The following is a 115,343-nucleotide window of genomic DNA, read 5'->3' on the forward strand; positions in this document are numbered from 1 at the left end:
CTTTTGAAGCTTAACGTTTATCAGAGTTGATTGGAGCGAAGGGTGGCGACTCCTGCGGGAACGCACAAAACGTAAGACGCAACAATCCGCGCGTAGCGAGGGGTGCGGCTTACGGTGTGCCCACGGAAAGCGTCCACCTGTAGCGGAAATCAACGGCAGTATTTATTTCTATAAAAGACATCGTGAAGTAACTCGATGCCTTCTATTTTTGTATTCTTTTGAAGCTTAACGTTTATCAGAGTTGATTGGAGCGAAGGGTGGCGACTCCTGCGGGAACGCACAAAACGTAAGACGCAACAATCCGCGCGTAGCGGGGGTGCGGCTTACGGTGTGCCCGCGGAAAGCGTCCACCTGTAGCGGAAATCAACGCCAGTATTGATATCCATAAGAAAAGCCATCTCAAATGAGACAGCTTCTAAATTATTTTAAATTCCTTTGTAAAAATGCTTTCGTCCGTTCATGCTGTGGATTAGTAAAGAATTCTTCTGGATGATTTGCTTCGATAATGTCGCCACCATCCATAAAGACAACTTTGTTTGCGACTTCACGTGCAAAGCCCATTTCGTGCGTCACAACAATCATTGTCATATGTTCTTCTGCTAAATCCTTCATTACTTTTAATACTTCTCCTGTCAGTTCTGGATCAAGTGCAGAAGTCGGCTCATCAAATAATAAAATTTGTGGATTCATCATAAGCGCTCGCGCAATGGCAACACGTTGCTTTTGCCCACCAGATAAATTCGCTGGGTACGCATTCGCTTTGTCAGCAAGCCCGATTTTTTGCAGTAAATCTTGGCAGCGACGTGCAATGGCATCTGATGACTCCGTTTTTAGTAAGCCTGGTGCTATTTCAAGGTTTTGCTGTACTGTTAAATGTGGGAATAGGTTAAAATGCTGAAATACCATGCCCATTTTCGCTGTCATTTTTTTAATATCTTGTTGCTTGGCATATACACCGTCTTGTACTAAGTAGTCACCATCAACACAAATGCTTCCCCCATTAATTTCTTCTAAATGAATTAAACTTCGTAGCATTGTGCTTTTACCAGATCCAGAAGGACCAATAACAGCCACAACATCGTTCTTTTCTATATTAAAGGTGATCGTCTTTAACACCTCTAACTCGCCAAAGGATTTCTTCAAATTCGATACTTCAAGCAGTGCCATCTGTGTCACCTCTATTCAAATTTAAAACGTTTTTCTAGCCACTTAAAGAATACCGTTAAGACAAGCGTCATCACTAAATAAATCGCGCCAGCAATAAAGAATGGCACAATCGTAAAGTCACGGTTTACAGCTGTTTGTGCAAAATGCAGCAATTCTGGTACAGCTACAGCGTAAAGAAGTGCCGTATCTTTAATTAATGTGACCGATTCATTCGATAAAGCAGGTAATGCTACACGAAACATTTGTGGCAAAATAATGCGTGTCGTTGTTTGCCATTTTGACAAGCCTAATACTTGTGCCGCTTCGTATTGGCCTTTATCTATTGCTAATAAGCCACCTCGGAATATTTCTGCAAAGTACGCAGCGTAATTTAAAATAAAGCCAAGACAGGCAGCAACAAAGCGATCAAGTACCATATATTCACCAATCACTGGCACCATCGGTAAACCGAAGCAAATTAATAATAACTGTAGTAACAGCGGTGTACCGCGCATGACATAAATATACGTATGAGCAAACCAAGACAATGGTTTAATACGACTTTTCACAGCTAATGTAAGCAAGAACCCAAATGGAATCGATACAAGAATGGCTATAATGAACAGCAGCACCGTCATTTTTGCGCCATCAAGCATCGGCAAAATCATTGTTTGCCAGTAATCCGCCATAACTATTTTCCCTCCAAAAAGATAAGAGTTTCACGAGGAAACTCTTGCCGACTGATAACATTCAATTATCTATTACGAATAGCTGGATTACGACCAGTAAGCACAGGTGGCAATCCAGCTCGTCAGTACATGAGACATTTACTCTATTTCAATACCTTATCTTCACCAAACCACTTTGTAGAAATTTCTGCAGCTGTGCCATCTTCATTCATTTTATCTAAAGCGGCTTGTAGCTTTTCTAATAATGCTTCGTTTCCTGGTTTGACACCAATTCCATATTGCTCAGGTGCTAATGATTCATCTAATAGTTTGAATGTTTCAGGCTCTTGCGTCATGTAGTATTCCGCTACAACTGCATCAATAATGACAGCATCTAAACGGCCTGTTTTTAAATCTGTTAAAGCTAACACATTATCTGCAAACTCTGTGACGTTTTTCACTTCTTTGTGAATTGGGTTTGCATTTAATGCCTCTGCAGCCGAAGATTGCGCTTGAAGACCGACTTCTTTTCCTGCTAAATCGCTTAGTGCTTTAATAGAAGATTTTTTTAATGTCATTACTGCTTGCGCATTTTCTAAATAAGGCTTTGTAAATAACACCTTTTCTTTACGCTCGTCAGTAATTGTATAACCATTCCATATTAAATCGATGCGACCACTAATTAACTCAGCCTCTTTCGTTTTCCAATCGATTGGTTGGAATTCAGCTTCCACTCCCATATGTTCAGCAGCAGCACGTGCTAAGTCAATATCAAAGCCAACGATTTCGTTTTTATCATCACGGAATCCTAATGGTGCAAACTTATCATCAATTCCGATTATAACTTTTTCTGTTGATTTATCTGAATCCTTCGAGCCATCAGCTGAACTCGATTTTTCACCAGAAGTACCACAAGCTGCTAAAGCTAGTACCGCTGTAAGCATGCAAAGTATTGTGAAAATGCGCTTCATTATTTAATATCCCCTAACATTTTATATTAATTAATAGAAATAATAGTTTCGCTTTCTCTTGCTAAACTACTAACGTGTTAAAGAATATCAAAATGGCGCATTGTTGTCAATATCTTAATTGAATTATTAGAATACTTTACTAGAATTATTCAAGCCCTATATGAGCGTTAACGGCAAGCGCTCATTAAAAACAGCCCAACCAGAAAGCTCCGGCTGAACTGTATTCAAAGTAGATTCTTATTTATGCTGTTGTTTTAACCATTCAATTGCCACATTTGCATGTAAGGCAGCACCATATTTAAAAATGTCCTCATTTTGACGCATACGAGGGTTGTGCACAGGTGCCTCGCCTTCTTTTCCTGTTCCTAGCACCACAAATGCAGAAGGTACTTCTTGCGAGATGTAAGAAAAGTCTTCTGAACCACCGAGATATCCGTTATCCACCACATTTTCGGCTCCTACTACATTTTCTAAAAATGGCGTAATAGCTTCAATAAATTCTGGATTGTTATATGTTGTTGGCGTATGGAATTCGATTGTATGATATTCTCCACGCCATGCTTTTACAGTATGGTCTATCATCTCTGGGATGCGTTTACATAAATGGTCTCGTGTTTGTTGATCATAGCTTCTCATATTTCCTTGTAAAACAGCTTTGTCTGGAATAATATTTGTCGCCGTACCACCAGCCATAGCACCTACTGAAAATGTAACACTATGATTTGGATCAGCTTCACGTGTCATTAATAGGTTTAAACTTGTATACAGTTGATTCATAATCATATTCGAATCAATTGTTTTATGGGGCTGTGAGCTATGTCCACCATTTCCTTGAATATTGACGATATACGTATCCATTGCTTGTGTTAACGTGCCTTTATGGACAGATAATGTGCCTGCTTGTTGATCTGGCATAATGTGAATACCAAATGCGGCATCTACTTTTGGATTTTGCAGCAAACCATCATCAATCATTAGTTTTGAGCCATACCCCCACTCTTCCCCAGGTTGGAACAATAATTTAACCGTCCCCTGTAACTCCGCTTCATAGTCCTTCAAAATTTGTGCTGCGCCTAAAAGCATTGCAACATGTGAGTCATGACCACAAGCATGCATTACACCTGGATTTTTGGATGTAAATTCACATTCAACTTCTTCTTGAATTGGTAATGCATCCATATCTGCGCGAAGAAGAATACATGGAGCCCCCTGTCCAATTGTCGCAACTACACCCGTACATTGATCTTGTGAACCAAATCCTGCTATTGCATATTTTTCTTTAATTTCAGGTGGTACTACCCCACATTGCTTATGGGCTATACCCATTTCGTCTAAGCGTTGTTGGATATACTTTTGTGTGTTCGGTAGTTCAAATCCGATTTCTGGATACTGATGCAAATAGCGACGATCTTTTATAATTTGTTCTTCATATTTCTTAGAATGTTCTAAAATATTCATCATGTAGAAATCCCCTTTATCGTTTAATCGTTGTGTAGAACTTCAAAGTTTTGAATGAACTAATCTATTAGAATGGACCTAACCCCATGTAATGCGCGATTAATATTAAGACAAATGCCGCAAAATGTAGTATAATGAATAGTTTCATTGAGAATTTAACCCAGGCAGAATAGCTAACATTCGACATGCCAAGCGCTGCCATTAGCCCACCAGAAGTCGGCCATAAATAATTCGTAAAGCCATCACCGAATTGATACACTACAACCATTACTTGTTGATTAATCCCTAATATTTTCCCTAAAGGTCCCATAATGGGCATTAAAATAATTGCCTTACCGCTTCCCGAAACAACGAAGAAGTTAAAGAAAATAACAACGATAAATAGTACTAATAAAGTAATAATCGTTCCCGTATTGTTTAATATATTCGATAATGAATGTACCGCTGTATCAATTATTTGTGCTTGCGTCATTAAAATCATGACCGAACGAGCAAACCCGATTGCAAGCCCTGTAGGTAAAAGTCTAGCTGCGCCAACACCAAACGTTTCAGCGGCCTCACTAGGCTTAAGTTTTAAAATGATTACTAATAAGACAGCGTAAATAGCATAAACAGCAGAAAGTTCAGGCATCCCCCATCCTAGTTTAATAGCACCGAATGCACTACCAACTAAAACGACAACTAAACCTAATAATGCCAACTTTCTTGACAATGTAAATTCTTCTTCTTCGTACTCAGCTGTTTTTGTATGCTCAATTTCTTCTAAATATTCAGCAGCAACAATACTTTTACTTGGATCTGCTTTTGTTTTATTCGCATAACGCACAATGTAAATCATCGAAATAATAATAAAGACGATTAAAGCAACGATACGGAATACTAGTCCAGAATAGATAGGTAAGCCAACAATCGTTTGACTTACACCTGTCGTATAGAAATTTACAACTCCAGCTGTAAAACCAATAGCTAAACCAACTGTCGGGATAGCGAAAGCTGTGATGCGGTCATATCCCAATCCCATTACGACTGCCATCGCAAGCGGAATGAATGGAATACCCCCTTCCCCGAATCCAATTGTTCCTAATACGGAGAACAGTACGAGCAATGAGATGATAATTAGTTTTTCTTTTCCTGCTGCGACGCTTAATAATTTATGGATACCTGCTGCAATCGCACCAGACTTTTCAAGAATAAATAGCGCTCCACTTGCAAATAGCAACATCACAATGATATCTGCTGATTGCACAACCCCGTTATGTAAAGCTGTGAAAAAATCCATGAATCCTATCGGCTTTGCTTGCTCCACATATGAAAAATTGTCAGTGTTTAGTTCGGTAATACCCGTATCTGGATTTACTATCCGTTCATACTCCCCACTCGGAACAATCCACGATAGTAACACAACTAGTAGCATTACTAGCATAAACATTATGTAAACATGTGGAAAATTAATGCCTTTTTGTTTTTCCTTTGCTGACATAAAAAATCCTCCAAATCTCTCTTACTCGTTTATTTAATTAATGCTTTAAATAGATTCACACCTGATTCAATCAATTCGTCACGGAAATCATACTCATGTGTATGAACATGCGGGTAATCTTCTCCATTACCAATGAAGCAGTAAGCTCCCTTTGTTAGCTTTGTAAAATGGCCAAAATCTTCGGATCCACGAAAAGCTTCATCTAGTTCAAGTAATGTCATTCCTTCAGATTTCGCAACGGCACGTATTTTGTCTGCACTTTCTTTATGATTGAACGTTTCAGGGAATTCATCATTATAATCAAAACTTACTTGCAAACCGTATTGTTGTGCTTGATCTTTTGCAAAATTTTCAAGATTTTCTTGTAGTCTATTCAGCTCATCTTCATAAAGGGCACGTATTGTTAAACGAAGATCACCTGTCGATGCAGCAATTCCAAAAGCGTGTTCACCTACATCGATTTGTACAACTGTACAAAGAACAAGTCCATTATTTAATTTAGGGGAAATAAATTTAGGAATTGCATTCACAATATTTGCAATGGCAAACGCTGGATTGATGCCCTTTTCTGGCTGACTAGCATGTGTAGGTGAACCTTTCATATGAATGGTCATTCCTTTTGATGCACATAAAGCTGTACCATCAATAATTCCTACAGTTTTGTAAGGAAGACCACTCATATTATGGTAGGCGAAAATTTCATCGATATTGTGTTCCTTAATGAAATCAACACATTGAATGGCCCCATCCCCTGTTTCTTCCGCTGGTTGGAAGAGGAAATAGATATTTTTGTCTGCACCTAGTTGATCGACTTCAAGTGCAAATGCCGCTAATGTCGCTGCATGTCCATCATGACCGCATTTATGTGCTTTTCCTGGGAATTGAGAAGCCCATGGAAGATCAATCACTTCATCCATTGGCAATGCATCATAATCAGCACGAAAAGCAATATTTTGCTTAGCTGATTCTGCATGATAAATGGCATAAAACCAATTTCCTTTATCAACAATCACTAACTTTGTATACGTTTTCAAAAACTCAATTAAGTGCTGTTTTGTCCATACTTCTTCATTAGAAAGTTCGGGATGTTGATGTAATTCGTGACGCAATTGTTTAGCTAAATCAAAATTTTTACTGTTCACTGTTTATATCCTCCTAAAAAGCTGATTTTTTTAATTTTCACCCTAATCTCTTGTTCTAAAATTTCAAGGGTAAACTGAATCATTCATTTCTGTATATTGTATATTGTATATTATATTTAAATTTTTTCAACAAAAAAATAATTCTGTTTATTTAAAAACAGAATTACTTTTCGTGTTTAAGCGAGCAAAATAGCACCTAAAGTGGTATAAGCTCTGCTTTATCAATATTCCAATGTACTTCTTTCATGTATCTCTCTAATTCAACTATCTCGCCTTTTTTAAATAGTTCCACCATTTTTCGATGTTCATTGTTTGTTTGAGACAGTCGTTTTTTTGTAATTTCTGGCTCATCAGCATGATGAAAGTTTTTCAAAAACTTCTTTTCTAATTGTAATAGCAGGTTTACAAGACTTTTGTTTGGGCAAACCGATAAATACACGCCATGAAAAGCTTCCTGCATTTTATGATACATAGAGAAATTGCCAGTATTAATGGCCAAATCAATACTTTGAATATAAAATTCCATTTCATTCATATGTTTCTCAGTTAAAAAAGGTGCCGCTAAAGCAGCAGCCAAGCCATCCAATGCCCCAATAATAAAATATGTTTCTTTGGCTTCTTCCGTCGTAAGGTTTTTAATTACAAATCCTTTTCTTGGCACATTTTCTAATAGCCCTTCGGAAGAAAGTTGTATTAACGCCTCTCTAACCGGTGTCCTACTGACATTTAGGCTTTCGCTAATAGCACTTTCATTTACCTTTTTTCCAGCAATCAGATTTCCATTATTAATTTGATCTACGATATAATTATAAACATGGTCTTTTAGCGATAAATAATTATTCATAAAGTAACCTCAATTTTAAATTTTTTAACAATCCTTTTTATCTACTATACACTTTTTTCTAGTATCTTAGCCAGAGCCATTGCCAAATTACAATTCATTAGAAGTAATAATATAAAACATTAATCTAACATCTCTGACAGTTAAGTTCATTGTACATACTAACCTAAATAAAAAAGCGTTTATCCCTCTTTGGAATAACGCCCTAAGTAAGTTTAACTATGGTTTATATGGTTTGAACTCAATGGATTCTGCTTGGTTCATTTTATCCTTGAATATATAGGTGATATGATTTATGCCCCCCGATATCTCCCTAACATAATTTCATCATAATATTTATCTAATTGCGGTAAACCCAACTCTTCAGCAACCTTAAGCTCAGCTTCTCTATCATAATCTACTCTAATAAATTGAATGGCATTATTTGATTGTGTTCCATCTAGAATTGCATATGACGCTGAAGTTAAGTCAAGTGAATTTCCGACGCTCCCAACGTTACACAAAATACCATTTGTATATGTATGTAAAAAAGTTGTATGAATATCGCCGTAGAATACTATATCAGGAAGTTTATTGAAATGGATTGAATTTGTTATTTCATTATTCTCAAACATCGATAAACGTTTTTCAATTGGATGACTATCCAAAATACGTTCAAATTCACTTCTTGGAGAGGCATGGAAAAACCTTATTAGTTGTCCGTTTAATTCCAAATCGATATGAAATGGTAACGAATTTAAATACTCAAAATCTTTTTCTGTTAATCGATCTTTGTACCACTGGATAAACTCATTATCCGTAGGTGATTGAATAAAGACATCCCAATTGCCTCGAACTACTCGCTCGCAATTTTTTTGGATGAGTTCTATACATTCAGATCCTTGAGGTCCTTTACCGATTATATCTCCTAAACAAAAAATTCTTTCAATCTTTCTTAATCGAATATCTTTTAAAACAGCTTCCAAAGCCGTTTTATTCCCATGGATACCTGAAATGATTGCAATCTTAGTCACAAAGGCTCCTCCTCACAAATCCCATATATTCTCTATTGATTATTCGACAAAATCACTTTTTATTCCTTTAATAGCTAAATGCAAAAAAGACGTACATTATTCTGATGCGCTTGTTAATCGCTCCCTTTTTGTACGTCCATCAACCCTATTATAAAATCATATAAAAAGTGCAATAATGCAAATACTCATCAATCGTTTTTAACACAAACTAAAGCGTCCCCTTAAATTTCTCTGGTTTTTTTACATAGCTTTCAATGATATACCCACAATCAGTACAAAGAATATATTCAACCTCTGAGCCAAAACTCATCTTATTCGTTGGGTGCATCACGGCATATCCATGATGTTTGCCCTTCCCTAATTCTGCTCCACCGCATTTCGGGCATTCCGTTATTGCATTAGATTGATTCATTGGAAACCTCCTCATTAGATATATGTATGTATCACTTTCAAAGGATTGCATAATATATTTACGGCCGAGCAGGCATTTGGTTTCATGTTCGACTTAATAGACTTCAACCTGTTTATCAAAAATTGTGTCTTAAAATGAAACCCTTCTATCCTATGGTTTTCCGATTACCGGAAATAAAGCTAATATATCTTCAAACTCTTAAACACTGTGATTAGAACAAGTTTTGGTTTACTTAAAGCGTTATACAAAAAACACTACTTTTAAATTTTATTAAAATTCAAGAACAAATTGTTAATTGTACTATTAGCTAGTCTAATAAAATGATGCACATTATATTAGATATGATAGACAGAATCGCTAATTCATGTTGGTTCTGTTTTCTTTTTTTGTATGTAAAAAAGAGATATTAAAATATTAAAACCTTCTTAAAGTTGTTTTTTCCCATTCTTATGAGTGTATACATGATAGTTGATATTCAGTTTACATTTCATATGTATAGTTTAATATGTAATACTAACTGTATGGAGGCATTTTATATGTTTAAAATATTGATTGTTGAAGATGATACAAATACTCGAAAGCTAATGTGCGCAGTATTAAAGCAGAATGGTTTTGAAGCATACGGTGCAGAAGACGCTTTCGTAGCTCTTAAATTAATGGATAAGCAACACGTTGATTTAGTAGTAGTTGATTTAATGATGCCAAATATGGACGGTTATGAACTAACACGTCTACTCAGACTTTCATGGGAACATTTACCTATATTAATGGTTACAGCTAAGCAGGAGCCAGAAGATAAAAGAAAAGGGTTCCTTGTAGGAACAGATGATTATATGACAAAGCCAATAGACGAACAGGAAATGATACTTCGTATCAAGGCACTTCTCCGCAGATCAAAGATTGCTAGTGAACATCGACTATCAGTCGGACAAGTCGTTCTCGATTATGATGCCCTTACCGTCTCCCGTGAAGATATGACTATAACCCTGCCACAAAAAGAGTTTAACCTTTTATTTAAGTTACTTTCATATCCAAACATGATTTTTACACGTTTACAGCTCATGGATGAGATATGGGGGGTAGAATCTCAAACCGATGACAGAACACTCAATGTTCATGTTAATCGCTTACGAGACAAATTTCGTGAATGGCCAGAGATTGAAATTCTTACTGTACGTGGCCTTGGTTATAAGGCTGTGAAAAAAGCATGAAAGAATTTGTGAAAAAGCGTCTGAGCCTTACTATTACTTTGGTACTCTTTGTGTTCGGAGTTTTGATGACAACATTTCTGGTGGCCGGTGGGATTACCATACTACTACAGTACATGGACATTATATCTTCTTCTAGCCAAACTGCTCAAAATAAAAGGCAAAACCCCGAATTTCACGTACTTCCGCTAATTTACTTTTTGGGTTTTTGCATTTTACTCGGAACAGCATTTACTGCATTTCTTAGTAAAAAAGCGCTAAACCCGATCCGTAAAGTAATAGATGCCATTCATAAAGTGGCCAGTGGTGACTTTAATGTTAAGGTAGATATAAAGGGCATTGGGGAATTGGAAGAACTGTCTCAGAGCTTTAATAAAATGACTCAAGAGCTTTCAAGTATTGAAACTTTGAGAAGTGATTTTGTTAACAATTTTTCTCATGAATTTAAAACACCTATTGTATCTCTGCGCGGGTTTGCAAAGCTTCTCAAGGAAAATAATCTTAGTGAGGAAGATAGACAGGAGTATCTTGATATAATCATTAAGGAATCAGAACGTTTAGCTGATCTTTCCACCAGTATTCTCACTCTCTCCAAGTATGAAAATCTTGGAATTATTACTGATAAAGCCACATTCAGGATGGATGAACAGATAAGAAGGACAATCGTTTTAATGGAACCTAAATGGTCTGCTAAAGAGCTTACAGTAAATGTAGAGTTAGATCATGTAATTTATATTGGAAATGAAGACTTGACACAGCAAATTTGGTATAACCTCTTAGAAAACGCTATTAAATTTTCTGAACGGGGTGGACTAATAAATATTAGTCTTACAAAAATAAATAGCAGTATTCTATTTGTAATTCAAGATAACGGCCCTGGCATGGATAAGCTGACAAAAGCTCATATTTTTGATAAATTTTATCAAGGTGATACATCTCATTCCAAAGCTGGTAGTGGCTTAGGTCTTTCGATTGTAAAACGTATAGTGGAACTATGCGATGGGGATGTTCATGTTCAAAGTGAAATAGAAAATGGCAGTACATTTTTCGTTACCTTAAAATAACGTAAAGCCCAAATTCTCATTTATAAAGAATTTGGGCTTTTAACGTATTATTCACTTCTTAAAGCTGTCACTGGGTCTTTTTTGGCTGCCATTTTAGAAGGTAAAAGTCCACCAACCAGTGTCAAAACAATACTTAATGCAATGAGAGTAACAGCATGTAACGGATTTAAATGTGCTACTTTATCAAAATCAGTTAGATGATAAATAATCTTATTTATCGGGATTGTCAATAAATAAGTAATTCCTACACCAATGATGCCAGAAGCAGCACCAATAATAAATGTTTCGGCATTAAATAATCTGGTGATATCTTTTGTTCTTGCCCCAAGCGCACGCAAAATACCTATTTCCTTTGTTCTTTCTAGAACTGAAACATAGACAATAATTCCGATCATAATCATCGAAACAACTAGCGAAATAGAAGCAAATGCGATCAATACGTAACTAATCATATTCACGATTGAACCGAGCATACTTGTCATCATGCTAGCCATATCAGTGTATTCTATTTTCTTATCCTCATTGACTTTGTCATTCCATTTATCCAAATAAGACTTTATTGAATCTTTCGCATCCAAATTCATAGGATAAATGGAAATAGATGTAGGAATAGAGGATGCGCCAAGCATACTTAACATATTATCTTTAGTTATTTGATTTGGTCCTGTTTCTTCACTTAACAATTCACCCGTTAAGACATTATAATCGACTGATTCCTGTACTTTAACGATTTCAGAAGCTTGGGCATTCGCAATAAAGTCTTGTGCTAATTGATCTGAATAGGCAATACCACTAGGTAATTTAGAAACAGTTGCATCCTCTTTTAATCGAATAACACCAGAAATTTTCAAGGTTTTTCCTTTTTCGTTATTATAAATATTTGACAAGTCTGATGGGTTTCCATTTACTACAAAGGTATCTCCTGATTTTATATAATACAGGTCGTTGGGAAGTAACTTATATTCAGTACCAATCACGTCTTTTAGTGCTATTTCTTTTCTATTGAACCCTAGTTCTTTTAAGGCCGTTTCTTCTATACGGTTATATTCATCTACTACTAATAATAAGTCTGTTTCCTTTGAAGGGAACGAACCTTCTAACAAATCAAAATTCTTTTCTAGATAGGCAGTTGAATCAGAATTATGATCTGACACTGGATATGTTGTAAACATTAAATTATTCATATTTAACTTCGTTGCTACATTATCTTGTTTTTTTAGAATAGGTAATGAAACAGATCTTGTTGTGGAGATTCCATTTATATATTTCTCATCAATTTTATTCACATAATTAATATATTCAGAAGATAGTATATTCTCATGTCTTTTTTGCTCTACAGTTACTTCCTTTGAATTATATGCCATTATTGATTCATTGTTTGAATATGCTTTGATTTCCTCACTGTCTACTACAACTGGCTGTGTTGGAATTGTGTTCACCACACCATTACTTACTGTAATTGGAAAACCCGACAACATTTCAGATTCATATTCTGAAATTTTTTCACTGAAACCATTGGAAAGTGCAAGTACTAGGGCCACTCCTATAATTCCCACACTAGAAGCAAATGCAGTTAACCCTGTACGCCATTTCTTTGTAATCACATTTCTACCGGAGCTTTTTAAAGCAGTCAAAAAACTCATGCTTGTCTTTTTTAATTGGTAATCACTCGAACCTTCTACCTCTCGATAAGGATGCGAGTCATTCTTTATTTGACCATCTGAGAATTGAATAATACGATTGGAATACTCTTCAGCTAATTCAGGATTATGCGTAACCATAATAACCAATTTTTCTTTTGCTATTTCCTTAATCAATTCCATAATTTGAACACTAGTTTCAGTATCCAATGCTCCTGTTGGTTCATCAGCTAAGATTATTTCGGGATTATTCACGAGAGCTCTTGCAATTGCAACACGTTGCATTTGACCACCAGATAATTGATTGGGCTTTTTGTAAAGATGATTTTCCAGCCCCACCTTAATTAATACCTCTTTAGCTCTATTGCGTCGCTCTGCGGAGTTAACACCGCTTAAAGTCATCCCCATTTCAACATTATCCATGACTGATAAATGAGAAATAAGATTATAGTTTTGAAAAATAAAACCAACAGTATTATTTCGATAAGCATCCCAATCTTCTGCTTTAAAAGAAGTACTTGAACGGCCATTTATTTTCAAGTCACCAGAAGTGTATCGGTCTAAACCTCCAATTATATTTAAACAAGTTGTTTTTCCCGATCCGCTAGGACCTAAAATAGAAACAAATTCACTTTTGCGAAATGCAATATTTACTTCTTCTAAAGAAACTTGTTCAAAGCTTTCTGTTTTATAAACTTTTCGTATATTCACTAACTCTAACAAATTTCATTCCTCCTTCTTCTCTTACTGTAAAGGAGAAATATAAACTGAAAATAAACTATTATAATTAAAAACTATCCCTATTAAAGAAACCTTGCTCATACTATATGCGCTACTGCGTTTTACTTACTTCGCCATATTTATAACTGCGTTAGCTTCTCTATCTAATATTATTATTTTAAAATATAAAAACAGTAGACAAGCGCTACAATCATTACGGTTTAAATTATGTATACAATATTAACTTCGCACTAAAATTACATAAAAAATTCAATAAACTCCAATATTCTATCGCTCATTTTATTTATATCAAAAAAATATAACAATAGCTTCTCACGAATTTCAATTAAAAGAAGTATTATAGATACATGTTTGTGTCCATTTTGTTAAAGATGTATTTTATATATTGCTTTAAAGATACTTTAGGAATATAGTAAATCACGAAAGGACGTGTTCAGCATGTTAGATCAACACACAATTAACGTTATTAAATCAACAGTACCAGTATTAGAGGTGCACGGCATAGCCATTACAAAAACATTCTATAGCAACTTATTTAAGGATAATCCATCATTATTAAATATTTTTAATCACACAAACCAAACTCAAGGTCGCCAACAAGGCGCTTTAGCAAATACAGTTTATGCAGCGGCTCAGCATATCGATAACTTAGAACCAATCGTTCCTGTAGTCGTACAAATTGCACATAAACACGTTAGTCTTGGGGTTTTACCTGAGCATTATCCGATTGTAGGTCAATACCTGCTTGCAGCAATTAAAGAAGTGTTAGGTGATGCGGCGACTGACGAAATCATCGAAGCATGGAGTAAAGCTTATGGTGTAATTGCAGATATTTTTATTTCAGTAGAAGAAGATTTATATAAAGCTGCTGAGCAAAATAATGGGTGGCGTGCATTTAAACAGTTCAAAATTGCTCGCACTGTAAAAGAAAGCGATGATGTTACATCATTCTACTTACAGCCAACAGACGGCTCAAAAGTACCAGCTTATAAACCAGGACAATATGTTTCTATTCGAGTAACTGCTTCAGGAGAAGAATATTTATTAAATCGTCAATATACTTTATCTCAACCAAGTAATGAACAAGAATTCCGTATTTCTGTGAAACGTGAAAGTCAGCACAATCCTAAAGGAAAAGTATCAAACTTTTTACACGATGCTACACTGGGCACAACAATTGACGTTAGTGCGCCAGCAGGTGTCTTCACATATGAACCAACAAATGCACCAGTACTATTCATTAGTGGTGGGATTGGCGTAACACCTTTAAATGCGATGTTACAAACAATTCAAAATAAAGAAAACGTTACATTCATTCAATGTGCACGTAATGAAAATGTTCTTGCTTTCCATGAAGACATTCAAAATAAAATGAACGCATTAAACGGCCCAACTGGTTTAAGCAAGCTGTTCAGTGTATTCAAAAAAGACAGTAATGCACATCATAAAGTGTTATACTCTGAAAAAAATGAGTACATTAACGCTAACGTATTACGCCCTCTTTTAACAAAAGATACACAAGTGTATATTTGCGGACCAACTCCATTTATGGAAGCTGCTATTAATGCTTTACATGAATGCAATATCGTTGACGGTCAAATTCATTACGAATTCTTCGGTCCTGCGCTCCAATTAAATACAAAATAAAAAAAAGAACTAGCTTTGCGATGCGCATGGCTAGTTTTTTGATGCTTAAGTCTTACTCTCATTGAAAATCACTTCAATATTATATTAAATGTATCCTTAATGTTATTTTGTTGACATAGAACTGTAATATAAGCGTGTTAATATCATTATTGTACCAAGTAATACGTTTTAATGTTTTTAGGAGGATACATATTATGAAAAAGAATAAACGAAATAAGTGGGGGATGAAATTAGCAGTATTAGCGTTAGGCTCTTCTGTACTTTTTTCAACAATTGACACAGCATCAGCTGCAACATATACAGTTAAATCTGGGGATTCTCTTTGGAAGATTGCCACTCAAAACGGCATTTCTTATCAAACTTTGATGAGTTGGAATAACCTAACTTCATCAAATATTCGAGTTGGACAAACATTAACTCTAAATAGCACAGCTAATAAGGCTCCTAGCACCCCTGCTAAAACACCGGCAAACCTTATCCAAATTGCGAAACAGCAATTAGGTGTAAAATATACATTTGGAGGTAGTAAACCGAGCACAGGTTTTGATTGCTCAGGCTATATCACTTATGTATATAATAATGCCGGTATTTCAACGAGCCGTAAATCAGCAGCAGGCTTTTATTATGCAGCAAAAAAGGTAAGTTCGCCACAAGTAGGTGATTTAGTATTTTTCGCTAATACTTATAAAGCAGGTATTTCTCACGCAGGTATTTATATCGGAAATAACCAAATGATTAATGCAAGTGACGGCGGCGTTAGCATCGCTAACATTAACAGCACCTACTGGAAGAAATACTTTGTAGGTTATGGTCGTTTATAATTTATATGAAAACAGTTAGGCATGTCCTAACTGTTTTTCTTATAAACTCAACGGTAAAGCCAAAATAAAATCGCCCTTTACAATAGTAATGGGCGATTTTTATTTTTTACCGGCAATTTTCAGCGGTTATTGCTATTGAATATGTGCCACCTTTTTTGATTTTAACTTTGCTAAACGCAGTAAATAAATCATAAAGACAACGCCGAGTACACCTGCACCTGTTAAATAGACGGATGCATACCCTACTTGCACTGCGACCATCCCTAAAATATATGATCCAAGGGCAATACCAAGGTCAAACATTGTAAAGTATGTTGCTGTTGCGTAGCCACTACGAGTATGGGCTGTTGATTGGACAGCTAGTGCTTGTAAGCTTGTTGTTACCGCTCCGTAGCCAAATCCAACAAAAACTGCCGAAAATAAGAATAACGCTGGTCCTGAAACATTCGCAAGGAGGATTAATCCAATTGCAAATGAAATAATACCAGGGATAATTACAAATTGCGGCCCTTTCGTATCATAAAGCTTCCCAGTATAAGGTCGTGTAATTAGCATGGCCGCTGCAAACACTGCATAAAAGAAACTTGCCACAGACATTAGATCCTTTTGCTGTGCGTACACTGACAAAAATGATAATACACTAGCATAGGCAAACGCAACCAAGCTGGCAATAGCCGCTACTGGTAACGCTTTTCGTTCAAATAAATCATTGAATTTAAAAGTTAGTTTCCCTTGATGATCGGGTTTCGGTAAATCATCTGTATTAATCGTTACAGCTAGTATACCACCCGCTAAAACACAAATACTCATGACAATAAATAATACATTAAAACTGCTATATTGAATAAGAAGTAAACCGATAAATGGACCAATAACAACTGCTAAATTCGTGGACATTGTAAAATAACCTAACCCTGTGCCTTTGCGACTGTTTGGTACAATATCTGCTGCTAAAGAACCTGCTGCTGTCGTAATAATACTAAAGAAAATCCCTTGCACAAAACGTAATGCTAATAAAAGACCAAATGGATGAATAAATAAATATAATATCGTACATAAGAAATAACCTACAATCGCAATGACTAAAAGCTTTTTCTTGCCGAACACATCCAATAATTTACCTGAAAACGGACGTACAATGATAGCTGATAATAAGAAACCTGATAATAGTAATCCCGCATCCTTATCTGTTTGGTGTAGCTCGCCGATCGCATACAGTGGCAAAGTCGTTACCAAACCATAAAAAACAAAAAATACCGATATATTTGTTATAAATAAACTAATGAACCGCTTCGTCCATATTTGTGTGTTGCCCTCTTGCTGCACATCAATCAACCTTTCATTTTTTGCAATAGATTTATAAATTGTGACTGCTCTTCAACAGTAAGTGAACCTACCATTTCCTCCTCAAACGCTAAGATCGTTTCAGTAATCTTCGGTAGTTGTTCCTCCGCCATCGCTGATAATGTCACAATTTTTTCGCGCTTATCCTCTCCATCAATTCGTTCCACCCAGCCTAAAGTTTCTAGCCTGGAAATAGCTCTCGTTATACTTGGCGCTTCGACATTCAAATATTTCCAAATTTGTGTCAATGTCATTGGACCATGTGTATGTAAGCAATATAAAATTGTCCATTGCGAGCTATACAGCTGGTGCTGTTTCAATACTTCATTCAAGCAATTTGTTAAATAGCGACTTTTTTGAAATAAAGCATGGAAAACGGGATTCATATTATCACTCTCCTTAATTATTTACCTAGCTAAATAAATACTATACGCCTCATTTTTTAGGTTGTAAAGTATGTTGTTTTTGCTGCAATCTGCGATTTATTGGATTTTATCAGCATTTCTTTCGGGTTTTGTGGCGTTTTTCATGCATTTCTTGGCGATTCCGAGAAGTTTATTGGCGATTCAATGCTTTTATCCGTGTTAGCAGGGAATTTACAATAAATGTCGAATACAGCTACTAGACTTATAAAAAGGGAGATGGGAACATGGGGAAAAACATACTAATCATCGCAGGCGATGCTGTAGAGGCATTGGAGATTTATTATCCATATTACCGTTGTTTAGAAGCTGGCTACGAAGTGTCCATTGCTGCACCGTCAGTAAAAAAACTACAAACCGTTTGTCATGATTTTGTTGAGGGTGTGGACACTTATATAGAGCGTCCAGCTTATGGCTTAGAAGCAACGGCAGCCTTTGCGGATATCGACCCAACACAATTTGATGGCTTAATCATCCCTGGTGGTCGCGCGCCTGAATACATTCGATTAAATGAGCATGTCCCAGCGATTGTGAGCCATTTCTTTGAGGCGAATAAACCTATTGCTGCGGTATGCCACGCGGCACAAATTTTTGCAACAATTCCAGATGTACTTAAAGGACGTGAACTTACTGCCTATATTGCCTGCAAACCAGAAGTCCAAGTAGCGGGTGGTACGTATATCGAAGCAAATTTACACACAGATGGCAACCTTGTTAGTGGTCACGCTTGGCCTGATTTACCTGGATTAATGCGTGAATTTATTCAAAAAGTAGAAGGATAAAGATGAAGAGGATGCCGAATCGGGCATCCTCTATTTAGCTGTTTCCTGAAGCTCAACATCCAACACTTTTTGTGTTTCAGTCGTATACTTAATTCTTACATAAACACCGAATTCTTTGTCTCCCTCTTTTAACCAAAGCTTAAATTTTTCTATGGTTGCCTCTTCATTCACTTCACTACCCTCATGTAAGTAGTCGATAATTTTTGAATTGGGGTATGATGATTGTGTCTTTTCAATAGCGAGTTTCCCCCATTTAGCATAGGCAGGCGTTACCTCGGCATGTGCATCCAGCATCGGTAGTGGCACGGCTTGAGGTATCATAAAAAATCCAAGTGCTACAAGTAATTTGCGCATGTTTTGAGCTCCTTTCTTTTTATAGAATGTGCAACAAATAAAAAATCATTATGTTTCTCAGCTTTATTGAAGAAAATGGCACTGTTCTTATTATGTAATCTCGGTATAGCTTTGCTTTAACTACAAAAAATAAATGCTCCAGATGTTATCTTTGGAGCATCCAATATTTTAGGGTCTTTTTGTACTTGGTTGTTGAGGGTTATTATGAATTACTTTATTAAATTCTGCTGAATATTCTTCCCGATCATTTCTTTTATGTGTATCTTCCTTCTTTTTCTTTTTAAAGCTTGTTTTACTTTTCTTTGCCATTGCTAACTCCCTCCAATTTAGCTCTTTTTATTAGATTGTTGATTTTTATCATGATTGGTTTTATTGTTTTTATTTTTCGCTTTGGCATCAAATTCCGCACTGAATTCTTCATTTAGATTATCGTTTGGGTTATTGTTATTACTATTACTGTCATCAAGGTCTTTACTTTTGTAAGTTCCAAAAGGATTGTGTGTCCTTGCATTCATTGTTTTTTTGCTGTTTTTGTTATTTCTATTGCCCATAACTATTCACCTCCTACTTGTAATTTGCTCAGGAGTGAAGGAATTATGCTTTGGGGAAAACTTCAATGGGAGAAGATACAATGGCAAGATTTGCATTCAAAAACACGGGGGATTTTAAACAAATAAGCTTCTCCATTCCGTTTAAAATAGAAAAAATGTACATCACCAATAATCATTAGTAATGTACATTTTTATTTGTCATTTAGACAATTGTATATTCAGTTATATTAAGTAAAGCACCGACTGCACCTGAAAAACCGTGGTCATTGATAAATATAGGTGTATGTTTTTTCGTCCGTGTATAATTGGCAATAACATGTGTAAGGTGGTCATTATGACTAAGAGTTGAGCCAATATAAACGATATGCTGCGCATTTTTTTCCTCGGCATATTGAATACTTAGTGTCGTAATAACCTCACCAACAAGTCCTTGCACAGTCGCAATAATATCCTCTGGAGGATGTTTCACTTCCTCCGTAATACCGACTTTACCAAAATTACTTGCAGTCAAATGCCCGTCAATTGGCGTATCCATTCCTTGATAAATATCTTTTACAAGTAAATCGACACCTTCACGATTACCTCTTGTAGCCAGCTCACGGATTTCATTGTAATCTGTAATTCCTGTTGTAAGCGCTGACAATCCAATTAATGTGCCGCCGCCTACGCCTGTACCACCAACGCGAATATGTGTATTATCTTCCATATAATGAATGGAAGTTCCCGTTCCAATATTGGTAATCATACTACGCTCAAAGTAATATCCTTCTTTATTTAGTAAAAAACGAACACCCTTCAATGTAGCTTCAAATTCTACTATATAATGAATCGATTTCATTGTTTTTATGACATCAAGTAATTGTTCTGTACGTCCCCCCGTAACACCAATATCCTCAATATCTGGATTATTTTTAATCCACTCCATTACAGTCTGCAAATCATTTGACGGAAAAGTTGTTAAAATAAGTTCGTTTTGCTCGTCTAAGTAGGCAACCTTCGTCAATGTGCCGCCTGCATCAATACCTATAGCCTTTGGCATACCATTCTCCTTTAACTTTATTCAGCAGAAAAATTTTTCCTACCTAAATAGATGGTTAGATGAATACTAGTTTACTCTTTTATTCAGTGAGTGTCTAAACGCTAACTGATTAAAGTTCATGCCTCCGGCGATTGTCAACGATTTCGAAAGGAGTTTATTGTGTATGCACAATTCAAAATCCTGACACACTGGTTCTGCGCGAAAGCGAAACGTCAGCGATAATTAAGCCGAGGCGCAAGTGAATATTCGCCCTCCCTAAACTTTACCGCTGTTGAAATGATTGTGCAATAACTTGGCAAACTTTCATGAAAAAAAACATGAAAAATAGCAAAATTAATAGATAAATGCAATAAATATTTACATTTTATGCAAAAAAAAGAGCCGCTGTTAAAACAGTCGACTCTTTTTATTATAACATTCTAAAAAAGCTAATTATTGTGCAGAGTATCCGCCATCAATTACAAGCTCGCCACCTGTGATGTAAGAAGCTTCATCAGATGCTAAGAATAAAATAGCGTTTGCAACTTCTTCTGGTTGTCCAAGACGACCCATTGGAGTAGCACGAACTAACATGTCCATTGCTTCTTTGAATTGACCGATGTTAGCAGTCATTGGTGTTTCAATTACACCAGGGAATACTGTGTTTACACGAATGTTAGATCTACCTAATTCAGCAGCTGCTGCACGTGCGATTGCGCGTAAAGAACCTTTTGAAGCTGTATAAGAGTTTAAGCCAGAACCGATAATAGCAGTGTATGATGATGTATTAACGATTGAGCCTTTTCCAGCTTCTTTCATGTATTTAGAAACATGTTTAATTCCTAAGAAAGGACCGAATGAGTTAATTTTGTGCATGATAGCCCAATCTTGGTCTGTAATATCTTGTGGAGATTTTTGTGAAGAAATACCAGCATTGTTGATTAAAATATCGATACGACCATATTTTTCAACAACCGCTTTTGTAAATTCAGCCCAGTTTTCATCAGAAGAAACGTCTAATTTCATGCCTTCTACGTTTTCTAATTCAGAAATTTTTGCTAAATTTTCTTCGTTAATATCAGCAGCAATTACGATTGCGCCCTCTTTAGTGAATAGCTCTGCCATTGAAGCGCCCATTCCTGATGCGCCACCTGTAATAATTGCGATTTTGTTGTCTAAACGTCCCATTAAAAAAAACTTCCTCTCTCTTCTATTTCGCCTAAGCGTATTTAGCGTTGTTATGTAACTTTAATTACAAACAGTCGCCTAGCACTTTAAAACTAATGCAGTTTTCTGTCAAACTGTATATGTTTAAATAGTTTACTATTAAACTTTATCATAATTTTGAAGCGTTTTCAAAGAATATGACCGATATTTGAACAATCTGTTTTCACTTTCCTCAATTTTGCGATACGATATACATTGAGGCTTGACTATTTGAACGGAGGAAAAACACGTGAAAGATAAAAAAACACTTTATAAAGAAGCGATGCAAGTTTTAAAAGAAACGAGTCGCACATTTTATATACCTATTACTTTTTTAAAAAATGATTTAAAAATGTCAGTTGCTGCTGCATATTTAGCGATGCGTGCCATTGACGAAATCGAAGACCATGAAGAACTTTCGAATGATGTGAAATTCGATTTACTTTCCGCAACAAGTGAATTATTAAAAGAAGAGTTCGATGAAGTAGCCTATAATACTTTACTAGCTCCATACGCTGAACAATTACCCGAAGTTTCCCTTCGTTTAGCGGATTGGCTAACATTTTGCCCAGACGGCTCTCGAGAAATTGTCCAAGCATCTACAAGTGAAATGGCATATGGCATGGCAAAATGGGCAAAAGCAAATTGGCAAGTGCATACACGTGAAGATTTGGATGACTATACATACTATGTTGCAGGACTCGTTGGGACAATGCTGTCAGAGTTATGGGCATGGGGTGCAGACGTTCAAACAGATCGCGAATTAGCAATTGGCTACGGTCGAGGACTACAAGCAGTCAATATTTTACGTAATCAGCATGAGGATTTAGACGAGCGTGGTGTAAGCTTTGTGCCGGACGGTTGGACACGAGAAGATTTGTTTGCCTATGCCGAGGAAAACCTAGCGAAAGCAGATCTTTATATGAAGGCAATCAATAAGCGTACGATTTTATTGTTCTGTCGTCTTCCACTTGCTTTAGCCCATAAAACATTAAAAGCAATGCAAGAAGGTCGTGAAAAAATGACGCGCGCTGAAGTAGAGCAAACTGTAGAAGAGATTCAAAAATAGGTGCCTGGCACCCACACAATTCACTACAATTCATAAAAATTCAAAAGCCCTTGTGTTGAGATTGGTCTCACACAAGGGCTTTATTGTTCATATGACGCTGACGAATCGACTAATTAGCTCATAGCCGAAATATAGAGAAAGTACCGATAATAATGTAAAGACAACTTTTTCTACTTTTCCGCCAGTTTTCGTTGTTAAAGGAAAGCGCACTGACATGTTTATCGGGAAAAATAGCTTCACCCCTTGTTTCGTCCCCATATCGAGGACAATATGACTCACCATGCCTACTAAAAGTCCCGCAATAATCGATTCATATGGGATTATTGCGTGTAACAGTGTCGCTACAAGAAACAAAAACAGTAAACTATGTGTAAAGGAACGATGTCCAAATAGCTTGTTAACAATTTTTGAAATGATGGGAAATGTCCGCCCAATTTTGCTTCCGCCATGGCAAATATCCGGAATTAATGCTCCGATAATACCAGCTCCAACTAATACGAATGGATTATCATTTGAAATTTGAGCAAAGGCAAGGCTAGCTGTGATGCCTCCAATGATGTGTGTATTCCCTTGCATAATTACTCCCTCTCTATGTACTGTAATTTTACTTTCCTAATGTAACATATTCTCCTCCAAAAGAGAACATACATTCCAAACATACGTTTTATTTTTTTACTTTACGTTGACTACTTTCGAAATTCTCCAAAGCGAGCCTAAAATTTTTGTAATGAAATTGTATATCTAGTAGGTCTAACGTGAAAAATGACTACGGGAGGTAGCTATGAAAACGTATAAAGGAATGCTATTTATTTTCATCACGATGCTTGGGAGTGCGTTACTATGGTATTGTGCGACGCCGATTGAAACTTTACATGAGTTAAATAGGCTCAGCCATATTATTGGGGGCATGGCAATTACAGGATTCTTTCTTGTTTTTTTACTTGCCACAAGAAATAAAATTCTCGAACGGTGGTTTCATGGCTTAGAACATGTCTATAAATATCATAAGTATTTGGCGATTCTATCATTAGGGCTAGTGATTTTACACAGTCAATTGCAAGATTTAGTGCCACATGGGGATAAAGGGATAGAAACTCCGCTCAATGAATTAGCAAAGAAATTTGGTGAGCTTGCGCAATATGGCTTTATCGGGCTAATCGCCATTGCACTATTAGCAAAATTTCTGAAATATGAGCATTGGCGCTATATTCACCGTTTATTGCTTTTACCGTATGCGATTGGCCTTTACCATGTCTACTTTTCAAGCAAGTATGATTTATTTCAAGTGACACCCCTCGGTATTTTTACTGCAATAACTGCCATTATAGGGACAATGTCCGCTTTATATATGCTTACAATGTATCAAGATATGCGATTTAAACATACAGGTAACGTTACAGGCATCCGAAAGATGGGTGCTAGCGCAGTTGAATTAGAATTAACATTAGATCGAAAATTCCCCTATCGTCATGGTCAGTATATCTTTTTAAAAATATTCCAAGATGGTTTAGAAAAAGCACCACACCCCTTCTCCATTTCAGGCGGAGATGGTCATAAAATTTTTGTATCGATTAAGGCACTTGGCGATTTTACTAAAAAGGTAAATACACAAATACAATTGCAAACACAAGTATCCATTGAAGGCCCCTACGGTCATCTAAACTTTGACAAAGGTTATCAACAACAAATTTGGATAGCTGGTGGTGTAGGTATTACGCCTTTTATATCGTATTTACAATCGCAACCTACTGATCGCGAAATTGAATTATTTTACACGTTCCGTGGAGAAAACGATGCTATCTATAAAATTTTTTTACAAAAATACGCAGAAAACAATAAGCATTTTAAAGTGAATTTTATCGATACGACCACCATGGACAGACTTACTTTCGATCATTATTCAGTGCCAGTGCATACGAGCATCTTTTTGTGTGGCCCTGAGAAAATGGTGAAGTACTTTATTAAGCATTTCAAATCCAACAGTAGCGATATCGACATCAACTATGAAACCTTTAAATTTAAATAACGTATCCAAAAAAAGAGGCTACATCCAATAGTAGGAATGTGAGCCTCTTTCGCTTATTATCATTTAATAATTTTACGACTAAACAAATGCCTATTTTTCACTATAATGACACTTACGACTGCAAGTAATAGCCCCGAAATCAAAAAGACTAGTCTTACGCCTATAACATCTGCAATTATTCCCATCATAAGAGAGGAAATGCCAAATGCCCCCGTAGAAATCGCACTTAAAGAAGTATATACAGAGGACAGTTCTCCTTTTGGGACACTCGTTTGAATAACCGTATGTTGTGGGATGCTCTTTATTTGGCCAAAAAACCCAACGCAAAAAGTTAATAATAATGCGATAATTGGAATACTATTAACACTAAAAAAAATGGTTGCTATAAACATAAACAAAGAACCAATAAACATCACTTTCGCTAATTGCCGCTCAATAAAAGATGTATATTTAACACAATAAACGCTTCCTGCTATTAAACCTACAAAAAATGTGCCATTCAAAAAGCCCCACCATTGCTCGTCAACTAGTAAAGCATCCGTGACAAATACCAATATAATTGCAGCAATCCAAACCGTACCTGCAATCGATTCGAGAAAATCTATCCAAACAATCCTTCTTAACAGTGGCGTATGCCAAAGTAATTTCCAGCCTTTGATAACTTGTTCTATTTTCCCTTGTTGTGCAAGTGATTGATGGTCAACATTTTCTAACAAGCATAAGACAATACTGGCCACTGTAAACAAACAGCCCACTACCCAAACTACTTGCTGGGAACTTAGAAAAAGTAAAAATAGGCTACCTACGAACCACATAACGGTTTGAATAAATTGAGTGACTGCTTCGTCAATGCCATTTGCCTTCAATAATTGTTCGTCTTTCACATAATGTGGAACCAATGTCTGTCTTATTGGATTCGCGCAACCATCAAGAAATGCAACCATACTTATAACAATAAACAACAAGTAAAAGTTAGTCGCTGTTGTTACATATAACAGTAGCCCTAATAAAAATAATAAACAGGTCTTTCCTATTTGCGAACCTGCCATTAACCATTTTAAATTCACTTTTCCAAACAAAAGCGGAGTCAATATGCTTGATACAAACATTGATGAAGCAATTGTAAATGGCACAAATGATGCTGCAATAGCCGATTCCGTTACAACGTAAATTAAATGAATAATGCTCACTATATATAAAACATCACCTATATTTGCCAGTGACTGACCGATCAGTAATAATGAAAAATTTCTACCCAATTTCATAATAAACCCCCATTTTCAAGAAATTAAATTTATCGAAATGGGTGATTTTTAAATTGGACTGTTCATGTAAACTTTCCTCCCCCATTTTTCACGAAATGAAATTCATTCAAATGGGTGATTTTTAAATTGGACTACACATGCAAACTGCCCTCCTTTTGTCTAGTAGATAAATCTTGGGGGAACTAGATTTATCAAAATTTTTAACAATAATCCGATAGATGCATTTTTTATAGTAAAAAATAACTCCATTTTGAATAGTAGTCGAGCAAAATGGAGTTTCTCTGTATTTCATAATAAAATTGCTATTTTTACATTTTTCGTACAGGAACTTGGATTTCAAAGGTAATCTCATTTGGTTTATCCGAAATTGTAATATCTATATGCATTATTTGCAATGCATCACCGATAATTTGATAACCATTTATTTTAAGTTGTTGAAGCATCTTTCTTAAACTCTCACTACGACTTGTCAATAATTCTCCATTGTATCTGATACAGGCAAATAATCCTCCTGGAACAGTCAGCTCATATGTATTCGGAATAACTTCCTTGTTTTTCGCTACAATAAAAATAGTAGAAGGCTCTTCAAAACGCTCCGTTTTAAGATTCGTTTCTTCTATAATAATGCCTAGTCTGTTGGTAGCAAGAATAGGCGTCTTTTCTGTTAGCATATTTTCTAAATTCAGGACACCATAACAAAGCTCAAAGTTATCATTAATTTTTTCATGCAATGTAAGTAATCGTCTACTCTTCATTTCACGGAATATGACTTTCTGTAGCTCACTTTCTTTTTCTACCTGTTCCAAATAGGCAATTTTTTCTCTTATATTTTCTTCCATTTCATTTAATTCTTTAAGATTGGAAACAAGTTCTTCATGTTTTGCTTTCATTATTTCCAATGATTTACTGAAATTGCGTTCATTAAGATATTCCTTTATTTCATCCGTAGTCATTCTAAGTTGCCTTAATTCTTTAATCGTCCCTAGAATCTCATATTGGAAAATAGAGTAGTAACGATAGCCTGAAAGAGGATCGACGAATTGCGGCTTGAACAAGTCGATCCTGTCATAGTGACGTAATGTCTCCGAAGTCACACCACGCAACTTTGCCATTTCGCCGATGGTCAGTTTTTCTTTCAATTAGCTTACCTCCTAATATAGTAGGTTTCTAAAAAACTGACCAAATTGAAATCATTCAGGTTTGATTAGTTTACATTTAACAAACTTTATCGAGGAAGTGATAAAGATTATGCTCAATTTTTTCCTACCTACTTGAATTTATTCCAAAATCAATTTGTACTCCTTTATAGGACGATTGAAATACGAGCTTCTTATTCAAACTATGCATTTTTTTCTGATTATTTGTCAAGGTTTTATTTCAATCCCATTTTCAGTGAATATATGCCCAAGTTTTTCAAGAATTACTTACTAGTTACAAGAAAAATTAATTTCAGTTTAACAGTCCTTCTTTTTGGCGTACTTTTTCCATTTCCGCTTCCCTTTCAATCTCCTTCTCTTTCAAAACATAACTAAGTAAATCAAGCATTAGTCGAGCAGCTACTTGCCCCGTTATACCAGTCGGATCATAAGGTGGTGCTACTTCTACTAAATCGAACCCAATCACTTCTCCCCTTTGTGCAATCCCTTGCAGTAATTCATTTACTTCATCGTAAAGTAATCCACCTGGGGAGGGTGTACCCGTCCCCGGAGCGATAGATGGATCCAAGCCATCAATATCAATCGTTACATAATATTTTTCTCCTGCTGGTATTTGTTTCAGCACTTCTTCAAGCCCCATTTTTCTCATTTGTCGGGGAGATAATATCACGCTACCATACGCTCTTGCAGCATCAACATCTTCTTTTTTACTACTACTTATACCACGAATCCCTAATTGGAATATTTTTTGTACGTAATCTAGCTCAGATAAACGACGGATACAGTTCCCATGACCATAACGCATTCCAGAGCGGTGATCCGCCCAATCTAGATGAGCATCAATTTGTATAACATGAAATGGACCTAATTCTTCCAATCCTTTTCCTACTGCAGCAGTAATAGAATGATCTCCTCCAAGTACTACTGGCATCGCGCCCTTTGAAACAATTTTGCGAATCGCCGCTTCTGTATTTTCGTGACATTGCATAAGGTCGCCATGTACCATATCCACATCGCCACAATCTACTACTTTCCAATTGGGTCCGAGATATGTGATATCATTTTCGATGTCATAAGCTCCATCTAATCCAAAACTGTAAAGCGTTGATCCTTCCCTGATTCCTCGTGGTCCCATTCTGGCACCCGATTTCCATTGCGTACCCATGTCATTCGGCACTCCGATAACCGCTACATCGGCACTTAGCTGCTCTAAATCATCGCAGATTGGATATTTTCCAAACGTGCATATTCCTGTAAATGGCAAATTTAAAATCTGTTTCTCATTGTGTTTAACCATTATTATTCCCCTTCCATACTACTATTACATTCCTAACACAGAATCCCCCGTGTGTACTGTGATGTTATTTAGATACATGTTGCTCTTTCATACCATAAGTCATTTGAAACAATTTCAAGTAATCATCCTTCGATAACTTACGTGAATTGGTCATTGTACATAAATGATTGAATGCACCTTCAGCAAGAAACTCGAAATCATCAGGATGAACATTATCTAAATCACTAAATTTTGGTATACCGATTTTGTTTGATAGTTCGTGTAGCAAAACAACACCTTCTTGAGCAATTTCCTCGATGGTCTTTCCTTCCGTTCTCGCACCAAGTTTCACAGCTACCGTCGCATGCTTTTCCACATTGGAAGGGATATTATATTCAAACACATATGGAAGGAAGATAGAATTTGCCACCCCATGTGGTGTATCATATAGTCCTCCAAGCGGTTCAGCCATTGCGTGTACCGCACCTAAGTCTGCGTGAGTAAATGCCATTCCTGCAATCAAACTTCCACCAAGCATATTTTGCCTAGCTTCTACATCGTTCCCGTTTTCAACAGCGAGTGGAAGATACTTAGCAATTATTTCGATAGCATAAAGACTGAGTGCATCTGAAATCGGTTCAGCAATATTGCTCGTATAGGCTTCGATTGCATGTGTCAATGCATCCATACCAGTAGCAGCAGTTATTGATTTAGGTAGAGACAGTGTCAATTCAGGGTCTACTATCGCTAGTTTTGGTGCTAATTTTATATCAAGGATAGCCTCTTTCTGTTTAGTGATTGTATCTGTAATGACAGAACCTGTCGTCACCTCACTACCTGTACCCGATGTGGTAGGGATACAGATAAGGGGTGTAATGTCGTGATCCAACAAATTGAAACCATAGCGATCTTTTAACTCCCCTTCATGCGTGAAAAGTACCCCAATTGCTTTGGCAGTATCCATTGAACTACCACCACCGAGACCAACCAACAAATCAATATTTTCATTTTTAAATTGTTCATAGGCTTTTACGCAATCTACGTCTTTCGGATTCGGCATAATGTCATCATATACAAGGAATGGAATCCCTTCCTGTTCCAACGAGTCAGTTACCTTTTTTAAAATCCCTGTTTGTGCAAGTCCTTTATCTGTAATAATGAGCGCTTTTTTACTACCTAATTCTTTGGCTCTTTTCCCTACATTTTTCACTGTCCCATTACCAAACTCAATTGAAGTAGGTAAATTGAAATTAAAATTCCATACCATTAATTATTTCCCCTTTCCATTTTCAAAACTTTACGTCAACAAACAACTTTCATGAATTTCTCTTTATCTCACTCTTTAACTCTCAAACCAATTTGTCGGACTAACTTCTAAATTTATATTTATTTGCTTCACTTCTGAAAATTCATCTAAACCAAAAGTACCTAAACCTCGGCCAAGTCCACTCTGCTTATATCCACCCCATGGAGCTTCGTTGTAAGCAAGATTGTATGCATTAATCGATGTAATACCTGCTCTAATTTTTTTAATCACTCGTAATGCTTTTGCGCCATCTTGAGAGAATACCCCAGCTGCAAGTCCGTAAGGCGTATCATTTGCGAGTTTAATAGCTTCCGCTTCATCTTTGAACTTTTGCACAACTAGAACAGGACCGAATATTTCTTCTTGGACAATTTTCATGTCTGGCGTTGTTTCTATAAATATTGTTGGCTCAATAAAACAACCGTGTTCAAGCCCTTTACTTGTAATCCGTTTACCGCCACAAACTAATTTTGCGCCTTCATCAATACCGATTTGAATATAATTTAGCACCGAGTTCATATGATCTTCTCCTACAAGAGCGCCCATTTGAGTATGTGGATCATCGCCTCGTCCGACACGAATATTGTTCGCTTTACTAATTAGGCTTTCAACGAACTTGTCATGAATGCTTTCTTCGAGAAGCAATCTTGAACCTGAATTGCACACTTGACCCGCATTTACAAATATTCCATATAACGCATAATCAACTGCTGTTTCAAAATCTGCGTCAGCAAAGACGATATTAGGCGATTTACCACCTAATTCAAGTGCCACCTTCTTAATATTTCCTGATGCTGCCTTCATGATGGATCTGCCCACTGATGTACTGCCAGTAAAGGAAACCATATCGACTTTATCGCTCTCTGCCAATTCATTTCCGACAGTAGAACCTCCTCCAGTAACCAAATTCGCAACACCTTTCGGAATCCCGACTTCTTCAATAATTTCAAAAAGTTTCATAGTAGTGATCGGCGTTAACTCTGATGGCTTAAAGATAATCGTATTTCCAGCTGCTAGCGCAGGCGCAATTTTCCATGCGCCAGTTAATAACGGGAAATTCCAAGGGGCAATCAGACCACATACACCTACAGGTTCCCTCACAACAAGCGCTTGTACCGGGTCGGCAACTGAATATGTTTGACCATTTGGTTTTGTGACTAGACCGCCATAATATCGGAAACAATTCACTGCATCTCCTACATCGAACTCTGCTTCTCTAAGGGGCTTGCCTGTATTTAACATTTCAAGTTCACTTAGCTCTGATGCATTCTCCTCAAGTTTATCCGCAATTTTAAATAAATAAGATGCTCTTTCAGAAACAGGCAAGTTTGACCAAATACCAGAATCAAAAGCAATTCGTGCTGCATTAATAGCATTTTGTGTTTCATCTATATTTGCTCTAGGAGCCTCTGCAATTACTTCGCTATTTGCCGGATTGATAATATTACGTTTCTCTTTATTCACTGAATCCAACCATTCTCCATTAATAAACATCTTTAAATTTAGCATTTTAATACCTCCCTAAATTAATATTTTCCATATTTACACAAACGCATATTTATCCTCTCATACAATATAAGAGATTAATCAATTCGTAGAGTTATATAACCCCTTCTGATAGCACTATTTTTGATTAACTAGCAATCGCTGAAAATCGCTAATTATAATCGCCTCACCCCTTTCACTTGAATTCCTACTTATATAAATGACAAGTAAATCATTTATTCATTACAAATCTTCTATAAGTACATTTTCAGGAATTACATCCTTATCAAAACTGAATTCTGGTAATTCCTGTCTGAAAAATTTGGTCATATACATCAGATATCCAAAGCCAATCGCCATCCAGATACTTCCTAAAATTAATGCATCTAATTCTAAGTGAGACCAAAGCCATAACGTAAATCCTGCTCCAAGCAAAGGCATTAGCAGATATCGAATGTATTCGGTTAAAGTATTGCGTTTACCATTGCGAATAAAATAATGCACTATAACGGATAAATTAACTGAAGCGAACGCAATCAGTGCCCCAAAATTAATAAACTTAATGACTTGGTCGAGTGTCATAACAATTCCAAGCAATGAAATGAGACCGATTACAATTATTCCTGTTGAAGGTGTTTTAAATCGTGAGTGAATATGACCAAATACTTTTTTAGGCAGTACAGAATCTCGCCCCATAGCATACAGGACACGCGATGCACTTGTAGTAGAAGCTACACCAGAAGAGAAATTCCCCAAAATAACCGCGGTTACAAATATAGATTTAAACAAATTCCCTCCGACTAAATAGACAACTTCCATCGCTGCAGAATCAGTGCTTTCAAATGTAAAGCCTGGGTGAACCAATTGTGCTAAATAAGCCGACCCAATATAAAGAACACCAATAGTCACCAACATGATAATGATTGCTCTAGGAATTGTCTTTTCAGGATTAATTGTTTCTTCAGACAATGTAGTCAGTGAGTCAAAGCCAAGAAAACTGAAACACAGAATTGAAGCACCTGCCAATATTACAGGCAGTTCAATTTCTGTATTGAATAAAGGCTGAATGGAAAATAGCGTCCCTGCACCTATACCAGCCATTAAACTTTTAATAGTCAAAATCCAAAAGATACAAACAAAAATGACTTGAGCCAGAACAAAAATCTTACCCGTGGAAGCAGTAAACTTAACCCCTAAGATGCTTGGTATTACAATAGTTGCAGTTAATAGGATAATCCACAGCGCGTGAGGGACCTCAGGAAATACCGCATGTAAAAAAACAGTAGACATTAAACAAGTGACCATTGGAGTCAACATATAATCCAACATGATTGTCCAACCAATTAAAAAGCCAAGTTGTGGATTAATTGATTTTTGTGTGAATGTATAAGCAGAACCTGCAATGGGAAATGCTTTTGCCATCTTTCCATAACTGAATGCGGTGAATAGGATTGCAACAAAGGCGATGATATAAGCCCCCATGATGACACCTTGGGAAGTGACAGTAGCGATTCCATAAGTATTGAAGAACACCATCGGATTATTCCAGGCAATACCTAAAAATACAACTTGTGATAAAGTAAGTGTTCGCATTAATGTTTGTCGTTTCAAAATAACTCCCCCATCCACTTTTAAATTCCAAATCTTCGGAATATTTATTATTTTGTTAATAATGAATATAAAGGTTTGTGTTACACAAAGGTCAACAACTTGATTTAGTTTTTAGTAAAAAAAAATCGGAAGTTGAATTTGAATGAGGAGAAATTTCACACCAAAGCACTCTCAACTTTTTGTATGTTTATTTACTTAAAAGTTAAAATAGGAAAAGCAATCCAAGAGTCATATATCCCGACTTGTGGATTGCTTTTTTACAAATGAGAGGATTGTGAACATCCTTTACTTAATTTCACTGTGACTAACTAATCATAAAAGTAGCACTTACATACCTATATATTTACTTAAATAATTGCATTTTTTATTTACATAGCATGAAAAACGGGATGAATTCATAAAGTGATTTAATGTTCTCTGAAATATTTAGTCTATATATCTCGGAATATTGCTAAAAATTTCTTGGGAATTGTTATGGATTTAAATCTTAAGTTAATTATTAAATTTGTTGAAAGGGAGGTTTTTTGATGAGTTATTATGATCCGTATTATAGTGATTATGATGCAGTCTTCGGTGGCTTTATGGTTGTGTTTCTTTTAATATTTTTCGCAATGTTAATTATTGGGTATATTGTTAATGCACTAATTTATTTTATGACATCTAAAACAAATGGCTTTAGCGATATAGCTTATATTGCTTGGATTCCTATTATAAACATTTACAGCCTTTTCCTACTAACGGCTAACGGTGATGATGATGTGACAATTCGTGCTGCAGCGAAAAAAACGACCTTAATTTATGCAGGATTGTTTATCGTTTCGTTTATTCCTGCTGTTGGTGTAATCGCGTCACTCGTTATGTTTTGCTATTGGATTTATTACTCCTATCGTCTCTTATATCGTTGGACTGGAGATACCGGCAAAGCTGTTCTCTATATGATCTTATCCATTATTACTGGCGGCCTATTCTTTGCCATTTACGGCTTAATGCGAATGAAACGCCCATTCATAGTATAAATTTCAGCGTTTATAGTCCTCTTTCGTTCAAAAGAATGAAAGAGGATTTTTTTTTGCTTAAGTAAGTTTTTCTATTCCTATTTTATACAATTTATTTTAGCAAACACTTCTTCCTCATATTTCCAATATTTTTTTAAAAAAGAAGTCAGAAATTACGTTGGATATGCTATATTATAGTTAGAAAATTTAGACTTTCTAACTTTTAAAGCAAAGGGGATTTTTAATTATGTATGAAAATATTTTAAGACATCCAGGGCCGACACCTATTCCAAAAAAGGTTCAGCTTGCGATGAACCGAGATATCTTCAGCCATCGAAGCAATGAATTTGTGGAGCTATATCGTGAAACAACTGAGCTCATTAAACCTATTTTCGGCACTAAACAGGACATTTTATTGCTTCCATCTGGTGGTACAGCAGCATTAGAAGCAGCAGCTGTCAATACAGTTTGTGCAGGTGAAGACGTTGTCGTCATTACGGTAGGCGCTTTTGGGGATTACTTCGTTTCGATTTGTGAAAAATATGGCTTTAACGTACATAAGCTTGCGAAACAATGGGGACAAGCATGCACAGCTGAAGAGTTACGTACCTTTTTACAACCTTTGCAAAATATTAAAGCCGTTTTTGTTACGTATAATGAAACTTCAACAGGTATTTTAAATCCAATTGCAGAATTAGCACAGGTTGTTCGTGAAGAAAGTGATGCTTTAGTAATTGTTGATGGCGTAAGCTGTATTGGTGGTGCTCCTGCTGAAATGGATGCATGGGGCATTGATATTCTCGTAACAGGCTCACAAAAAGCGATGATGCTTCCACCTGGCCTTTCTCTCGTTAGTGTAAGCGACAGGGCATGGAAGGTCATTGAAGAAAATAAAGCACCATCTTATTACTTGAATTTATTAAGCTATCGCGATTGGGCAGAGAAAGGTATGACACCGAATACCCCTGCCATTACACTAATTTATGGTCTACACGAAGTGTGTAAACTTATTGAACAAGAAGGTGGATTTTCTCAAACTGTTGCCCGTCATGAACTGATGAAAAACATGGTACGCAGTGCGATGAAAGCACTTAATATTGAGCTTTTGACAGCCGATGAATACGCTTCGCCTACTATTACAGCAATAATGGCTCCTAAAGGGATTGCATTAGGTGAATTTTTGACACATCTTAAACAAAGATACCATCTAGATTTTGCGGGTGGATTAGGTCATTTACAAGGAGAAATTTTCAGATTTGGCCATATGGGGTACTGCTTCCCTAGTGATGTTTTACAAGCGGTTTCTTTAATGGAGGCGGCACTGCAAGACTTTTCTTACGACTTTGAGCCAGGTGCAGGTGTTAACGCAGCGCATAAAGTATTTTTAGCGGCCCAACAAAAATAACACATACTTTACCAAAAATAGACTGCCTGACGATAAAATCGATCAGCAGTCTATTTTTACTGTATGAAACTATCTAACGAGTTTTTTAAAATATTCCTCGCGCATCTCCTGTGGCACCATACTGCCCCCTGTTGCCCAGACAAGATGTGTAGCTTGCTCCATTTTATCTAATAAATGATGCTTCTCTAAATAATCTCGCCCATTAGTCATCAACTGCATTGGTCCGAACATCCCCGCATGTGCAGATGGTTCTAAAAATAGATCTTCTGATTCCATGGCTAAACCGAGTGAAGTAAACAATTCTTCATCTTTCACTGTAAAACAGCCACTTATATATGTTTCCATCACTTTCCCAACGAATTTTGAAGCACGTCCGACAGCTAGACCATCCGCTTCTGTTTTATTATCCAAGCCGATATCTTCTACACTGATTTCATCATGTAAGCCAGTCATGAGCCCAATGGTCATACAAGGTGAAGCGGTTGGTTCAGCAAAGAAAATATGAACATGTTCCCCAAACAATTCTCGTAAACCATATGCAACCCCACCAGGTCCACCACCAACACCACATGGTAAATAAACGAACAATGGATGTGCATCATCCACTTGAATATTTGCCTCTTGTAATTGGACTTTTAAGCGCTTCGCTGCCACTGCATAACCCGCAAATAAATCTTTTGAATTCTCATCATCAATAAAATGGCACATTGGATTTTGCGAAGCTTCCTGTCTTCCCTGTTCTACAGCTACACTATAATCTGCCTTATATTCAATGACCGTTGCCCCTTTTGCTCTTAATAATGCCTTCTTCCATTCCTTTGCGTCACTCGACATATGTACAACGACATTGAACCCTAGTTTTTTGCCCATTATGCCGATACTAAGACCTAGATTTCCTGTTGAGCCTACCGCAATCGTGTATTGCTGGAAGAACGTTCGTAGTTCTTCTGTGGCAAACACTGCATAATCATCGTCTACTTTCAACTTACCATTCGCAATTGCCAATAGCTCGGCATGCTTTAAAACTTCATATATACCACCTCGTGCCTTGATTGAACCCGAAATAGGTAGCGCATGATCACATTTCAAAAATATTTGACCGGGAACTGATATTCGGAACTCTTTTTCAAGTGCTAGCTTCATTTCATCAATCTGTTGAATAGAAGACTCAATCAGTCCTTTGCTTTCTACTAGCTCAGGAAATGCGATAATTAAATAGGAAGAAAAGCGTTTTAGCGTTTCTTCCGCATCGTCAACCTCTTCTATTGAAAAGAGAGTTGTACTCGCTTTTTTCATCCTTTTTGTGTTTTCCCAAAAAACAGTATCCCTATTTTTAATCTTTTCTAGTTTCGGATATAGGTGAAATAATTCGTTTTTTAGTTTATTTTCCATCTGCAGACCCCTCCATTTTTTGCGCTAAAATTGCTCGTTCACAAATTTGTCGAAATTTCATTTCAAACAACATATTGTTTTCTTTCGTTCTTTTTTTAGGTCCCTTGGTTCGTCCGCCTGCACGTCTAATCTTCTGACCAACATGGCGCATATCGAGCAAACGTTCGATATTTTCACTAGACATTTCCCTACCATTTTGATCGATTGGATAGCCTCCTCTTGCCAAAACCATGGCTGCTAAACCGTAATCCTGCGTAATCACAATATCATGTTTTGAAAGCGCATTCACTAGCGTGAAATCAACCGAATCTGGCCCCTTCGGCACAATAATTGTTATTACATTATCACGTTCGATACGGTGTGATGTATCGCAAAACAAGATAGTTTCAATCTCAAACTCAGATGATATAGATAGCGCTAAATCCACGACTGGACAGGCATCAGCGTCAATTAATACCTTCACAATAAAGCATCATTCCTTTCTCATAATTAGATGAATCAAGCACCTCTATATTATTTTGATATAACAATTTCAAGACCCCGATTGCTCATTTTTTCACAAACTTATTCGACTTGGAAAAAGTATTTTATTGAATAGTGTGAAAAATAGATATACGATACACCTATCAATTAAATTGGAGGTTTTCAATATGACAACAACAACTGTAAGCAACGATCAATTAGCAAAAGAATACGTTGACGGCGTGTTCGAGCAACTGAAAAACCAAAACAGTCATCAAGCGGAGTTTTTACAAGCAGCTGAAGAAATTTTCATTTCATTAGTGCCTGTATTTGCACAACATCCAGAATATATTAAGGCAAATATTCTTTCTCGTATCGTTGAGCCAGATCGCATCATTTCATTCCGTGTAGCATGGCAAGATGATAACAACCAAGTACAAGTAAACCGTGGTTATCGTGTACAGTACAGCAACGTCATGGGACCTTATAAAGGCGGGCTTCGCTTCCACCCTTCAGTAAACGAATCTATTATTAAGTTTTTAGGCTTTGAGCAGATCTTTAAAAACGCATTAACTGGTCAACCAATCGGTGGTGGTAAAGGTGGATCTAACTTTAATCCAAAAGGCAAATCCGATTCAGAAATCATGCGTTTCTGCCAAGCATTCATGACTGAATTATACCGTCATATTGGTCCAGATGTCGATGTTCCTGCTGGTGATATCGGTGTAGGTGCTCGTGAAGTAGGTTATTTATGGGGGCAATACAAGCGCCTTACAAAAGCAAACGAATCTGGAGTATTAACAGGTAAAACGCCTGGTTACGGTGGTTCATTAGCTCGTAAAGAAGCAACTGGTTACGGTACAGTATACTTTGTTGAAGAAATGTTAAAAGACGTAAATGATTCATTTGACGGTAAAACTGTTGTTATTTCTGGTTCTGGGAATGTATCAACTTATGCAATTGAAAAAGCTCAGGCATACGGTGCAAAAGTTGTTGCTTGCTCTGATTCTTCAGGCTATATCTATGATGCAGATGGATTAGATCTTGATGTCATTAAAGAAATTAAAGAAGTAAAAAGTGACCGTATATCAACTTACGTCGACTACCGTCCAAATGCTACATTTACAGAAGGTTGTACAGGAATTTGGTCTATTCCATGTGATATTGCGCTACCATGTGCAACACAAAACGAAATTAACGGCGACGCTGCTCGTACATTAATTTCAAATGGTGTAAAAGCAATCGGTGAAGGTGCCAATATGCCATCTGATCTTGAAGCAATTAACGAATTTTTAAACGCTGGTGTATTATTTGGGCCTGCTAAAGCAGCTAATGCTGGTGGCGTGGCGGTATCAGCACTAGAAATGGCACAAGATTCTAGCCGTATATTCTGGTCATTTGAAGAAGTAGATGCGAAGTTACACCAAATTATGAAAAATATTTATGCAGATAGTAAAGCTGCTGCTGATAAATATGGCTATCCAGGAAACCTAGTAGTTGGGGCTAACATCGCCGGCTTTGTAAAAGTTGCTGATGGAATGCTTTCTGAAGGTATCTATTAAATAACCTTTGATACAATTTATTCGGTTATTCTACCATCTAGTAACTAGAATCCTTTATTAAAATTTTAAATTTTCTTAATTTCACTTAAGATGATAACGAATATTCGTTATCATCTTATTTTTTTGTATAAAACATGTAAAAAAATAAGCATAAATAAGATTATAACGAACGTTTTTTATATTAAACATTCTAAACATTCGTGTTATAATTATAAGGTACTATGAAATATTGGAGGGTTTTAAGTGGAATTATTGTATACAGGTAAAACGAAAAATGTGTTCAAGTTAGAAGATGGTCATTACTTATTAAAATTTAAAGATGATGTAACTGGAGAAAACGGCGTATTTGACCCTGGTGCAAATACTGTAGGTTTAACAATTGATGGTGCTGGCCTAGCTGGTCTTCGCTTAACTTCTTATTTCTACTCAAAACTAAATGAACAAGGTGTCCCTACTCACTACGTAGATGCAAACTTCGACGATGCTACAATGACTGTAAAGCCCGCAACAGTTTTCGGCAAAGGATTAGAAGTCATTTGTCGCTTCAAAGCTGTTGGCTCTTTCCTACGACGCTATGGCGCTTATGTACAAGAAGGACAACCTTTGGATTCTTTCGTTGAGGTAACAATCAAAGATGACGATCGTCTAGATCCTCCAATTTCTGAAGATGCTTTAGCAATGTTAAACCTGTTATCACATGAAGAATATGCAATTTTAAAACAACGCACAATTGAAATTTCTAAATTCGTCGGTGCAGAGCTAGCAAAAAAAGGCTTAACGCTTTACGATATTAAATTAGAATTCGGCCGTGATGCACAAACAAATGAAATATTATTAATTGATGAAATTTCTGGCGGTAATATGCGTGCATACAAAGGCGAACAATACATCGAGCCATTAGAACTTGAAAAAATTATGTTAGCAGACTAATAACTAATCCCCTTCTAAGTAATCCATTTACTTAGAAGGTTTTTTCTTCTTTTGCAAAACACCTCACTGTTATAAATTACCGATAATTCCCTGTAGCTATAAGTATGTCTTTCATTTATGCTCAAATACGTTGGGCAAAAAAATTTAGTCCCATTTAAGACAATTTTTGAAACCTTTCACCACTTCACTCGTATATTGAGTAGAAGCAATATTATCATCACAGGAGGTAGTTTAATGGAAAACTATAATGAAACAACGCAACAAGAAAGGCCAAAAGTTAATCCGTTTCTGTCTACTTGGATGCATCCAAAGCAAGCAGCACGCTACATGATTGATGCTAAAACGATTGGTTATGCAATTCTTGTCATGTCCATCGGTTATATCGGTTCTTTGCTTTCTGGCCTTATAGATAGTAATTTCTTGCTTGACGTATCCCCTTGGATTATCGTGCTATTTTGTGTAATTTTAGCGCCAATCGCGGCTATTATCGGCACAGCCTTTTCTACCCTTATTTTCTGGTTGTTTGGTAAATTATTCAAAGGTACTGCAACGTATTCAGACTTATTTAAAGCACTAAGCTTAACTGCTGTACCATTTATTTTAGCCATTCCTTTCTATTTAATTTGGCTAATTACATCTCCTGAATCGTTAATGGATACTAACTTATTAGGGTCTGTTCCTTGGATTTTTTGGATAACGATGTTAGTGACAGCTGTTGTTAGCATTTGGTCCTTCGTCACGACAGTGGCTGTTGTAGCGGAAGCACATCAAATCTCGAATTGGAAAGCATTTTTTACAATAGTTATTCCTTCTATCATCGGAGGAGTCATTGTCTTTGTATTGGTTGCTGTTCTCTTTATTGGCCTTATCGGTATTAGCATGATGTAATAAAAATCTCCCACTCTCAAATGAGAGGGGAGATTTTTTAGTTTAAAACCGACTTTCTACAGATTAAACGGAAAGTACCGTCTGTTGCTGGAATAACTCAGATACACCAGATGCAACAGCTGCCCCACTGACAGCACGTGAAACAATTTCAACAACACGCACATCTAAAGATTTAGGCACAATATATTCTTCTGTTAATTCTTCATCGCTAACAAGAGAAGCAATAGCTTCAACTGCCGCTAATTTCATATCCTCATTAATATCTGTAGCACGTACATCTAATGCTCCGCGGAAAATTCCCGGGAAAGCTAAAACATTATTAATTTGATTTGGGTAATCTGATCGCCCAGTACCCATAATACGAACGCCCCAAGCTTTAGCATTTTCATACGTAATTTCTGGATTCGGGTTTGCTAATGCAAAGACAACCGGATTTTCATTCATAGATGTAATATGTGCTTCTGTTAATAAATTCGCAACAGACACGCCGATAAAGACATCTGCACCTACAAGTGCGTCTTCCAACGTACCATGAATTTTTTCTGGATTAGTTAAATGTGCAACTGCCTCTTTAATCGGGTTCATACCTTCCGCGCGACCTTCATAAATAATCCCTTTTGTATCGCACATATAAATATTTTTATACCCCATTTGCACAAGAATACGTAAAATGGCGATGCCTGCTGCACCCGCACCATTAATGACTACTTTCATCGTCGCAACATCTTTTTTAACGATTCGATTCGCATTAATCATGCCCGCTCCTACAACTATTGCTGTGCCATGTTGATCATCATGAAATACTGGAATATCGCATTCTTGACGTAGACGATCTTCAATTTCAAAGCAACGCGGTGCCGAAATATCTTCTAGATTAACAGCACCAAATGTTGGCGCAAGCGCCTTCACAATGCTGACGATTTCATCTGTGCTTTTTGTATCTAAACAAATTGGGAAAGCATCAACATTGGCAAAACGCTTTAATAAGATTGCCTTTCCTTCCATAACAGGTAGTGCTGCCTTCGGTCCAATATCCCCTAAACCTAACACTGCAGTACCATCCGAAACAATCGCAACCATATTCCCCTTCATTGTATAGTCATAGACAAGAGATGGGTTTTTTTCAATTTCGATACATGGTGCCGCTACACCTGGTGAATATGCAAGACTAAGGTCATAAGAGTCTTGTACAGGAACCTTTGAAATCACCTCTAATTTTCCACTATAATGTGCATGCATATCTAACGCTTTTTTCATAATATCCATTCTATCCGCCCCTTTTTATGTTTTTATTGTATGTCAGAATCATAATACTTTGTGAAATAACAGTCAACGAAAATAACTCTAAAAGCAAAATTTTCTTTGATAAATCAGCATTATTCGTCGATAAATACATTTTTTTGTTTTGTTATCAATTTCACAATCAATTATATCGAAATAATAAACAACCTGTTTCGCCATTACCAAAATGCACTTATATCGGCGCTAAGCCTGTTCAACTTTTCACATAGTATTTTTCTACAGTAAATGAGAAGAATTTCACAAACTTATGTAAGCGTATCCATTGTTACAACTATCTTTGCCACATTTTCTTCACATTTTTTCACAAACATTTTTATTATTAAATCGAAAATTTCTTACATGCTATCATTTTTTTACAGAGGAATGTAGAACTTTACCTACCTCACCCTAAAATTCATAAAAAAAGAGTCCTTAGTATAAGGACTCTCAGCGTGTCGAAAAAAAGTATCAAGTATTACAACTTGATGCCTTATATTCAGTTGATTGGAGCGGAGGACGGCACAAAATGTAATACGCAGCAGACATACGTTAGCGAAGGTTGTGGCTTACAGTGTGCCGGCGGAAAGCGTATCATCACAGCGGAAATCAACGGCATTTAAACGAAAAAAGATTGAAGTGCCCTTAACGTAAGGACTCTTGCATAAATTGATTCGTAAAAGCCGTAATAATATGTTTGGACGACCATTGTTCTCCCGATACTTTTGTAATCGGGTAATCTCTACGAAAGATTGCTTTCGTTATATCATCTACAGAGAAGCCACGTTCATAGAGCTTCCGAACTTCTCCCTCCAGTTCTTCTAAATAGGCAATTTTTTCGATAATTTTTGCCCGACCATCTGCGAGATAACCTGCATGGCAGCAATATACCTTTTCAAAATCATAGTGTAGTAGTTTTTTTAACGATGCCAAAGTATGTACAACGTTTTCCTCATCAAGTACAACTTTTGTTTTCGTTTGAATATATAAATCACCTGTAAACATGGCACCTGTTGCACGATTATAAAAAGACAAATGATCTGTTGTATGTCCTGGTGTAGCAATAATATCCCATGTAGCCGTTTTTGTTTCAAGCGTGTCACGAAACGGCTGTGCAATAAACGCTGGTCGCTGTCCCCATAGCGCTTGACGATACAACTGATAGTTTCCATCTTGTGCACAATCCGCAACCGACTCATGATGAACATAAATAGGGACACCCATATGTTGCTGTATCCATGCAGCATTACCTGAATGATCCTCATGCGAATGAGTCAAGGCAACTTGTTCAATCGGTAGCTCTCGAAAAAAAGATTGAAATTCCTCTGTAAGTGAGTTCGAACCTGTATCAATTAGTAAGCCATCCACATAAAAGCTATATACACTCATGCCAATACCTTGAACAGCTACCTTACCATGTGCACAGTGCACGTCATCATTTTGTTCAATAGCAATGCTTTTCTCTAGTTTAAACATATTTTCTCCCCCTTCCCCTTTGTAAAAAAAATTGTAGCACAAAATGAATGGCGAGTCATTTTTTGGCGCATGTTACCATTTATTAAACGGACTAGCAATTCTATTTTGAAGAAAGAAAAAACGCCCACTTTATGTGAGCGTTTTATTACAATAAATTATTCATTTGTTCCTGTTTCTACATCATATTCAGTAATCCAGTCACTAAAGCTACCTGTATAGAGCTGAATATTTTCGTAGCCTTCATCGGCAAGTACTGCATAGAGTGGTGATGCTGTGACACCACTACCACAATACACAACAATATGTTCATCTTGTGCAACTTTTGCACGCAGCGCATCATTGGCTTGCAGTGTATTTTCTACCTTTAATTGCTCCCAATCAAAGTTTTTAGCAGTTGGAATATGGCCAGCTACTTTATCAAGTGGTTCAACCTCACCACGGTAGCGAGCAGCGGCACGTGCATCTAATAGCGTTGCTGTCTGCTCTCCATCCACAATGGCTTTCACTGCTTCACGCGGTGCATAAAGATAATCTTGCCAATTAAAGTCGATTGTCGTTGGGGCATATTTGACAATATCCTTTGTGAAAGTCACTTTGTTTTCAAGCGCTGCCACTCCCCCGTTGACAATAACGACATTCGGGAAGCCTGCATACGTTAGCATCCACCAAGCGCGCGGTGCAAACGGTGATGCCCCCTGATCATAAACGACGATTTGATCTTCATAGCGGAGGCCTAATTCTTGAAATACAGACGTTAGCTTTTCCTTACTCGGCATCGGATGACGGCCATTTTCACTTGTCATATCCGATAAATCCTGCTCTAAATCTAAATACACAGCACCAGGTGCATGACCTGCTTCAAATGCTTGTTTTCCTGATTCTTTGTTCTGTAAATCATAGCGAGCATCCACAAAACGGACATTATCAACTTGAATTTCCTCAACTGTTTTGAATACTTTTCCCACGTGAATCACCTCATGCGTATTGTAGTTGTGCGTAAATTGATTTCCACGATGCTAGTCGACTCTCTTCTTGTAATGCAAGTCGTTCAGTAGCAATTTGCTCTAATGCCTGATGGTATATATGCAGACGTAATCTCTCTGCTTCCTCAAGGATAAAGGTAATTGCCCAAGTCATTAGAGATACTTTTTGTCCATCTAAATAGTTTTGTGCATCTGGTTTTGTTAATGCTTCTAACGCTTCACTTAACTTCATTTTTTCATTTTTCTCAAAGAATGCCTTTTGATTGCGGAAATGCGATTTCACACTTACATATTTTGAAATATCGGCAAATGGACCTTCAAATGCTAATAAATCTGGCTCTGATGATTCAAATGCTAAAAATGAGAAACTACGGTTCATTTCTTTTAACTCACGTACTTCATCTTTAAAGCGCAGTTGCATTTTCTTACTAATAAATTGTGATAAGCGGAAGTTTGTAACGCGCATTTCCTGCGTAAAGTCAAAACGTAAACTTTGTAACACTTCTTTCAACGCATGCTCTAATGCTTGCTGTGCAGGCATAGCGGCAAAAGTTGACGGGTTATAGCCTTCCTTAAAGAATTCAGGGTAGCGATAATAAACACGCTGCAAGACGTAATACAGTAACTCATCTAATTCCTGCTTTGTCTCACTTTCCATCATGCTAGTATTTAACGCATTAAACTTAGATTTAACGTGCTGTTCAAGCGTTGTTAGCTCCGCCAAACGTTCATCTTTACGTTTTAAGTTTTCCTCTGTTTGAGCAATTAAATCCCCTAAACGTTGCTCTGTTTTATCAACTTCTTCTGCAAGTGCTTGCACCGCTAATGCACTTAGTTCGTCATTTAAGAATGTATGGAAAGCATCCTCAAACGGAGGCATACCGGATGCAAATGACCCGCCCTCTACTTTTTCTTTTAAAGCCATTAAGCTTGATACCCCGTATAGTCGAGGGAAGCGAATGCCAAATCGTTGTAATTCCGAACGAACATAGCCTTTGACATCTTCTTGCTCTTCTTCTGTCGTCGCCAAATCAATTGCATTGACGATAAAGAACATTTTATCAAGTTCAAACGCATCTTTGACACGTCCTAATTGGATTAAGAACTCACGGTCAGCTTTCGCAAATGCATGATTATAGTACGTAATAAATAAAATGGCATCTGCATTACGAATATATTCAAAAGCAACCCCAGTGTGACGTGCGTTGATTGAATCTGCTCCTGGCGTATCAACAAGTGTTACACCCATACGCGTTATCGGACTATCATAGTAGAAGTCAATATTATCTACGAAGCATGATTTATTTTCTTGTGCGACAAATTTTTCAAATTCTTCTCGCTCTACACGTAAAACTTGACCTAGTTCTGATTTAAATGTTGGGTAGCCTTCTTTGTATGCACGGATAAACGATTTATGCACATTTAATCGCTCATCTGTAAGCTGTACCGCAAGTCCCTCATCTGCGCGGTTAAACGCTTCTTCTAACGATGTAACGGTTAAACCAATTGCCTCATATGAACCTTGGATATCCTCAAGCATTTGTGCAGTAGTTTTTAGCTGGACATCTGCTGTTTCATGAGGATGCTCTGGTGTCACTGGTCGAATTTTATTAATAGCCGCCGTTGTTGGGTTAGGTGATACAGGTAAAACATTTGCACCCATTAGTGCATTAGAGAATGAAGATTTCCCAGCACTAAACGCACCGAATAATGCAATCGTAAAATCTTTTTTCTGTAATCGCTCTACTTTGTTTTCTAAATAACTTGCTACTTCAGCAAAACCTTGTACTTCTTTTACTGCATTTGCTGTATGCAATGCACGCTTAATAACACCATCAATTGGCAAGCTCGCAGCACTTACCGCCTGCTGTGCTTCCTCTTGCTGCAAAACCTCTTCCTTTGGCTTTAACATGGATTCGTCAAATATTCGAATATCAGCTAAGTCCTGCTCAAACGCTTTATCCCAAACTTCGAGCTGATAATTCGCTTCTTTTCGAATTTCATTGCTTGCTTGATGCATTACTCCTGCACTATATTGCTGATAGCCTTCGATTTCTAGCACTGCTTGAATAGCATCTACTTTCGCTTGCATCCCAGCCATTTTCAACTTAGATGGAGCAGCGGTTTCAGTTGCAACAGCTTGTAACGTTGTTGCTTGTGCATCTTTCCACACATCTGTTTCTTGAATAAAATAACGCTTTGTTGCCTCGGCAACACGGTTGGCAAAATTGAGAACTGCATCTCCAGTTAATATTGCCCCGACTTGCACTTGTTGTTCAATCAATGAAAATGGTAAATCAAACACATAGGCATCCACTGCTTGTGCGCGCTCTTCACTTAAAGCACCGACATCTTTTAATGCTTTTTTCATTAGTGCTTTTAAGTGACCCGTAATTTGTGCATGGACAACTGTTTGATACGCACTATACGCATCATCTTTACGACGATTGCGTTCCTCCTCGGTTTTTTTCTTTGCTGAAAATAAACCGCCTACTTTAAACCCTTCCTGCTTACTTTCTAAGTAAAGACGTAATTTATCGCGTACATCTGCTGGCATTATTGCCGCATTTGCAAGTAATTCTTTACGTTCTTCTTCGAAAGTTTCATTCCACGCTTCCACAGAGAATAATTCTACTTGACGACTTAATTTATTATATTGCTCTAAAATATCTTGATGGTGTGCCCAATCATCAGCACTCAATATGTCCTCATCGATAACTAAACGATCTTGCTTTTCTTCCATTAAATAATTGTCATGCTCGCTTTGCAATAAACGCAGCGTATTTGTCGCTGTATGAACAAGCTGATCTTGCCAATCGTTCATGCTATCCATAACAATCTTTTTAACAGCTTCAAAATCATTATTTGGATGCTCTGGCTCTCTTAAAGAAGTGAAAAATACACCCTTTGGCACTACGCCCCATGCAGAGAACGAATTGTGGACAGTTGCTTTAAATTCTTCGAAGCTTAATTCATTTTCCTTATGTTTATCAATCATATTAACGATTAAATAGACATTTGGATTGTATTTCATTAGTTGTTTAGTAAATTGAAAGTTCAACTCAGATTGAACATGATTATAGTCCATTGTATAGAATACAATATCTGCAATATGGAGTGCTGATTCTGTAGACATGCGATGTGCATCATCTGTTGAATCTACACCAGGTGTATCCATCACCGTTACGCCCATTGGTAATGTAGACGCACTATGACCAATTTCAATTTGCGATACAAGATCCCCATTTTTACTAAGTTCTTTTACGGTTTTAAAATCATACCCTGCTTCAAACTTAACTGGCTTTTCATTGTGCATATAGACAATGGCAAAATCCTCTTCGGATTTATGGACTTTTACGATATTCGCACTCGTCGGAATCGGACTGGAAGCAAGTAAATTCTCACCAGATAAAGCGTTAATCATACTTGATTTACCAGCAGAGAAATGGCCAGCAAAGCCAATGACATACTCTTTTTGTTGTAATTTACGTGCAAATAGGGATGTCTTATCCATACGCTCTGTATCACCGTTATGCTGATATATTATGTATTGTAACGAAGCTTGCTTTAAAAGCCCTTCCAGTTGTTGTTCAAATTCTTTCATAAAACGTAAACCCCTTTACCCTTTTAATTATTCACAATTAGTATTCTACCTTATTAGATATGCAAAGTATAACACTAATTTACTTTGAAAAGCATATATATCAAGGTTTCAGACGTAATATTCGTCAACAAAGTCATGTTTATCCAAAATGACATTGCAAGATTCTTCTAAAAAAATCTACTACATTTACCCTCACAATGGATGCATAACTAAGTTTCTTGTGATTTTTTTCATATTTTAGAAGGATAGCGAACTATGAAAAGGTGAATAACAATACCAACTTAATTATTAACTCCCTTTAATATTTAAATAAGAAAAGTTTTCAAGAAGATAGGAGCAAGGGGCACAAATAAATTAAAGGAGTGATTATATATATGGTAAAGGAAAAAGATTGTCGTCAGATTATTCATTTATGTGACTGTGAAGATAGATTTATATGGCCACGTATAACAGCTCTTAATGTCCCTGTTATTGCACCTCCTCCCATCATCGTTTCCGATGAAAGAATTATACCTAAAGTGAATAGATATTTTTATATAGCGACAGCAGATATTCATTTGACGAACGGGGTCACACTTGCCGCTAATCTATTTTCAGATGATAACGGAGCAACAGTAACAGAATTTTCCATAGAACATCCAAATGGCTATGTAAATCTCTTTATTAATGCCGTCATGCAAGAAGGTGGGATTTATTCCGTAACTTCGACTTCCCTAAGCTTAAATGCTGATAACGCAACGATTTATAGAGGGACGCCAATTATTATCGAATCTATTGGTTTTTTCACTGAAGTGAACTAAAACTTTTGAAAGGAGGTGAACACATGGCGCTTTCCATTATTAATATCAATGTCAATGTTTCTAGCACATCCACAAGGTTTTTCAATATTTTAGCTACCCCGCTTGCAATTACAGATGGCACAACGCTTGCTGCAACAACTTTTTTAACTGACAGCGGTACTGCAGCAACTGCTTTCCCAGTCATAATTAATGGGTACTATAATTTATATATCAATGGTGTGCTACAGGAAGGTGATGCCTATTCAGTTTCCTCAACTGAACTAACTTTTAACATAGTTACAGCTTCTATCGCCGCTGGAACTCCAATAATTATTGAAGCTGTTGAATTATCAACTATTATTTAATCAATCGTAAAATTTCAGTCTGCTTATTTTGCTATTAAATACAGCAATTAAGTATGCGATATAACTATTAGCTATGTTATCTGTATGGATGCTCTAAATTAATTTAATGCCTATTTTAGAGCATCCATACTACCTATTCACTTAACCGAATTGTTTTCTTAATTCATAAATTTTTTTTGCATAGGCTAATGCATGTGGGCCATCTCCATGTATACATAATGTTTGCGCAGAAATCTTGATTTTCTTTTGTTGCACCGACATTACTTCATTCGAAGTCAAAATACTTTTGACATGAACGAACATTTCTTCCTCAGATTGAATTAACGCATTTGCGTCTTCTCGACTTACTAACGTACCGTCTTCATTGTAATTACGATCTGAAAAAACTTCCTCGTATACTGGTAAACCCTTCTTCTTTGCAATTTTCACCATTTCACTACCAGCCAAACAATATAAAACATAAGTTGGATTTAGATCATATACTGCATTGACAATAGCTGTTGCTTTTTCTATATTATTAGCACTTTGATTATAGAGCGCTCCATGTGGCTTCACATGATGAAGTGTTCCTTTTTCCACTGAAACAAATGCTTGCAAAGCTCCTACTTGATAAATGATCATATTATATATTTCATCTGCACTAAAATCCATATTTCGACGGCCAAATCCTTGAAGATCAGGATATCCCGGATGAGCTCCAATAAGAACGTTTTTACGGATGGCATTTCGTACAGTTTTATGCATCATTGTATGATTCCCTGCATGATAGCCACAGGCAATATTGATTGATGTCACATAGTCTAAAATTTCTTCATCTTTGTCTTGTGTAAAAGCATCCACACTTTCACCCATATCGCAATTAATATCAATTGGCATATCTATTCCTCCATTAATGCAAATCTTATTGTGTTAAACATGCGCATTTGAGCAACTTTATGTAAATCATCTTCGTGTATTGTTGCAATGATTGGATAGCCGCCAACCGTTTGGGCATCTGCCATTAAAACAATAGGCTCACCACTTTGTGGAACTTGAATTGTCCCATATTGAGTTGCTTCTGAAAGAATGTCTTTTATGTCTTTTAAAAGTAAGACGTTACCTTTGAAATAATAGCCCATACGATTTCCACCAGCAAACTGATATGAGTTATTCAAAAATTGTTGTTTACTCTCTTCTGTAAATAAATCAAAATGAGGACCTTTAAAAATTCTTACTGTAATAGCTGTATTAACTATAGGACGAAAAGGTGCATATAACCCTCTTGTAAATCGTAACGTCTCTCCGTTCTGTCCATATAAGATACTTCCTACATTAATCGCATTACCGACGATGGGTAAGCATGACTTACTACCAAGTATTGGATCTGTTCGAAATCCACCTTTAGGCGTTAGATATACAATAGAGCCATGGGTAACGCTTTTTATGGATAAAATATCTCCCTTTACTAATTGAAAGGTTTTCCACATTTCGATGGGGCTACCATTTACTAAACAATCACAAGTTGCGCCAGTCAATACATACGTTCCCTCATTTAAAGCTTGAAATTCAAAACCACCTATAAACATCTCAAATGATGTTTGATACTTCCCATTGTTTAAAATAGAATGGGCAACTCGAAATGATATTTTGTCCATAGGCCCAGATAAAGGAATACCATACGCACGGTAGCCGTATCTCCCTTGATCTTGCAGACTCCCATAAACACCTTGTTTTTTAACCATAAGAAGTGGCTTCAATTGCTACACTCCTTTACTTTTTATTTCTAAAAACTCAGGTTTGGTAATTTCATAAAATTGTACTTGATCCCCAAGAGAAAAGATAAAAATGTCTTTCCCATTAATATCAAATAAATTGAACGGCGTCTTACCAATAATATTCCACCCACCTGGTGAATCGAGAGGATAAATCCCTGTTTGTAACCCTCCAATTCCTACAGAACTTGCAGACACGAAATTCCGTGGCTTTTTTAATCGAGGTACAAATAATTTGCTATCTAACTCACCTAAGTATGGAAACCCAGGTAAAAAGCCAATTAAATATACACTATATGTTTTAGACATGTGCATTTTTTTTATGTCCTCAAATGATAAGCCTGTATAATCCATCACACGGTGCATATCCAAAGCAAATTCCTCATCATAACAAACTGGAATTTGTAGCTGACGATTTGTTCCTTCATCGACTTGAGAGGTAATTTGCATGAAAAGCCATTGTTCTTGTAAAAAAACTAAATCAATTTTGTCTTTAACATATGCTGTAACAGTATGATAGCTAGCTACACTTTCAATGAGATTTGAATGTAGTACTTTTTTAAGAAAGCTATTAAACTTTTGCACAATAAGAAAATTTTCTTGTGATATTACTTCATTAAAGGCAAAACGGATCGTGTGTCGACTAATCCACATTGTATGAGGAAACTCAATTATTTGTTGTTGCATGAATTGTTTCCTCGATACAAAGCTTAATGCAAGTTATTAAATCTTGAATGTTCCAACCTGGTATTTTCCCATGCTGTATAGCTAATTCGAAAGATGCAGGAATATGAATAAATCCAGCACGAATTCCTTCATGTTGCGTTGCATAAACTAGCCCTTCATACATAATGTTATTGCATAAATAGGTCCCCGCGGTATTTGAAATTTCTGCAGGATATCCTTCTTTACATAATCGATCAACCATACTTCGAATAGGTAAATTTGTAATATAGGCATCCTCACCACCATCATATATGCTTTCATCTACAGGTGTATAGCCATTGTTATCTGGCTCTCCATCTTTAACGTTAATCGCAATTCGCTCTGGTGTTATTTTGAAACGACCTCCAGCTAATCCTAATGAAATAATAATTTCAGGCTTTATTTCCGCAATATATTGTTTCAACTGCTGTGCGGATTGCTGAAAATCTACGGATAGTGTACGTCCCACAATTTCATAGCCGTCCATCAAATTTCCGTTTAAATATTCAACAATTTGCATAGTGGGATTAATTTTATAATCTAAAAATGGTACAAATCCAGTTAATAATATTTTTGTCATTTTCATCACCTAAATTTCTATTGGACGTAGCTTTAGTGCCCATCCATTTTTATTTTGTTTTTTTACTTTAGTAGATACTACTGATTGCATGGCTTCTTGTTGTAGAGAAATTTTCTTTTTAATTCTAACAAACAACGGCAACAAATACTCTCCATGCTATGAAATAATTTTATTTTTCTAAATTTTCTTCTTATCTATTAAACTATCGATTGCTCATTTTATTCATATCTAAATTGAAGCCGCAAATTGTAAAATTCCATAAAAAAAGAGTATGACATAAGTCATACTCTCAGATTTTAGACAAAAGAATTCTATAGATTAAAGTAAGTAATTCTTTACTTTTTAATTACTATCCAAATACATAGTAGAAGGTTGAAATACAATATTAATATTTTTCAACTCATTTTTCACTTTTTCTGTTAATTTAAGCCCTACTTCATTATGTTGTTTTTCTAAATTTTCACCTCCAACAATTAAGCTATCAGAATCACATTTTACCCAAACACCATAATCATTTATCCATGATCTTAGCTGTATCTTTAAAGAAGGAGAAATTTCCATTTTATCCATATCCAAGTTAAAGCCACAAACCTTACACCATAACGGATCAGAACCAAAATCTGCTTCCACTTTTATTTGCACAAGTTCTTTACAATTACATAATGAATCCATAAATAACTCCACTCCTGAAATTTTTACGTTAATTAAAGAGTATGACGCAGGTCATACTCTTTAGGTATATATTCATTTATAGTAAAAAATGTTGAAAACAAAAGCACTAACGAAAGCGCTTTTATTTTAAATGGGCAGTCGCCTGTTTCATGACGTATTTCCCCACTCCAATATAAATAGCAACTGTTGCTCCGATAAATACGAATGTCATTGCTAACCGCTCCTTTTCTTATAAATAGTATGCTAAAGCAACGAATGCCGTAGCGTGAATTAACTGATTTTGAAAATCATTCTCATTAATATAATATAAATTTCGCCCTATTTCGTCAAGACATACTTTCATCTTACCCTTTTAACATGGTAAGATGTAGAAAAGTCGGAAAAAGGATGCGGTAATGATGAGTAATTCGAAGTACTTTCAAACTATTTTAAACGGGACAATCCATGCATTAAAAACGATTCTCCCTATGGATATTCAAGTGAAATCACCAAGTATTATTTCGGAGCCCTTTCAACAACAGCAAATGGGTGTACTAATAGGCCTTATTGGAGATGTAAAGGGACGTGTAATCATAGATTCCTCCCCTGACATATTTAGTGGTATCGGCAGCTCTATGTTCGGCATGCCACTTGAAGGCGAAATGCTAGAGTCTTTTACAGGCGAATTCGGAAACATGATTGCAGGTAATCTATGTACAGCAGTAGGACAAGAAAGCCTAGATATAGATATTACACCGCCAACAGTAATGGTAGGAAACACAAAATTATACGGTTTTGAAAAAGCATTTGTACTACCCGTTACTATTCCAGACGTTGGTGCATTAACAGTATTACTAACGATTGAGGAAGAAGTAATAAGAGCATAATCTGGATTCTTTCAAACTATACATTCTATGCAATTATAGCTAGTATTTATGAATACGAAATCGTTATCTGCATAAAAAGGAGTTGGCTCATATTTGAGTCAGCTCCTTTCGTATTTCAACTATATTTCACATTTCTTTCACACAATCCACTCTGTTGTGTGATTTTTTTCACATCAAAAAGATTTGATTTACCATATCATGACTTTAAGAAAGCCACTATGAAAGCGTAGGAGGGAGTAAAAAATGGCCAACAAAAAAAAGTCAGAAGATAATCTAAAAGGCTCACTTTATGGAGTGTTTGGAATCGGCATTATCATTATTTTAATTTGGATTTACTGCTTCAATTTATTCATTGAGCGCTTTTAATTTTATTAGCAAAAAGGACTATTTCGTCAACAAGATGTAAGTAATACGACAGAGGAAGGACGACAGAGATATGCATATACATAAATACGAGAAGTACTGGCTTGTATTTGGAGTAGCTACTTTAGTTGCATTTCTTATTATTCTTGGTATTGGTGCGTTTCACCAAGGCTCTCATCCAAACAGTAATAAGAAAACCATCGATTATGAAAAAGTGAAAGAAATTGCACCGTTTACGAATCCAGGTGTACACAAAGTAGAAGGTAAGGATTGGGATTACGAAGTTGTCATTTTGGCATCTGCTTTCTTTTACAATCCACCCGAAATTGAAGTACCACTTGGTTCAAAGGTAAAATTTATCGCGACAAGTGAAGACGTTATACATGGATTTGAAATCGCAGGTACAAATATTAACATGATGCTTGAACCTGGTTATATATCTGAATATGTAGCTGAAATCAATCAAGCTGGGGAATTTTTAATAGTATGTAATGAATACTGCGGTACAGGACATACGCTTATGCATTCTATGCTAAAGGTGGTGGATCCAAATGAGTCTAAATAATAATTTGACAAAGGTGGATCGTCGTGATGCGAAACTAGCACTTGCCCATATTTATGTGGCATTTATCGCATTATTATTAGGTGGTCTAGCTGGTTTATTACAAGTTTTTGTACGTTCAGGACAATTCACATTACCAGCAGGTATTGGTTATTATCAAGTATTAACTGTTCACGGCGTATTACTCGGTCTTATTTTAACAACGTTCTTTATATTCGGTTTCCAAATTGCTGGGGTTAGCCGAACATCTGGTACACTTTCAGATAAACAACGATTACTCGGTTGGATCGGTTTTTGGTTAATGACTATCGGTACAGCAGCAGCAGCAGTCATGGTGCTATTAAATAAAGCAACTGTTCTCTATACTTTTTATGCACCACTGCAAGCACATTGGATTTTCTATCTCGGCTTAACGCTCGTAGTAGTCGGCTCTTGGATTGGTGCAGCCGGACAAATATTACGTTACGTTCAGTGGCGAAAAGAACATAAAGGCCAAACTTCACCACTATTATCTTTTATGGTAGTAGTCAATAATTTACTGTGGTTCGTGGCCTCTTTAGGTGTAGCAGTTTCTGTTTTATTCCAACTGTTACCTTGGTCTCTTGGTCTCATTGAACGTGTTGATGTGTTACTTTCTCGAACATTATTCTGGTATTTCGGTCACGCACTCGTTTATTTCTGGTTATTGCCTGCCTATATGGTATGGTATGTTGTTATTCCAAAAGTCATTGGCGGGAAAGTTTTCTCTGACTCATTAGCTCGCTTATCATTTATGCTGTTTTTAATCTTCTCTGTACCCGTTGGTTTACATCACCAATTAACAGAGCCAGGTATTGATACAACATGGAAATTCATTCAAGTTGTTTTAACAATGGCAGTTGTTGTCCCTTCCTTAATGACAGCATTCTCCCTATTCGCAACATTTGAATTACGTGGTCGCGAACTTGGTGGTAAAGGTATTTTTGGTTGGTTTAAAAAATTACCGTGGAAAGATGCACGCTTCGTAGTTCCGTTCATCGGTATGCTATCATTCATCCCTGGTGGTGCAGGCGGTATTGTTAATGCATCTTATCAAATGAACCAACTCATCCATAATACAATTTGGGTTACTGGACACTTCCATTTGACATTTGCTAGTGCAGTAGTGTTAACATACTTCGGTGCAGCGTTCTGGTTAATACCTCATTTAACTGGTCGTACACTAACGAAGTCGTTAAATTCACTTGGTATTGTTTCGGGTGTTTTATGGGGCGTCGGCATGACCATTATGTCCGGTGCAATGCATATTGCAGGTTTAATCGGTGCTCCTCGTCGCTCTGACTACTCAGAGTATGGCGGTGCTCAACAAGCATATGATTGGATTCCATATCAAATTGCTCAAGCTGTTGGCGGTACTATTTTATTCATTGCGATTTTAGTCATTACGTACATCGTAATAAAACTAGTTTGGTTTGCGCCAAAAGGTGAAGAGGAATTCCCTATTGGTCCAATCCATGAAAGCAGTGGTCCAACACCACCAATCCTTGAAAACTTTAAAGTATGGCTTGTAATTTTAGTAGCATTAATCATTTTTGCTTATACAATTCCAATCTTTGATATTATCTCTAACTCACCAGCTGGCTCAAAAGGCTTTAAGCTTTGGTAAAGCGACAAGCGATTTCTCATTGAAGAGAAATCGCTTGTTTTTTGGAACGTTTCTTTAGATTTTTTTTGTCTACTTTATAAATATTTGTTTCACTAAAGCCACGTTAGTTGAATAAGAAGTTTCGTTTCTAAATAAATCGATATTTACGTGAAAATTGAGTAATCACCAAAATACTCGTTAAACCAACAATGAAATACCATATTGTATAAAAAGGAACTATATACATTAATAAACCAAATAAAATAGCTGTTAAAAAGCTAACTGTAATAGATTGTACATTCGTAATTTTATCTTGAATTAAATAATATAAAGTGAATGGTAGTGCTAAAGTAAATAACGGAATATAAATTGTTACAATAGATGTTTCAATGAGGGATATTGAAAGCACAGCTATTATGAAGCCTATTGACGTAGTAAGCATTCTCCCCACAAATACTTTACCTGTAAAATAGCCGTATAGCAGAATAAACATAAGCGTTAAACTGGAACAAATCCCCGTTATTAAAACAAATGGATGACCTATGAAGAAAGCTGCTATTGAGAGAAAAACTAAAGAAACGAATGGCAACAGCAATATTGAAGGCTTTTGCACTTTTTCTATATTCATTACATTTGTAAAACCTACAAGAAGTAATAAAGTAAATGGAACCGCCAAATATCCTAATTCAAAGTGTTTACCTAGACTAATATGACTAACCTCGAGGTTTCCGACCATTATGATTACAAGTGATGCACTGATTTGACCAAGCAACCCCAACGTGCTTGATAATTTAAAAGCATGTGTAAGCTTATTCATAATTACAATTAAAACAACACCAATAAATAAAGCGAAATATAACAAATTTCCCCCTCCTACAATATTTTTTTCAGATTTAAATCCCCTAATTCCAAATTATACATTATTTTCAAAAAATAGAGCTAATACTAAGGTGATTTGAATTTCATTAAAAATATCAAAAGTATCTATCCACCTTCATATATAAAAGAATTCTACCATTACTAAAATTGGAAAAAAGCTCTTATTTAAATTAAGAACGAATTTTATGGGATAAAGTTACATATTAAAGTCCACAAACCGTCTTTTGGTAACATACCTTAAAAAATGTTATGCAATAAAATGGCCTGATTGAGGAATAAGAATGAAACAAATGTGTACGGCTTTGGTATAAATAGTAAAACAGAAAATAACCATTTTAGTACATTTATTTCGTGAATATGCCCATTAGCGTTGTAAGCAGGTTTGTTACACAAAGGTGGTATCAATTTTACAATGTTAAGTAAAAAGGTGTTACCAAACGACGAGTTGGGAATGTTATACTTAATTAAAAAGTAAATTAATGTTATAAAATATAAAGTTTTGGAGGTATTTAAATGAGCTCTTGTTCATTTATAGCAACAAATTTTGAAATGCCTGAAATAGAATCCAAAGCAAAGTATATTACGGTCAAAGAAGCTATTGAATTAGAAATAAAACCGCATGAATTGGTACCTTGGGAGAAGATGGATCCGAATACCCAAGTATTATTTGTTGAAAATAAAGAGGATTTAAATGAGTTAGTCATTAATAAAGACTGTTACTATAATGTAAGTGAATATACTGGATATCCATTTATATATGAAGTAAATTTTAGCTATTCAGAATTAAGAGTAAAGCAATTATTGGATTACTTAAAAGACAATATTAGAGAAGGACAGATAATAGAACTATGGCGAGTATGGATCGGTCATGATGATAATGAACTAAATACACCGTATAGTAGATTTAATCATAACGAATTATCTCTCAATCATCTGTTACAAATGTACAATTGGAACAATGAAAACTATAAAAAACAATATTGTATAGTATTAGAAAAATAAAATTGTTGTTGTGGAAGCAACGTTTCCCGATTGTAGCTTTTCTACTTGTTGGGCATGTTCTTTAAATTGCATAAAATCTTAGAAAGAGCTACGCAATCCTTTATTTTAAGGGCAAGCAAAGCTCTTTTAAAATTTCTTAATACTTTAATTTGCCTTTTAAGCAGGTTAACAGGTCAAGCATCTAAGCGTCATTTGCTTTGCCAGTTTCCTTAAAGAGTGTTATTTCTTAGAAATCAAATGACTTCACGCCGCGCTTTCAAAAAACAAAAGTATATAATAAACTGCTCATTGACACTTGGCTACATGACATTATGCTCACCCTCTTGAACTCATCCTCCACAATCTGGTCCTTTAATAAAAATGAGCACTGATTCTTTTCACAACGCCCAATGGTTGAAAATCAGATTAACTTGTATTTAGGAAGTTATTAAGTTTATTTATGTATTCGTTATAAATCCTTGCTGCACTAATATGACGTGTTACTGTCTCTTTTCAACAAATAACAAAATTAGTGTTGCCAATGGACCTAATACAAGTGAAAGTAAGAACCAATTTAACCCCGTTCTATTTTTCCCTTGTGCAAGTGCAGCATTTATCAATGCCAATGTACCCCAACCTACGAAATATTGGTTATCCATCCTCTGTCCCCCCTTTTACATTTAACTATACTACAATGTTAGATGAAAAAAGCACCCAAAGAATCGTCTAGTTACATTTACAAAAGCATGTTATTCAATAATCTAACCCTCTAATGAAAACGAGCGCTGATCCATATTATAGAATCGCGCCGATTGTTGAAAAATCCTGTTATTATGATTTTTGTTACAGTTCATAAACAAAGGGAAATTTGCCATCTACAAATTATTTCTTTTCATTTTCCCTTCCACTTTACTTTGGTTTTCAGCAACCCTAAATTTTACTATTTGACTAATTAATCCATAAGGGATGGGTTTTTCAATTGGGAATTGAACTGCACCTTTAGAGGTTTTATATCCCGATAATTCATCCTGAAAATTATTAATCCCGCTTGAAGTTGGGTAGAAGCCTATATGATTTTTGTATGCAGCAAAATGTACCAGATTTCCGTTTAATACAAAAGTAGGCATTCGGTAACTTATTTTTTCCTCGGCATTTGGTGCTGATTCCTTTATAACCTTTCTTATTGTTTTTAATATTTCTTGAATCTCTTGAGGATATTGTAAAATATATTCATCAATTGATTCAGGAATGTTTTGTTCCATAATATGCCTCCTTGTAAATTTAAGTATTTAAAGAATTTTAAAACACTTTTATATTAAAGTAAATATTCTTTATCTATTTCTCACTCTCCCCAATTTTTTCAAAGTTATTATTGATGAATTGATTTAAATATGTTTGGTCCATTTTGTTTAAATGAAAATCCTCACATTTTCTTTTGCCCTTAACAATATTCTTTAAAATATGTTTCTCAATTTAATGGCCCTTTATTGAAAACTTTAAATTCCATTTTCCCCTCAATCGTGTCCTTCTTCCAACAAAATTTCTATCCTAAAAATACAATTTCACCATTTTCTTTTTTGCTCGAATTGTAATTTTACCAACGCATTGTATTGGATTTTTATAGCCCTTTTCACCATCGTGAAATAGCGTAGAGAATAGATTTTCTATTTCAGCTAATGTTGTATCTTTAGAAAGTTTATGGAAACGTATTAATTATACCTTTATAAGCATCAACTGTTCCATGAACTTCAACTTCTCCAATGCAGTTTATTTTAAGTACAAACATCCACAATCTTTAAGATGTTATCATGCAATATTGACTAATAGATACCAATACTATTTTCACTATTAAAAATCTGATATTTTAGATAAAAACACGTCTATTGTAACTGTTAATCAAAATTCAGAATTGTTAGAATATTAGTAATTACCAATAATACACTTAAAACCTAATTTCTTTCAGGAGGGATACAAATGAAGCAAAAGTTACATTTAATTCCGTTTCAAGTGAATGAAGTGGTCGAAGTGGTCGAAGTGGTGCCAGAAGGTATTGAACTTATTGCAGCACCAAAAGTTTGGGAAAATTCTAAAGGGAAGGGGATTACTGTTGCAATATTGGACACAGGCTGCGACGTCACCCATCCTGATTTGAGTGGCCGTATTATCGGTGGGTGGAATTTCACTCATGATGATGATGGACAACCTGATCGATACATCGATTATAATGGCCATGGAACCCATGTAGCTGGCACAATTGCTGCAATCAATAACTACACAGGAGTAGTTGGTGTTGCACCTGAGGCAAGTTTATTGATTTTAAAAGTGCTTGATAAAAATGGATCAGGGCAATACGACTGGATCATAAATGGTATTAACTATGCAGTTGAACAAAGGGTGGATATCATCTCCATGAGCCTCGGAGGATCTGTCGATGTACCTGAGTTACACCAAGCTATTCAAAACGCAATCACTAATCAAATACTAGTCGTTTGTGCTGCTGGTAATGAGGGAGATGGACAGAGTTCTTCAAATGAATTGGCCTATCCTGCCTGCTACAATGAAGTCATCAGCGTCGGTTCCATTAACCTGCAACGCAGATCTTCTTATTTTTCAAATTCGAATAATGAAGTCGACTTAGTAGCCCCAGGTGAAGAAATCCTTTCAACGTATTTAAACGGAACTTATGCAAAACTAAGCGGAACTTCGATGGCAACACCGCATATATCTGGTGCACTTGCACTCATAAAAGAGAATGCCAACAGAAACTTTGAGCGAAATCTGACAGAGGCTGAGCTGTATGCACAATTAATAAAAAGAACGATTCCTTTAGGAAACTCGCCAAAACTCGAAGGCAACGGAATGCTGTACTTAACAACAGAGGAATACTTATCGGATGTATTCAACCAAAAATTATCTGGACAGGCGTTGAAAATATAATGGAAAAACTAGATTTGCTATACTGTGAATGGGAAACGGCCAAGTCAGACTTTTTAAACTATCAGGAAAATCGACCCTATTATGATGAAAAGAAAGATAAGGAAGTCAGAAATCAATACTATCATAGCATTTCATTCACGAATACTACTCTTTTAGACAGCCTTCACACATTGCTCAAAAAAACACATACAAATCAGTTAAACTACAGCCCGCACCGTTATGTGTACCCATGGGTTGATTTACAGGAAAACGGTTCATTAAAAAGTCTTTATTCTGGACAAAGGATGGATCCCCTTTCTGTCATAGAGGAGGACGTTCGGCTCCACGAAATGCAGGCAAAAGGGTTAATAAGCATCTTATCGGATAATCTATTTAACTGTGAACATGTAGTGCCTCAATCATGGTTCGATAAAAAAGAACCAATGAGAGGAGACTTGCATCATTTATTCGCCTGCAATCCTACTTGCAATAGTAGTCGCAGCAACTACCCTTATTATGATTTCCATGATTATGTCCCTGAAGGATTAATTTTAGGAATCAAAGATGGCTGCGGCAAAGCTGAAGAAAGTAAATTCGAACCAGAATACGGCAAAGGAATCGTTGCTAGAGCAACACTCTATTTCCTAATTCGCTATCCAAACATAATAAAAAAAGAACTAGAGAATATCTTCTTATTGTTAAAATGGCATCAATCTTTTCCAGTATCTATCTATGAAAAGCATCGCAACCTAGCTATCCATGAACTTCAAGGCAATCGGAATCCATTTATTGATTTTCCAGGGATTGCAGAATGTATCGTAACAAATAAAAAAACACTAATTCCCTTATAATCGTACAAAAGAATTAGTGTTCGCTTTTTTAATATTAAACGCCAATAAAGGTATGATTTCTACATGTAGTAGATCGAGATATTAAGGGTGATTGGTCATCTTTTATTCCAAAAATTCGTTTCAAACGAAAATAAAGGAGATGGTTCCAATGACAGTTTATGAGTCTATAACGCTCATGTTTAGTTTCGCTACACTTATTGTAACGATTCTTGCGTTGTCATTTACTTTTTCAAAAAAAAAGTAAATCACCCTCTATATCTTACAGGATAGGGTGAATTACTAGCATGCCAATCGCCTTTAATGTAATCATCCAAATCCGAACAATGTCATTACCTTTAATCGAAACTATCGCTGGTCTATATTGGTATTTTTACATATTTTTGAATCTCCAAGGATAATACTTTAAATCTTGACTTGTAATTAATAGCGTTAATTATATTCGCTTAAATAATTCCATTTTTTTTATTATCTCTAACTCACCAGCAGTCTCAAAAAATGCTATAAGCTTTGGTAAAGCAACAAGCGATTTCTCATTGTAGAGAAATCGCTTGTTTTTTATAGCTGATAGAGCTTTGTATATTTTTCTTGTAAGTAGTTTGCAAGATACTTGGCATTTAAGCCTTCACCTGTCGCCTCTTGTAATAGCTCGAACGGCTTTTTCAGCGCACCGTATTGATGTACTTTCTCCGTTAACCACTCACGTATTGGCAGGAGCTCGCCATTTGCAAGTAAGTCATCGAAGTTTGGAATATCTTTATCCATCGCATGCTTCCATTGCGCTGCATATATCATCCCTAGTGCGTAGGATGGGAAGTAACCAAACATCCCCCCTGCCCAGTGCACGTCTTGTAAAACGCCCTTCGCATCGTTGTCAGGTCGGATGCCTAAGTATTCTTCATACTTTGCATTCCACACTTCTGGAAGATCTTTGGCTTGCAAGTCTCCATTGAACAAATCACGTTCAATTTCGTAACGAATCATAATATGCAGTGGATACGTTAGCTCATCCGCTTCAATGCGAATTAGCGATGGTTCTACCATATTAATGGCACGAAGGAAATCACTTAAAGGGATATCTCCAAACTGTTCTGGCGAATGCTTTTGCAAGCGTTCATAGTTATGCTCCCAAAACTTTTCATTTCGTCCGACAAGATTTTCATAGAATAGTGATTGCGATTCATGGATGCCCGTCGATGTTCCCATTGCTAACGGTGTACCAGCAAGTTTGGCATCAATATTTTGCTCATACATGGCATGCCCACATTCATGAATTGTGCCAAAGATGGCCGAACGGAAATCATTCTCATCATATTTCGTTGTAATACGCGCATCCCCATGATTAATGCCAATCATAAATGGATGGACACTTTCATCTAAGCGACCCGCATCAAAATCATAGCCAAGATGTTCAAGCATTTCTAATGATAATGCTCGCTGTGCTTCTCTCGGAAATTGTTTAAATAACATACTTGTATCTGGTTTATTCGGAGAAGCTGCGATTTTTTGTACAAGTGACACTATCGTTTCACGTAATTCACCAAATACTTGATCTAGCACATCGGTAGTCATATCTGGTTCATATAAATCGAGTAACGTATTGTATGTAGAGCCGTTTTTAATGCCCCAATATTGAATAAATTTCTTTTGCCATTGAATGATTTCCTCTAAATAAGGTAAAAATTGCGCAAAATTATTCGTTGCTTTTGCTTCTTCCCAAACCGTTTCTGCTTTCGCTTGTAAAATAACATATTCTTTATACTCTTCAGCTGGAATCTTTTTATTTTGATCGTAATTTTTGCGTACTTCCTCCACTAAACGTCGTGTAACATAATCAAGATCTGTTTTTTGTGCTTCTAAAGCAGTTAGTAGTTTCCCTAATTGTTCACTCGTTTGCATATCAAATAAGGAGGCCGATAATGTGCCCACTACTTCTGAACGCTGCGCTAATCCCTTCTTAGGAGCACCAGTGCGCATATCCCAATACATCACACCTAGCGCTTCCTGATAGTGCTGCATTTTTTTCACATAGTCTGTAAATTGCTGTACAGTCATATCCAATCATCCCCCTTTTTTCACCTTATTAGTTTAGCATATTTTCGAATATTTTGTATATTTTGGACTTTTGAATTTTGAAGAAAAGCTCTCCTGAAAATTTAATGAAATCTTTGTATAATAAAAATCACCTAGAGACTACTAAAAAAGAAAAAAGGGTTTCAAATGAAATATTTCTGGTATTTTATTGTTGGAGGTTTGTTGGGATTACTACTTTCATACATTGCGACTGAAATATCACGGATAGTGGCTTTTTTAACCTTGGGCATTGTAGCGGTCATAGCCTTCTTCTGTGCCAGTCACCCAAACAATTCTGACAATTGAAATCTATATAGACTGCCAGTTTGGTAATTAATGACTAGCCGAGTAATAATCCACGGAGACTCCCGCTAGATTGCATCTCCCCATACCTTACCAGCGATTTCGGTAGGTTAATCGGCGGTTTTCATAGGTTTACCGGCGATTTCTATGATTCTATTGGCGGTTTGCGTAGTTCTTCAGGCGATTACGCAAATATCGGTAATAGTCTCTATAATTATTTCAAATAAAAGTAGCTCCCTTCTATATGAAGGGAGCCTCTATTTTAAATTGGGGATTTCAACTAGTTTTCACGTTCATGTTCATGTTCGGTTTCCAATCAAACATATTTTAAAACAATTTATATATCGTTGGGGAAACGCTATATAAATTAAAAGATACTAGTTAAATGTTTTGGCAAATTTGTAATACTTGCTTAACGGCTTCTGCTGATTGATTGAGTGCCGTTTTTTCTTCATGTGTCAGGTGTAATTCAATGACCGATTCAATGCCATTGCCGCCTAAAATCGTCGGTACACCTAAAAATAAATCATTGTAGCCGTACTCCCCTTCTAACAGGGCGATCGAAGGAATAATTTTTCGCTGATCCTTCATAATAATTTCGACCATTTGAGCACAGGCTGCTGCTGGTGCATAATAAGCACTGCCATTTCCTAATAAACCAACAATTTCGCCGCCACCTTTACGTGTACGTTCGACGATTTGCTGTAGTCTATGTTGCGGGATAAGCTTTTCTAATGGGATGCCCCCTGCATAGGAATAGCGGATTAATGGCACCATTTCATCACCATGTCCACCTAATACAAACCCTGATACATCTTCGGGAGCAATTTGTAACTCTTGCGCTATAAATGCATTAAATCGCGCGGTATCTAACACACCAGATTGTCCGATGATACGATTTTTGGGAAAGCCTGTTTCCTTATAGCAAACATAAGTCATTGCATCAACAGGATTGCTTAAAACGACTACAATGCTATTAGGGGCATACTGTTTTATTTGTTTCGAAACATGCTGAATGATTTTAGCATTTGTTGTAACTAAATCATCTCGACTCATTCCTGGTTTCCGAGGTATACCTGCCGTAATAATAACGATAGATGCACCTGCAATATCCTCATAATTACTCGTTCCATGTATAGATACATTAAACTTTTCAATCGGTCCTGTTTGTAATAAATCCAGTGCCTTTCCTTTTGTGGGATTTTCGGCTTCTGGAATATCTAGCAACACTACATCACCTAATTCCTTTTGTGCCAAGAATAAGCTTAATGTTGCACCAGTGTGACCAGCTCCAATAACAGCAATTTTATTTTTGCGAAATGCCATTATGCTTCACCTCAATTGTCCGTAGGTTCTGTCGTTTTTTTAGCACGCACGGGGGTTGGTGCTATTTTTTTCTTTGGCGTTTCTGGTCCTTTAATCATGTTGAATACTTCTTCGTCAGGTCTAGGAATGACATGAGCGCTTAACAATTCTCCAACGCGCTTAGCTGCCTCTTTGCCAGCATCGACTGCTGCTTGTACCGATCCAACATCACCTTTTACGACGATGGTCACGATACCACCATCCACAAATTCTTGTTTGACAATCGTGACATCAGATGCCTTAATCATCGCATCTGCTGCTTCGTAAGAGCCTACTAATCCCTTTGTTTCTATCATGCCAATTGCACTACTCATTGTCCTCACCTCGCATAACATCTGTTGAATCTATAATACCTATTACAACTGCATCAATAGGAAGTGGATTATCTTTCATAATATAACGGGATGATCCCCCACTCGTAATGAGCACATCATCGCCAATGCCTGCTCCTATGCGATCAGCCGCAACCATTTCCGTGCGAATTGGTTGCTGATTAGAGTCAATTGGTTGAATAATTAATAGCTTTAAGCCATTCAACCCTTCTTCCTTGCGTGTTGCCCAAACGCTTCCAATCACTCTTCCCATCTGCATGAACTCACCCTCTTTATGTTGCCTGGATAATACTTATTATTCAGAGCGAATCGTTAATTTTTTATTCAACTCTCTTATTTTGTCATAAGCTAGCGCTGTTACGATGGTTCTTTTCGGCACAACAATTTCTTGAGCTTCTATTTCAAGCACTTCCACCTGTGAAAGGAGCTTTTTTTCAAAATGATAAATCGATTGTTTTTCCGGCGTTTGCTTTACGACTACAGGGCGTTCTTTCGCAGTCATCGGTTCAATCGCTTGGCCATTGACGATTTCAGCAAAAGCGCCTTGTTGAATCAAGCCTGCATTTGCTTCATCTGTATCAATATGCATTTCCAAGCGATAGCGTTCAGACACGCGAATAATCACATTGGATAAAATAATAGGCCGTATTCCCTGAACGTTGATTTGCACTGACTGCCCATCCACTACTTGGAATCTCACACTATCTGCAGGTGACATATGAATATGAGCTTGTGCAATAATGAGGCCTTCTGTTAGTACGACACTACCTTTTGGTCCAATTAGCGTAACAGGGCTTGAGCCTTTAATATCTCCAGATACTCTTAATGGTGGCTTGACGCCAAGTTTCATCGCATCTGTCCAGCTAACTTCCACTTGTGTTAAAGCGCGTGCTGGACCTAATATGCGAACCCTTTCAATAGAGCCTTTAGGTCCAGCAATAACTACCGTTTCTTCAGCTGCAAATTGGCCTGGCTGTGACAGCTCAAATTTTGGCGTTAATTGATAATTTTCGCCAAAAAGTTGCTCCACTTCTGCCTGTGCAAGATGAACATGTCGAGCTGATACACCGATAGGAATTTTACCGTCATCTGGTGGGGAAGGCTGATTTTTTAATACTTGCTGTAAAACTTCTTCAACGATTTTTTGCACTAATTGTTCCTGCATCAAACCTCCTCCTTATTAAAATGATTTAACAATTCTTCCCTTTGCTTGCTGTTCAATAAAGCCTGCATTCGCTTCATCTGTATCGATATGCATTTCTAAGCTAAAATCATTCGATACACGCACGACTACGCCGCGGAATGTTACAGGTCTTTCACTGTCAACTTCTACAGAGACTAATTCATTATTGTTGACTTCAAATACTCGCGCATCTTCTTCTGTCATATGAATATGTGCTTGTGCAATAATGACTCCCTGCTCTATCATAATTTCTTGTCGTTGATTAATTAGTTTGATGCTAGCTGAATTTGCGATATCTCCCGATTGCCTTACAGGAGGGGTTAAACCTAATTTCATTGCATCTGTTCGACTAATTTCCACTTGCGTTGCTGCTCTAACAGGTCCTAATACACGCACATTGTGAATAACACCTTTTGGTCCTTCAATAGAAACACGCTCTTTTGCTGCAAACTGTCCTGGCTGAGAAAGATCAAAATCCTTCGTCAACGTTGCGTTTGGACCAAATAGTGCTTGTAAATCCTCTTCACTTACATGTATATGACGAGCTGAAATGGCAACTGGAAAAGCGTTTGATTTTATGTTCAAGTTAGCCACCTCTAAATCTAGTAACAATTATTTTTTGCTGATGGCAGGCATTCATCTCCATCTACAGTAAGAGATGAATGCCTCCCTTTCAAAGCTGTAATTAAGCTTCTGCTTTTGGCAAGATTAATTCTAGTTCGTTATGCGGGCGTGGAATTACATGCACAGATAGAAGTTCTCCAACACGTTGAGCTGCTGCTGCACCTGCATCCGTTGCTGCTTTTACTGCGCCTACATCGCCTCGAACTAAGACAGTGACAATTCCGCCACCAACATGTACTTTTCCAACTAAATTAACACTTGCAGCCTTCACCATTGCATCCGCCGCTTCAATTGCTCCTACAAGACCTTTTGTTTCTACCATTCCTAATGCTGTACTCATTTGTCATTCCTCCAAATTATTTAGTTTGTAATGTGATTTGCTTTAATACTTGATCGACAATTTGTTGCACCACTTCTGTATCTAGTGATGGTGCTTGCGCCTTGATATTCTCTACTACCGGCTCTATATCGAATTCCGGTTTTGGCACCTCAACATCTTTAATGCCATATGCCATACGCTTAATATTTAATAAATGTCTAGCTGTAATGTTATCGGACGTAATATTGCCGCCAAATGTACCACAGCCTAATGTAAAGGATGGGGCTAATCCAGTCGTACCGCCAACTGCACCAATCGAAGATAATGTGTTAATGACAATACGCGACACTGGTAAATCCAGCGAAAACTGCTCTGCTAACGCTGCATTTTCCGTATGAATTGAGCATGAATGACCTCGTCCCCCTATGTTCAGTAGATCGATCATCACTTGTTTAGCCTCTGTGCTGTCCTCTACTGTGTAGAACGCAAATATCGGTGAAAGCTTTTCCAGTGAAAATGGAATATTTTTACCGATCATCGTCTCCAACCCAACAAGTACTTTCGTCTCTTCTGGCACGACAATTCCGACTAAATTGGCCAAGCTCACTGCTGATTTCCCAACAATTTGTGGGTTTACTTTTCCTGGCACAGGAGAAATCAGCTTCTCCATCTTCAACTTCTCTTCTGCACTTAAAATATACGCATGCTGTTTCTTTAACTCTGCTAAAACTTGCTCTGCAATAGCTTTATCCACGATAATGGCCTGCTCTGTTGCACAAATTGTGCCATTATCAAACGATTTGCTTTGTACAAGCTGACGACTAGCTTTTTGGATATTGGCTGATTTTTCGATATAAGCCGGCACATTTCCTGGCCCTACTCCATACGCAGGCTTTCCAGAGCTGTATGCCGCTTTTACCAATGCACCGCCACCCGTTGCTAAAATTAAATGAATATTAGGATGCTTCATTAATTGTTGCGTCGCTTCCATTGAAGACATTGTTAAACATTGCAACAACCCTTCTGGTGCTCCAGCCTTTTCCGCCGCCACTCTACAAATATCTAAAGCTTCCTTTGTACATTTAACAGCATAAGGATGTGGGCTCAGAACAAGACCATTTCTCGTCTTTAATGAAATAAGTGTTTTAAAGATGGCAGTTGAAGTAGGATTCGTTGTTGGCACAATACCTGCAATAACACCAAACGGGCTAGCAATCTCTGTAACTTTCTTTATACGATCAGAGCCTATTACACCAACAGTCTTTAAATCTTTTATATCTTCATAAACATCTCTAGAAGCAACTTCATTTTTCATTTTTTTATGATTTGGGATACCCATCCCTGTTTCTTGTACAGCCATTTTGCCTAATCGTTCTGCCTCTTTAAATGCGGCATCCGCCACAGCCTTTACAATAGTATCCACTTGTTGCTGTGAAAATTGCATATAGGCTGCTTGTGCTGTATTTGCCTGTCTAACGGCATCTCTCATTTCCTGAATGGCTAATAAATCTTTATCTAAAGAAGCCATAAAGCCGCCTCCTTTCTAAATAACGGGATTTCTCGCAACATTTTCTATTGCTTCTCTAAAAGCGTCTGCAGCAGCTTGACATGAAGACTGACTGCCACTTACTATGCCACCACCAAAGTTAGTTTCTGAAGGTGGTCCAAAAAATAGTTTTAGCTCTACGTCCGCTGCTTTTAAAGCGGCATCTAAACCAACGACCGCCTCAATTGGTGGTGCGATTAAGTAAGCGAGTGCAGTGCCAACCTTCACATCTGCTAGCTCGGCCAAATAGGTTCCACAGCTTGCAACAGTATGCGCAAAAAGAGCATGGCTTTCATTGCCATTAATTGCTTCAAAATAAGTATCGAATTGAATCTTTTGTTCAATTGCTTCCAACCCACTGCGAATTTCGTCTGGTGAGCTTCCCGCAATAATGCCAATCATTTCACCAGATAATGGGCCTGACGCATGTGCCGCACCTGCATAAAAGCTTTTTGCATAAACGACAGCCACATCAGCTTTTTTCGTCGCTTCGTCTAATGCCACATATCCGACATCATCAATCGTTAGTGTGACCAGCCCAATGCTATGCTGATTTGGCTTTAGCTCAAGCTGTGCTGCTAATTCTCTATTCACTCTAGGAATCATCTGCATTGCCAAAATTTCAGCCATTATTTTTTGAGGATTCATTACTTCCCTCCTAACCTTCTTTAGCGACAAGATTTACGCCACTAGCCTTGTATTGCAATATTTTTTGAACGACTGTACCTAAATAAGCACCTGCCTCAAGTGGCGGAATACCACCTTTATGAATGTTTGATATAACCATTCGATCCGCTTCGACTGTGCCCATTCTCGGCTGATAACATAAATACGCACTCATCGACTCAGCTGACACAAGCCCAGGACGTTCACCAATTAAATAAACAATGACCTCTGCTTGCAATAGTTCGCCAATCTCATCCATTAAGGCAACACGCCCTTTATCTATATAAAAAGTAGTGCCTATTTCAATATTTAAATTGCTAAGACTTTGCTGTAATGCTAAATAAACATCCTGTACATTTTCTTCAATCGCACTCGCACTTAAGCCGTTAGAAATAATGATTTGGACTGTTGGACGTGCTTTGCATGATGATTGAATAAGTGCTTTCGCTTCATCCGATAAGCGACGACCTAAATCCGGTCTAGTAATGTATTCTTCTTTATCAGTTACTCGTGTTGTTACTTGAAAGACATTCAATTTTTGCAATAGCTCTTCTGTCACTTCTCCATATACGGCATCTACTGCTGCTGCATGATCGAGGCGGAACTTCAACCAAGTTTTTGTTTTTGGCCTTGTTCCTGCTCTACCTACACCAATTCTTGCAGGTGTATGTTTTTTTGCCGCTTGTACACTTTCAGATATAGTTTCCGCTTCAAACTGAAATGCCTTAGCAGGTTCCGCTGTAGAAGGATGGTCTTCAATCGTTGCACTGTGCGAATATTCTTGTGTAGATGATGCATGATTGTAAAGCTTAATTAATGGTTGATCTGATGTCGCAATTGGATTTGGTAGCGCTTCAGAATGATTAACTGCTGTTTCATAGAACTTAATAAGTGGTTCTCTCTGTTCTACAGTCGGTGTAGTTATTTCTTCAGATAAATTGTTTGATGTATCGTTACTCATTTTCATTTTCTCCATAACAAGCTGCGTAATCATGGATACTAGCTGTTCATTCAATGGTCTCACCTACCTTTCAAATATCGATAAATCGCCAGCTCTAGCTGAAAGTCGCCCATTTTCGTAAATGCCCATTTTTTCTAACCAAGCTAAATATTCGGGCGCCGGTTTTTTACCAAATGTTTGAAGCAACGTTGCAACATCATGGAAACTCATTGACTGGTAGTTCAACATAATATCGTCTCCCATAGGTGCTGCAATAATAAAGTTCACGCCTGCTGCGGTTAGTAACACACTTAAATCTTCTACATCATTTTGGTCTGCCTTTATATGATTCGTGTAACAAATATCTACTCCCATTGGAATGCCGTGCATTTTACCCATAAAGTGGTCTTCTAGCCCTGCTCGAATAACTTGTTTGTTGTTATACAAATACTCAGGACCGATGAAACCAACAACTGTATTGACAATATAAGGATTAAAATGTCTTGCGAATCCATAATTGCGTGATTCCAATGTTACTTGGTCAATGCCCATATGTGCTTCTGCCGAAAGCTCCGAGCCTTGCCCTGTTTCAAAGTAAAATAAATTAGGGCCAGTTCCCGTTCCTTGTTTTTTCACAAGCTCCTCTGCTTCTCGAATTAAGTCTGCAGAAATACCAAACGAGCGGTTGGCAATTTCAGTACCAGCAATACTTTGGAAAATCATATCGGCTGGCGCCCCTTGCTTAATGGCCTTCATTTGTGTTGTAATATGAGCCAATACACAGTTCTGTGTAGGAATCGACCAATCATTAATAAATTCTTTTGTAGCATGTAAAACTTTTTTAACGCTTTCGACAGAATCGTCTACAGGGTTAATGCCAATAACGGCATCGCCTATTCCATAAGACAATCCTTCTTTTAAAGAAGCAATAATCCCGTCAATATTATCTGTTGGGTGGTTGGGCTGTAGTCTTGAGGAAAGCGTACCCTTTTGCCCAATCGTAATATTGCACGTTGAGAGTATTTCTACCTTATTGGCCGCATGAACAAGATCCAAGTTAGACATAAGCTTTGTAACAGCTGCAATAATTTCTGAATTCATGCCCTTACTTAAGCGCTTTAACTCTCGATCTCCTGTATCATTCGATAAAATATATTCTCTAAGTTGTTCAATGCTCCAATTTTTTATTTCTCCGTAAATTTGTTCATTGATATCCCCTTCAATAATGCGTGTGACCTCATCATTTTCTGGAGGAACTAAAGGATTCTCTCGTATATCCTTGACTAGTAATTCACTTAGCACAGCTTTTGCTGCAATTCGTTGCTGTACGGTTTCAGCAGCAATACCCGCTAGCCGATCTCCCGATTTTTCTTCATTGGCCTTAGCCATTACGTCTTTTAATGAATGAAATTTATATTTTTCTCCACCAAATATCACCGATAGATTCACATTCATCCTCCTTACTTTGAGTGGAAAGCTAGTGTTTTGACAACAACAGGGACAACACCAGAAGGTAGCACTTGCCCAATGTCAATATAATCACCTGTTTCTACTTTAATTTGATCGATACATAGTATAGGAACCATTGGATTAATAGCTTGCAACGTTTGCCCTATAACCTTTGCATAATCTGATTGAATGACTATGATAATTGGTATGTCCTTGGAGCTTCTTGTTCCTAAATGCTGTAAAATGGCCTCGCATAATGTATGGACATCCTGAAAACTTAAGTACGGTAACTCACTAAAATAAAGTGCAAATGGAGCGTGTTTATCCTCTATCGAAAAGAGTGCATCTGCTCTATCCACTGCTGTCTTTACCATATGATCAAACGCTTTTGATGCGATACTCATATGGCAATTAAATACAGGGACATTTTTTAACGGTAAAACATCTGCATCCACTTGAATGGTGGCACCACTAATTTCAGTTGTTTGTGTACCTGCACCAGTCACTGTTGCTCGTGCAGTTTCTTGTGGCTGTAGCCATAAAAATGTTTGCAGTTGCTCATGCTGTAATAGCATATTTGCTAGTTTATCGCCGATATCATCGTACTGACGATGCGTACAATCATGGTTATATATACAGGAAGCTACCCCTCCTGAAAAGACGATTGCATCGACTGGCTTATGCCAATTTGGCAAATGTCCTAATAACAATGGATGCTCGGCATCAATTTCTTGCCCACTTAATGTCTTAGCTAAGAAGCGCACCATTTCTTGAATAAGCTGCCCAACGCGAGCATCGTCTGCCGAATCCCCTAGCTGTAATGGTTTTGGCCACTTCTCCATGAGCTTCTTAATAGGTGGAGAAATAGAAAGAATTTTGCCATTATAAAATTCAATTAATCTACCACCAACATGCAATGTACATGTGCCAATGACTTCACCGTACTGCATAACTGCGATATTAGCCGTACCGCCACCAATATCTATATTGGCAATGACTTTGCCTGTGTTTTTTGACAGTTGGACAGTACCTGCACCTTTGGCGGCAATAATTCCCTCTAAATCTGGCCCTGCAGTCGCAACTAGAAAATGACCTGCTGAGTCAGCAATTGCATGGACAACCTCACTGGCATTTTCCTTCGTAGCAGATTCACCCGTAATAATAATGGCACCTGTTGATATATCTGCCGGTGAAATTTGAGCAAGTTGATATTGCTGAAATATAAATTGTTCTATCTGTTCCATATCGATAATGTCATCATTGAGAAACGGTGTTTTAATAATAGGACTTTGATGTAACACCGTTTTTTCAATTATTTCTATCCGCGGCACATGTGTCACACCAGCAACGTTTTTCAACAGAAAACTACTAACAACCATCTTTGTTGTACTTGTCCCAATATCAATGCCTGCACTATAAATTTTTTCTGTTTTCAACTTATGCCTCCCTCTACGCCACTAAGAACAATAAATAAGATAGGGACTATCACGATCCTTAACAAATTGGCGAATTTCCTCGTCTGAATTGAGCTGAATTAGCGGTGCAATATACTCAATACCAAGCATTTGCCACGAAGATGTTTGAACGATTGGACCGTGTGTCATAACGTTTTTTAATAAAGTTGTTGCTCTTTCCACATCTGCAAGAGGTGCATCTATTTTGGTAATGACGCCAATTTGTATTTTAGGAATGCCCAAGCTAAATTGTGGTGGAAAAACACTCCTTGTGGATGTGGCATCCTGTAAATAAATTACATGCGTCACTTCGAGCGATGTTGCCATAATATTTCTGTAATACATCGGATTTTCTATATATTCTCCAGGTGTATCAACAATCCAGTCATCAAAAACGAGTGCTTGCGTTTTATTGGCTTTTCTATCTTTGCCTAATAACGCATTCATTAGCGTTGACTTACCAGCTTGCACACCGCCTATTATCATTACTCGATTTTTCATATGGCACATCCTATGACTTCGTTATTTTAGATGGCGTATAACCTAGCATTTCTGAAAGAAAACGATTAATTTCTAACATCGCCATTTCAACTTCAGAGACACTACCCACAATAACGAGACTGCCCGTAAAACGATCTAAAAACCCTAGTTTTACATTCGCGGCCTTTGTAGCTATATCCCCAGCAATAATGACTGTTTCACTCGGTGTACAAGTCATAATGCCAAGTGCACCCGCTTCTTGAATACCAAGTTTTTGAAACATTTCAGGATCTGGATTTGCTATTAAATGACTCAACGTTAGTTGCTTACCCGGCACAAATTCCTGAATAAATCGTTTCTTTTCTTCACTCATACGACATCACTTCTTTCTATCAAGACTTTTGATCTGTTAAATATTCTCCCTCTTTAATGATGCCTGCCTTTCGATCTTCTTGTTCCAATTTTAATGCTGTAGGTACTGATAGCTTATAGGCAAAGAAAATGGCAATGATTCCTGCTAAAAGCTTCCCTGCCATTACAGGTAAAATAATTGTTGGCTGGAAATTAGCAGTAAATGATAAATGATCACCTAACAGGAAGGCTGAACAAACTCCAAAGGCAATGTTGATTACTTTATCTTTTGGCGGCATCTGACGAATGAGTGTAAACATAGCTAAAATATTTGCACTCGTTGCTAAAATCCCTGCACTTCCTACCGATGAAAGACCTAATTTTTCACCTGCTGTTTCTAGCGGTTTAGAAGCATATTTTCGGATTAAGTAGACCATTGGGAATGCACCCGCTAACATAATACCGATATAACCAGCCGTTTCTAATGCACGGAATTGGTCAACACTATCTGCCATGATTGGATCAAAGCCCCATGCCCCAAAAATCTTTGTAAAAAGACCCGTAAAAATTTCAACAATCGAGAACACAAGTACAAGCTTAATCGCCGCATCCATTACACGTCCAAAAATCATAAAACCTTTGATCATGCCATTTGGAATGAGCTTTAGCCCTAACGCAATTAAGATTACAAAAATAAATAAAGGCAATAAATTAAGTAATATTTGTAAAATAGAAATGGCAAAAACATAAGTTGGTGCAGATGTAGTACTAATGACTTCACGAACTTCCGTGTTAAACATCACAATCATGATTGATGAAATAAATGCACCAATCGGAATTGTTAAAACGCCCGCCATAATTCCTAATGCCATATACTTATGATCACGCTTGTCTAACATCGCAAGACCCATCGGAATTGAGAATACAATTGTTGCACCTGACATAAAACCAACAACAAGTGCCATCACCCATCCTTCATAGGATTCCTTTAAGGCATTTGCTAATTGATATCCCCCCATGTCCGACGCTAAAATTGTTGTTGCGGCTATTGCTGGATCAGCTCCAATCCATTCAAAAACCGGACTAATAAAGTGACTAATAAACCACGTTAAGTAAGGTATAGCTGCCATGATTCCTGCTGCGGGTACAAAAATATGCCCTACAGTATGGATACCATTCATAAATTCTTTACCAATCCCATACTCTGCATCTCGAATTGCTCCGATCGCACCTAAAACGGCACAAATCATAATAATATAAACGATTATCGTTCCTATCATTGCCATCTTACTCATCCCCCCCTTTGATTTTGATAAATATATAGAAAAAAAGACGCATTAAAGAAAAATTCTCTTTAAGCGTCTTTGCTTCATCTATTAACTTGTAATGTATGAATAATTCGTTTTGCTATTGTCACCATTTCCTGCTGACTTTGCATACTCTCATTGCGAATTTTTTTATAAGCCTCGTCCTCGCTAAGTTTTTCTGATTGCATCAGTAACCCTTTCGCTCGTTCGATTAGTTTCCGCTTTTCTAATTCACTTTGCTTATGCAATATTTCACCGTTCAGACGGTTGAATTTATCGATTTGATGAAATGCCACTTCTAGCGCTGGCAAGACATTTTTCTCAGAAAACGGTTTCATAACATAACCTAAAATATTGTCCTGTTTCATGTACAATAACAATTCTTTTTCACTGTAAGCTGATATAAACAGTACGGGTATACCTAACTGCTGTTCAATAATTTTACTTGCTTTTAAACCATCTAGTTTCGGCATTTTGATGTCCATTAAAATCAACTGTGGCTTATGTGTAAAAGCTAGCTCAATCGCTGATTCTCCATTATTTGCTTGAGCAACGACTTCATAGCCATTATCTTCTAGCATAAATTTCAAATCGATAGCGATAAGTGATTCATCTTCGACAATCATTACTTTCCTAGTCATTTAGGATAAATACCTCCTCACTTACAGGAAACTGAATTTGAGTATGTGTACCTTGTTCACTAGGGATAATTGTAAATGTGCCAGCTAAATCATATTCAACAAGCCTTGTAATAATCTCCATTCCAAATGATGCCTTCACCTCGTGCATGCCAACGCCGTTGTCGGAAATATGAAGTGAAATATAAGAAGCATCCTGAAGAAATTGAATATCGATTATTCCTTCCTCGCGCTCGATAAAAGCATACTTTAATGCATTTTGTAGTAGCTCACAAATAATTAATGCGAGTGAAACAGCTTTTTTCGAATGACAATATAGCTGAATATCATCATCGTGGAAGACTAATTGAATGGATTGTGTATTGGTAGTACCAATCATTTTATGCCCTATCTTTTTAGACAAAGCGATAACGTCCACTTTTTCTTCCGCATTATCCTCATTTTCTAAAATAAGTTCATAGACAGAGGAAATACTATATATTCGATTTAATGCCTCTTGAAAAGCACTTGCATTTGAAGCTGCTAGGTCATTTCGCATTTGCAATCGCAATAGGCTTGTAACCGTTTGTAAATTATTTTTCACACGATGGTGAATTTCTCGTATAGCAAATGTCTTCATCATCAGTTCATTTTCTTTCAGCTTTAACTCTGTCAGATCATGAATAATAAGAAGTGTCACTTTATCATGTTGACTGCGAATTGGAATTTTTTTCACTATAAACGATTTACGATCAATCGTAATTTCTAAGAAAAAGACATCGTCGCCTTTATCATAGACCTCTTGTAAAAAAGGTAAAATTTTATCCAACGCAATATTGTTAAAATGCTCTAGCCCTGAAAGCTCCGTAATAAAACGGTAGCCTGCTGGATTGCTATAAATCACTTTGTTTTCATGATTTGTGAGAATAATTGACTCTACTAATAAATCAGACACAACAGGAATTGGTTGCGAATTTGGCTCGACAATATGCTCAATTAAAGCAAAAGGCATATTTTGAAAATCATCCTTTGGTGCAGTTTGCATTTTGACCTTTTTTTCTTGAATCAACATGGCAATAACCTGTCCCTCGTCATTAAAAACAGGAACAACATTTTGTTCAACGGTTATACCTTCCTGTGTGATTGCTCGGGAAATGGATGATTTTTCTTTATATTTAAAAGCTGCAAATACTGCTGGTTCAAAGCTTTCAAATACGATTTTTCCAATCACTGATTTTTCGTATAAACCAATTTCTTTTGTAGGGAATGCCTCTGCCACAACAATTGCATGTGGTAAATTTTCCACCATGCAATCTATAAACATATAGCAATCTGTCAATTCAGCATAATAGGAAAGTGTAGTTTCAAGCTCTACTAACTTCTCGATATCTGTTTCGGATAAGTTTGTATATTTACTACACAGCGTTTGAATGCTCGACAGGTCCACCCCCTATCATAGAATACTCACCAGTAATCGTAACTATTCCTTAAATTTCTTGTCATCATTATAAACCTTCTGCAAAATTATTTTCAAGAAGAAAAATTTTGTGCTTCAATCAATTACATCACATTACAAAGAACTATATAGTTTAAAAGAGAAATATTCAACACTTTTTTTCGACATTATATAAATATCATGACGTTATTATTATTTCAATATATTAAAAAAGCGAGTTTGCATCGATGGCAAACTCGCTTTTTTCTATTTTATTTCTGGTGTTACTGCTAAAATATTTTCAAATGTTTCACGCTGTTTGGCTTCTTCCTCATTTAACAAAATATGAATATCACCATGATCGTTAGATGTACGAATTAATCGTCCCATTCCTTGTTGTAGACGTAATTGCATAAAAGGTAATTCTACTTCTTCATACGGATTTTCAGCAAATGTCCGTTTTGCGTCAAACAATGGATCATGTGGAGGGAAAGGCAAGTCATAAATTATGACACGTGTCAGTGCTTCTTCAGGTAAATCTAAACCTTCCCATAAATGATAGGAACATAACGTTTTAACAGTACCTTCTTGGAAATCACGAACAATTGCAGATAGTTCACGATCTCCCTCAAATGCAACATGCATACGTTCCATAAGAGGCAATTCCGCTTTAAAGTTTAACATCGCTTGTTTTGATTTAAATAATATTAATGTTTTTTCACCATCTCCCAACAGTTGTTGGACACGAGCTGTTTTATTATTTTGAGATAGTTCATGCAAGTAAATTCTCATCACCGCTTCGTAATCAAAAGGTGACGGAACTGAGAATGATTGGTAATTATGAATACCAAGACTATAAGCAATATATGAGAAATCCTTATTGACAGATAGTGTTGCAGAAGAAAATACAATAGGAAGCTTTTTCGAGAATAATTTTTCTTCTAAAACTTCTGTAATAAGTCGTGGCATAATGACAAGCGTTTCCTCACCATCTGTTTCCTCTAGCCAGTCAACTGCATCACCTTGCGCTGTAAAAATGCGAAGTGAAGCTTGATATTGCTCCAAATACTCTTCTGCCATATTTAACTCATACTCTGGAATCATATACATTTCTGATTCAAAAACAAATTCCTCAAGCAGTATTTCGACATCTTGAATAAGTTGTTTACCGTATTTTAAAAGTGTTGCAGATTTGTTTATACGCTTACGTTCTTCCTCAGAAGCTACAATATCATCACGCAGCTGATCAAAAAATAGTTCGTGATCGTCTTGTAATTTTTCCATTGCATACAAAGTTCGTTCACGGACACCGTCTACCATTAAACGTTCTAATAGTGGAACAATCGTCGTTGCTTGAACTTTGTACGTCATTGCTTTCTGCGCAGCGTACTCTAATAAATGTCCTTCATCTAGCACCATCATCGATACTTCTGGAAGTAACGCTAACTGTCCTTCACGTTCACGCGACTCTTTCGTTGCTAAATGCTCCATTAAAAAGTCTTGCGAGCAAATAATTAAATCCGTTGATTTACGGTAATGTGCACGGTGAAGGGTTTGACCGCAACGATTACGCAGATCACATACAGAACATTGCATAATCGCGTTATAATTCACTTTGTGCCAATCTTCATCACTAACCGTTGGATAATCACTGCGGTCACCGTATGGTTGCACAGCAATCATCGAGCCTTGGGCATATACGCCGTCAGGAATTGAAAATGCTATATCATCAATCCACTCATCTGTTTCGACTTTTTCAGCTTCCTCGAAACGCTTTAAGCATAAATATTGATCACGTGATTTCGCTAAACGTACATCAATTTCTAAACCGAGTGTTTTTTGTAATTTATAAATATCGCCGCCCTCTTTAACGAGCTGATCGATTAATGTTTCATCTGCACAGGCTATTAATGCTGGTTTACCTGTATAGCGTGCATAGGATACAGCAGGTAATAAATAAGCAATCGTTTTCCCTGTCCCTACTCCCGCTTCAGCAAATAATACATTTTTCTCTTTTAAAGCCTGTTCAATTTGATAAGCCATAAAAATTTGCTCATCTCGGCATTCAAATCCCTTTTCTGGTAATTCATCATAAAGGACGTCTCCCATCCAGTCACCTAATGACTCGAAAAACGAGCGATCCTTCGTTAATGCAAATGGTAAAGATTTACGCAATTGACGTTCCCCCTCATACAATCTGTTCCTATTATACGCGACGAAACGGAAGATAAGAAAAAATCTCACCTTCCGTTACTCTAGTTAGTCTCTTTTAGACTTTTGTCCCCAGTATTGATAATAATTCGTTTCAATAAAACCATTGAATAACTTACGTCTTTTCGTCGATTGACGACCGTACAATTCTTCAAAGTTTTTCATGGAGGACAGCATGTACACTGACCAAGTTGGGTAGTTTTTCATGACTTGACCTAAATCACGAATGACCTGCTCCACAACTTCTACATCACCAATACGTTCACCGTATGGTGGATTCCCAATCATAACGCCATCTGTAAGCAGTGTTGTAAAATCACGAGCTTGCATTTGTTTGAACGTAATAATGTCCCCAAAACCTGCTTCGAGGGCATTTTCTTGCGCAATACTCACCATGCGATGATCAATATCTGAACCAATAATCTCAAGTGGTTGATCATAATTGGCTATGCTATCTGCTTCATCTCGAACCGCTTCCCAAATTTTCGCTTTCATCCAAGGCCAACTCTCCGAAATAAATTCTCGGTTATAGCCTGGTGCGATATTTTGTCCGAACATTGCTGCTTCTAGAGCAATCGTACCTGACCCACAAAATGGATCTACAAATGGTCGATTCGGATTCCATTTTGAAATCTGAACGAGTGCAGCGGCTAAAGTTTCTTTTAACGGTGCTTCCCCTTGAGCTTGTCGGTAGCCACGCTTATGTAAGCCAGCGCCAGAAGTATCAATGGTAAGTGTAGCCACATCTTTTAAAATTGAAACTTCAATTTTATAAGTTGCACCAGATTCATCTAAAAATCCAAGACGTTTGTAATGCTGCTTCATGCGTTCTACAATTGCTTTTTTCGTAATTGCTTGGCAATCTGGCACACTAAATAATTTAGACTTTACCGATTTTCCTGACACAGGAAATGATGCGTCTACTGGTAAATATTTTTCCCATGGTAACGCCTTTACACTTTCAAACAGTTGCTCAAAAGACTTTGCAGGAAATTGTCCTACAACAATTTTCACACGATCTGCTACACGGAGCCATAAGTTCGTGCGGGCAATGGCCGTTTCATCACCTTCAAAATAAACCTTGCCATTTTCGACTGTCGTTTCGTAACCGAGAGCCTGTACTTCTTGTGCTACAATCGCTTCTAAGCCCATTGCAGCCGTTGCTACTAATTTATAGTTTGCCATACATTATTTCCTTCCTTGATGTTCAATTTCCCAAAACTCGATATACTCCAGCAATTCGGGAAGTGGTAATGGTTTGCTGTAATAATAGCCTTGGATAATATCACAGTTCATTTTCCGTAGTATATCCACTTGTTGCGCTTGTTCTACACCTTCTGCTACAACTTTCATTTTTAGACGATGTGACATTTGAATAATGGCATCTACAACTGCCTGTTTTTCATCGAGCGAACTAATATGTTGAATGAAGCTACGATCAATTTTTAAACAATCGAGAGGGAATCGAACTAAATAGCTCAGCGATGAATAGCCTGTACCAAAATCATCAATCGAAATTTTAAAGCCTAGTTGCTTTAGTCGAACGAGCTTGCTAACCGTTTCCGAAGCACTATTCATGACAGTGCGCTCTGTAACTTCTATTTCAAAATTGTTTGCTGACGTGTTATATCGTTCCAATATTGTCTGAATCGACTCTAAAAAGTTTTGCTGTTTAAAATGAATGCTTGAAATATTAATTGCAATCGGAATTTTACGACCAAATTGTTGTAATTTAATTGCTGCTTCACAAGCCATTTCAATAATAACTTCGCTTAAAGGAATGATAAGACCTGTCTCCTCAGCATATGGAATAAATTCTGCTGGAGATACAAATCCAAGTCTTTCATTATTCCAGCGAACGAGTGCCTCAAGTCCTTGAATATGTTCATTTTCCACCGTAATTTTCGGTTGGAAATGCAGCTCAAATTCGCGATTTTCAATTGCTCTACGTAACTCTGAATCTAGCAATAGAACACGCTGACTGTCAGTTTGCAATTCATCAAAATAAAATGAATAGCTATTAAGACCATTCTTTTTAGAATAGGTCATCGCTTTATCTGAACAAGTAATAAGTTGCTCAGACGTCACCCCATCAGCAGGATACATACTAATCCCAATACTTGTGGAGATAAAGACATCTTGTCCATTTATATTCATCGGTTGTTCTATAATTCCAATAATTTGCTCAGCAAATTTCGCAGCTTCTCGAACATTTTTTACATTCGTTAATGTAACGATAAATTCATCTCCGCCGTACCTAGCAATGATATCTTTGTTTTTTAGCAATGTTTGAATACGTTTTGCTGCTTCTACAAGAATCGTATCACCTACTGCATGACCTAACGTATCATTTATTTGTTTAAATCTGTCCAAATCAAGGAAATAGACAGCATGCTGTACTGAATGAGAAATAGTAGAAGACGATTCTAGTAGGCTATCCATTCTCTCAATATAAGCAAATCGATTTGATACATCTGTTAAGGAATCTGTTAACAAACGTTTTTCTAGTTCATTTTCTACTATTTTTCTTTCAGAGAGATCTGTGAAAATACCACAATAATTTGTGATTTCTCCCATATCGTTTGTGATGCTAACAATTGTTAACCATTCAGGATACACGTCTCCTGTTTTACGACGATTCCAAATTTCACCTTGCCATATTCCTTCTTGTCGAATCTTTTCCCACATTGTCAAATAGAAGGATAACTCATGTACACCTGACTGCAACACCGCGGGCGTTTTCCCCATCACTTCATCGCGTTTATAGCCTGTAACGAATTCAAATGCTGGATTAACCATCTCTATTTTCTTATGTTTATCCGTAATCATAATGCCTTCAGATACATTTTCAAAAATTTTCTTCAGTAAGGAAGTGGGGTATTTAGAAATCGAATTAATCTTCTCCAGATTATTAATTACTCCGCCCATGTTTCCGCTCCATCCTATCTATCGATACTACCCTTATTTTTAGAAAAGCGCGTTCCTACTTTTTGCGTAGGTATGTATGTCGCGTCCATACGATAACGGTGATGTTATGACTTCGAAGCGTATCGACAAAGGCGCGGCCAACATGGTGTTAGCCTAACCTTAGGCGTATATCGCGCATGACTAGACATCATAAGTAATAGATACAACTTTAATTAGTTCAAAAGAAAAGCTCTCCACCGAATTGGAGAGCGCTTGTTATTTCATAGTTAAGCATCAAAAAATTCAATAAGCCATGTTTTGTTCCCGAGTACTCAAACAGCTTGCGCCTCGTACGACCGGGCAGTAATCATCTATCTACAGAGCAAACTCTGTCCCTCTATCCGTTCAATTCCTTCAAGAGAGTGCCCCTACCATAATTTGGGTTTCTCACTCGTGGGGTTTACCTCGTTCCACCTTGTATGTTTCCAAACAAGCTTCGTCACTGTGGCACTTTCAGGAAGTGTCAACCATATCAAATAGACTTAGGTCTTCCTTCCGCCGTCAGCTTTAAGCTGCCTTACCTTATTTTTTCAGTAAGCACGAACACTACGGCCATCGCAGAACCGTGTGAGCATGGACTTTCCTCTACGACGTCTAGCGTCGCAGCGATTACTCGAATTTCATGATGATACGAAGATTATACTAGAGTTTTATGATAAATACAATGTATATGATAAAAATTATTCGTAAAGCTTGCTACCAAATACATGTTTTTCTAAATTTGAAAGTCGTTTAAGAATATCAAAGTTGGTTGTACCTGCTGCTGAAACAGCTGGTTGCGGTTGTCTCTTTGGCGTATTTTCTATTTCTTCTTTTAGCTGTTTATTCTCTTCTTTCAGTTGAGCAACAACTTTTTCAAACGTTTCGTAATCTTGAATTATTTCATCAAGAAAAGAATCGACCTCTTCTACATTGTAGCCTTTAAAGTTTTTCTTAAATTCCTTTTCAAGAATCATTTTTGAAGTTAATTTAATGTCCATTCACATCGCCCTTCCTCGCACTACATACACGAATTCATTATAGCATATTTCCTAACATTATATCGTCTGAAACCATCAATTGTAAGGCTAAACTTGTCGTTTCTTGCGCTTACCCGGGAAATTATTGCTTATTTCCTAATCTGTGCAACCTCTTTTCCCAAGAAATTGCCCATTTTTGTTTTTGTTCCATTCGCCATTCCTCAGTCGAAGTAATCAATTGTATGCCTTCTAATGTATAATTAATGGCCTGCTTGTAATCTTTCATTTGATGCTCATAGAGCATAGCTAATTGTTCTAAAGCATGCAACTTTTTTCGTGGCTCTATAAAGTGGAGTGAAGCAACAAAAGCATCGATTGCATCGCTAAATTGCTTATTTTTTTTAAATTGAATTGCCAAATAAAATTGAGCATTGCCCGCTTCTCGCGCATCAAATTGTGTCGTTACCTTTTCTAAAACGTTAACACTTTGGGGGCTTTTCTTTAGATCAGCATACCATTTCCCGATATTCGTGTAAGTATTGGCTGATTCATCGCTCGCCTCTTCAAATAATAAGTTAGTAGAATGAACATACAAGGTTATGAGCGATAGCAAATCCCATTCGTTATGAATAAGGACCTTCATAAGTGCATCAGGCACACCACTTTTCACAGCATCAAGATAAATGATTGGTGCTAAATAGCCAGGGATATCGCCTATACGAGAAAAGCCAAGCTTCTCCTCTTCTACTGATTTTAATTTCATGCGCTCCATATCATTTTTCCATAATCGCTTCGAGCTATGCAGTAAATCTATTTGGCGCTGTGTTCGTAATTTAGGTAATACTTTTTGGTTGAGGGTCCAACGTGTTTCAAGTTGTGGCCAATCAAAACTTTTACCATTATACGTAATAATCGTCGCTGTTTTTTGCCAAAGCCTAGATTCAAATAACAGGGCAGCTTCATGCCCTGGATCTGCTAAAACATATTGAGTTAAGACAAAATCATGATCCGTCAGTTCTAAAAAGCCCAGAAGAAAAATTTGTGTCCCAACACCTTTTAACCCAGTCGTTTCTGTATCAAAAAACAGTACTTGCTCACCCATATTTAATGCATAAGGATGTTCAAAATCAGCACTTTGCCATTTTGTTAGCGCGTCAAAAAATGACTGCAATTGATAGTGACCGTGCTGATAATTGAATGGATAATGCACTTGTCGTTTAAAAACGATGCCAAAGTCATTTTCGATGCGCGTAAGACCTGCCTTTTCCCACTGACCCGCATAGTGAGGAGCGCTCGGCTTTTGAAAGATTTGTTCTTCGTTAGCTACCTGTTTTTCTACTTTTTTTCCTAGCATTTTTTTCATTTGTAGTATTTTATTTTCGTAAGACATTAACTTCACTCATTTTCTGCCTGTAAAATTTTTAATACTTGTGCAAGCTATCTTTTACTTTCATTTTGCAAATAATTAGTCTCATAGATTAAACCTCGAGTCACTTGATATACATGTCTTATTGTGTATCGTGTGAGATCATGATTTAAGCCAATGTTATCATACGTGCCAAAATGAATTTTAATGATTTATCTATGCAACGTTTACTTCTCTATAAATATGTCGCTTGCGAATAAGTTTGTAAGATTAACATTATTAATTATTTCTATAAGAATAGCGCCTCCATGTAAAGGATTTCAAAAATTACGAAGCGCTTATTATAAGATATTTAACAATTAGATTGTTTAATTATAATCATTTGGAAGATGGAAGTAATTACTCGTCTATCTCCCCCAACATATAGATTGTCTAAGTTTATAATTTAAAAGTCTGTATAATTAGTAAAGCACATCTTCTCCCTTATGTAAAAAGAGAGAAGATGTGCTTTTTTTGTTATCAATTCATTGCACGGTACATCAATGCAATAAATTGTGTACATGACACAGGTTCATCGAGTTTAAAATAGCCATCATCCTCCAATGCAATTCCTTGTTTATATAGTTATAGCTCCATCGGTATTCACCTTCGTAGAGTGTTACATTACTTAATAAAAAATCGTTTTTATTACTACTTTCAAACCTTCTTTTGTAAACTAATGATTTTCGTTAAGCAATTGAAGAAGTTTGACAACTTTACTTTTTGAATTAATGATTGATTCTTGTGGACCAATGCAGGATGGGCAACCAGACTTACAAGGACAGGCTGTAATATGCTGCTGTGCCTTCATCACTAAGTCCTCCCATAAATCATAAACTTTGTCACTTAAACCAATACCACCTGGATACTTATCATAGACAAAAAACGTAGGTTGTTCGTTGTGCGTCGCCTTCACTTGTGGCACTACCGCTACATCACTACTATCACATTGAATAAATAATGGGATAAAGGCATTCATCGCATAGGCTGCACCCGTCATAGCATCCGTCAACTCTTCTTCAGTCCATTTTTCCGGCGCTAAAAACGAGAGCCATGAAGAACTTGTATGCATTTCATCTGGCGGGAGATGAATTGGGCCAGAGCCTATGTTATCATGCGTACCAAAGCGAATTTTTTTAAAGATGGTAGCTTGTGCTACTAATCCTACGTCACCAAAACTAATCGTCCCACCTTGGTAGTTTCGGCTTCGATCTTCTTCAAGTACTTTCATTTCCACAGCTAAATTAGCATCCGTGTAATAATCTACATCTACTTCACGCACAAAAGCTTTTTTTTCTTCCCAATCAAGTTTTTCTACTTGGAATTGAATACCCTGGTGCAAATAGATAGCTTCCTCATGTAATAGTGTCATTGCACTATGACGATCCATTTCTCCAATTACCTTTGTACGAGCAGGTACAGTCATATCGATGATAACAACATTTTCTTGAGATGCTGAACGAAGGCTAATATCGTGTGCCGGAAAACGGTCATTCATCCAATGCCACTTTTCACTCGTTTTGAAAACAACACCTTCCTCTGCTAAATACTCGAGTAATTCTTGTATTTCAAATTCTTCATACGAATCATTTGTTGAAAAAGGTAACTCAAAAGCTGCACATTTTAAATGATCCATTAAAATCAACATATTTTCAGGATAAATGCGTGCTTCCTCAGGTTCGCTCCCCAGTAAAAATAGTGGATGATCTACAACGTACTGATCTAGTGCAGTCGATTGTGCTACATATATAATGAGTGCTTCGTCTTGACGACGCCCAGCACGTCCCGCTTGCTGCCATGCACTCGCAATATTTCCCGGGTAACCCGTCATAATGCATGCCTGTAGTTGACCAATATCTACGCCAAGCTCCAGTGCATTCGTACTCACTACAGTTTGAATTGTTCCATTTCGAAGCCCACGTTCAATAACACGTCGCTCTGAGGGTAAATACCCCCCTCGATAGCCACGTACAGATTCGTCTTGTAATTTATTGCGAGTCAGTTCCTTTAAATAGGTAACTATCATCTCAACACGCACTCGGCTTTTTGCAAAAATAATCGTTTGAATTCCTGCTGTATACAGCCTTTTTGCCAAATCACTTACCTCTAAAACTGCACTTCGACGTACACCAAAAGTTTTATGGATAATTGGTGGATTATAAAATAGGAATGTTTTTTTGCCAACCGGTGCTCCTGAATCCGCAATTAACGTTTGCGTTTCGTTCGTTAAATTTTCCGCTAGTTCTTTTGGATTTTTAATGGTTGCAGACGTACAAATAAAAACAGGTTTACTGCCATAAAATTCACAAATGCGTTTCAGTCTTCGAATAACATGCGCTACATGTGAACCAAATACACCCTTATATGTATGCAATTCATCAATAACGATATACTGCAAATTTTCAAAGAGCGACACCCATTTTGTATGATGCGGCAAAATACCTGAGTGCAGCATATCTGGATTCGTCATCACGATATGACCTGCTTTTCGAACCTTTTGGCGTATACCAGGAGCTGTATCACCATCATACGTATAGCTTAAAATGTCCTCTCCACTCTGCTCAATCAGTTCATTTAAATCATTTTTCTGATCCTGCGCTAACGCTTTTGTCGGAAAAAGATAAATTGCACGTGCATTTCGATCTTCTAAAATCTTTTGTAGTACAGGTAAATGATAGCAATATGATTTACCTGAGGCGGTCGGTGTAACTGCAGTAAATGATTTGTGGCTAGTCGCCAAATCAAACGCTTCTCGCTGATGTGTATATAATTGTTCGATGCCACGTGCATGTAATGCTTTGATAAGTGAAGGATGTAGATTTTGTGGAAAAGGAGCAAGTTTGGCATCGCGTCCGTCTAATGTTTGCCAATGAATTATCCGCTCTTTAAGTTCCTCATCATATCGCCACTCATTTAATAACGCACTAATCGTCCGTTTTTTCGATAGCATCGGATTGCCCCTCCTTCACTAAGCGATAAAAATTATTTAGCGTGTAGGAAGTAGAATGAGTTGCATCTAAAAAACGTTTTTTACTTGTTTCTTTATAAAATGATTGCACAACAAATTGCTCCATCGATTCAACCGCTGAAGCAATTTGTCCTGAATGCATATATTTCGGTTTGTTTTTTTGAATCCAAGCATTTGCTTCTTGTTGCCACTCTTTCAATAGTTGATGAATCGTATCAGCATGTGGCTTGACCTCTGCAAAAAAGTCTGGCGTACGATCCTCCTCACGCATTTGCCAAAAGCGTGCAACACATTTTTCACATTCATCTATTAATATGGAAGTTTGCTGTATTAGTAACAATTTCGCACCTCATCTCGTATCAAATGTACCTTTAGCATAATTGTCGCAAGCACTTTTCGTTTACAACAATTAACATGTATTAGAATTAAAGAAAAGTGCTGACTTTCAGGAATGTGTGCCGACCTCTCTTATATCCGACTACCCTGAAAGTTACTTTGCATAATTGCTAACACCCGCTAAAGGCTTTAAATGATTGCATCAAATGAATCATTTTTATTTGTATGAGATTAGTGTACCAAAGTCTATCGTTTTTCACTACTAATAGGCGAACAAGCATTCTTTACTTGCCAGTTCTTTTCTGCTAAGCTTACTTTCTGGCTAACAGATTTGAGCTGCATAAAAAATTGCAGGCTGTGCGCATTGTTTTCCAATGACACTCTCGTTAAAAGTAATTGATTGACTAGATCCAACTGTGCAACTAATTGTCCTAATTTGTTCAATACAACGCCCCCTTTTATCTTTACTTAAGTATTCCTCGCATGTATAAAATAACCTTCATGCGTGACAAAATAAGCGTAAGTTAGCTGAAAGAAGAAGAATTTCGATAAATTTTTAATAGCGACTTCCAATGAGCACTATTAATGAAATTGCTAAAAAAGAATGATTCCCAACGGTTCTAGGAAAAAAGGGGTGTATCCATTTAACAATTTCAATGGCGAATGCAGTTGTTTTATTGGCGAAATTTCTACTTTAAACAGCGAATCATGCAAATCTATCAGCAATAGTAAACATCTTTAGCGCCACGTTCTGCCTGTGGTGAAGTTATACTGAATCATGGTAAACTATTGTGTATAATAGCAGTATTATAGAAGGTGAGCTAAGTGACAATTCGTTATCCAAATGGGAAAGTCTACACCCCTGCTCCAGCTATTCAAAAAGCTGAGAAAAAGGGGAAAACAAAGGATTTTTCCTATAGTAATCGAGGGAAGACGTTAGAAGATGAAATAAATGAAGCAAACGACTTTTATTTAGAAAGGCAACTTGCTATTATTCATAAGAAACCTGTTCCCGTACAAATCGTCAAAGTAGAGTATCCGTCGCGAAGTGCTGCTGTAATTCGTGAAGCTTATTTCCGAACGCCCTCTACAACTGACTACAATGGCGTTTGGAATGGGCATTATATTGATTTTGATGCTAAGGAAACCGCATCCAAGACGAGCTTTCCATTAAAAAATATACATGGACATCAAATGAAACATATGCAGCAAGTGAAGGAACACAATGGTGTGGCATTTATTATCGTTCGTTTTTCAGCATTTGAACGCTATTTTTTAGTGCCATACGAAGTTTTACAAAAGGCCTGGCATGCAATGGACAATGGTGAACGAAAATCGATTCCCTTTTCAACCATCGAAAAGGAAGCTTTTGAAATTCCAACAAGCTATTATCCACGTATCGATTATTTACCCGTTCTTCAGCAGTTCATTGAAGCAACAAGTCATGGCTCTGAAAGTGAGGAGATTAAAAAATGAGTGAACGTCGTCAAACACGCGGAGAGCATCAAAAGGCTCTCGCTCAAAAAAATAAAAAGAAAGCGCCGAAAGCAGCAAAATCTTCGACCAAAACGTGGTTGAAGCGCATTGTCCTAACGATACTTATTATAGGAGTTGTTGGCTTAGTCGGCGGAGCAGGTGTATTTGCTTATTATGCAAGCACTGCACCAGAGCTTAATGAAGATTTACTAAAGGACCCTGTTTCATCTGAATTTTATGATAAAAACGGTGACGTTTTCGCCACAATCGGTGCTGAAAACCGAAAATACGTAACATACGATGAAATCCCTGAAGATATGATTAACGCCATTCTAGCAACAGAAGACGTTCGCTTTTTTAAACATCATGGTATGGATTTTTATCGCCTAGGTGGTGCAATACTTGCCAACTTCCGTGATGGTTTCGGGGCACAAGGTGCTTCAACTTTAACGCAGCAAGTTGTCAAAAACTCATTTTTACAAAATGAGAAAAAATTAAAACGTAAAGCACAAGAAGCATGGCTTGCCTTCCAACTTGAACGTAAATATTCAAAAGAAGAAATATTTGAAATGTACTTTAATAAAATGTTGATGTCAGGCCGTATCTATGGCTTTGGCACAGCCGCTCAATATTTCTATGGCAAAGAGTTAAAAGATTTAACATTGGATGAAGAAGCACTACTAGCAGGCTTAGTACAGCGTCCGAACGCTTACAATCCATTAAAAAATCCTGAACTGGCAGAAAAACGACGAAATACAGTTTTAGGCTTAATGTACCAGCATGGAAAAATTACAAAAGCTGAAATGGAAGAAGCGAAGAAAGTAGATGTGCTAGCAGGTCTTGCAGACGACGCTACACGCCAAACATTTGCTGGCTCTAAATACGATGCCTTCCTAGATATCGTTATTAATGAGCTTGAAAAAAATGGTGATGGCACTGCTATGGCAGAGGGCATTAAAGTTTACACAACACTTGATCCAAACGCGCAGCAAATTGTAGAAAACATCATGAACGATGACAGTAATTTCCCTACAGAAAACATTGAATCTGGTGTTGCTGTCGTTGATACAAAAACAGGTCAAATTCAAGCAGTCGGTGGTGGACGAAACTATGGGAACCGTGGCTTTAACTATGCGGATGACTTAGTAATGAATCATCCAGGCTCTACAATGAAGCCATTACTTGATTACGGTCCTGCTATTGAATATTTAAAATGGTCAACTGGTCAAACACTTGTGGATGATCCAATGAAATATACAGGTACAAATCAAACGATTACAAACTGGGATGGTAAATATTTTGGTACTATGACAGCACGTAAAGCTCTATACGCTTCTCGAAACGTGCCAGCCGTTAGAACATTTAAAGAAGTTGGCGCAGACAAAGCAAAAGAGTTTATTGGCCGTTTAGGCATTGAAACAGAGAATGCTTACGAGGCGGATGCCATTGGTGGTGGTGCCATTACAATGTCCCCTATTCAAATGGCAGCATCTTATGCAGCTTTTGGGAATAACGGTGTTTACACTGACCCTTACGCCATTACAAAAATTGTTTATCGCGATGGTAAATCATCGAAAGACTATACACCAAAGCCTAATGTTGCTATGGAAGAATATACAGCATACATGGTAACAGACATGTTGCGTGATGTTGTCAGCAATAAACCAGATGCATCTGGTACTGCAGCAAATGTTTCAGGATTAGATATTGCTGGTAAAACAGGTACAACAAACTATTCAAACGACGAGTTTAACAAATATAATTTACCAAGTACAAGTGTGCCAGATTCTTGGTTTGCTGGTTACACTACCAACTATTCAATTGCTATTTGGAGCGGTTACGAAAAACGTTCTGACCCAATTACAACTTGGGATGAACGCCGATTACCACAACATTTATTTAAAGATATTATGAAAGATCTTTCTGCGAACATTGAAACAGAACGTTTCAAAAAACCAAGCTCGGTTGTAGAAGCTACAATCGAAGTAGGCTCTAGCCCACTGAAATTAGCAAGTGACTATACACCAAGTGAATTACGTCAAACAGAGCTATTTGTTCGTGGTACAGAACCTACAGAAGTTTCAAATGAATACAAAGCTCCTGAACTTTCTACACCTTACAATGTAAGTGCAAGTTTAGATTTGGCTGGGCAATCTATCAACATTAGCTGGGAACATGATGCGATTCTTGACCCAGAAACGGATGAACCAATGCCGACTACCTTTGAAGTATCTGCTACAAAAGAAGGTGGAGAAACGGTTGTACTTGGAACAACTGAAAGTAAAGGTTTAACAGTTAGCAACACATTAGAAGATGGTAACTACACGATTTCTGTCGTAGCGATTGTGGATGATACGCGAAGTGAACCAGGAACGACATCCTTCCAGATAACGAGTATGCCTGATGAAGATGTAGGTACTGAGGATCCAGATGAACCGGACATTGAACAACCAACACAGCCTGATCAAGGCAATAATGGCAATCATAACGGTAACAATGGGAACAACGGTAATCACAATGGCAATAATAACGGAAATGGAAACAATGGCAATAACGGGAATGGCGGTAACAACGGCAACAATAACGGAAGCCAACCTCCTGTTACGCCAACTGATCCTGTAGTGCCAAACGAGGACGACAATGATGACGGTGAGTAACGATTTAAGAGGTTCTCACTAAAATGAAACAGGTGTAGAAAACGAAATGTTTTCTACACCTGTTTTTTCATAAAAAAAGGTTGTCCTCTACATAACTTAAAGGACAACCCATTTTCTATTAATAGCATATGATTTTTTGATTTGCATCTTCTACGTGCTTTTTTCTTCCTTAGTTTTTGGTTGCCTGTAGACGCAAGCGTGCTGTTCGTTTTTTTGTTTCTTTAAATAATTCATCTAATTGACGATAACACGCATATTGTCCTGGTTTCGTTTTAATAAAGGCCATACGCTCAACCCCATTAATCGGCATTACCTCTTCACCTGCTTCGATAACTAAACGTTCAAACAATATGATAGCCTCTTCCATGAGTCCCTTTGCTTCCCCGTTACGAGCATCATGGGCAGCATGTATTTGAGCTTCCAGCATAGTCCATTCTGTAAACCATTCATCTATTTTTTCTTTTGATATTGCCTCAATGTTCACGCGTTCTTCACCAGCCCTTTTTTTAAACGCTTTTGCCCTTCTCTGCAATCATCGAGTAACGGACATGTTTGGCAGCCCGGATTTTGTGCCTTACAATGATAGCGTCCAAAGAAAATTAACTGATGATGGGTTTTCGACCATTTGTCCATTGGTGTTTTCTTCATTATGGTTTCTTCCACTTCAAGCACGGAATCCTTCCAGCGACATAAACCTAATCGTTTAGATACGCGTTCTACATGTGTATCAACAGCAAGTGCTGGAATATCAAAAGCTACTGATAATACAACATTCGCCGTCTTACGACCAACGCCTGGCAATGTCACGAGCTCTTCCCGACTTGCGGGAATTTGCCCATTATATTCAGTTAAAAGTCGCGCACATAGAAGTTGAATATTTTTAGCCTTATTGCGATAAAGACCTATTGAACGAATATCCTGTTGTAGTTCTTCTAAGCTCACTGCCAAATAATCTTCTGGCTTTTTATATTTTTGAAACAACGTCTTTGTTACTTTATTGACAAGTACATCCGTACATTGTGCAGATAATAACGTGGCTATTGTCAGCTCGAACGGGTTGTCATGCACAAGTTCGCAATGCGCATTGGGAAACATGCGGTCCATTTCAGCTAGACAATGCTCCCACTGTTTTTTTGTTAACATTCCCTAAAAGCCCCCTATTCTCTTTCTTCTAACCAGTTATAAAATGGTACTCTGTTTGTCGACTGTGTTTCTTGCTGTAACGTACGTGCTGGCGGTCTATTCAAGCTTTGTTTCTCACGGAACTGTTCGCCTTGTTTATGTGCAGCTTGTGGTGTCGTAATATTTTTCTTTTTCCACTCCAATAATATCCGATCAATATAGCGAATGCTCAATTTACCAGCAAACACAGCTTCCTTTAACGCCTCTTTAATAAGCGCAGGACTGTGCTTATCCTCATCTAGCCAAAAACCGATTTTTTCTAGCTCTAAAGGAGATAAAAGACGCCCCATTTCCTCTTCAAATAAACGGAATACTTCACCCTCTTCTTGACGAAGTGTAGCTGCTGAATTTTTTTGTTCTTTCATTTCGATCATCTGCAATATACGTTCCCAAAGAGGGTACACCGAATATTTTTCATATAGCGTGCCATTTGAATCGACATCCCGTGTAATCTCAAGAAAGCCCTTTTGCATTAGACGCTGTAAGCGAGAAGTAATATCATTACTAGGCATCGTAAGACGATTCATCAAATCTGTTGGTGTAGGAAAATCATTTCCTTCCACATGAAAGGCAAGTAAGTGCATGACAATCAGCGCCTCATCATCCTCAATATTTAACTCCTTATAAAACTGAAAAAAGAGCTGAGGAATTTGTATAGTTCTCTGCTCGGTCCATGTACGGAGTCGATTATTTTTTGTATTCATGTAGACATGACTCCTTTTTCTAGTAAGTAGAAAAGCCGCGTAGAAATTTCACTACGCGACTTTTAAATTGTTTTCGTTTGTTGCTAACCGATTAAGGGTATAGACGGTTTAATAGACGTGGGAATGGAATAGTTTCGCGAATATGCTCTGTTCCAGAAATCCAAGCCACTGTACGTTCTAGCCCTAAACCGAAGCCAGAATGTGGTACTGATCCTTGCTTACGAAGCTCTAAGTACCATGCGTAAGCATCTAATGATAGATTATGTTCCTCAAGACGAGTTTTTAATAAATCATAGTCATGGATACGCTCTGAACCACCGATAATTTCCCCATAGCCTTCTGGCGCAATTAAGTCGGCACATAATACTACATCATCACGATCTGGATGTGGTTGCATGTAGAATGGTTTGATACCTGTTGGGTAGCACGTAATGAATACAGGTTTGTCAAATGAATTCGCAATTGCTGTTTCATGTGGCGCACCGAAATCATCACCCCATTCAATGTCATCAAAACCTTGTTCATGTAATAGTTTAATGGCATCATCGTATGAAATACGAGGGAATGGCGCTTTAATATTTTGAAGCGTCGATGTATCACGACCAAGTCGCTCTAATTCTAGGGTACAGTTTGCCAGAACAGACTGCACAATATGCTCCACATATTGTTCTTGTACTTCTAAGTTTTCTTCGAATTCTACAAACGCCATTTCTGGCTCAATCATCCAAAACTCGATTAAGTGACGGCGTGTTTTAGATTTTTCAGCACGGAACGTTGGACCGAATGAAAAAACTTTTCCTAACGCCATCGCAGCCGCTTCCATATAAAGCTGACCAGATTGAGAAAGGTAGGCATCTTCTTCAAAATATTTTGTGTGGAATAGCTCAGAAGTACCTTCAGGTGCTGATCCAGTTAAAATTGGTGGGTCCATTTTTGTAAAGCCGTTGTTGTTGAAAAATTCGTAAGTTGCACGAATAATTTCGTTACGAATTTTCATTACCGCGTGTTGTTTACGAGAACGTAACCATAAGTGGCGGTTATCCATTAAAAATTCAGGACCATGCTCTTTTGGTGTAATTGGGAAATCTGTTGCTGCGTGTAACACTTCAATTCCTGTTACTGCTAGCTCACAGCCGAAACTCGAACGTTCGTCTGCTTTCACCTCTCCAATAACGTACATCGAAGTTTCTTGCGTCATACCCTTTGCAATTGCAAAAATTTCTTCGCCTACTTCTTCTTTCACAACAACGCCCTGTACAAAGCCAGAACCATCACGCAGTTGTAAGAAAGCAATTTTACCACTTGAACGTTTGTTAGCTAACCAAGCACCTAGCTTGACTGTTTCTCCGATATGCTGTGGCATATCTTGAATCATAATTTTTTTCATAGAAATCCTCCAAAGTTGGTTAGAAGGATTAGTCTTGCCATTTTGATTTTACAAATGCATCAATACGACGGACTGCCTCTTCCAATAATTCTAAAGATGTAGCATAAGATAATCGCATAGTAGTTGGTGCACCAAAACCAGAGCCTGGAATCACTGCTACGTTTGCTTCTGTTAAAATATCCGCAGCAAATGCATCGACTGAATCATAACCAGTATGTGCCATTGCTTCTGCTACATCTGGTAATAAATAAAATGCGCCTTGCGGTTTTAATACATTGAAGCCAGGAATTGCACTTACTTGTGGATAAATTTTCTCAAGACGAGATTCGAATGCTTGGCGCATTTCTTCTACTGTGTCCTGAGGTCCATTATACGCTTCCACTGTTGCATATTGTGCAGTTGTTGTTGCGTTTGAAGTAGAGTGTGAAGCAAGGTCAGTCATTGGTTTAATAATGTCTGCATCACCTGCTGCATATCCGATACGCCAGCCTGTCATAGAGTGAGATTTTGCTACACCATTTACTACGATTGTACGTGCTTTCATTGCGTCTGAAAGTTGCGCAATTGAAAAATGCTCAATACCATTGTATACAAGCTTCTCATAAATTTCATCTGACACGATTAAAATATCTTTTTCTTCTGCAACAGCAGCAAGTTCTGCTAGCTCGTCGCGAGAATAAATCATACCAGATGGATTGCTTGGCGAGTTAATGATAACTGCTTTTGTTTTATCGGTAACAGCTGCACGTAATTGATCTGCAGTAATTTTATAGCCTTGTTCACGTGTCCCTTCAACATATACTGGCACACCGCCTGCTAATTTCACTTGTTCTGGATACGATACCCAATAAGGGATAGGGATGATTACTTCATCACCTTCATTCAAAATTACTTGGAATAAAGTGTAAAGAATATGCTTTGCCCCAACGCCTACGATAACCTCGTTCGGTTTATATGTAAGATTGTTGTCGCGTTGAAGTTTATCAATAATAGCTTTCTTAAGCACTGGCAGACCGCCAGCAGGGGTATATTTAGTTAAACCTTTTTCCATAGATTCAATAGCCGCATCTAGAATATTGCGCGGTGTGTTAAAGTCGGGTTCACCAGCACCTAGTCCTATTACGTCAATACCTTGCTCTTTTAATTCTTTTGCTTTTGCAGTAATTGCTAATGTTGAAGATGGTGTTAAAGTTTTCACTCGGTCTGCTAATAATTTTTTCATTCGGGATCTACTCCTCTTATAAATTCTTAATGCGCTTCCACCAGTCGCCGTCCTTAAATAAAATATAGACATAGTTGAGTTTATCGTGATTATTTAGGTAAGAAATTTCCCAAACAGCCCCTACCTCCTCATAGCCTAACTTCATATGAAGCACCTTTTGGACATTTCCTTCATTTTTAAAAACCGATAATGCTTGCTTTTCCGTAATACCATCTTTCAAAAATACTTCCTGAATGGAATCCTCTTCTAGATTCGTTGGAACAAAGACAGCCTTTTTGTCACCGTATTCGTCTACCCCGAACACAGTAACATACGAATGTTTGCCATTATATGTGTATGACTCCGTGACAATTGCTAGGGCTTTGGCATCAAGCGCCAACTGTTCAGCCTGTTCTTCAATTGAACTAAATGGAGCCTCGGCTTTCCAGAGTACTAAAATACTAATGACAAGTGACAAGGAAACCATAAAGACAGAAATGAAAATCAACCAGTTTTTCATATATTCACCTTATGTTTCACACCTAGCTTTTTTTTCGCTAAGAATGCCTGATATTTTTGTGTGTCTATAACTGCGCACACTTTCATTTTGCTTACCATTTTTGTCAACCTGCTTTCTTTCCTCATACCACAACATTATACACCAAAATTCTCTTGTCGTGTTTGCTAATTTCATTTATTGTACGTTGATAAACCAGCGTTTTCAAATGATTCGAGGAGTGATTTTCATTTTTTACTCTTCCACTTAAAAAGACTGTACTTTATCGTCAAAAGTTCCTATTTTTTTCACAGTAAAGAAAGGTGTATATTTGTAAAAAAATAACTTTTTTACTATACCCAAAAGGATAAAAGTCATATATAAATATATTCCCACTGCCTTTTGTCGACAGTGGGAACGAGGCTATATCATTTGATAGATTTATTTATATTGAGCTGATGACATAGTTTGCACGACCATTATTTTTCGCTTTGTATAAGTTGCGGTCTGCCTGCTTAAAAAGCTGAATGTATTCATAATTTTCTTGGTCATTCATACAGGCGCCTAAACTAATCTTTAACGGATAACTATCAAAGTCTTGTTCTACTTTTAAAGTTAAAATATAGGCATGTAGCTCCTTAATAAAGTCATTGATAAACAATTGATTATCATGACGAAGACAAACGATAAATTCATCTCCACCATAACGTATAATGACCGCATCTTCATTACGTAAAAAACCCCTTAATCCAGTAGCAAGGAGCTGTAGCACCATGTCACCCAACAAGTGACCATACTTATCATTGTATGCTTTAAAATAGTCGATATCGAGGACAATGACGCAAACATATTGCTGAGAAATTTGTGCCTCCTTTAACCAATCATTTAGCTCACTATCAAGAAAATGACGATTAAGGACACCAGTTAAAGGATCATAGAGTGCCCTTTTTTCCAGTTTCTCTTTTTGTCTATTAAAATCTAAGTTCATGACTTGCTGAAGCAAATTGTCAGCACTCATTTTTTCTGTAAGTTCTATATAAGCTCGTTGCACATCAAAAATCTCATTTCGGTAATCCAATTGATAGAGAACGTTTAACAGCATACGCATGACCCTTTTTGTAATTGGATTATCACCATATGATTGCGCTAAATCTATCGCTTGCTTATAATATTTCACCGCTTCTTCTAGCTTTTGTTGATGTTCATATAAAAAGCCATAGCCAAACAAGGCGGCTACCTTTTCTCGTTTATGATTTTGAATAATATCCGAATTCAATGTATGATCCAATAATGCTTGACCAGTGACAAAATCGCCCTCTAGAATATACACATCAGCCATATTATTATTAATGCGGATTTCTTGTAGCTTCGCCAATTCAGGCTGTGTTTTCTCAAGCTCCTTATTATAATTCCTTGCAATTAATGCAGCATTAAGCGCTTCCTGATAACAGCCATTTTCAACTTCAAGATAACACAGATTGCTATAGCAACGTACAAGCATTTTAATATCTTTTAGCTGTGTAGCAAATTCAATCGATTTTTTGGTCATTTCCACTGTTTTTTCTCTGACACCAACTAAATCGTATATTAAAGACATAACAAGATAATAATTCATAAAATCCTTTGTCGTGCCGTACTTTTGGCAGCACGCCTCATAGTCATGGATGTGGCTCACCATGCTTAATGTATCGCCTAGAGCATGATGAATTAATATTTTTTGGAAGAATAAATCTAGTCCATGCTTATGATTATCATTTTCTAATGCTACTAAAAGTCCCTGTTCAGCAAGATTTAGAGCTTCTGTTAAACGCCCTTTCGTCCGCATTTCCATGATTGTTTTATTTAATTCTTCTAATGTTAACTCCAAATAATCACCACTTCTCTATGCTCGGAATTTTCCTTATCCTTAATACTTTAATGTAGCAGTTAGCCTATACATCAATTATAAGCGAAGTCCATGTCCTCGTCCGTCATTTCAAGCATATCCCATAAATTACTAAATATATCGAATGATAATATTTTAGAATCGAGTGCACGCCATGTTCTATAGTCACAAAAAACGAAGCAATTGTATTTGATTGAAATGACATTTCACCTGTCTTCGCGATTACCTTTAACCTTTACTCCATCAACTTACTTCCGTTTACGTGTAATTAATACAGGGCTAGAATAACAGCTTATTTGCAGGAATTTTTGACATTCAATATTTTTTTATATATATTAGCACAAATAATTCCATTATTGTCCTCGTTTCTCATTGTTTTTACCCATATATTGTAGTTGATTGAGTATTTTTTTGTAAAAACGTGAGGGACGTGATGTTGTGAATAAAAATATTAATCCATCAGATCCAGCAACAATTCCTAAATTTGTAGATGCACTACCGAAGCCTGTTACTGCAAAGCCAAAATACAGTAGCGGCCAGCCGAAGAAAGAATATTATGAGTTGCAGATGATGGAAGCGGAACATTGTTTTCATAAAAACTTTCCGAAATCCACTATTTGGGGATATAACGGACTTTACCCAGGACCAACCATTGAGGCCTCAAAAGACAAAACGATTTATGTCAAATACAAAAATCAATTACCTTTAAAGCATTTTTTACCTGTAGATTTTACTCTCCATGCAGCCAACGATTCACAAGAGGTTAGAACGGTAACACATCTTCACGGAGCCAACGTTGACTGGGAAAGTGATGGTCATCCGGAAGCTTGGTATACAAGAGACTTTGTGTATACTGGTCCGAAATTCAATAAAGAAATACATGAATACACGAATCATCAGCCAGGTACAACGTTATGGTATCATGACCACGCAATGGCATTAACGCGCTTAAATGTTTACGCAGGTCTTGCAGGTTTCTACTTGCTTCGAGATACAATTGAGGAGCGCTCAAACTTACCGTGCGGTGATTATGAATATCCACTATTAATTGCAGATAGATCCTTTAATGAAGATGGCTCTCTCTTCTATCCTGATGAACCACCTTTCCCCGTGCCAGTTCATCCATCGATTACACCAGGCTTTGTGGGAAATACAATTGTTGTGAACGGTAAAGTATGGCCTTATTTAAATGTTGAGCCTCGGAAATATCGTTTCCGTTTTCTAAATGGCTCGAATAGAAGAGGCTATGTCATCAGCCTTTCTAATGAGCAGCCTATGATCCAGCTTGGAACAGATGGTGGTTTTTTAACAACCCCTCACGAAATTTACTCTGTGGAATTATTGCCCGCTGAAAGAACGGATGTCATCATTGACTTTTCAAAGTGTGAAGGCCAGGAAATAACATTAATTAATGGGGATACAGATTTTGTTGACGAGCATACGAGCGTAATTATGCAATTTAAAGTGAATTGCCCACTGCGCTGTGAAGATACGAGCGAAATTCCTGAAAGGCTTGCCGTTTCAATGGATTTACATCCGCACCATGCACATATTGAACGCAACTTACCTTTAAGTGCGTCGACAGATGATTTTGGAAGACCAATGCTATTATTAAATGACCGTATGTACCATGATCCTGCAACTGAAAAGCCAGCTCTTGATAGTATAGAAGTCTGGAATTTTATTAATGCCACTCCATTTATACACCCTATCCATCTACATTTAATCCAATTTAAAATACTTGAACGACGGCCATTCGATGTGGAGCTCTATCAAAATGAAGGAAGGCTTGAATTTACTGGTCCAGCTGAAGAACCACGTGACTTTGAGAGAGGCTGGAAAGATACTGTAAAAGCTGATGCAGGGAAGGTTACAAAGATTATTATGCATTGGAAAGACCATATCGGAAATTACATGTGGCATTGCCATTTTCTTGAGCACGAGGATCATGATATGATGCGACCAATCCTAGTGATGAAAGATGTTCATCCCGTATCGGAGCCACATGTCGAAATAGAGCATACTCCAGCAAACCATAGTGCCACAGTAACAGCAATTCCAACTAATAATGAGAACACTGCCCCACTTTTGAATAGTACTCATAGCATTGCTACGACAACCGATCCAACACAGCATGCACCTACAGTGGCTAACAAGCATGATTTGTCAGTTACTAAAGAGACATTGCCACACGATGCCATTCATACACAAAATGTCTCACAGTTTGTACCTCAACCAATTTATCCTTCAAAAAGAAGCCAAACACAACCTAATATGGCAAGTAGATGGCGGAGAAGACGCTCGTAGTAATCTGCATCTGCCTATATAATGCTAAATAAAAAACCGAGGTATTTGACGTTCACACTGTCGAATACCTCGGTTTGTAAAATTGTAAATAATCGTCAGTTTTTTATTTCCATTTATAGTATAATAAGCTCATGTACAAGGAGGTGGACAAAGTAGATTAAGATAAAATACATATTCTTCACTAACTATAAAGTTATAGCATATGAAGAAAAACAACAAAAAGCGACGTTAGCCTACCAAGCTAAAGCGTCGCAAATATTAAGGAGATTAGCCCCTTCTTTAAACATAGTATTCTATCAAGCTACTAACTATATGCAAACGATAATCACAAGAATATTTAACATAATTATCATCGTAGCATTGACAATTTTAATTCCACAAACAATGGACTTTAATAATCTACAGACGTCAGACTATGTTTTCTTAGCATTATATGTCTTAATTGTGATTCTTTTTGTAGTTAACACCATACTAGAAATAATCAATAAACGGGGTGATAACAATGAGTAATAAAACACCTGACGCAGATAGTCCGTTATTTAAAGTAATGGATATAGCCGAAGCATCCGAATTATGGGGACTATCTCAACCACATATCAAATTGTTATGTAATAAAGGAGAAGTCATTTGTCGTAAGGTTAGTCGTATTTGGCTTCTTGAAAAAAACCAACCTAACCCGAAAAAATACGAATCACATATATGAGACTAATCGACGCCTTAATCTATTACTATTGAGGCGTTTTTAATTTAAATGGAGGCTTTAATAATACTTGTAGACTATTTGTTTACCCTATTATCCATATCATTTTTGCGGTTAATAATATCTTCTTTATAAAACAACCTGTCTCTAGGTAAATCTTTAATTGGTGTTACTACATTACGTTTCACTAAGTTATTCAGATTTTGGCGTGAGCATTGCAGAATATCTAAAGCTTCAGTTGTATTAATTATTTCACTTTGTATAAATCTCGTTAGTTCTTCTTGAGAATTGAAAGTGTAGTTATTAGACATTAAAATTTGCCACCTATCTTTTTTATATTTTTAATCATTGTAACAATTGTTGCACCCATACCTAATAGCGTTATAGCAATTAAAAATCACCTCTATATTAAGTTTACTCACATTCCTATAAATATGTAATTCATTTCTTGTAAGGGTACTTTTTATTATAAAATTAGCTTTTAAAAACCACTTCACCTAAATGTACATGAACAGTGGATAGATAGTAGTAATAACTATTAAATATGATTCAACAAATACAGATACAAAAATTATATAATTTCCTCAAAAACTTTGAATAGCTATCTCACTCCTCATCTCTCACTTCGCTCCAATTGAATGACAGGCAATAATAAATCTAATTGTGTAAAGTCTTCCCCTCGGTACCACTCGAGAATTGAATGGGTTGGCACCCAACTATGTTCGAGGGCATATTGTAGTAATTTTTGATACCCTTCTTTTATTTCCGTCAGATGCTCTTTGAATGGTAGCGCTAGACAGATACAAGCAGGCATATGTTCGATAAAATCAACGTCCGTTAATCCATCTATATTTGTATGTTCTGTTACACCAAAACCGATTTGTACTTTTATCACTTCTTGTCCTGATAAATAATTTACATAATAGCTGTTAATTTGAATATTGTTTTGCTTTAATTCATTGGCTCTTTTCGCAAAATGCTCACCAAACTTCCCCATTGTGGATTGCTCAATGAACCAAATTATTTTTTCTTTGTTTTTATCGATTAGATAGATATCCTCTCGAATGGAATCACTTTCTAAAAACCTTAAGCTAACATCGATGAGCTCCCGTTTTTTCCTTAAAGTACGAATCCAATTATCCATCATTGTTTGACGAGTTACTTCGTCATTTTCTAGTAAATAATGTTGTATGTCCTTAATAGGTACGTCTGCTATACGCAAAGTGGTAATCAATTTCACTATTGCAATTTGATGCGTTGCATATACGCGATATCCATTTCCACTCCGTTCTACTGGCAACAATAAATTTTTCGATTCATAAAAACGCAACGTACTTTTTGAAATTCCTGTTCTATTTGAAAATTCCTGAATGGTCATATAGTTATGCAAGAGCGACACACCTTTCAATATCAATGATAAACCTTCTAGTTACTTGAAGGTCAAGAATTTTTCAGAATTGTTTGAGTGCCTGTCACTCTAATTTAGCACGCTATTTTCATTTCATATTCAGTTCATAAATGCATGCTATAGTAAAGTCACACAAACAATGATTCTATTGTTTAGCGTAATCAAGGAGGATAATTATTAATGAATAACACAACAACTAAAGAAGTACCAATAAAAAATTGGCGACGCTTTGTGGGGCTTGTAAAACAGGCGCAACCACCGATGCTTTTGTTAATAATCGCTTTATGTATGAGTATAGCGACCACTGGCGTAGGATTTATCGTGCCACTGTTCACTAAAAAATTAGTAGATGGCTTTTCGTTACAATCCCTTAATTATTGGCAAATTATTTTACTAGGAATAGCTTTTATCGTGCAAGCCATCGCCAGCGGACTTTCCATTTATTTTTTAAATCGCGTTGGTCATCAGGTTGTGGCAAAATTGAGAGATCAATTATGGCGCAAATTGCTCCATTTACCAATCCCTTATTATGATGATAACGATACTGGTGAGACGTTAAGTCGTGTAACAAATGACACAGCTGTAGTAAAAGAGCTAATAACTGAACATCTTGCAAATTGTTTAACAGGTGTTATTTCGATTGTCGGTTCTGTCATCATTCTATTATTTTTAGATTGGAAAATGACATTAGTTATGCTCATTGCTGTTCCTCTCGCGATGATTATTTTAATGCTATTAGGAAAGCGTATGTTTGTCATTTCAAAAGGTATGCAAGACGAAACCGCTAAATTTACCGCTATTCTTAATCAAGTGTTGCCTGAGACACGTTTAGTAAAAGCTTCAAATGCTGAGAATATCGAATATGAACGTGGCAAAAAAGGCATTACTAATCTATTTAATTTCGGTCTGAAAGAAGCAAAAATCCATGCACTTATTTCACCTTTAATTTCATTCGTACTAATGAGTGTGCTTGTAGCAATCATTGGCTATGGCGGTGTTCGTGTTTCATCTGGTGAACTTACAGCTGGTGATATGGTTGCCTTTATTTTATATTTAATTCAAATCATTATGCCGATGACGCAATTAACGATGTTCTTTACCCAGCTCCAAAAAGCGATGGGCGCTACAGAACGTATCAGTGCATTACTTGAGCATGAAGAAGAAAACATTTATGAAGGACGACAATTAGATACTGTACATGAACCAATCCATGTCCAAAATGTAGATTTTGCTTATGGAGAGGAACCAATTTTATCAAATATCAACTTTACAATTGAGCCAGGTAAAGTCACAGCCATTGTCGGACCGAGTGGCGGAGGAAAGACGACGACTTTTGCGCTGTTAGAACGCTACTATCAACCAACAAATGGCTTGATTACACTTGGCGATACACCGATTGATACATTTTCACTTCATTCGTGGAGAAATCAAATTGGCTATGTCGCACAAGAAAGTGCGCTTCTATCAGGAACAATTCGTGAAAATATTTGTTACGGCATTGCCAGAGCTGTTTCAGACGATGAACTTGAACGAGTGGCAAAAATGGCCTACGCCGATCAATTTATCAATGAACTGCCAGATAAATTTAACACCGAGGTCGGCGAACGAGGAATAAAGCTTTCAGGTGGACAACGACAACGAATTTCGATTGCGAGAGCCTTGTTACGTAATCCTCAAATTTTAATGCTAGATGAAGCGACTTCTAGCCTTGATAGTAATTCAGAAATTTACGTACAAAAAGCACTGGATAATTTAATGCAAGGACGAACAACACTCGTAATCGCCCACCGTCTTTCTACTGTCGTAGATGCCGACCAAATATTATTTATAGAGAAAGGCCATATCACAGGCTGTGGGACACATGATACATTATTTGAAACACACGATATGTATAGAGAGTTTGCTAAACAACAATTGCGCATTAAAGATTAAAGACGAAAGGATTTGTTATCATGACAAAACTATTAGTTGTGGATGATGATGACCATATTAGAGAATTAGTAAAAGTATTTTTACAAAATGAAGGTTTTGACGTAATAGAAGCATTGGACGGTGTAGATGCACTGTCCAAATTGGATACAGAAAAAATCGACATGGTGATTATGGACATTATGATGCCTAAAATGGACGGTTGGCAATTATGTAAGGAAATCCGGACATTCAACAGTGATTTACCGATTTTAATGCTAACCGCTAAAGGTGAAACAGCACAGAAGGTAAAAGGATTTAACCTAGGGACAGACGATTATTTAGTCAAACCATTTGAGCCTGTCGAATTAATTGTTCGCGTTAAATCCATTTTAAAACGGTATCGTATTGCACTCTCTCAAACGATTGAAATTGGAAATGTTAAAATGAACCGCCATACATATGAGCTATTGTATGACGGTGAAAGCACTACGTTACGTCTAAAAGAATTCGACCTATTATTTACATTAGCAAGTTATGCGGGAAAGACATTTTCCCGTGAGCAGCTAATTGAAGAAATTTGGGGATTTGACTATGAAGGCGATGAACGTACCGTAGATGTTCATATTAAAAGGTTGCGTGAACGATTCCCTGAAGAAAAAAGTGGCTTCTCTATCCGTACGATTCGTGGACTTGGCTATCGCTTGGAATTAGCACTATGAAATATTGGAAATTTTTCTTTAAGCTCCTGATGATTTTTATCATGTTTCTGTTAGCGAATATATTATTTGCCTTTATTTCCTTCCACGTAACTTCTTGGCTATTTCAGCGGGTGGACATACATCTTCTAGGTTTTTGGCGACAATTAACTACAGTTCTTGGTGTATTTGTACTATTTGCTTGCACTGCCGCCTGCATTTTTTTAATCGGTTTAAAAAGACAGCACAATTATTGGGATACGATTGTTGATGCCATTGGACGAATGGCTAAAGGAGATTTCAATGTACAGTTAGATAAAATGTCTGATGATGAAAATGATCATTTTGGCCAACTAATTAGTGGGATTAATCATATGGCTGTTGAATTAGGCGAATTAGAACGTATGCGTCAAGAATTTATTTCAAATGTTTCGCATGAAATTCAATCGCCCCTCACCTCTATTAATGGTTTTGCAAAGGCATTAAAAAATATGGATTTAACTGAAGAGAAACGTCAGCACTATTTAGCCATTATCGAAATGGAAAGTCATCGTCTATCAAAAATCAGTGATAATTTGTTAAAGCTAACGTCATTAGAATCACAGCACCATCCATTTGAACCGAAGTACTATCGACTAGATAAACAGTTGCGTAATGTTGTTTTAGCTCTTGAGCCTAATTGGTTAGAAAAGCAGATTGATATTGATATTCAATTACAACACATAACGATTAAGGCTGATGAGGACTTAATGAACCAAGTGTGGATGAATGTACTCAGTAACAGCATCAAATTTACTCATAATAATGGCCAAATCCGTATTTTGATGACCGCCCAAAATGACACAGTGATGGTGAGCATTCGTGATAACGGCATCGGCTTAACAGATGAGCAACAAAAGCATATTTTTGAACGTTTTTATAAAGCAGATCAATCAAGAATCGCTGCAAACGGAGGTAGCGGACTAGGATTATCCATTGTAAAAAAAATTACTGATATGCACAAAGGTACTATTACTGTCCAAAGCAAACTTGCTGAACATACAAAATTTTTGATAACACTCCCTTTAGATAGTGTTGATACAAATAATTAAGAGCATAGGATGTGAAAGTTGTTCACCCCTATGCTCTTTCGCTTCTTCTAATACGCTACTTGTCTAAAATACTGATAAACTTTTGCTAACTTTTTTTGTTGTCCTCCCTTTTTACTTTCCATATTCCCAAATTCAAAAAACTTCACTTTCTTAATTCCAACAAAATTAAACAATGCTTTTCGCATTAATACTTTGTGAGCATTATTCAACCATAAAAGCGGATATTTAGTAGGGCCTTTCATAGTCGAAACACAAACGACTGACTTCCCTTTTAAGAGACCATCAGGAAACAATCCCTTTTTATCTCTATAGGCAAAATTGGATGCAAATAATTGATCAATATAGCCTAAAAGCATTGCTGGCGGTCTTCCCCACCAAATTGGATAAACAAAAACAATCTTATCTGCCCAAGTTATTTGTTCTCTATATTTCTCTAGTTTTGGATCACGATACATATCACGACGTCGTCTATGTTCATTAAAGTGTAAAATCGGATCAAATTTTTCTTCATATAAATCAACCACTTGTAATTCATTTATGTACGGATTTTCATTGCATCCTTTAACAACTTCCTGCAAAAAAGAATAATTCAAACTTTGATGATTTGGATACGTATAAATAATTAATGTTTTCATAACTGCCTCCATTACTTATCATTTGATAAGTAAATAATACGCAATACTTATTTAGTTGTCAAATGATAATTGTTTTAAGATAAGTTATTTGTTATCTTGTCAGTAAGAGGTGAGATATTTGGACAAGAATGCATTATTCAATCAATTTGTTACATTTACAGCAACCGTTCATCAAGTAACAACTGAGTTAACACAAAACGTTAAAACGGACGCCATAACTCCTGTTCAATATAAAATTCTTGAACATATAAAAGTAAGCCAGCCTGTTACGACTACTGAAATTAGTGATTGTCAGCAAATGTCGTTACCGAATACAAGTCGAGAGCTTAAGAAACTACAAGAGAAAAATTTAATTGAAAAAATTAGTGATACAGAGGATCGTAGAAAACATTATGTGCGCCTCACCGAAGATGGCGAACAAATGATGGATGAGGCTTTTCGATGTATTGAAGTCCGTTTTCAACACCTTATTCAAGATGTTTCAGAAGAAGATTTAGAAGAAATTAAGCACGCATTAGATATTTTGCAGCAGAAGGTTTTTAAACAACAAGGTAAGCTTTAAGACGCATGATTTACTTCCGTTAATTGTTAGGACAGACTATAAGTGTGACCTCAAATGCAATTTGATTTGAGGTCACCTTTTTTCGAGGTTTTTAATTAGTTTAGCTATGTAGATTAATAAACCAATAATTGTTAGTGGAATTGAAATTGCGACTAATGTAGCAAAAAATGCAAATATATCTCCAACAAGTAATTTTGGCATTATTAAAATTCTCTCCTTTTTTAACTTTTGTATATCAAAGAATACCGAAATTTTATAGTACAGACCTCCCGTATATTTTTATGTAATATATTACTTTTATCTTATCAAATCATTAAAATTAACAAAAGTTAAAAATATATAATAATTAAATAATTCAGAAATTGTTCATATTATTTAAATATAGAATACTTGTTTATTTACAATGTAATTCAACAATTGGTTTACATACTTTAAATTTTAAAAAAGATATCGCCAATTTCACCTGCCCATGCACTAAAGTTCATTGTTTCACAACGTCTTATCGTATTCTGCATGTACAGGAAAGAGTTTGCTTGGATTTATCACATTTATGTAAATGGCAAAATACCGTGCTAAGGAGACTAGTTAGAAATAATCCCTTATAATTCGTCACCGATTAGCCCCTCCTTTAATAGTCTAATGATGTATAAAGGAGGTGACTTATGTGGGAGTAGTATTTGAAAAAAATTGGCTTGATCAACATTTACCATCCCTTCCTTTATGGCAACAGGATGCCTTTAAAGACTTTTCTTTAATGATTGCAGATGAAGCAAATACGTTCCCCTGTATTCCTGCTAGAACAGGTTTTTTATCGAATCAACTACGCTTCAGCTTTATCGGAGACCCCCGAGAGCTACAATCAGCGAAAGCGTTAGCAACTTGCTTAAAAGAATATGGATACTGCGCACGATCTGCTGGAAAATATACTTCACATGCTATTTTTTTCGAAACGCCAAAGGATATGCTTGAAAATTATGAGGTAGAGGATTATAGAGCCCTATTTTGGACATTGCTAAACAACGTTACTGCATTTGATGAAAAAGAATGGCCTAGAGAAATTCCCTCCGACCCTTCTGTTCATACATGGGAATTTTGTTTTGATGGGGAGCCTTACTTTGTATTTTGTGCAACACCTGCCCACCAACTTCGAAAAAGTCGCCATTTTTCAACATTGCTTATGGCCTTTCAACCACGCTGGGTGTTTGAAGACATTAATGATACAACTGTGCTTGGCCAAAAATTAAAAAGGCTAATAAGAAAACGCATCGATTTGTATGACGCAATTCCAGGTCATCCAGACTTAAAATGGTATGGGCAAAAGGACAATTATGAATGGAAACAATATTTTTTAAGCGACGATGAGGGGCATAGTCCCTCAACATGTCCATTTTTAAGGGGAAATCTTCAATTAACCTTTCCAAAAGAGAGAAATAATTAAGCGGAGCTATTGTTGCTCCGCTTTTTCATAACAATAAATGTCGCAACAGCAATGATGACTATGAAAAGCAGGCTTATGTAAAAACCGAGTCTGCTTGTTTTGTCACCTAATGTACCCGAAACGGTTACCGCTATTAACAGCATCCCAACAACATTTTTTACATGTTGCCACTTTGTTAATGTCATGAGCTTTGCATACGTCACTAATATAAAAAGCCAATTATAAATTAACATTAACCCAGCTGCTGTTATTAAATATTCAAAAATTTTTTCTGGAATAAGAAAGCCTATCACAATGGTGACGGTTAAACCAACTGTTAGAAAAAGAAATGCAGGTAATGGCACTTTCATTTTCCCTTTTTTCGCTAATATCGATGGCGCATCATGATCTTCTGCTAAAGCCGTTAAAATCGTTACCACTGCGTACAAGGAAGCAACCATCGTGGAAAATCCGGCAATAATTAAAATGCCTGTTATTATATCTGCTACATATGGTATGTGAAAATCTGTAAGGGCGGTAATGAACGGGCTTTCATTTATTGTAAATGTTTCCCACCCCACTAATACAAGCGCACATACGAGAGCACTTACGTAAATGGTTGTCAGTATGATAATCATCACTTTTCCAGCTTTCGGTGCTTGCTTGGGATCTTTTAAGTCAATTACTAGAAGCCCCATCACTTCTATGCCACCAAAAGCAAAAAAAGCATATAGTAGTCCAAGCCAAATGCCCTTTACACCTTCAGCAAAAAAACCTTGAAAGTTAGTAACAAAAGCATTTATTTGCTTTGGCTCACTATTTATCCCCTTTATTAAAAGGACGACAGCAACTATGATGAACATCACGACAGCAGCTGCCTTCATCGCCCCGAATATATTTTGAAACTTTTCAAAGCCTTTCATTCCAGTAAGTATAATGAGCAAACCGAGTACTCCGAAACCAGAAGCGGTCATCCATAGCGGTAAGGCAGGAAACCAAAACTGGATAAAAATCCCCAATGCCATTAATTGACTACCCATTATCAATATTTCCGAAATCAAATATACCCATCCATTACTAAAGCCAGCCCAATTGCCAAATGCTTGTTTAGCATAAGTACGAAAAGATCCTTTATCTGGATTGGCAACAGACATTTTCACAAGTGCATCATAGACAAGATACGTTCCAATGGCTGCTAATAAAAATGGAATTAAAACAGCAGGCCCGCTTTTGGCAATTGCCATGCTTGTACCTAGAAAAAAACCTGTCCCTAATGTACAACCTACACCTAATAGAGACAACTGCCACCAAGACATTTGACCTTTGCTTGTTTTTGACTCCATTTCGATCACCCCTCTTACAATTTCCGCACCAATGGTAACGTCATACAGCGTATACCACCACCGCCTTTTTCAAGTTCGGTCACTTCAATTTCTACTATATTTTTCTTTTGTAATTTTGGATGGTTTTTAAATTGCTGTTTTGTTGCTTTTTTACTTACTAACAATGTCTCAGGATTTAAATTTAAAAAATTGATATCAGGGATCGTATTATATTTTTCTAGCCAATAGACATCGAAACCATGTCGATTAAAAAATTGTTCCGTCATATCAAAGCGAGTTGTACTTGCAGTCAAAACATATATAGGAAAATATCGCATAAAGCTTTTCGCTATTACAACATCTTCGTTCGCAACATTACAATTCATATCTAAGTGGAGTGTGTCTGAGCTCCGAGGCAAGTCGATAATGCCAATTTCAGAAAATCCTGCTTCAAATATTTTTTGCTTCGCACGTTCCACACCCTGTCTAGTTGTCCGTACGCCAATATTGATCAGCACTGCATCCTTATTCAACACCATCACATCCCCAAACTCCAATACATCGCCAGTTTCCATAGATGCTTTAAAGTTTTGAGGAAACCATTTTTCAAGCAATGCATGGGCATGTCCATATTCAGGACGTCTAATTGAACTACCTGCTTCACCTGGCAGCATTTGTTTGCCAAATACACATGCAAGATCACGCACAAAATAACGATTTAGAAGTTGTTCGCTTAGCTGCTGCTCTTCTGCTAATAGTTCCGTTGAGTAATCAATTACTTGCACGCCTGCATGCTGTAAAGTGCCCTTCAGCTCCATAAAATTGTCCATTGCTCGTGCATGTAAAACAGGTGCGCTCCATTGCACATTTTCTGCTGTTTTTAAATCCGGCACATCTAAACTGGAAGGTGCACAAAGCATTACAGCCGTAAGCTCTCCATGTTCTGACCAACAACTTGGTTGAAATGAATACATGGTGTTTTCTCCCCCTTTTCTTTGCTATCACTGTTAGCGTTACCATCAACATTAAGATTATACGAAGCAACATTTACTTAAAAAACACACCATAAACAATGGTGTGTCGAGATTAGGCAAACTCATAGTATTAAATTACTGCTACAGTATGTCTTTACGTAAAATATTCTAATTTAGCATTGGGGAAAAATTTCTTCATGTAACCGTAAAGATGTTCTTTAATGTCTTCCTCTTCCTCTTTTTGATAAATATATTTGCCAATCCCATATTTGCCCCACTTGTACCTTCTAGCTGTTTCATCCAATTCTAATTTCGTCATTGGATAATTTTTTTCAATGACTCTTTTCGCTGGCTTTGTAAAGCGGTGCTGAATAAATTCAAAGGTAATATCATCCCGTACATCTTGTGGTAATTCAGCATCAAGACGCTCAAACATATGATAATACCCTTCCTCCCAACCTTCATGAAGATAAATCGGTGCGACAATAAAGCCAAGTGGATATCCCGCCCTCGCCACTTTACCAGCCGCTTCAATGCGCAAGTCTAAAGGTGATGTACCGGGCTCAAAGTTTTTTATGACATAATCCGCATTAACACTAAAACGAAACCTCGTCCTACCATTATGTTTGGCATCTAATAAATGATCGACATAATGGAATTTTGTTACGAATCGCAACAACCCATGTTCACTTTGTCCAAAATGCTCAATAGCTTTCTTTAACGTATGTGTTAAATGATCAATTCCTACAATATCTGAAGTACAAGATGCTTCAAATCGGGTTATTTCAGGAGCTCTTTCTGCCATATAGTGATCTGCAGCCTCAAGAATTTCATCGACATTCACATACGTACGAATATACGGCTTGCTGCCCATCGTTGTTTGCAAATAACAATAATGACAATGCCCCATACATCCAGTTGCAAACGGAATGGCATATTCTGCTGACGGTTTAGATGTATCAAATTTCAACGTTTTTCGAATACCAACGACAAGCGTTGACTTTGCTATACGATACTTTTGCAAATCGTTATCACCTGGGAGATTCCGCACCTGATTATGAGATGTCGTATAACGGATTTCCACACCCAGCTTCTCAAATTTCTCTTTCAATTCCTGTCCTAGTGGATAATCGAGCGCATTAGGCTCAAAATAGACTAGCTGAGGTGTAAATGGTTTTCTCATCCTCTACCTCCTAATGAAAATACTGATTATACGCTTGCTCAGCATCCATTTCACTTCTAAAAATAACAAAGTCATTTGTTAACGGATAGTACGTTTCATATAGAAAGAGCGCTAATTCATTTGGATTTTCTGGATTATTTACGACTGCCGCCTCCTGTATATTCGCTACATCTTGAATATGCGGATTGCGATAAAAAATATAAACAATATCCCCTGCATTATAAGTTTGCATGTACGTTACCCTCCTAAAGCATTTCAATTAGTTTGGCTTAAGAAGGAGGAAATTATGTTAGAGTTTTGTTAGATTGTGTTCTAATCTCACCACAAAACGAAGAGAATTTTTATCTAATTTGTTAACAATCCTTCTATAGTAGCTACTAAATGAAGCGCAATAAATTCCATAATTAGTAATTTAAGTATTCACTCTTTGTACGGCATCCATATTGTTAAGAGAATACTAGTGGATAATATGACAAAGAGTAATGATCTCAGTTGCTATCCTTTCTCTTTCCACTGCAGCAAACTTGCAAGTTCTGATAATAGTGCATATGCCCCGATTAATCCATACGTAATAATAATCATTGGATCACTCCATTCTTTTTGTCCTTTCTCACTTTAAAAGATGGAGTTTACTCCATGTCAACAATTATTATTTGAATTTCCATAAAAACTGACCACTATTTTTTTTGCAAAATTGATACTTTTAAATAGGCCAAGCCTTTGCTAAGGTTATCCTAGCATGCAACATTGTTTTACAAAGTAAGGTTTTGCGCAACTATGCTTTGATATCTATAAAGCAAAATAAGGAAGGTTTTCAACTATGCAAAAAACAATAAGCTATTCACATTCAAGAACTTTTGATCTTATTCT

110 protein-coding genes and 1 other RNA gene (1 of these 111 only partly in view) are annotated in these 115,343 nt (G+C 36.9%); 32 read left to right on the forward strand and 79 right to left on the reverse strand.

Annotation, left to right across the window (positions count from 1 at the left end):
• Positions 1–420: 420 nt before the first annotated feature.
• The 9 genes from ACIP9G_RS07315 to ACIP9G_RS07355 form a co-directional block, all read right to left on the reverse strand.
• Complete coding sequence (locus ACIP9G_RS07315) at positions 421–1,167, reverse strand: amino acid ABC transporter ATP-binding protein (RefSeq protein WP_340824950.1); 747 nt, start codon at positions 1,165–1,167, stop codon at positions 421–423.
• 11 nt (positions 1,168–1,178) lie between these two features.
• Positions 1,179–1,835 carry an amino acid ABC transporter permease gene (locus ACIP9G_RS07320; protein WP_340824951.1) on the reverse strand — a complete coding sequence of 219 codons (657 nt, stop codon included), beginning with the start codon at positions 1,833–1,835 and terminating at the stop codon, positions 1,179–1,181.
• 143 nt (positions 1,836–1,978) lie between these two features.
• The gene (locus tag ACIP9G_RS07325) at positions 1,979–2,785 is read right to left on the reverse strand and encodes an amino acid ABC transporter substrate-binding protein (protein ID WP_340824952.1); all 807 of its coding nucleotides are present in this window, start codon (positions 2,783–2,785) and stop codon (positions 1,979–1,981) included.
• A gap of 237 nt (positions 2,786–3,022) precedes the next feature.
• The gene (locus ACIP9G_RS07330) at positions 3,023–4,246 is read right to left on the reverse strand and encodes a M20 metallopeptidase family protein (protein ID WP_340824954.1); all 1,224 of its coding nucleotides are present in this window, start codon (positions 4,244–4,246) and stop codon (positions 3,023–3,025) included.
• Positions 4,247–4,310: 64 nt separating this feature from the next.
• Positions 4,311–5,723, reverse strand: a complete 1,413-nt coding sequence (locus ACIP9G_RS07335; RefSeq protein WP_401018564.1) for a YfcC family protein — start codon at positions 5,721–5,723, stop codon at positions 4,311–4,313.
• 29 nt (positions 5,724–5,752) lie between these two features.
• Positions 5,753–6,865: a M20 metallopeptidase family protein gene (locus tag ACIP9G_RS07340; protein WP_340824958.1), complete on the reverse strand. Its 1,113-nt coding sequence runs from the start codon at positions 6,863–6,865 to the stop codon at positions 5,753–5,755.
• A gap of 196 nt (positions 6,866–7,061) precedes the next feature.
• Positions 7,062–7,709: a GntR family transcriptional regulator gene (locus ACIP9G_RS07345; protein WP_340824960.1), complete on the reverse strand. Its 648-nt coding sequence runs from the start codon at positions 7,707–7,709 to the stop codon at positions 7,062–7,064.
• Positions 7,710–7,999: 290 nt separating this feature from the next.
• On the reverse strand, positions 8,000–8,719 hold the full coding sequence (locus ACIP9G_RS07350; RefSeq protein ID WP_401018565.1) for a metallophosphoesterase family protein: 720 nt from the start codon (positions 8,717–8,719) through the stop codon (positions 8,000–8,002).
• 208 nt (positions 8,720–8,927) lie between these two features.
• Complete coding sequence (locus tag ACIP9G_RS07355; RefSeq protein WP_340824964.1) at positions 8,928–9,131, reverse strand: transcription initiation factor TFIIIB; 204 nt, start codon at positions 9,129–9,131, stop codon at positions 8,928–8,930.
• Between the two features lie 536 nt (positions 9,132–9,667).
• Here ACIP9G_RS07355 and ACIP9G_RS07360 point away from each other — a divergent pair.
• Both ACIP9G_RS07360 and ACIP9G_RS07365 read left to right on the forward strand, forming a co-directional pair.
• On the forward strand, positions 9,668–10,342 hold the full coding sequence (locus ACIP9G_RS07360) for a response regulator transcription factor (protein ID WP_401018567.1): 675 nt from the start codon (positions 9,668–9,670) through the stop codon (positions 10,340–10,342).
• Positions 10,339–11,403, forward strand: a complete 1,065-nt coding sequence (locus tag ACIP9G_RS07365) for a sensor histidine kinase (protein ID WP_401018568.1) — start codon at positions 10,339–10,341, stop codon at positions 11,401–11,403. Before ACIP9G_RS07360 ends, ACIP9G_RS07365 begins: the two co-directional genes overlap by 4 nt.
• Positions 11,404–11,450: 47 nt before the next feature.
• Here ACIP9G_RS07365 and ACIP9G_RS07370 read toward each other — a convergent pair whose 3' ends face one another.
• Positions 11,451–13,766, reverse strand: coding sequence for an ABC transporter ATP-binding protein/permease (locus ACIP9G_RS07370; protein WP_401018570.1), 2,316 nt, complete (start codon positions 13,764–13,766; stop codon positions 11,451–11,453).
• 456 nt (positions 13,767–14,222) lie between these two features.
• On the opposite strand from ACIP9G_RS07370, the gene hmpA reads away from it, so the two are divergent.
• Together hmpA and ACIP9G_RS07380 are read left to right on the forward strand one after the other, a co-directional pair.
• Complete coding sequence (hmpA, locus tag ACIP9G_RS07375; protein ID WP_340824966.1) at positions 14,223–15,431, forward strand: NO-inducible flavohemoprotein; 1,209 nt, start codon at positions 14,223–14,225, stop codon at positions 15,429–15,431.
• Between the two features lie 194 nt (positions 15,432–15,625).
• Positions 15,626–16,252, forward strand: a complete 627-nt coding sequence (locus tag ACIP9G_RS07380) for a C40 family peptidase (protein WP_340824967.1) — start codon at positions 15,626–15,628, stop codon at positions 16,250–16,252.
• Positions 16,253–16,384: 132 nt separating this feature from the next.
• Here ACIP9G_RS07380 and ACIP9G_RS07385 read toward each other — a convergent pair whose 3' ends face one another.
• Together ACIP9G_RS07385 and ACIP9G_RS07390 are read right to left on the reverse strand one after the other, a co-directional pair.
• Entirely contained in the window at positions 16,385–17,584 is a 1,200-nt protein-coding gene (locus ACIP9G_RS07385; protein WP_401019079.1) for an MFS transporter, read from the reverse strand.
• A complete protein-coding gene (locus tag ACIP9G_RS07390; protein ID WP_340824968.1) occupies positions 17,584–17,982 on the reverse strand; it encodes a MarR family winged helix-turn-helix transcriptional regulator in 399 nt (132 codons plus the stop codon). Before ACIP9G_RS07390 ends, ACIP9G_RS07385 begins: the two co-directional genes overlap by 1 nt.
• Positions 17,983–18,245: 263 nt before the next feature.
• On the opposite strand from ACIP9G_RS07390, the gene ACIP9G_RS07395 reads away from it, so the two are divergent.
• A complete protein-coding gene (locus tag ACIP9G_RS07395) occupies positions 18,246–18,800 on the forward strand; it encodes a DJ-1/PfpI family protein (RefSeq protein WP_340824969.1) in 555 nt (184 codons plus the stop codon).
• Between the two features lie 30 nt (positions 18,801–18,830).
• Here ACIP9G_RS07395 and ACIP9G_RS07400 read toward each other — a convergent pair whose 3' ends face one another.
• The 5 genes from ACIP9G_RS07400 to ACIP9G_RS07420 all read right to left on the reverse strand — a co-directional run bounded on the left by ACIP9G_RS07400 (position 18,831) and on the right by ACIP9G_RS07420 (position 21,911).
• Positions 18,831–19,154, reverse strand: coding sequence for a DUF3889 domain-containing protein (locus ACIP9G_RS07400; RefSeq protein ID WP_401018573.1), 324 nt, complete (start codon positions 19,152–19,154; stop codon positions 18,831–18,833).
• Between the two features lie 168 nt (positions 19,155–19,322).
• Positions 19,323–19,463 (reverse strand): hypothetical protein, encoded by a 141-nt coding sequence (locus ACIP9G_RS07405; RefSeq protein ID WP_340824972.1) that lies wholly within the window; start codon positions 19,461–19,463, stop codon positions 19,323–19,325.
• Positions 19,464–19,480: 17 nt separating this feature from the next.
• The gene (locus tag ACIP9G_RS07410; RefSeq protein ID WP_172771013.1) at positions 19,481–19,705 is read right to left on the reverse strand and encodes a hypothetical protein; all 225 of its coding nucleotides are present in this window, start codon (positions 19,703–19,705) and stop codon (positions 19,481–19,483) included.
• A gap of 202 nt (positions 19,706–19,907) precedes the next feature.
• Positions 19,908–20,744, reverse strand: a complete 837-nt coding sequence (coaW, locus tag ACIP9G_RS07415; RefSeq protein WP_401018576.1) for a type II pantothenate kinase — start codon at positions 20,742–20,744, stop codon at positions 19,908–19,910.
• Positions 20,745–21,176: 432 nt separating this feature from the next.
• Positions 21,177–21,911, reverse strand: coding sequence for an SDR family NAD(P)-dependent oxidoreductase (locus tag ACIP9G_RS07420; protein WP_172771011.1), 735 nt, complete (start codon positions 21,909–21,911; stop codon positions 21,177–21,179).
• A gap of 301 nt (positions 21,912–22,212) precedes the next feature.
• Between ACIP9G_RS07420 and ACIP9G_RS07425 the strand changes: the two genes are divergently transcribed.
• On the forward strand, positions 22,213–22,998 hold the full coding sequence (locus tag ACIP9G_RS07425) for a squalene/phytoene synthase family protein (protein WP_401019080.1): 786 nt from the start codon (positions 22,213–22,215) through the stop codon (positions 22,996–22,998).
• A gap of 87 nt (positions 22,999–23,085) precedes the next feature.
• Here the strand turns inward: ACIP9G_RS07425 and ACIP9G_RS07430 are convergent, their stop codons facing one another.
• Positions 23,086–23,574 (reverse strand): metal-dependent hydrolase, encoded by a 489-nt coding sequence (locus tag ACIP9G_RS07430; protein ID WP_401018577.1) that lies wholly within the window; start codon positions 23,572–23,574, stop codon positions 23,086–23,088.
• A 205-nt stretch (positions 23,575–23,779) separates the two neighbouring features.
• Here ACIP9G_RS07430 and ACIP9G_RS07435 point away from each other — a divergent pair, with 205 nt between their 5' ends.
• Entirely contained in the window at positions 23,780–25,024 is a 1,245-nt protein-coding gene (locus ACIP9G_RS07435) for a ferredoxin reductase family protein (protein ID WP_401018579.1), read from the forward strand.
• Positions 25,025–25,083: 59 nt separating this feature from the next.
• Here the strand turns inward: ACIP9G_RS07435 and ACIP9G_RS07440 are convergent, their stop codons facing one another.
• The 6 genes from ACIP9G_RS07440 to ACIP9G_RS07465 form a co-directional block, all read right to left on the reverse strand.
• Positions 25,084–26,289 (reverse strand): MFS transporter, encoded by a 1,206-nt coding sequence (locus ACIP9G_RS07440; protein WP_401018580.1) that lies wholly within the window; start codon positions 26,287–26,289, stop codon positions 25,084–25,086.
• Between the two features lie 308 nt (positions 26,290–26,597).
• Positions 26,598–27,428, reverse strand: coding sequence for a MerR family transcriptional regulator (locus ACIP9G_RS07445; protein ID WP_401018581.1), 831 nt, complete (start codon positions 27,426–27,428; stop codon positions 26,598–26,600).
• Between the two features lie 310 nt (positions 27,429–27,738).
• On the reverse strand, positions 27,739–28,743 hold the full coding sequence (speB, locus tag ACIP9G_RS07450; RefSeq protein ID WP_401018582.1) for an agmatinase: 1,005 nt from the start codon (positions 28,741–28,743) through the stop codon (positions 27,739–27,741).
• A 64-nt stretch (positions 28,744–28,807) separates the two neighbouring features.
• Positions 28,808–29,989 (reverse strand): iron-containing alcohol dehydrogenase, encoded by a 1,182-nt coding sequence (locus tag ACIP9G_RS07455; RefSeq protein ID WP_401018584.1) that lies wholly within the window; start codon positions 29,987–29,989, stop codon positions 28,808–28,810.
• A 75-nt stretch (positions 29,990–30,064) separates the two neighbouring features.
• Positions 30,065–31,537, reverse strand: coding sequence for an aldehyde dehydrogenase family protein (locus ACIP9G_RS07460; protein ID WP_401018585.1), 1,473 nt, complete (start codon positions 31,535–31,537; stop codon positions 30,065–30,067).
• Positions 31,538–31,756: 219 nt separating this feature from the next.
• The gene (locus tag ACIP9G_RS07465) at positions 31,757–33,124 is read right to left on the reverse strand and encodes an APC family permease (RefSeq protein WP_401018587.1); all 1,368 of its coding nucleotides are present in this window, start codon (positions 33,122–33,124) and stop codon (positions 31,757–31,759) included.
• 527 nt (positions 33,125–33,651) lie between these two features.
• On the opposite strand from ACIP9G_RS07465, the gene ACIP9G_RS07470 reads away from it, so the two are divergent.
• Positions 33,652–34,140: a hypothetical protein gene (locus tag ACIP9G_RS07470; RefSeq protein ID WP_340824981.1), complete on the forward strand. Its 489-nt coding sequence runs from the start codon at positions 33,652–33,654 to the stop codon at positions 34,138–34,140.
• 226 nt (positions 34,141–34,366) lie between these two features.
• Positions 34,367–35,524 (forward strand): pyridoxal-phosphate-dependent aminotransferase family protein, encoded by a 1,158-nt coding sequence (locus ACIP9G_RS07475; RefSeq protein WP_401018588.1) that lies wholly within the window; start codon positions 34,367–34,369, stop codon positions 35,522–35,524.
• Positions 35,525–35,593: 69 nt separating this feature from the next.
• Here the strand turns inward: ACIP9G_RS07475 and ACIP9G_RS07480 are convergent, their stop codons facing one another.
• Together ACIP9G_RS07480 and ACIP9G_RS07485 are read right to left on the reverse strand one after the other, a co-directional pair.
• On the reverse strand, positions 35,594–36,916 hold the full coding sequence (locus ACIP9G_RS07480) for a D-serine ammonia-lyase (RefSeq protein WP_401018589.1): 1,323 nt from the start codon (positions 36,914–36,916) through the stop codon (positions 35,594–35,596).
• A complete protein-coding gene (locus ACIP9G_RS07485) occupies positions 36,906–37,379 on the reverse strand; it encodes a YaiI/YqxD family protein (RefSeq protein ID WP_340824987.1) in 474 nt (157 codons plus the stop codon). The genes ACIP9G_RS07480 and ACIP9G_RS07485 overlap by 11 nt, the downstream gene beginning before the upstream one ends.
• 187 nt (positions 37,380–37,566) lie before the next feature.
• Here ACIP9G_RS07485 and gdhA point away from each other — a divergent pair, with 187 nt between their 5' ends.
• From gdhA to ACIP9G_RS07500, 3 genes are all read left to right on the forward strand, one after another.
• Entirely contained in the window at positions 37,567–38,940 is a 1,374-nt protein-coding gene (gene gdhA / locus ACIP9G_RS07490; RefSeq protein WP_340824989.1) for an NADP-specific glutamate dehydrogenase, read from the forward strand.
• Positions 38,941–39,183: 243 nt separating this feature from the next.
• A complete protein-coding gene (locus ACIP9G_RS07495; protein WP_340824991.1) occupies positions 39,184–39,870 on the forward strand; it encodes a phosphoribosylaminoimidazolesuccinocarboxamide synthase in 687 nt (228 codons plus the stop codon).
• A 234-nt stretch (positions 39,871–40,104) separates the two neighbouring features.
• A complete protein-coding gene (locus tag ACIP9G_RS07500) occupies positions 40,105–40,758 on the forward strand; it encodes a Yip1 family protein (RefSeq protein WP_401018591.1) in 654 nt (217 codons plus the stop codon).
• 63 nt (positions 40,759–40,821) lie between these two features.
• Here ACIP9G_RS07500 and ACIP9G_RS07505 read toward each other — a convergent pair whose 3' ends face one another.
• The 4 genes from ACIP9G_RS07505 to ACIP9G_RS07520 form a co-directional block, all read right to left on the reverse strand.
• Entirely contained in the window at positions 40,822–42,024 is a 1,203-nt protein-coding gene (locus ACIP9G_RS07505; protein WP_401018593.1) for an NAD(P)-dependent malic enzyme, read from the reverse strand.
• 657 nt (positions 42,025–42,681) lie between these two features.
• On the reverse strand, positions 42,682–43,512 hold the full coding sequence (locus ACIP9G_RS07510) for an MBL fold metallo-hydrolase (RefSeq protein ID WP_401018594.1): 831 nt from the start codon (positions 43,510–43,512) through the stop codon (positions 42,682–42,684).
• Between the two features lie 155 nt (positions 43,513–43,667).
• Positions 43,668–44,477, reverse strand: coding sequence for a sulfurtransferase (locus ACIP9G_RS07515; RefSeq protein ID WP_401018595.1), 810 nt, complete (start codon positions 44,475–44,477; stop codon positions 43,668–43,670).
• Between the two features lie 10 nt (positions 44,478–44,487).
• Positions 44,488–48,099, reverse strand: a complete 3,612-nt coding sequence (locus ACIP9G_RS07520) for a dynamin family protein (protein ID WP_401018596.1) — start codon at positions 48,097–48,099, stop codon at positions 44,488–44,490.
• Positions 48,100–48,473: 374 nt separating this feature from the next.
• Here ACIP9G_RS07520 and ACIP9G_RS07525 point away from each other — a divergent pair, with 374 nt between their 5' ends.
• Together ACIP9G_RS07525 and ACIP9G_RS07530 are read left to right on the forward strand one after the other, a co-directional pair.
• Complete coding sequence (locus ACIP9G_RS07525) at positions 48,474–48,899, forward strand: DUF4183 domain-containing protein (RefSeq protein ID WP_401018597.1); 426 nt, start codon at positions 48,474–48,476, stop codon at positions 48,897–48,899.
• A 23-nt stretch (positions 48,900–48,922) separates the two neighbouring features.
• Complete coding sequence (locus ACIP9G_RS07530) at positions 48,923–49,243, forward strand: DUF4183 domain-containing protein (protein ID WP_340825001.1); 321 nt, start codon at positions 48,923–48,925, stop codon at positions 49,241–49,243.
• A 141-nt stretch (positions 49,244–49,384) separates the two neighbouring features.
• On the opposite strand, the gene ACIP9G_RS07535 is transcribed toward ACIP9G_RS07530, so the two are convergent.
• The 5 genes from ACIP9G_RS07535 to ACIP9G_RS07555 all read right to left on the reverse strand — a co-directional run bounded on the left by ACIP9G_RS07535 (position 49,385) and on the right by ACIP9G_RS07555 (position 52,951).
• Entirely contained in the window at positions 49,385–50,119 is a 735-nt protein-coding gene (locus ACIP9G_RS07535) for a 5-oxoprolinase subunit PxpA (protein WP_401018599.1), read from the reverse strand.
• A 2-nt stretch (positions 50,120–50,121) separates the two neighbouring features.
• Complete coding sequence (locus tag ACIP9G_RS07540; protein ID WP_401018601.1) at positions 50,122–50,979, reverse strand: 5-oxoprolinase subunit C family protein; 858 nt, start codon at positions 50,977–50,979, stop codon at positions 50,122–50,124.
• Between the two features lie 3 nt (positions 50,980–50,982).
• Positions 50,983–51,681 carry a 5-oxoprolinase subunit PxpB gene (gene pxpB, locus ACIP9G_RS07545; RefSeq protein WP_401018603.1) on the reverse strand — a complete coding sequence of 233 codons (699 nt, stop codon included), beginning with the start codon at positions 51,679–51,681 and terminating at the stop codon, positions 50,983–50,985.
• Entirely contained in the window at positions 51,662–52,279 is a 618-nt protein-coding gene (locus ACIP9G_RS07550; RefSeq protein ID WP_401018605.1) for a pyroglutamyl-peptidase I, read from the reverse strand. The genes pxpB and ACIP9G_RS07550 overlap by 20 nt, the downstream gene beginning before the upstream one ends.
• A 342-nt stretch (positions 52,280–52,621) precedes the next feature.
• Positions 52,622–52,951, reverse strand: a complete 330-nt coding sequence (locus ACIP9G_RS07555; protein WP_401018607.1) for a hypothetical protein — start codon at positions 52,949–52,951, stop codon at positions 52,622–52,624.
• Positions 52,952–53,349: 398 nt separating this feature from the next.
• On the opposite strand from ACIP9G_RS07555, the gene ACIP9G_RS07560 reads away from it, so the two are divergent.
• The 4 genes from ACIP9G_RS07560 (at position 53,350) to ACIP9G_RS07575 (ending at position 56,387) form a co-directional block, all read left to right on the forward strand.
• Complete coding sequence (locus tag ACIP9G_RS07560) at positions 53,350–53,817, forward strand: chemotaxis protein CheX (protein ID WP_340825013.1); 468 nt, start codon at positions 53,350–53,352, stop codon at positions 53,815–53,817.
• A 243-nt stretch (positions 53,818–54,060) separates the two neighbouring features.
• Positions 54,061–54,183: a hypothetical protein gene (locus tag ACIP9G_RS07565; RefSeq protein ID WP_340825014.1), complete on the forward strand. Its 123-nt coding sequence runs from the start codon at positions 54,061–54,063 to the stop codon at positions 54,181–54,183.
• Positions 54,184–54,253: 70 nt separating this feature from the next.
• A complete protein-coding gene (locus tag ACIP9G_RS07570) occupies positions 54,254–54,745 on the forward strand; it encodes a cupredoxin domain-containing protein (RefSeq protein ID WP_172770986.1) in 492 nt (163 codons plus the stop codon).
• The gene (locus ACIP9G_RS07575) at positions 54,732–56,387 is read left to right on the forward strand and encodes a b(o/a)3-type cytochrome-c oxidase subunit 1 (protein ID WP_340825015.1); all 1,656 of its coding nucleotides are present in this window, start codon (positions 54,732–54,734) and stop codon (positions 56,385–56,387) included. The genes ACIP9G_RS07570 and ACIP9G_RS07575 overlap by 14 nt, the downstream gene beginning before the upstream one ends.
• A gap of 127 nt (positions 56,388–56,514) precedes the next feature.
• Here ACIP9G_RS07575 and ACIP9G_RS07580 read toward each other — a convergent pair whose 3' ends face one another.
• A complete protein-coding gene (locus ACIP9G_RS07580; protein WP_401018609.1) occupies positions 56,515–57,228 on the reverse strand; it encodes an MraY family glycosyltransferase in 714 nt (237 codons plus the stop codon).
• Positions 57,229–57,758: 530 nt separating this feature from the next.
• Here ACIP9G_RS07580 and ACIP9G_RS07585 point away from each other — a divergent pair.
• On the forward strand, positions 57,759–58,247 hold the full coding sequence (locus ACIP9G_RS07585; protein WP_401018611.1) for a magnesium transporter: 489 nt from the start codon (positions 57,759–57,761) through the stop codon (positions 58,245–58,247).
• Positions 58,248–58,726: 479 nt separating this feature from the next.
• Here the strand turns inward: ACIP9G_RS07585 and ACIP9G_RS07590 are convergent, their stop codons facing one another.
• Complete coding sequence (locus ACIP9G_RS07590; protein WP_167395904.1) at positions 58,727–58,885, reverse strand: hypothetical protein; 159 nt, start codon at positions 58,883–58,885, stop codon at positions 58,727–58,729.
• Between the two features lie 216 nt (positions 58,886–59,101).
• Positions 59,102–59,488 (reverse strand): iron chaperone, encoded by a 387-nt coding sequence (locus ACIP9G_RS07595; RefSeq protein ID WP_401018613.1) that lies wholly within the window; start codon positions 59,486–59,488, stop codon positions 59,102–59,104.
• A 712-nt stretch (positions 59,489–60,200) separates the two neighbouring features.
• Between ACIP9G_RS07595 and ACIP9G_RS07600 the strand changes: the two genes are divergently transcribed.
• The 3 genes from ACIP9G_RS07600 (at position 60,201) to ACIP9G_RS07610 (ending at position 62,237) form a co-directional block, all read left to right on the forward strand.
• On the forward strand, positions 60,201–61,163 hold the full coding sequence (locus ACIP9G_RS07600) for a S8 family peptidase (protein WP_401018614.1): 963 nt from the start codon (positions 60,201–60,203) through the stop codon (positions 61,161–61,163).
• The gene (locus tag ACIP9G_RS07605) at positions 61,163–61,993 is read left to right on the forward strand and encodes an endonuclease I family protein (protein ID WP_401018616.1); all 831 of its coding nucleotides are present in this window, start codon (positions 61,163–61,165) and stop codon (positions 61,991–61,993) included. The genes ACIP9G_RS07600 and ACIP9G_RS07605 overlap by 1 nt, the downstream gene beginning before the upstream one ends.
• A 148-nt stretch (positions 61,994–62,141) precedes the next feature.
• Positions 62,142–62,237 carry a putative holin-like toxin gene (locus ACIP9G_RS07610; RefSeq protein ID WP_219818977.1) on the forward strand — a complete coding sequence of 32 codons (96 nt, stop codon included), beginning with the start codon at positions 62,142–62,144 and terminating at the stop codon, positions 62,235–62,237.
• 311 nt (positions 62,238–62,548) lie between these two features.
• Here the strand turns inward: ACIP9G_RS07610 and ACIP9G_RS07615 are convergent, their stop codons facing one another.
• The 26 genes from ACIP9G_RS07615 to ACIP9G_RS07740 form a co-directional block, all read right to left on the reverse strand.
• Entirely contained in the window at positions 62,549–64,045 is a 1,497-nt protein-coding gene (locus ACIP9G_RS07615; protein ID WP_401018617.1) for a carboxypeptidase M32, read from the reverse strand.
• Positions 64,046–64,747: 702 nt separating this feature from the next.
• Positions 64,748–65,692 carry a malate dehydrogenase gene (gene mdh / locus ACIP9G_RS07620; RefSeq protein ID WP_401018619.1) on the reverse strand — a complete coding sequence of 315 codons (945 nt, stop codon included), beginning with the start codon at positions 65,690–65,692 and terminating at the stop codon, positions 64,748–64,750.
• 11 nt (positions 65,693–65,703) lie between these two features.
• The gene (locus tag ACIP9G_RS07625) at positions 65,704–66,045 is read right to left on the reverse strand and encodes a BMC domain-containing protein (protein ID WP_401018620.1); all 342 of its coding nucleotides are present in this window, start codon (positions 66,043–66,045) and stop codon (positions 65,704–65,706) included.
• The gene (locus ACIP9G_RS07630) at positions 66,038–66,322 is read right to left on the reverse strand and encodes a EutN/CcmL family microcompartment protein (RefSeq protein ID WP_401008073.1); all 285 of its coding nucleotides are present in this window, start codon (positions 66,320–66,322) and stop codon (positions 66,038–66,040) included. The genes ACIP9G_RS07625 and ACIP9G_RS07630 overlap by 8 nt, the downstream gene beginning before the upstream one ends.
• Before the next feature lie 36 nt (positions 66,323–66,358).
• Positions 66,359–67,228, reverse strand: coding sequence for a phosphate propanoyltransferase (locus tag ACIP9G_RS07635; RefSeq protein WP_401018621.1), 870 nt, complete (start codon positions 67,226–67,228; stop codon positions 66,359–66,361).
• A gap of 15 nt (positions 67,229–67,243) precedes the next feature.
• Entirely contained in the window at positions 67,244–67,831 is a 588-nt protein-coding gene (locus ACIP9G_RS07640) for a phosphate propanoyltransferase (RefSeq protein ID WP_401018622.1), read from the reverse strand.
• A gap of 100 nt (positions 67,832–67,931) precedes the next feature.
• Positions 67,932–68,210, reverse strand: a complete 279-nt coding sequence (locus ACIP9G_RS07645) for a BMC domain-containing protein (protein ID WP_024363388.1) — start codon at positions 68,208–68,210, stop codon at positions 67,932–67,934.
• A 16-nt stretch (positions 68,211–68,226) separates the two neighbouring features.
• Positions 68,227–69,717: an aldehyde dehydrogenase family protein gene (locus ACIP9G_RS07650; RefSeq protein WP_401018623.1), complete on the reverse strand. Its 1,491-nt coding sequence runs from the start codon at positions 69,715–69,717 to the stop codon at positions 68,227–68,229.
• A 15-nt stretch (positions 69,718–69,732) separates the two neighbouring features.
• Positions 69,733–70,383 (reverse strand): ethanolamine utilization microcompartment protein EutL, encoded by a 651-nt coding sequence (gene eutL, locus ACIP9G_RS07655; RefSeq protein ID WP_401018624.1) that lies wholly within the window; start codon positions 70,381–70,383, stop codon positions 69,733–69,735.
• A gap of 10 nt (positions 70,384–70,393) precedes the next feature.
• On the reverse strand, positions 70,394–71,416 hold the full coding sequence (gene eutC / locus ACIP9G_RS07660; RefSeq protein WP_401018625.1) for an ethanolamine ammonia-lyase subunit EutC: 1,023 nt from the start codon (positions 71,414–71,416) through the stop codon (positions 70,394–70,396).
• Positions 71,417–71,425: 9 nt separating this feature from the next.
• A complete protein-coding gene (locus ACIP9G_RS07665; RefSeq protein ID WP_401018626.1) occupies positions 71,426–72,796 on the reverse strand; it encodes an ethanolamine ammonia-lyase subunit EutB in 1,371 nt (456 codons plus the stop codon).
• 5 nt (positions 72,797–72,801) lie between these two features.
• A complete protein-coding gene (locus ACIP9G_RS07670) occupies positions 72,802–74,226 on the reverse strand; it encodes an ethanolamine ammonia-lyase reactivating factor EutA (RefSeq protein ID WP_340825053.1) in 1,425 nt (474 codons plus the stop codon).
• Between the two features lie 21 nt (positions 74,227–74,247).
• Complete coding sequence (locus ACIP9G_RS07675) at positions 74,248–74,745, reverse strand: EutP/PduV family microcompartment system protein (protein WP_401018627.1); 498 nt, start codon at positions 74,743–74,745, stop codon at positions 74,248–74,250.
• A gap of 10 nt (positions 74,746–74,755) precedes the next feature.
• The gene (eutS, locus tag ACIP9G_RS07680) at positions 74,756–75,097 is read right to left on the reverse strand and encodes an ethanolamine utilization microcompartment protein EutS (RefSeq protein WP_340825057.1); all 342 of its coding nucleotides are present in this window, start codon (positions 75,095–75,097) and stop codon (positions 74,756–74,758) included.
• A gap of 19 nt (positions 75,098–75,116) precedes the next feature.
• Positions 75,117–76,361 carry an ethanolamine utilization protein EutH gene (gene eutH, locus ACIP9G_RS07685; RefSeq protein WP_401018628.1) on the reverse strand — a complete coding sequence of 415 codons (1,245 nt, stop codon included), beginning with the start codon at positions 76,359–76,361 and terminating at the stop codon, positions 75,117–75,119.
• 83 nt (positions 76,362–76,444) lie between these two features.
• Complete coding sequence (locus ACIP9G_RS07690) at positions 76,445–77,023, reverse strand: ANTAR domain-containing response regulator (RefSeq protein WP_340825060.1); 579 nt, start codon at positions 77,021–77,023, stop codon at positions 76,445–76,447.
• Entirely contained in the window at positions 77,016–78,446 is a 1,431-nt protein-coding gene (locus ACIP9G_RS07695) for a histidine kinase N-terminal domain-containing protein (RefSeq protein ID WP_401018629.1), read from the reverse strand. Before ACIP9G_RS07695 ends, ACIP9G_RS07690 begins: the two co-directional genes overlap by 8 nt.
• 255 nt (positions 78,447–78,701) lie before the next feature.
• Positions 78,702–80,609: an ATP-dependent DNA helicase gene (locus tag ACIP9G_RS07700; RefSeq protein WP_340825062.1), complete on the reverse strand. Its 1,908-nt coding sequence runs from the start codon at positions 80,607–80,609 to the stop codon at positions 78,702–78,704.
• A gap of 84 nt (positions 80,610–80,693) precedes the next feature.
• Entirely contained in the window at positions 80,694–81,830 is a 1,137-nt protein-coding gene (locus tag ACIP9G_RS07705; RefSeq protein WP_340825063.1) for a THUMP domain-containing class I SAM-dependent RNA methyltransferase, read from the reverse strand.
• Between the two features lie 3 nt (positions 81,831–81,833).
• Entirely contained in the window at positions 81,834–83,573 is a 1,740-nt protein-coding gene (locus ACIP9G_RS07710) for a sensor domain-containing protein (RefSeq protein ID WP_401018631.1), read from the reverse strand.
• Between the two features lie 281 nt (positions 83,574–83,854).
• An RNA gene (rnpB, locus tag ACIP9G_RS07715) (RNase P RNA component class B) lies at positions 83,855–84,233 on the reverse strand.
• Positions 84,234–84,292: 59 nt separating this feature from the next.
• Positions 84,293–84,592 carry a cell division regulator GpsB gene (gpsB, locus tag ACIP9G_RS07720; RefSeq protein WP_340825066.1) on the reverse strand — a complete coding sequence of 100 codons (300 nt, stop codon included), beginning with the start codon at positions 84,590–84,592 and terminating at the stop codon, positions 84,293–84,295.
• A 121-nt stretch (positions 84,593–84,713) separates the two neighbouring features.
• Positions 84,714–85,961 carry a ribonuclease H-like domain-containing protein gene (locus ACIP9G_RS07725; RefSeq protein ID WP_401018633.1) on the reverse strand — a complete coding sequence of 416 codons (1,248 nt, stop codon included), beginning with the start codon at positions 85,959–85,961 and terminating at the stop codon, positions 84,714–84,716.
• A gap of 691 nt (positions 85,962–86,652) precedes the next feature.
• Positions 86,653–88,926, reverse strand: a complete 2,274-nt coding sequence (locus ACIP9G_RS07730) for a DEAD/DEAH box helicase (protein WP_401018634.1) — start codon at positions 88,924–88,926, stop codon at positions 86,653–86,655.
• On the reverse strand, positions 88,901–89,284 hold the full coding sequence (locus ACIP9G_RS07735) for a YppE family protein (RefSeq protein ID WP_401018635.1): 384 nt from the start codon (positions 89,282–89,284) through the stop codon (positions 88,901–88,903). The genes ACIP9G_RS07730 and ACIP9G_RS07735 overlap by 26 nt, the downstream gene beginning before the upstream one ends.
• A gap of 242 nt (positions 89,285–89,526) precedes the next feature.
• Complete coding sequence (locus ACIP9G_RS07740; RefSeq protein ID WP_340825073.1) at positions 89,527–89,724, reverse strand: endonuclease; 198 nt, start codon at positions 89,722–89,724, stop codon at positions 89,527–89,529.
• A 381-nt stretch (positions 89,725–90,105) separates the two neighbouring features.
• On the opposite strand from ACIP9G_RS07740, the gene recU reads away from it, so the two are divergent.
• Both recU and ACIP9G_RS07750 read left to right on the forward strand, forming a co-directional pair.
• A complete protein-coding gene (gene recU, locus ACIP9G_RS07745; protein ID WP_340825074.1) occupies positions 90,106–90,756 on the forward strand; it encodes a Holliday junction resolvase RecU in 651 nt (216 codons plus the stop codon).
• Positions 90,753–93,413: a PBP1A family penicillin-binding protein gene (locus ACIP9G_RS07750; RefSeq protein ID WP_401018637.1), complete on the forward strand. Its 2,661-nt coding sequence runs from the start codon at positions 90,753–90,755 to the stop codon at positions 93,411–93,413. Before recU ends, ACIP9G_RS07750 begins: the two co-directional genes overlap by 4 nt.
• A gap of 169 nt (positions 93,414–93,582) precedes the next feature.
• Here the strand turns inward: ACIP9G_RS07750 and ACIP9G_RS07755 are convergent, their stop codons facing one another.
• The 7 genes from ACIP9G_RS07755 to ACIP9G_RS07785 all read right to left on the reverse strand — a co-directional run bounded on the left by ACIP9G_RS07755 (position 93,583) and on the right by ACIP9G_RS07785 (position 100,250).
• Entirely contained in the window at positions 93,583–93,897 is a 315-nt protein-coding gene (locus tag ACIP9G_RS07755; RefSeq protein WP_401018639.1) for a YpoC family protein, read from the reverse strand.
• Complete coding sequence (gene nth / locus ACIP9G_RS07760) at positions 93,894–94,556, reverse strand: endonuclease III (RefSeq protein WP_340825079.1); 663 nt, start codon at positions 94,554–94,556, stop codon at positions 93,894–93,896. The genes ACIP9G_RS07755 and nth overlap by 4 nt, the downstream gene beginning before the upstream one ends.
• A gap of 14 nt (positions 94,557–94,570) precedes the next feature.
• On the reverse strand, positions 94,571–95,299 hold the full coding sequence (locus ACIP9G_RS07765; RefSeq protein ID WP_340825080.1) for a DnaD domain-containing protein: 729 nt from the start codon (positions 95,297–95,299) through the stop codon (positions 94,571–94,573).
• A gap of 91 nt (positions 95,300–95,390) precedes the next feature.
• Positions 95,391–96,686, reverse strand: a complete 1,296-nt coding sequence (asnS, locus tag ACIP9G_RS07770) for an asparagine--tRNA ligase (RefSeq protein ID WP_340825082.1) — start codon at positions 96,684–96,686, stop codon at positions 95,391–95,393.
• A 28-nt stretch (positions 96,687–96,714) separates the two neighbouring features.
• The gene (locus ACIP9G_RS07775) at positions 96,715–97,908 is read right to left on the reverse strand and encodes a pyridoxal phosphate-dependent aminotransferase (RefSeq protein WP_340825083.1); all 1,194 of its coding nucleotides are present in this window, start codon (positions 97,906–97,908) and stop codon (positions 96,715–96,717) included.
• 16 nt (positions 97,909–97,924) lie between these two features.
• Positions 97,925–98,407: a cell wall elongation regulator TseB-like domain-containing protein gene (locus tag ACIP9G_RS07780; protein WP_340825084.1), complete on the reverse strand. Its 483-nt coding sequence runs from the start codon at positions 98,405–98,407 to the stop codon at positions 97,925–97,927.
• 421 nt (positions 98,408–98,828) lie between these two features.
• Positions 98,829–100,250: a tetratricopeptide repeat-containing diguanylate cyclase gene (locus ACIP9G_RS07785; RefSeq protein WP_401018640.1), complete on the reverse strand. Its 1,422-nt coding sequence runs from the start codon at positions 100,248–100,250 to the stop codon at positions 98,829–98,831.
• A gap of 456 nt (positions 100,251–100,706) precedes the next feature.
• Here ACIP9G_RS07785 and ACIP9G_RS07790 point away from each other — a divergent pair, with 456 nt between their 5' ends.
• Together ACIP9G_RS07790 and ACIP9G_RS07795 are read left to right on the forward strand one after the other, a co-directional pair.
• Positions 100,707–102,575 carry a multicopper oxidase family protein gene (locus ACIP9G_RS07790; protein WP_401018642.1) on the forward strand — a complete coding sequence of 623 codons (1,869 nt, stop codon included), beginning with the start codon at positions 100,707–100,709 and terminating at the stop codon, positions 102,573–102,575.
• 502 nt (positions 102,576–103,077) lie between these two features.
• A complete protein-coding gene (locus tag ACIP9G_RS07795) occupies positions 103,078–103,278 on the forward strand; it encodes a helix-turn-helix domain-containing protein (protein WP_401018644.1) in 201 nt (66 codons plus the stop codon).
• Between the two features lie 74 nt (positions 103,279–103,352).
• On the opposite strand, the gene ACIP9G_RS07800 is transcribed toward ACIP9G_RS07795, so the two are convergent.
• Positions 103,353–103,586 (reverse strand): DNA-binding protein, encoded by a 234-nt coding sequence (locus ACIP9G_RS07800; protein ID WP_401018645.1) that lies wholly within the window; start codon positions 103,584–103,586, stop codon positions 103,353–103,355.
• A 302-nt stretch (positions 103,587–103,888) separates the two neighbouring features.
• On the reverse strand, positions 103,889–104,689 hold the full coding sequence (locus tag ACIP9G_RS07805) for a MerR family transcriptional regulator (protein WP_401018646.1): 801 nt from the start codon (positions 104,687–104,689) through the stop codon (positions 103,889–103,891).
• Between the two features lie 174 nt (positions 104,690–104,863).
• Here ACIP9G_RS07805 and ACIP9G_RS07810 point away from each other — a divergent pair, with 174 nt between their 5' ends.
• Genes ACIP9G_RS07810 through ACIP9G_RS07820 form a run of 3 tightly spaced genes read left to right on the forward strand, consistent with a single transcriptional unit; the run spans position 104,864 to position 108,380 of the window.
• Complete coding sequence (locus tag ACIP9G_RS07810; RefSeq protein WP_401018647.1) at positions 104,864–106,615, forward strand: ABC transporter ATP-binding protein; 1,752 nt, start codon at positions 104,864–104,866, stop codon at positions 106,613–106,615.
• Positions 106,616–106,632: 17 nt separating this feature from the next.
• Positions 106,633–107,313 carry a response regulator transcription factor gene (locus tag ACIP9G_RS07815; protein WP_340826492.1) on the forward strand — a complete coding sequence of 227 codons (681 nt, stop codon included), beginning with the start codon at positions 106,633–106,635 and terminating at the stop codon, positions 107,311–107,313.
• Positions 107,310–108,380, forward strand: a complete 1,071-nt coding sequence (locus tag ACIP9G_RS07820; protein ID WP_401018648.1) for a HAMP domain-containing sensor histidine kinase — start codon at positions 107,310–107,312, stop codon at positions 108,378–108,380. Before ACIP9G_RS07815 ends, ACIP9G_RS07820 begins: the two co-directional genes overlap by 4 nt.
• A gap of 47 nt (positions 108,381–108,427) precedes the next feature.
• On the opposite strand, the gene ACIP9G_RS07825 is transcribed toward ACIP9G_RS07820, so the two are convergent.
• Positions 108,428–109,015 (reverse strand): NAD(P)H-dependent oxidoreductase, encoded by a 588-nt coding sequence (locus ACIP9G_RS07825; protein WP_401008130.1) that lies wholly within the window; start codon positions 109,013–109,015, stop codon positions 108,428–108,430.
• Positions 109,016–109,133: 118 nt separating this feature from the next.
• Here ACIP9G_RS07825 and ACIP9G_RS07830 point away from each other — a divergent pair, with 118 nt between their 5' ends.
• Positions 109,134–109,577, forward strand: a complete 444-nt coding sequence (locus ACIP9G_RS07830; protein ID WP_401018650.1) for a MarR family winged helix-turn-helix transcriptional regulator — start codon at positions 109,134–109,136, stop codon at positions 109,575–109,577.
• Positions 109,578–109,649: 72 nt separating this feature from the next.
• On the opposite strand, the gene ACIP9G_RS07835 is transcribed toward ACIP9G_RS07830, so the two are convergent.
• Positions 109,650–109,778 (reverse strand): hypothetical protein, encoded by a 129-nt coding sequence (locus ACIP9G_RS07835; RefSeq protein ID WP_340825097.1) that lies wholly within the window; start codon positions 109,776–109,778, stop codon positions 109,650–109,652.
• Between the two features lie 463 nt (positions 109,779–110,241).
• On the opposite strand from ACIP9G_RS07835, the gene ACIP9G_RS07840 reads away from it, so the two are divergent.
• Positions 110,242–111,015, forward strand: coding sequence for a YqcI/YcgG family protein (locus ACIP9G_RS07840; protein ID WP_401018651.1), 774 nt, complete (start codon positions 110,242–110,244; stop codon positions 111,013–111,015).
• On the opposite strand, the gene ACIP9G_RS07845 is transcribed toward ACIP9G_RS07840, so the two are convergent.
• The 4 genes from ACIP9G_RS07845 to ACIP9G_RS07860 all read right to left on the reverse strand — a co-directional run bounded on the left by ACIP9G_RS07845 (position 111,012) and on the right by ACIP9G_RS07860 (position 114,705).
• Entirely contained in the window at positions 111,012–112,337 is a 1,326-nt protein-coding gene (locus ACIP9G_RS07845) for an amino acid permease (protein ID WP_401018652.1), read from the reverse strand. The genes ACIP9G_RS07840 and ACIP9G_RS07845 overlap by 4 nt on opposite strands.
• 14 nt (positions 112,338–112,351) lie before the next feature.
• Positions 112,352–113,290, reverse strand: a complete 939-nt coding sequence (locus ACIP9G_RS07850; protein ID WP_401018654.1) for an arginine deiminase family protein — start codon at positions 113,288–113,290, stop codon at positions 112,352–112,354.
• Positions 113,291–113,444: 154 nt separating this feature from the next.
• Positions 113,445–114,473, reverse strand: a complete 1,029-nt coding sequence (gene splB / locus ACIP9G_RS07855; RefSeq protein ID WP_340825103.1) for a spore photoproduct lyase — start codon at positions 114,471–114,473, stop codon at positions 113,445–113,447.
• A gap of 10 nt (positions 114,474–114,483) precedes the next feature.
• A complete protein-coding gene (locus ACIP9G_RS07860) occupies positions 114,484–114,705 on the reverse strand; it encodes a transcriptional regulator SplA domain-containing protein (RefSeq protein ID WP_340825104.1) in 222 nt (73 codons plus the stop codon).
• 588 nt (positions 114,706–115,293) lie between these two features.
• Here ACIP9G_RS07860 and ACIP9G_RS07865 point away from each other — a divergent pair.
• Positions 115,294–115,343: the beginning of an ECF transporter S component gene (locus ACIP9G_RS07865; RefSeq protein WP_340825105.1), read on the forward strand. The gene runs 484 nt beyond the window's last position; 50 of the gene's 534 nt are visible here — the first part of the coding sequence; its start codon is at positions 115,294–115,296; its stop codon lies beyond the right edge, outside the window.

Source organism: Lysinibacillus sp. NPDC093197 (genome assembly GCF_044754025.1).
Classification (GTDB): domain Bacteria; phylum Bacillota; class Bacilli; order Bacillales_A; family Planococcaceae; genus Lysinibacillus.

What these genes read in the sequence shown, in the direction of transcription:
- ACIP9G_RS07315 (WP_340824950.1), bottom strand. Translation starts at nt 1,167, where the DNA reads ATGGCACTGCTTGAAGTATCGAATTTGAAGAAATCCTTTGGCGAGTTA.
- ACIP9G_RS07320 (WP_340824951.1), bottom strand. Translation starts at nt 1,835, where the DNA reads ATGGCGGATTACTGGCAAACAATGATTTTGCCGATGCTTGATGGCGCA.
- ACIP9G_RS07325 (WP_340824952.1), bottom strand. Translation starts at nt 2,785, where the DNA reads ATGAAGCGCATTTTCACAATACTTTGCATGCTTACAGCGGTACTAGCT.
- ACIP9G_RS07330 (WP_340824954.1), bottom strand. Translation starts at nt 4,246, where the DNA reads ATGATGAATATTTTAGAACATTCTAAGAAATATGAAGAACAAATTATA.
- ACIP9G_RS07335 (WP_401018564.1), bottom strand. Translation starts at nt 5,723, where the DNA reads ATGTCAGCAAAGGAAAAACAAAAAGGCATTAATTTTCCACATGTTTAC.
- ACIP9G_RS07345 (WP_340824960.1), bottom strand. Translation starts at nt 7,709, where the DNA reads ATGAATAATTATTTATCGCTAAAAGACCATGTTTATAATTATATCGTA.
- ACIP9G_RS07355 (WP_340824964.1), bottom strand. Translation starts at nt 9,131, where the DNA reads ATGAATCAATCTAATGCAATAACGGAATGCCCGAAATGCGGTGGAGCA.
- ACIP9G_RS07360 (WP_401018567.1), top strand. Translation starts at nt 9,668, where the DNA reads ATGTTTAAAATATTGATTGTTGAAGATGATACAAATACTCGAAAGCTA.
- ACIP9G_RS07365 (WP_401018568.1), top strand. Translation starts at nt 10,339, where the DNA reads ATGAAAGAATTTGTGAAAAAGCGTCTGAGCCTTACTATTACTTTGGTA.
- hmpA (WP_340824966.1), top strand. Translation starts at nt 14,223, where the DNA reads ATGTTAGATCAACACACAATTAACGTTATTAAATCAACAGTACCAGTA.
- ACIP9G_RS07380 (WP_340824967.1), top strand. Translation starts at nt 15,626, where the DNA reads ATGAAAAAGAATAAACGAAATAAGTGGGGGATGAAATTAGCAGTATTA.
- ACIP9G_RS07390 (WP_340824968.1), bottom strand. Translation starts at nt 17,982, where the DNA reads ATGAATCCCGTTTTCCATGCTTTATTTCAAAAAAGTCGCTATTTAACA.
- ACIP9G_RS07395 (WP_340824969.1), top strand. Translation starts at nt 18,246, where the DNA reads ATGGGGAAAAACATACTAATCATCGCAGGCGATGCTGTAGAGGCATTG.
- ACIP9G_RS07400 (WP_401018573.1), bottom strand. Translation starts at nt 19,154, where the DNA reads ATGCGCAAATTACTTGTAGCACTTGGATTTTTTATGATACCTCAAGCC.
- ACIP9G_RS07405 (WP_340824972.1), bottom strand. Translation starts at nt 19,463, where the DNA reads ATGGCAAAGAAAAGTAAAACAAGCTTTAAAAAGAAAAAGAAGGAAGAT.
- ACIP9G_RS07410 (WP_172771013.1), bottom strand. Translation starts at nt 19,705, where the DNA reads ATGGGCAATAGAAATAACAAAAACAGCAAAAAAACAATGAATGCAAGG.
- coaW (WP_401018576.1), bottom strand. Translation starts at nt 20,744, where the DNA reads ATGCCAAAGGCTATAGGTATTGATGCAGGCGGCACATTGACGAAGGTT.
- ACIP9G_RS07420 (WP_172771011.1), bottom strand. Translation starts at nt 21,911, where the DNA reads ATGGGACGTTTAGACAACAAAATCGCAATTATTACAGGTGGCGCATCA.
- ACIP9G_RS07425 (WP_401019080.1), top strand. Translation starts at nt 22,213, where the DNA reads ATGCAAGTTTTAAAAGAAACGAGTCGCACATTTTATATACCTATTACT.
- ACIP9G_RS07430 (WP_401018577.1), bottom strand. Translation starts at nt 23,574, where the DNA reads ATGCAAGGGAATACACACATCATTGGAGGCATCACAGCTAGCCTTGCC.
- ACIP9G_RS07435 (WP_401018579.1), top strand. Translation starts at nt 23,780, where the DNA reads ATGAAAACGTATAAAGGAATGCTATTTATTTTCATCACGATGCTTGGG.
- ACIP9G_RS07440 (WP_401018580.1), bottom strand. Translation starts at nt 26,289, where the DNA reads ATGAAATTGGGTAGAAATTTTTCATTATTACTGATCGGTCAGTCACTG.
- speB (WP_401018582.1), bottom strand. Translation starts at nt 28,743, where the DNA reads ATGGTTAAACACAATGAGAAACAGATTTTAAATTTGCCATTTACAGGA.
- ACIP9G_RS07455 (WP_401018584.1), bottom strand. Translation starts at nt 29,989, where the DNA reads ATGGTATGGAATTTTAATTTCAATTTACCTACTTCAATTGAGTTTGGT.
- ACIP9G_RS07460 (WP_401018585.1), bottom strand. Translation starts at nt 31,537, where the DNA reads ATGCTAAATTTAAAGATGTTTATTAATGGAGAATGGTTGGATTCAGTG.
- ACIP9G_RS07470 (WP_340824981.1), top strand. Translation starts at nt 33,652, where the DNA reads ATGAGTTATTATGATCCGTATTATAGTGATTATGATGCAGTCTTCGGT.
- ACIP9G_RS07475 (WP_401018588.1), top strand. Translation starts at nt 34,367, where the DNA reads ATGTATGAAAATATTTTAAGACATCCAGGGCCGACACCTATTCCAAAA.
- ACIP9G_RS07480 (WP_401018589.1), bottom strand. Translation starts at nt 36,916, where the DNA reads ATGGAAAATAAACTAAAAAACGAATTATTTCACCTATATCCGAAACTA.
- gdhA (WP_340824989.1), top strand. Translation starts at nt 37,567, where the DNA reads ATGACAACAACAACTGTAAGCAACGATCAATTAGCAAAAGAATACGTT.
- ACIP9G_RS07500 (WP_401018591.1), top strand. Translation starts at nt 40,105, where the DNA reads ATGGAAAACTATAATGAAACAACGCAACAAGAAAGGCCAAAAGTTAAT.
- ACIP9G_RS07505 (WP_401018593.1), bottom strand. Translation starts at nt 42,024, where the DNA reads ATGGATATTATGAAAAAAGCGTTAGATATGCATGCACATTATAGTGGA.
- ACIP9G_RS07510 (WP_401018594.1), bottom strand. Translation starts at nt 43,512, where the DNA reads ATGTTTAAACTAGAGAAAAGCATTGCTATTGAACAAAATGATGACGTG.
- ACIP9G_RS07520 (WP_401018596.1), bottom strand. Translation starts at nt 48,099, where the DNA reads ATGAAAGAATTTGAACAACAACTGGAAGGGCTTTTAAAGCAAGCTTCG.
- ACIP9G_RS07525 (WP_401018597.1), top strand. Translation starts at nt 48,474, where the DNA reads ATGGTAAAGGAAAAAGATTGTCGTCAGATTATTCATTTATGTGACTGT.
- ACIP9G_RS07530 (WP_340825001.1), top strand. Translation starts at nt 48,923, where the DNA reads ATGGCGCTTTCCATTATTAATATCAATGTCAATGTTTCTAGCACATCC.
- ACIP9G_RS07535 (WP_401018599.1), bottom strand. Translation starts at nt 50,119, where the DNA reads ATGCCAATTGATATTAATTGCGATATGGGTGAAAGTGTGGATGCTTTT.
- pxpB (WP_401018603.1), bottom strand. Translation starts at nt 51,681, where the DNA reads ATGCAACAACAAATAATTGAGTTTCCTCATACAATGTGGATTAGTCGA.
- ACIP9G_RS07550 (WP_401018605.1), bottom strand. Translation starts at nt 52,279, where the DNA reads ATGACAAAAATATTATTAACTGGATTTGTACCATTTTTAGATTATAAA.
- ACIP9G_RS07555 (WP_401018607.1), bottom strand. Translation starts at nt 52,951, where the DNA reads ATGGATTCATTATGTAATTGTAAAGAACTTGTGCAAATAAAAGTGGAA.
- ACIP9G_RS07560 (WP_340825013.1), top strand. Translation starts at nt 53,350, where the DNA reads ATGAGTAATTCGAAGTACTTTCAAACTATTTTAAACGGGACAATCCAT.
- ACIP9G_RS07565 (WP_340825014.1), top strand. Translation starts at nt 54,061, where the DNA reads ATGGCCAACAAAAAAAAGTCAGAAGATAATCTAAAAGGCTCACTTTAT.
- ACIP9G_RS07570 (WP_172770986.1), top strand. Translation starts at nt 54,254, where the DNA reads ATGCATATACATAAATACGAGAAGTACTGGCTTGTATTTGGAGTAGCT.
- ACIP9G_RS07575 (WP_340825015.1), top strand. Translation starts at nt 54,732, where the DNA reads ATGAGTCTAAATAATAATTTGACAAAGGTGGATCGTCGTGATGCGAAA.
- ACIP9G_RS07585 (WP_401018611.1), top strand. Translation starts at nt 57,759, where the DNA reads ATGAGCTCTTGTTCATTTATAGCAACAAATTTTGAAATGCCTGAAATA.
- ACIP9G_RS07590 (WP_167395904.1), bottom strand. Translation starts at nt 58,885, where the DNA reads ATGGATAACCAATATTTCGTAGGTTGGGGTACATTGGCATTGATAAAT.
- ACIP9G_RS07595 (WP_401018613.1), bottom strand. Translation starts at nt 59,488, where the DNA reads ATGGAACAAAACATTCCTGAATCAATTGATGAATATATTTTACAATAT.
- ACIP9G_RS07600 (WP_401018614.1), top strand. Translation starts at nt 60,201, where the DNA reads ATGAAGCAAAAGTTACATTTAATTCCGTTTCAAGTGAATGAAGTGGTC.
- ACIP9G_RS07605 (WP_401018616.1), top strand. Translation starts at nt 61,163, where the DNA reads ATGGAAAAACTAGATTTGCTATACTGTGAATGGGAAACGGCCAAGTCA.
- ACIP9G_RS07610 (WP_219818977.1), top strand. Translation starts at nt 62,142, where the DNA reads ATGACAGTTTATGAGTCTATAACGCTCATGTTTAGTTTCGCTACACTT.
- ACIP9G_RS07615 (WP_401018617.1), bottom strand. Translation starts at nt 64,045, where the DNA reads ATGACTGTACAGCAATTTACAGACTATGTGAAAAAAATGCAGCACTAT.
- mdh (WP_401018619.1), bottom strand. Translation starts at nt 65,692, where the DNA reads ATGGCATTTCGCAAAAATAAAATTGCTGTTATTGGAGCTGGTCACACT.
- ACIP9G_RS07625 (WP_401018620.1), bottom strand. Translation starts at nt 66,045, where the DNA reads ATGAGTAGTGCAATTGGCATGATAGAAACAAAGGGATTAGTAGGCTCT.
- ACIP9G_RS07630 (WP_401008073.1), bottom strand. Translation starts at nt 66,322, where the DNA reads ATGCAGATGGGAAGAGTGATTGGAAGCGTTTGGGCAACACGCAAGGAA.
- ACIP9G_RS07635 (WP_401018621.1), bottom strand. Translation starts at nt 67,228, where the DNA reads ATGCAGGAACAATTAGTGCAAAAAATCGTTGAAGAAGTTTTACAGCAA.
- ACIP9G_RS07645 (WP_024363388.1), bottom strand. Translation starts at nt 68,210, where the DNA reads ATGAGTACAGCATTAGGAATGGTAGAAACAAAAGGTCTTGTAGGAGCA.
- ACIP9G_RS07650 (WP_401018623.1), bottom strand. Translation starts at nt 69,717, where the DNA reads ATGGCTTCTTTAGATAAAGATTTATTAGCCATTCAGGAAATGAGAGAT.
- eutL (WP_401018624.1), bottom strand. Translation starts at nt 70,383, where the DNA reads ATGAATCCTCAAAAAATAATGGCTGAAATTTTGGCAATGCAGATGATT.
- ACIP9G_RS07665 (WP_401018626.1), bottom strand. Translation starts at nt 72,796, where the DNA reads ATGAATGTGAATCTATCGGTGATATTTGGTGGAGAAAAATATAAATTT.
- ACIP9G_RS07675 (WP_401018627.1), bottom strand. Translation starts at nt 74,745, where the DNA reads ATGAAAAATCGAGTAATGATAATAGGCGGTGTGCAAGCTGGTAAGTCA.
- eutS (WP_340825057.1), bottom strand. Translation starts at nt 75,097, where the DNA reads ATGAGTGAAGAAAAGAAACGATTTATTCAGGAATTTGTGCCGGGTAAG.
- eutH (WP_401018628.1), bottom strand. Translation starts at nt 76,361, where the DNA reads ATGGCAATGATAGGAACGATAATCGTTTATATTATTATGATTTGTGCC.
- ACIP9G_RS07690 (WP_340825060.1), bottom strand. Translation starts at nt 77,023, where the DNA reads ATGACTAGGAAAGTAATGATTGTCGAAGATGAATCACTTATCGCTATC.
- ACIP9G_RS07705 (WP_340825063.1), bottom strand. Translation starts at nt 81,830, where the DNA reads ATGGCAAACTATAAATTAGTAGCAACGGCTGCAATGGGCTTAGAAGCG.
- ACIP9G_RS07710 (WP_401018631.1), bottom strand. Translation starts at nt 83,573, where the DNA reads ATGGGCGGAGTAATTAATAATCTGGAGAAGATTAATTCGATTTCTAAA.
- gpsB (WP_340825066.1), bottom strand. Translation starts at nt 84,592, where the DNA reads ATGGACATTAAATTAACTTCAAAAATGATTCTTGAAAAGGAATTTAAG.
- ACIP9G_RS07725 (WP_401018633.1), bottom strand. Translation starts at nt 85,961, where the DNA reads ATGTCTTACGAAAATAAAATACTACAAATGAAAAAAATGCTAGGAAAA.
- ACIP9G_RS07730 (WP_401018634.1), bottom strand. Translation starts at nt 88,926, where the DNA reads ATGCTATCGAAAAAACGGACGATTAGTGCGTTATTAAATGAGTGGCGA.
- ACIP9G_RS07750 (WP_401018637.1), top strand. Translation starts at nt 90,753, where the DNA reads ATGAGTGAACGTCGTCAAACACGCGGAGAGCATCAAAAGGCTCTCGCT.
- nth (WP_340825079.1), bottom strand. Translation starts at nt 94,556, where the DNA reads ATGTTAACAAAAAAACAGTGGGAGCATTGTCTAGCTGAAATGGACCGC.
- ACIP9G_RS07765 (WP_340825080.1), bottom strand. Translation starts at nt 95,299, where the DNA reads ATGAATACAAAAAATAATCGACTCCGTACATGGACCGAGCAGAGAACT.
- asnS (WP_340825082.1), bottom strand. Translation starts at nt 96,686, where the DNA reads ATGAAAAAAATTATGATTCAAGATATGCCACAGCATATCGGAGAAACA.
- ACIP9G_RS07775 (WP_340825083.1), bottom strand. Translation starts at nt 97,908, where the DNA reads ATGAAAAAATTATTAGCAGACCGAGTGAAAACTTTAACACCATCTTCA.
- ACIP9G_RS07780 (WP_340825084.1), bottom strand. Translation starts at nt 98,407, where the DNA reads ATGAAAAACTGGTTGATTTTCATTTCTGTCTTTATGGTTTCCTTGTCA.
- ACIP9G_RS07795 (WP_401018644.1), top strand. Translation starts at nt 103,078, where the DNA reads ATGAGTAATAAAACACCTGACGCAGATAGTCCGTTATTTAAAGTAATG.
- ACIP9G_RS07800 (WP_401018645.1), bottom strand. Translation starts at nt 103,586, where the DNA reads ATGTCTAATAACTACACTTTCAATTCTCAAGAAGAACTAACGAGATTT.
- ACIP9G_RS07810 (WP_401018647.1), top strand. Translation starts at nt 104,864, where the DNA reads ATGAATAACACAACAACTAAAGAAGTACCAATAAAAAATTGGCGACGC.
- ACIP9G_RS07820 (WP_401018648.1), top strand. Translation starts at nt 107,310, where the DNA reads ATGAAATATTGGAAATTTTTCTTTAAGCTCCTGATGATTTTTATCATG.
- ACIP9G_RS07825 (WP_401008130.1), bottom strand. Translation starts at nt 109,015, where the DNA reads ATGAAAACATTAATTATTTATACGTATCCAAATCATCAAAGTTTGAAT.
- ACIP9G_RS07835 (WP_340825097.1), bottom strand. Translation starts at nt 109,778, where the DNA reads ATGCCAAAATTACTTGTTGGAGATATATTTGCATTTTTTGCTACATTA.
- ACIP9G_RS07845 (WP_401018652.1), bottom strand. Translation starts at nt 112,337, where the DNA reads ATGGAGTCAAAAACAAGCAAAGGTCAAATGTCTTGGTGGCAGTTGTCT.
- ACIP9G_RS07850 (WP_401018654.1), bottom strand. Translation starts at nt 113,290, where the DNA reads ATGTATTCATTTCAACCAAGTTGTTGGTCAGAACATGGAGAGCTTACG.
- splB (WP_340825103.1), bottom strand. Translation starts at nt 114,473, where the DNA reads ATGAGAAAACCATTTACACCTCAGCTAGTCTATTTTGAGCCTAATGCG.
- ACIP9G_RS07860 (WP_340825104.1), bottom strand. Translation starts at nt 114,705, where the DNA reads ATGCAAACTTATAATGCAGGGGATATTGTTTATATTTTTTATCGCAAT.